The 91,731-nt window shown below is 54.7% G+C and carries 83 protein-coding genes and 3 pseudogenes; 55 read left to right on the forward strand and 31 right to left on the reverse strand.

Annotated features, from left to right (window positions below; translation table 11 throughout):
• Positions 1–494: 494 nt before the first annotated feature.
• Positions 495–1,751: a tyrosine-type recombinase/integrase gene (locus LPA44_RS13605; protein ID WP_230890083.1), complete on the forward strand. Its 1,257-nt coding sequence runs from the start codon at positions 495–497 to the stop codon at positions 1,749–1,751.
• Between the two features lie 223 nt (positions 1,752–1,974).
• On the opposite strand, the gene LPA44_RS13610 is transcribed toward LPA44_RS13605, so the two are convergent.
• Positions 1,975–3,648, reverse strand: a complete 1,674-nt coding sequence (locus LPA44_RS13610) for a transposase (RefSeq protein ID WP_230890084.1) — start codon at positions 3,646–3,648, stop codon at positions 1,975–1,977.
• A gap of 259 nt (positions 3,649–3,907) precedes the next feature.
• On the opposite strand from LPA44_RS13610, the gene LPA44_RS13615 reads away from it, so the two are divergent.
• From LPA44_RS13615 to LPA44_RS13625, 3 genes are read left to right on the forward strand one after another with little or no spacing between them, the layout of a single operon-like run.
• Entirely contained in the window at positions 3,908–4,660 is a 753-nt protein-coding gene (locus tag LPA44_RS13615) for a pirin family protein (RefSeq protein ID WP_442903397.1), read from the forward strand.
• A 48-nt stretch (positions 4,661–4,708) separates the two neighbouring features.
• Positions 4,709–5,653: a VOC family protein gene (locus tag LPA44_RS13620; RefSeq protein ID WP_230890086.1), complete on the forward strand. Its 945-nt coding sequence runs from the start codon at positions 4,709–4,711 to the stop codon at positions 5,651–5,653.
• On the forward strand, positions 5,653–6,315 hold the full coding sequence (locus LPA44_RS13625) for an alpha/beta fold hydrolase (RefSeq protein WP_230890087.1): 663 nt from the start codon (positions 5,653–5,655) through the stop codon (positions 6,313–6,315). Before LPA44_RS13620 ends, LPA44_RS13625 begins: the two co-directional genes overlap by 1 nt.
• A 5-nt stretch (positions 6,316–6,320) precedes the next feature.
• On the opposite strand, the gene LPA44_RS13630 is transcribed toward LPA44_RS13625, so the two are convergent.
• Positions 6,321–6,683, reverse strand: a complete 363-nt coding sequence (locus LPA44_RS13630) for a winged helix-turn-helix transcriptional regulator (RefSeq protein WP_230890088.1) — start codon at positions 6,681–6,683, stop codon at positions 6,321–6,323.
• A gap of 160 nt (positions 6,684–6,843) precedes the next feature.
• Here LPA44_RS13630 and LPA44_RS13635 point away from each other — a divergent pair, with 160 nt between their 5' ends.
• The 5 genes from LPA44_RS13635 (at position 6,844) to LPA44_RS13655 (ending at position 10,953) form a co-directional block, all read left to right on the forward strand.
• Positions 6,844–7,611, forward strand: coding sequence for an SDR family oxidoreductase (locus LPA44_RS13635; protein WP_230890089.1), 768 nt, complete (start codon positions 6,844–6,846; stop codon positions 7,609–7,611).
• A 383-nt stretch (positions 7,612–7,994) separates the two neighbouring features.
• Positions 7,995–9,266: a translation elongation factor EF-1 subunit alpha gene (gene tuf / locus LPA44_RS13640; RefSeq protein WP_230890090.1), complete on the forward strand. Its 1,272-nt coding sequence runs from the start codon at positions 7,995–7,997 to the stop codon at positions 9,264–9,266.
• 7 nt (positions 9,267–9,273) lie between these two features.
• Positions 9,274–9,858, forward strand: coding sequence for an FAD-dependent oxidoreductase (locus tag LPA44_RS13645; protein WP_230890091.1), 585 nt, complete (start codon positions 9,274–9,276; stop codon positions 9,856–9,858).
• A gap of 28 nt (positions 9,859–9,886) precedes the next feature.
• Positions 9,887–10,279, forward strand: a complete 393-nt coding sequence (locus tag LPA44_RS13650; protein ID WP_230890092.1) for a hypothetical protein — start codon at positions 9,887–9,889, stop codon at positions 10,277–10,279.
• 308 nt (positions 10,280–10,587) lie between these two features.
• Complete coding sequence (locus LPA44_RS13655) at positions 10,588–10,953, forward strand: DoxX family protein (RefSeq protein ID WP_230890093.1); 366 nt, start codon at positions 10,588–10,590, stop codon at positions 10,951–10,953.
• 537 nt (positions 10,954–11,490) lie between these two features.
• Here the strand turns inward: LPA44_RS13655 and LPA44_RS13660 are convergent.
• Positions 11,491–13,254, reverse strand: coding sequence for a transposase (locus tag LPA44_RS13660; RefSeq protein WP_230890094.1), 1,764 nt, complete (start codon positions 13,252–13,254; stop codon positions 11,491–11,493).
• Between the two features lie 232 nt (positions 13,255–13,486).
• Between LPA44_RS13660 and LPA44_RS13665 the strand changes: the two genes are divergently transcribed.
• The 4 genes and pseudogenes from LPA44_RS13665 (at position 13,487) to LPA44_RS13680 (ending at position 17,922) form a co-directional block, all read left to right on the forward strand.
• Positions 13,487–14,089: a hypothetical protein gene (locus tag LPA44_RS13665; protein ID WP_230890095.1), complete on the forward strand. Its 603-nt coding sequence runs from the start codon at positions 13,487–13,489 to the stop codon at positions 14,087–14,089.
• Positions 14,090–14,273: 184 nt separating this feature from the next.
• Positions 14,274–15,095, forward strand: a complete 822-nt coding sequence (locus LPA44_RS13670) for an IS5 family transposase (RefSeq protein WP_230890096.1) — start codon at positions 14,274–14,276, stop codon at positions 15,093–15,095.
• A 229-nt stretch (positions 15,096–15,324) separates the two neighbouring features.
• Entirely contained in the window at positions 15,325–16,194 is an 870-nt protein-coding gene (locus tag LPA44_RS13675) for a hypothetical protein (protein ID WP_230890097.1), read from the forward strand.
• Positions 16,195–17,137: 943 nt separating this feature from the next.
• Positions 17,138–17,922, forward strand: a pseudogene (locus tag LPA44_RS13680) (transposase).
• A gap of 294 nt (positions 17,923–18,216) precedes the next feature.
• Here the strand turns inward: LPA44_RS13680 and LPA44_RS13685 are convergent.
• Both LPA44_RS13685 and LPA44_RS13690 read right to left on the reverse strand, forming a co-directional pair.
• Positions 18,217–18,832: pseudogene (locus LPA44_RS13685) on the reverse strand (IS6 family transposase); the annotation flags it as partial.
• Between the two features lie 10 nt (positions 18,833–18,842).
• Positions 18,843–19,477: pseudogene (locus tag LPA44_RS13690) on the reverse strand (IS6 family transposase).
• A gap of 219 nt (positions 19,478–19,696) precedes the next feature.
• On the opposite strand from LPA44_RS13690, the gene LPA44_RS13695 reads away from it, so the two are divergent.
• Positions 19,697–20,533, forward strand: a complete 837-nt coding sequence (locus LPA44_RS13695; RefSeq protein ID WP_269070234.1) for an IS5 family transposase — start codon at positions 19,697–19,699, stop codon at positions 20,531–20,533.
• A gap of 116 nt (positions 20,534–20,649) precedes the next feature.
• Here LPA44_RS13695 and LPA44_RS13700 read toward each other — a convergent pair whose 3' ends face one another.
• Positions 20,650–21,852: a hypothetical protein gene (locus LPA44_RS13700; protein WP_230890098.1), complete on the reverse strand. Its 1,203-nt coding sequence runs from the start codon at positions 21,850–21,852 to the stop codon at positions 20,650–20,652.
• Positions 21,853–22,648: 796 nt separating this feature from the next.
• Here LPA44_RS13700 and LPA44_RS13705 point away from each other — a divergent pair.
• Positions 22,649–23,437: a helix-turn-helix transcriptional regulator gene (locus tag LPA44_RS13705; RefSeq protein WP_230890099.1), complete on the forward strand. Its 789-nt coding sequence runs from the start codon at positions 22,649–22,651 to the stop codon at positions 23,435–23,437.
• A gap of 280 nt (positions 23,438–23,717) precedes the next feature.
• Here LPA44_RS13705 and LPA44_RS13710 read toward each other — a convergent pair whose 3' ends face one another.
• Positions 23,718–24,116 carry a hypothetical protein gene (locus LPA44_RS13710; RefSeq protein WP_230890100.1) on the reverse strand — a complete coding sequence of 133 codons (399 nt, stop codon included), beginning with the start codon at positions 24,114–24,116 and terminating at the stop codon, positions 23,718–23,720.
• Between the two features lie 1,024 nt (positions 24,117–25,140).
• Between LPA44_RS13710 and LPA44_RS13715 the strand changes: the two genes are divergently transcribed.
• From LPA44_RS13715 to LPA44_RS13755, 9 genes are all read left to right on the forward strand, one after another.
• Positions 25,141–26,955 carry a transposase gene (locus LPA44_RS13715; RefSeq protein ID WP_230890160.1) on the forward strand — a complete coding sequence of 605 codons (1,815 nt, stop codon included), beginning with the start codon at positions 25,141–25,143 and terminating at the stop codon, positions 26,953–26,955.
• A gap of 705 nt (positions 26,956–27,660) precedes the next feature.
• Positions 27,661–28,374 (forward strand): rod-determining factor RdfA, encoded by a 714-nt coding sequence (rdfA, locus tag LPA44_RS13720; protein ID WP_269070235.1) that lies wholly within the window; start codon positions 27,661–27,663, stop codon positions 28,372–28,374.
• Positions 28,375–28,492: 118 nt separating this feature from the next.
• Positions 28,493–30,376: an archaea-specific SMC-related protein gene (locus LPA44_RS13725; RefSeq protein ID WP_230890102.1), complete on the forward strand. Its 1,884-nt coding sequence runs from the start codon at positions 28,493–28,495 to the stop codon at positions 30,374–30,376.
• A 90-nt stretch (positions 30,377–30,466) separates the two neighbouring features.
• Positions 30,467–30,988, forward strand: coding sequence for a hypothetical protein (locus LPA44_RS13730; protein ID WP_230890103.1), 522 nt, complete (start codon positions 30,467–30,469; stop codon positions 30,986–30,988).
• Positions 30,989–31,166: 178 nt separating this feature from the next.
• Entirely contained in the window at positions 31,167–31,952 is a 786-nt protein-coding gene (locus LPA44_RS13735) for a hypothetical protein (protein WP_230890104.1), read from the forward strand.
• Positions 31,949–32,173: a hypothetical protein gene (locus LPA44_RS13740; RefSeq protein ID WP_230890105.1), complete on the forward strand. Its 225-nt coding sequence runs from the start codon at positions 31,949–31,951 to the stop codon at positions 32,171–32,173. The genes LPA44_RS13735 and LPA44_RS13740 overlap by 4 nt, the downstream gene beginning before the upstream one ends.
• 401 nt (positions 32,174–32,574) lie before the next feature.
• Positions 32,575–34,515 carry a DNA cytosine methyltransferase gene (locus tag LPA44_RS13745; protein ID WP_230890106.1) on the forward strand — a complete coding sequence of 647 codons (1,941 nt, stop codon included), beginning with the start codon at positions 32,575–32,577 and terminating at the stop codon, positions 34,513–34,515.
• Positions 34,516–34,600: 85 nt separating this feature from the next.
• Positions 34,601–34,897, forward strand: a complete 297-nt coding sequence (locus LPA44_RS13750) for a helix-turn-helix transcriptional regulator (protein WP_230890107.1) — start codon at positions 34,601–34,603, stop codon at positions 34,895–34,897.
• Between the two features lie 511 nt (positions 34,898–35,408).
• Entirely contained in the window at positions 35,409–36,788 is a 1,380-nt protein-coding gene (locus tag LPA44_RS13755) for an MBL fold metallo-hydrolase (RefSeq protein WP_230890108.1), read from the forward strand.
• A gap of 373 nt (positions 36,789–37,161) precedes the next feature.
• Here the strand turns inward: LPA44_RS13755 and LPA44_RS13760 are convergent, their stop codons facing one another.
• The 3 genes from LPA44_RS13760 to tnpA all read right to left on the reverse strand — a co-directional run bounded on the left by LPA44_RS13760 (position 37,162) and on the right by tnpA (position 41,776).
• The gene (locus tag LPA44_RS13760; RefSeq protein WP_230890109.1) at positions 37,162–38,493 is read right to left on the reverse strand and encodes an AAA family ATPase; all 1,332 of its coding nucleotides are present in this window, start codon (positions 38,491–38,493) and stop codon (positions 37,162–37,164) included.
• Positions 38,494–40,125: 1,632 nt separating this feature from the next.
• Positions 40,126–41,382: an RNA-guided endonuclease TnpB family protein gene (locus LPA44_RS13765; RefSeq protein ID WP_010901980.1), complete on the reverse strand. Its 1,257-nt coding sequence runs from the start codon at positions 41,380–41,382 to the stop codon at positions 40,126–40,128.
• A 1-nt stretch (position 41,383) separates the two neighbouring features.
• The gene (tnpA, locus tag LPA44_RS13770; protein ID WP_010901979.1) at positions 41,384–41,776 is read right to left on the reverse strand and encodes an IS200/IS605-like element ISH1-8 family transposase; all 393 of its coding nucleotides are present in this window, start codon (positions 41,774–41,776) and stop codon (positions 41,384–41,386) included.
• A 443-nt stretch (positions 41,777–42,219) separates the two neighbouring features.
• Here tnpA and LPA44_RS13775 point away from each other — a divergent pair, with 443 nt between their 5' ends.
• Positions 42,220–43,428, forward strand: a complete 1,209-nt coding sequence (locus tag LPA44_RS13775; RefSeq protein WP_230890110.1) for a Cdc6/Cdc18 family protein — start codon at positions 42,220–42,222, stop codon at positions 43,426–43,428.
• A gap of 65 nt (positions 43,429–43,493) precedes the next feature.
• On the opposite strand, the gene LPA44_RS13780 is transcribed toward LPA44_RS13775, so the two are convergent.
• Positions 43,494–45,194, reverse strand: a complete 1,701-nt coding sequence (locus tag LPA44_RS13780; RefSeq protein ID WP_230890111.1) for a transposase — start codon at positions 45,192–45,194, stop codon at positions 43,494–43,496.
• A 196-nt stretch (positions 45,195–45,390) separates the two neighbouring features.
• On the opposite strand from LPA44_RS13780, the gene LPA44_RS13785 reads away from it, so the two are divergent.
• From LPA44_RS13785 to LPA44_RS13795, 3 genes are all read left to right on the forward strand, one after another.
• Positions 45,391–46,191, forward strand: coding sequence for a DUF2080 family transposase-associated protein (locus LPA44_RS13785; RefSeq protein WP_230890112.1), 801 nt, complete (start codon positions 45,391–45,393; stop codon positions 46,189–46,191).
• Positions 46,192–47,153: 962 nt separating this feature from the next.
• Positions 47,154–48,104, forward strand: coding sequence for a ParA family protein (locus LPA44_RS13790; RefSeq protein ID WP_230890113.1), 951 nt, complete (start codon positions 47,154–47,156; stop codon positions 48,102–48,104).
• Positions 48,105–48,106: 2 nt separating this feature from the next.
• On the forward strand, positions 48,107–48,661 hold the full coding sequence (locus LPA44_RS13795; protein WP_230890114.1) for a hypothetical protein: 555 nt from the start codon (positions 48,107–48,109) through the stop codon (positions 48,659–48,661).
• A gap of 295 nt (positions 48,662–48,956) precedes the next feature.
• Here the strand turns inward: LPA44_RS13795 and LPA44_RS13800 are convergent, their stop codons facing one another.
• Positions 48,957–49,700, reverse strand: coding sequence for an Lrp/AsnC family transcriptional regulator (locus LPA44_RS13800; protein WP_230890115.1), 744 nt, complete (start codon positions 49,698–49,700; stop codon positions 48,957–48,959).
• Positions 49,701–49,962: 262 nt separating this feature from the next.
• On the opposite strand from LPA44_RS13800, the gene LPA44_RS13805 reads away from it, so the two are divergent.
• The 5 genes from LPA44_RS13805 (at position 49,963) to LPA44_RS13825 (ending at position 57,244) form a co-directional block, all read left to right on the forward strand.
• Complete coding sequence (locus LPA44_RS13805; RefSeq protein ID WP_230890116.1) at positions 49,963–50,313, forward strand: hypothetical protein; 351 nt, start codon at positions 49,963–49,965, stop codon at positions 50,311–50,313.
• 1 nt (position 50,314) lies between these two features.
• A complete protein-coding gene (locus tag LPA44_RS13810; RefSeq protein ID WP_230890117.1) occupies positions 50,315–50,758 on the forward strand; it encodes a universal stress protein in 444 nt (147 codons plus the stop codon).
• Between the two features lie 54 nt (positions 50,759–50,812).
• Entirely contained in the window at positions 50,813–51,523 is a 711-nt protein-coding gene (locus LPA44_RS13815) for a potassium channel family protein (protein WP_230890118.1), read from the forward strand.
• A gap of 43 nt (positions 51,524–51,566) precedes the next feature.
• Positions 51,567–53,117, forward strand: a complete 1,551-nt coding sequence (locus LPA44_RS13820) for a TrkH family potassium uptake protein (protein ID WP_230890119.1) — start codon at positions 51,567–51,569, stop codon at positions 53,115–53,117.
• 233 nt (positions 53,118–53,350) lie between these two features.
• On the forward strand, positions 53,351–57,244 hold the full coding sequence (locus LPA44_RS13825; RefSeq protein WP_230890120.1) for an Eco57I restriction-modification methylase domain-containing protein: 3,894 nt from the start codon (positions 53,351–53,353) through the stop codon (positions 57,242–57,244).
• A gap of 427 nt (positions 57,245–57,671) precedes the next feature.
• Here LPA44_RS13825 and LPA44_RS13830 read toward each other — a convergent pair whose 3' ends face one another.
• Entirely contained in the window at positions 57,672–59,543 is a 1,872-nt protein-coding gene (locus LPA44_RS13830) for a transposase (RefSeq protein ID WP_230890121.1), read from the reverse strand.
• 237 nt (positions 59,544–59,780) lie between these two features.
• On the opposite strand from LPA44_RS13830, the gene LPA44_RS13835 reads away from it, so the two are divergent.
• From LPA44_RS13835 to LPA44_RS13845, 3 genes are all read left to right on the forward strand, one after another.
• Positions 59,781–60,311, forward strand: coding sequence for a hypothetical protein (locus LPA44_RS13835; RefSeq protein WP_230890122.1), 531 nt, complete (start codon positions 59,781–59,783; stop codon positions 60,309–60,311).
• 676 nt (positions 60,312–60,987) lie between these two features.
• A complete protein-coding gene (locus LPA44_RS13840; RefSeq protein ID WP_230890123.1) occupies positions 60,988–61,632 on the forward strand; it encodes an ArsR/SmtB family transcription factor in 645 nt (214 codons plus the stop codon).
• 89 nt (positions 61,633–61,721) lie between these two features.
• On the forward strand, positions 61,722–62,699 hold the full coding sequence (locus LPA44_RS13845) for a hypothetical protein (protein ID WP_230890124.1): 978 nt from the start codon (positions 61,722–61,724) through the stop codon (positions 62,697–62,699).
• A 170-nt stretch (positions 62,700–62,869) separates the two neighbouring features.
• Here LPA44_RS13845 and LPA44_RS13850 read toward each other — a convergent pair whose 3' ends face one another.
• The 4 genes from LPA44_RS13850 to LPA44_RS13860 all read right to left on the reverse strand — a co-directional run bounded on the left by LPA44_RS13850 (position 62,870) and on the right by LPA44_RS13860 (position 64,653).
• Positions 62,870–63,313, reverse strand: coding sequence for a hypothetical protein (locus LPA44_RS13850; protein WP_230890125.1), 444 nt, complete (start codon positions 63,311–63,313; stop codon positions 62,870–62,872).
• Between the two features lie 6 nt (positions 63,314–63,319).
• Positions 63,320–63,844, reverse strand: coding sequence for a DUF7342 family protein (locus tag LPA44_RS13855; RefSeq protein WP_230890126.1), 525 nt, complete (start codon positions 63,842–63,844; stop codon positions 63,320–63,322).
• A 239-nt stretch (positions 63,845–64,083) separates the two neighbouring features.
• Positions 64,084–64,239, reverse strand: a complete 156-nt coding sequence (locus LPA44_RS18455; protein WP_442903399.1) for a DUF7563 family protein — start codon at positions 64,237–64,239, stop codon at positions 64,084–64,086.
• 192 nt (positions 64,240–64,431) lie between these two features.
• A complete protein-coding gene (locus LPA44_RS13860) occupies positions 64,432–64,653 on the reverse strand; it encodes a hypothetical protein (RefSeq protein ID WP_230890127.1) in 222 nt (73 codons plus the stop codon).
• A gap of 279 nt (positions 64,654–64,932) precedes the next feature.
• On the opposite strand from LPA44_RS13860, the gene LPA44_RS18460 reads away from it, so the two are divergent.
• From LPA44_RS18460 to LPA44_RS13870, 3 genes are all read left to right on the forward strand, one after another.
• Positions 64,933–65,070: a DUF7837 family putative zinc-binding protein gene (locus LPA44_RS18460; RefSeq protein ID WP_442903400.1), complete on the forward strand. Its 138-nt coding sequence runs from the start codon at positions 64,933–64,935 to the stop codon at positions 65,068–65,070.
• A gap of 841 nt (positions 65,071–65,911) precedes the next feature.
• A complete protein-coding gene (locus LPA44_RS13865) occupies positions 65,912–66,121 on the forward strand; it encodes a hypothetical protein (protein ID WP_230890128.1) in 210 nt (69 codons plus the stop codon).
• 140 nt (positions 66,122–66,261) lie between these two features.
• Positions 66,262–66,666, forward strand: a complete 405-nt coding sequence (locus tag LPA44_RS13870; protein WP_230890129.1) for a hypothetical protein — start codon at positions 66,262–66,264, stop codon at positions 66,664–66,666.
• A 70-nt stretch (positions 66,667–66,736) separates the two neighbouring features.
• On the opposite strand, the gene LPA44_RS13875 is transcribed toward LPA44_RS13870, so the two are convergent.
• Complete coding sequence (locus LPA44_RS13875) at positions 66,737–67,522, reverse strand: TrmB family transcriptional regulator (RefSeq protein ID WP_230890130.1); 786 nt, start codon at positions 67,520–67,522, stop codon at positions 66,737–66,739.
• An 83-nt stretch (positions 67,523–67,605) separates the two neighbouring features.
• Between LPA44_RS13875 and LPA44_RS13880 the strand changes: the two genes are divergently transcribed.
• Together LPA44_RS13880 and LPA44_RS13885 are read left to right on the forward strand one after the other, a co-directional pair.
• Positions 67,606–67,938 (forward strand): SMR family transporter, encoded by a 333-nt coding sequence (locus LPA44_RS13880; RefSeq protein ID WP_230890131.1) that lies wholly within the window; start codon positions 67,606–67,608, stop codon positions 67,936–67,938.
• 97 nt (positions 67,939–68,035) lie between these two features.
• Positions 68,036–69,256 carry a digeranylgeranylglycerophospholipid reductase gene (locus LPA44_RS13885; protein WP_230890132.1) on the forward strand — a complete coding sequence of 407 codons (1,221 nt, stop codon included), beginning with the start codon at positions 68,036–68,038 and terminating at the stop codon, positions 69,254–69,256.
• 157 nt (positions 69,257–69,413) lie between these two features.
• Here the strand turns inward: LPA44_RS13885 and LPA44_RS13890 are convergent, their stop codons facing one another.
• The 6 genes from LPA44_RS13890 to LPA44_RS13915 form a co-directional block, all read right to left on the reverse strand.
• Positions 69,414–71,075 carry a hypothetical protein gene (locus tag LPA44_RS13890; protein ID WP_230890133.1) on the reverse strand — a complete coding sequence of 554 codons (1,662 nt, stop codon included), beginning with the start codon at positions 71,073–71,075 and terminating at the stop codon, positions 69,414–69,416.
• Positions 71,068–71,829 carry an ABC transporter ATP-binding protein gene (locus LPA44_RS13895; protein ID WP_230890134.1) on the reverse strand — a complete coding sequence of 254 codons (762 nt, stop codon included), beginning with the start codon at positions 71,827–71,829 and terminating at the stop codon, positions 71,068–71,070. The genes LPA44_RS13890 and LPA44_RS13895 overlap by 8 nt, the downstream gene beginning before the upstream one ends.
• 862 nt (positions 71,830–72,691) lie before the next feature.
• Positions 72,692–73,981 (reverse strand): hypothetical protein, encoded by a 1,290-nt coding sequence (locus tag LPA44_RS13900; RefSeq protein ID WP_230890135.1) that lies wholly within the window; start codon positions 73,979–73,981, stop codon positions 72,692–72,694.
• Between the two features lie 94 nt (positions 73,982–74,075).
• Positions 74,076–74,837 carry an ABC transporter ATP-binding protein gene (locus LPA44_RS13905; protein ID WP_230890136.1) on the reverse strand — a complete coding sequence of 254 codons (762 nt, stop codon included), beginning with the start codon at positions 74,835–74,837 and terminating at the stop codon, positions 74,076–74,078.
• A 19-nt stretch (positions 74,838–74,856) separates the two neighbouring features.
• Positions 74,857–75,186 (reverse strand): DUF7521 family protein, encoded by a 330-nt coding sequence (locus LPA44_RS13910; protein WP_230890137.1) that lies wholly within the window; start codon positions 75,184–75,186, stop codon positions 74,857–74,859.
• Between the two features lie 2 nt (positions 75,187–75,188).
• Positions 75,189–75,536, reverse strand: coding sequence for a winged helix-turn-helix domain-containing protein (locus LPA44_RS13915; protein WP_230890138.1), 348 nt, complete (start codon positions 75,534–75,536; stop codon positions 75,189–75,191).
• A gap of 227 nt (positions 75,537–75,763) precedes the next feature.
• Between LPA44_RS13915 and LPA44_RS13920 the strand changes: the two genes are divergently transcribed.
• The 4 genes from LPA44_RS13920 (at position 75,764) to LPA44_RS13935 (ending at position 78,334) form a co-directional block, all read left to right on the forward strand.
• Entirely contained in the window at positions 75,764–76,687 is a 924-nt protein-coding gene (locus tag LPA44_RS13920) for a hypothetical protein (protein WP_230890139.1), read from the forward strand.
• Positions 76,688–76,723: 36 nt separating this feature from the next.
• Complete coding sequence (locus tag LPA44_RS13925; protein ID WP_230890140.1) at positions 76,724–77,089, forward strand: hypothetical protein; 366 nt, start codon at positions 76,724–76,726, stop codon at positions 77,087–77,089.
• A 4-nt stretch (positions 77,090–77,093) separates the two neighbouring features.
• Positions 77,094–77,426: a DUF3784 domain-containing protein gene (locus LPA44_RS13930; protein ID WP_230890141.1), complete on the forward strand. Its 333-nt coding sequence runs from the start codon at positions 77,094–77,096 to the stop codon at positions 77,424–77,426.
• 665 nt (positions 77,427–78,091) lie between these two features.
• Positions 78,092–78,334: a hypothetical protein gene (locus LPA44_RS13935; protein WP_230890142.1), complete on the forward strand. Its 243-nt coding sequence runs from the start codon at positions 78,092–78,094 to the stop codon at positions 78,332–78,334.
• A gap of 137 nt (positions 78,335–78,471) precedes the next feature.
• Here LPA44_RS13935 and LPA44_RS13940 read toward each other — a convergent pair whose 3' ends face one another.
• Together LPA44_RS13940 and LPA44_RS13945 are read right to left on the reverse strand one after the other, a co-directional pair.
• On the reverse strand, positions 78,472–78,921 hold the full coding sequence (locus tag LPA44_RS13940) for a DUF4870 domain-containing protein (protein ID WP_230890143.1): 450 nt from the start codon (positions 78,919–78,921) through the stop codon (positions 78,472–78,474).
• 66 nt (positions 78,922–78,987) lie between these two features.
• A complete protein-coding gene (locus LPA44_RS13945; RefSeq protein ID WP_442903401.1) occupies positions 78,988–79,563 on the reverse strand; it encodes a hypothetical protein in 576 nt (191 codons plus the stop codon).
• A gap of 117 nt (positions 79,564–79,680) precedes the next feature.
• On the opposite strand from LPA44_RS13945, the gene LPA44_RS18465 reads away from it, so the two are divergent.
• The 4 genes from LPA44_RS18465 to LPA44_RS13960 all read left to right on the forward strand — a co-directional run bounded on the left by LPA44_RS18465 (position 79,681) and on the right by LPA44_RS13960 (position 82,873).
• Positions 79,681–79,926: a hypothetical protein gene (locus LPA44_RS18465; RefSeq protein WP_442903402.1), complete on the forward strand. Its 246-nt coding sequence runs from the start codon at positions 79,681–79,683 to the stop codon at positions 79,924–79,926.
• A gap of 134 nt (positions 79,927–80,060) precedes the next feature.
• Positions 80,061–80,663, forward strand: a complete 603-nt coding sequence (locus LPA44_RS13950; protein WP_230890145.1) for an LURP-one-related/scramblase family protein — start codon at positions 80,061–80,063, stop codon at positions 80,661–80,663.
• Positions 80,664–80,879: 216 nt separating this feature from the next.
• Entirely contained in the window at positions 80,880–81,029 is a 150-nt protein-coding gene (locus tag LPA44_RS13955) for a hypothetical protein (RefSeq protein ID WP_230890146.1), read from the forward strand.
• A gap of 977 nt (positions 81,030–82,006) precedes the next feature.
• Entirely contained in the window at positions 82,007–82,873 is an 867-nt protein-coding gene (locus tag LPA44_RS13960) for a hypothetical protein (RefSeq protein WP_230890147.1), read from the forward strand.
• Here LPA44_RS13960 and LPA44_RS13965 read toward each other — a convergent pair.
• Together LPA44_RS13965 and LPA44_RS13970 are read right to left on the reverse strand one after the other, a co-directional pair.
• Positions 82,857–83,171: a DUF7521 family protein gene (locus LPA44_RS13965; protein ID WP_230890148.1), complete on the reverse strand. Its 315-nt coding sequence runs from the start codon at positions 83,169–83,171 to the stop codon at positions 82,857–82,859. The two genes, LPA44_RS13960 and LPA44_RS13965, sit on opposite strands and share 17 nt — an antisense overlap.
• On the reverse strand, positions 83,168–83,521 hold the full coding sequence (locus tag LPA44_RS13970) for an ArsR/SmtB family transcription factor (protein WP_230890149.1): 354 nt from the start codon (positions 83,519–83,521) through the stop codon (positions 83,168–83,170). Before LPA44_RS13970 ends, LPA44_RS13965 begins: the two co-directional genes overlap by 4 nt.
• 113 nt (positions 83,522–83,634) lie before the next feature.
• Here LPA44_RS13970 and LPA44_RS13975 point away from each other — a divergent pair, with 113 nt between their 5' ends.
• Positions 83,635–83,826 carry a multidrug transporter gene (locus LPA44_RS13975; protein ID WP_230890150.1) on the forward strand — a complete coding sequence of 64 codons (192 nt, stop codon included), beginning with the start codon at positions 83,635–83,637 and terminating at the stop codon, positions 83,824–83,826.
• Between the two features lie 424 nt (positions 83,827–84,250).
• On the opposite strand, the gene LPA44_RS13980 is transcribed toward LPA44_RS13975, so the two are convergent.
• Together LPA44_RS13980 and LPA44_RS13985 are read right to left on the reverse strand one after the other, a co-directional pair.
• The gene (locus tag LPA44_RS13980) at positions 84,251–84,613 is read right to left on the reverse strand and encodes a hypothetical protein (protein ID WP_230890151.1); all 363 of its coding nucleotides are present in this window, start codon (positions 84,611–84,613) and stop codon (positions 84,251–84,253) included.
• Positions 84,614–84,624: 11 nt separating this feature from the next.
• Entirely contained in the window at positions 84,625–85,020 is a 396-nt protein-coding gene (locus tag LPA44_RS13985) for a hypothetical protein (RefSeq protein WP_230890152.1), read from the reverse strand.
• Between the two features lie 107 nt (positions 85,021–85,127).
• On the opposite strand from LPA44_RS13985, the gene LPA44_RS13990 reads away from it, so the two are divergent.
• Positions 85,128–86,219, forward strand: coding sequence for an outer membrane lipoprotein-sorting protein (locus tag LPA44_RS13990; protein WP_230890153.1), 1,092 nt, complete (start codon positions 85,128–85,130; stop codon positions 86,217–86,219).
• Between the two features lie 445 nt (positions 86,220–86,664).
• On the opposite strand, the gene LPA44_RS13995 is transcribed toward LPA44_RS13990, so the two are convergent.
• Positions 86,665–86,976, reverse strand: a complete 312-nt coding sequence (locus tag LPA44_RS13995; protein WP_230890154.1) for a hypothetical protein — start codon at positions 86,974–86,976, stop codon at positions 86,665–86,667.
• 51 nt (positions 86,977–87,027) lie between these two features.
• On the opposite strand from LPA44_RS13995, the gene LPA44_RS14000 reads away from it, so the two are divergent.
• The 4 genes from LPA44_RS14000 (at position 87,028) to LPA44_RS14015 (ending at position 91,654) form a co-directional block, all read left to right on the forward strand.
• Complete coding sequence (locus LPA44_RS14000; RefSeq protein WP_230890155.1) at positions 87,028–88,098, forward strand: hypothetical protein; 1,071 nt, start codon at positions 87,028–87,030, stop codon at positions 88,096–88,098.
• Between the two features lie 46 nt (positions 88,099–88,144).
• On the forward strand, positions 88,145–88,942 hold the full coding sequence (locus LPA44_RS14005) for an ABC transporter ATP-binding protein (protein ID WP_230890156.1): 798 nt from the start codon (positions 88,145–88,147) through the stop codon (positions 88,940–88,942).
• The gene (locus tag LPA44_RS14010) at positions 88,939–90,600 is read left to right on the forward strand and encodes a hypothetical protein (protein WP_230890157.1); all 1,662 of its coding nucleotides are present in this window, start codon (positions 88,939–88,941) and stop codon (positions 90,598–90,600) included. The genes LPA44_RS14005 and LPA44_RS14010 overlap by 4 nt, the downstream gene beginning before the upstream one ends.
• A 391-nt stretch (positions 90,601–90,991) precedes the next feature.
• Positions 90,992–91,654, forward strand: a complete 663-nt coding sequence (locus LPA44_RS14015) for an ABC transporter ATP-binding protein (protein ID WP_230890158.1) — start codon at positions 90,992–90,994, stop codon at positions 91,652–91,654.
• The last annotated feature ends 77 nt before the right edge of the window (positions 91,655–91,731 follow it).

Below are 91,731 nucleotides of genomic sequence, written 5' to 3' on the forward strand. Positions count from 1 at the left end.
GCACTATGCGAATTGACTACTTCCACTCTTCCTGGCGAGGCACTCAATCCAATGCATGACCCTGATTACGTCGATTTGGCTACCACGACAACACGAACGGCCGAGTTAAGCGCATAACGGAAAGAAAGGAGGAAGTCCTGACTCGGCCCGTGTTGATCATAAGATGTATTGTCCGATTGGTGGTTTGTAGAAATCCAAACGCCGAATCTGTCGGCCTTCAGATTGGGGGGAATTCTATATTGTAACATACAGTTTATCAGACTGGCATATAGCGTAAACCCGACCACAAACAACCTCTACCGCCGGATAACGTCGAAACACTCTCCCGAACCAAATGGGTGTGATTATTTGGATAATCACACCCAATTTTTAGTACCCCGACGCCGTCGGTGAAGCACGAAACATGGATCTCGCACAGAGCAGGCCTTCACCGCCACTTCAGCGGCGAACTGGCCCAAACGCACAAATCGAGTCTGTTCCTGTTGGTGGTCGTCTTGCCACGTAGCAAAACCGGCGATACACCCGTTGAGGCCAGCTTCAAGCACTACCTCAAGGACATCGGCAAGGGTCGAGACGGGGAAGGAGGCCACTACCGGCGGAACGTCGAACGAGAGCTCAACCACTTCCTCGAGTGGACAGCCGGTGACCGTGGCCCCGACACCTGGGCCGGCATCCTCCCAGCCGACACAGATCGCGACCTACAGTTCAGAGACCTCACCGAATCCGTCTATCGTGAGTACGCGCGGTATCTCGCCGGCGAGCGCGGCCTGAAGCAGAACACTGCCCAAACGTACTACGCCTATCTCTCCTCGTGGACGGGTTGGTGCGTGACAGAAGGCTACCTCGACGCTCACTACGCGAACCGATCAACAGCACGCGACCCCCTGCCAGATGATGATGGACGTCGGCCCGGAGACCAGCAAGCATGGAGTCCAGAACACCGGCTTCAACTCACCGAGCACGTAATTCAACAATTCAACGACGCCTACAACGAGCATTCTGACGCAGACCAGGACAACCCGACTCTCCGGTATCACGCCATCAAAGCCGCTCGCGACCGCGCGCTCGTGTACGTGATCGCCTACACTGCAGTCCGAGGTGGGGAATTACTCCGGGACCCATCTGACCCTCGTCGACGTGGTCTTCGATGGGAAGAAGTCAACACCGATGACGGGAGTATCACTGTCTATCGGAAGAAACAGCAGTGGGACACTGCCAGCCTGCCGAAACCAGTCATCCAGCCGCTCACAGCGTATCAGGACCTACTCGATCCACCATCTGGCCGATGGCCGGTCTTCCCCACATTCGACGCTCGAAGCCTGGGGAAACTAGTTCGAGAAGGGTTGGCTGACCGTGGGCTTGCTGACGAGGAAATCGCAGACCGCCGCGATAACAACCGTGACCTACTGCTCGCACTCGATGAGGACATCCGGCCAGATTCGATGACGACGAAGGGGGCTCGGAACGTCCTCGAACGGCTAACTGATGCAGCTGACATCGATATCTCGGACGCGAACCACGAGTACCTCGCTCCGCACGGTGGCCGTCGTGGGATGGGGGAGATCCTCGTTCGTTCGTTCGGATATACTGTCGCAGCACGGTACTTGGACAACTCCGAGGATATGGTCAGGGAACGATATTCGCATATAGAGGCCGGTAAGCTCGGGGATAAGGCAGCAGAAGGGATTGCTGATGTGGATTCGGTCCCTATCCCACAGGAAGAAGAAGAGGGGGGAGAAGGGGATTTATGAATTGTATGGCGCTATATCTATCTGGCTAAGTTGGAAGTTGAGACTACAGGGGGTTTAGCGGGCCCGTGATGCGTTGTTTCAGTCGAATTTCGTCACGGAATCAGACTTAGGGAGTCTCTGAGAACACCATTCTTGTTCACTGCTCAACTGTTTCAGCGATTTTTCGAGAATATACCCAGTGTTACCACTCAAGAACAGGCATTTGGCCGGCCTGAGCGGCTGTCTATCCGATTCCCGTCTCCTTCTTCAAGAGTGTAAGTGTATTATCCGCTGTCACAATCGGCGAATGCTCGTACTCGTCAGTTAACTCGACCTGCACGAGCAAATCGACGGCTCTCCAGATCGAGTACAGCAGGCAGGCGAACGCGAAGTAGAAGAATCGCAGCCCGAAATTCTTCGACGTCGTCGCTGCCATGAATCGCTTGATCGACCTATAGCCGCTCTCGATTTCCCACCGATACCCGTACTCAGTGAGAAATCCGCTCACGGTATTGGTCATAAACACCGAGTACTGCCGGTGGTCGTCGTGCTCAGCGTTCTCTTTGCGCCGGTAGATCAGCGTCGTTGAGTGCCACTCGTTGTTCCCGAGGTGGAGCTTCCGGTCGGTCTCGTACCGATCTTGGCCGTGTTGGAGCAACCGCTTTGCCTGAGCTTTCTCGCTGGTCTGCATCCGTTTCGGGACGACATACGACAGCCCGCGCTGGCTGATCATCTCCAGGACGTGCTGGCTATCGAACTCCCGGTCCATCAGGACGTTATCGACGTGGACCAGTTCCTCGGTAGAGTCCAGCAAGTCTTCGACGATCTCTTTGCGTGACTCACCCCTCCGAACTGGACGAGCATCCAGCACAATTGGAACCGCATTGCCGACCAACTGGACAGTGGCCCACTGGTAGGCGTATTCGTCGGTGTTCTCCTTCGTGCCGATGATCTCATCCTCGTGGCCCGTTCGATCACCGGTGAAGGGGTCAGCTTCGGTAATGTCGATGGCGACGATCCCAGCTCGGAAGAACTGCTCTGTCTCCGCAACTTCGTTCAGGAGCCGATTGATGGCCTGCCGGTACATCTCTCGGACCTGTGGAATCGAGAGGTCGCGGATGTGCTCGCGATGGGCGTGCCCCAGCGGTGTCCGGTCACGCGTCGATTCATAGACGAAACTGCGAGCCCCTTCGTTCGCAGCCAGTCTCTCGCGAAGTCCGAGATACGTCTGTAAATCCCAGAAGGCGTTCTGGTGGATTTCACAGCCCTCACCACGATCCAACGAGAACGCTGGGAAGACGACGCGACTGACGTGGTCCGTAATCGGTGCCGCTTCGTCGAGGACAGCTTGATCGTCTGGGTGTGGTTCGTCCTCTTTGTGGTGAGATGGAAGGTGCCGTTCTGGTTCGCGCGGAACAGCGACACCCGCGTTCTGGGCTTTGATGAGGATGGTCCGCGCAGCTGTCTCGACTGTACTGCGAAGCTCGGCAGTGAATCGGTTGTGCCAGCTGCGCCACAGCGTCGATTGGTCCGGTACTACCTCCAGGTCTAATTGTTCACAGAGTTCTGGACGACAATTGAGGTACTCAACGAGTGCCGTCTCGTTATCCCATCCGTAGAGTTCCTTCAGAACGAACACCCGAAAAAGCGCATCCATCTTGTAGCGTCTTGTATTCGCGTAGCGGTCGTGGGCCTCGAACCGGAAGTAGGCTAACGGGAGCGAGCAGACGAACTGCTCAACTGAGTCGTGAGTGTCGTGTTTGAACCAGATTCCCGAGACGATGCGAACGTCCGATTCCAACCCGGCAAGCGAGGTTTGGTCGTACAGTGGTGTTGAATCGTATACTGGCCAGTCAGCGTGCGACCGTCGTGCGATTCGTCGGAAGACAGCTCGGCGAGACTCACGAACCGTAGTCACTACGAGATACTGGCCACGACACACTCAAGAATCCGTCCAACCGATCAATACAGGTCAAGCAGATACCAGAATAGCGATTATGTTACTAGCATCTGTCAAGCGCGGCGTGGGAATACAGAGGATAGATGCAGTACACAGACTTTGTTTGTCCTGAGGAACCAACTCTGAATCAACCGTCTCACTTCCACATCTGGTAGTTACAACCGCACTTCTAACTTGGTAGCTTTTAACTTCCAAAGCCGTATCATAGGGTGAAGAAATGCAAGTAAGCAATGATACAGCGCTCTACAAGGCCCCTCGCACAGATCTCACGCAGAATCAGGGCAAGTTCAGAATGCATACCAACTACCCTGGGCGACTCCTCCCAGACCATGACGACCACGGCTACGGACCGCTCGCTCGCGTTGACGAAGCAATCTTGGATCCGGACACGTTCGTTGGTATGCATCCACACCAAAACGACGAAATTGTCTCGTACGTCCCGACCGGCGTGATGCGTCACCGAGACCGGGCAGGCAACGAGTTAGTCATGGACTCTGAACACCTGATGGTGATGAACGCCGGGACCAGGTTCTGGCACGAGGAGCAGACACTCGAAGATGACCCACAGCTGCGGCTCCTCCAGATCTTCGTCCGACCGCACACGGTCGATCTCGAACCGAATATCCAGCACGGTCCCGTTCCGGATCCCGTCGCCAACGAGTGGCGACATCTCTTCGGTCCGGAAGAGTCCGACGCACCGTTCTACGTGCGCAACGACGTCAACTTCTATGACGTCCGCCTCGACGAGGGAATGAGTGTCGAACTGCCCTCGATAACGGGATGGGATACGTACTTCTACGTGTTCGAAGGCGCAGTCGAGGCCAACGAGACGACCTTCGACCGGACAGAACAGGGATTACTCGTCGGTGCAGAGGAACTGACAGTCACCGCCCAAGAAGAGACGTTGCTCGTTGCCTTCCTCATCAACCCCGACGCACCGCTTACGTACCAGGGAACCATCGGCCGGTAAACAGCTACTGCCGGTTCCCCCGCTTAAAATAAACACAAAACACATCTAATGGTAACAGACACGCCGGGTATCCACCACATCACGGGCATCGTTCGGGATGGCCAGCGGAATCTCGACTTCTATACGGGAGTCCTCGGGCTACGCCTCGTCAAACAGACAGTGAACTTCAACGAGATATTCACGCGCCACCTCTTCTATGGCGACGAAACCGGCACGCCCGGCACGAGCTTGACGTTCTTCCCGTATCCCGCAGAGGAAGACGGACGCATTGGACAGCCACAGATCACCACTGCCGCGCTTGTCATTCCTCCCGGGTCGATCGAGTACTGGAGTGATCGACTCACCGCTCACAACATCGAATTTGACGGCCCGTTCGAACGATTCGACGAAACTGTCCTCCGGTTTACCGACCCAGACGGAACGCAACTTGAACTCGTCACCGGCGACTCGTCGGTCAAACCGTGGCCGGACGGACCGATTCCGACCCAGCACGCGATTCGGGGTATCCACAGTGTGACGATCCGTTCTGTGAGCATCTTCGTCACCGCAAGTGTGCTCGACACGCTGGGCTTCGAGCTCGTAGACCAGGAGGGTGACCGGGTTCGGTATCAGGCACCGGGGGACCGAGCAGCCATCGTTGACCTCCTCGACAGAGACGGTGAGTTCGGCCGCGAGGGTGTCGGCTCGATCCATCACGTGGCGGTACGTATTTCGGACGAAGAGGAACTCTATGAATGGCATAACCTGTTCCGAGACCGTGGCTACGATGTCTCACGAGTGCATGATAGGCACTTCTTTCACTCGCTGTACCTCCGCGAGCCCGGCGGTATCCTGTTCGAACTCACCACCGAGGGGCCGGGACTCACGTTCGACGTCGATACCGACACGCTCGGGCAGTCGCTGTACCTCCCCCCCTCGCTCGAAGAGGACCGCGAGATGATCGAAGGACAGCTTCAACCGCTCGAACTCCCACCAGCCCTCAAACCGAACTAATGACTCGATCATCCCACTCCTCCGAGTCGGGTGATGACCTGCATCGAGGACAACCGATCGAATCAGCCGGTGCCCCCCCGCAAGCTGCCGACGCAGCCGTGATCATGGTTCACGGTCGTGGCGCGACCGCTCAGAGTTTCTTATCGCTTATAGACGAGTTTCTGCATCACGGTGTGATGTATCTCGCTCCACAGGCAGCTCAGAGCACGTGGTATCCCCGGTCGGGCTATGAACCAATAGAAGCGAATGAACCGTGGTTTTCGTCCGCACTCGCCCGTGTGAAAACGGCACTTGAAACGGCGACTACCGCCGGCATCCCCTCCGAGCGTGTGGTCCTCCTCGGATTCTCTCAAGGCGCAGGTCTTGTAAGCGAATACGCTGCCCGAAACCCACGTCGCTACGGTGGACTCATTGCACTCTCTGGAAGTCTACTCGGACCGGAAACGAGCCATACGTACGACGGGACGATTGATGGCACACCGGTCTTCGTTGGGTGTGGCAGGAACGATCCGTATGTTCCTGCTGAGCGTATTCACGAAACTGCATCCGTGTTTGAACAACTTGATGGAGACGTTACTGTTGAACTCTACGAAGAGTTGGGCCACGCAATTACTGACGATGAAATCCAGGTGGTCAACACGTTTGTCGAACAATTTGACTGAGGAGCTTACTCAGGACAATCAAGCTGTTCTGCTCCATGGGTAGTCATCCAGTTTTCGAGTTCTCGGAAGGTCGGTTCGAGTTCTTCTAATGGTTCTGTCGCCTCGTATTCTACCCGTGGCGGAATCTCGTCGTACTGCGTGCGATCAAGAAATCCGACTTCGACAAGTTCGTCGAGCCGTCGAGACAGCGTATTCGGGGAGATATCAAGGGCCTCTTGCAGTTCGCCGAATCGAACCGGCTGGTTGTCTCCAAGGAGGAGTTCGCGGAGAATCGCCAGCGTGTGTGCCTTTCCGAGAAGTGAAAAGAGTTCACTCCCATCGACCGCTCCCCGCTGTTTTGATTGCAATTCCGTTTTAGATTCACTCATGCAACTCACTACGAATCCAGTAGTAATGTATGTTGTGGAAATCGCATCATCGTGCCAATAACTGAGCTGTGTGAGTGTGCATCAACACTTCCATACCCGGTAGTTACTATCTCACTTCTAACTTGGTAGTTTTTAACTTCTAATCCCGTAGTAAACCTGTATGACTGGACAACTCCTCGATGGAAAAGTTGCAGTAATAACAGGTGCCGCAAGCGGGAATGGTCGTGCGATTGCGGATGCTTACGCTGAAGAAGGGGCAGATATCGTAGTTGCGGACATTCAAGAGACTCCACGAGAAGGTGGAGAACCAACCCACCAACTCGTTGAAGACGAGTATGGTGTTGATACAAAGTTCGTGGAATGCGACGTTACAGACACCGATAGCCTTGTTGGGGCGGTGGACGCGGCAGATGAGTTCGGTGGGATTGATATCATGGTGAACAATGCCGGGATCTTCCGTCAGAAGGATTTCGTGGAGGTGACGGAAGATGAATACGAACAAATGATGGACATAAACGTCAAAGGTGTGTTCTTCGGAGCGCAAGCCGCAGCAAAGAAAATGCTCGATAAGGGTGACGGGGGCGCCATCATCAACATGTCTAGCGTCGCCGGCATCATTGGTCAGGCGACGTTCTCGGTCTATCACACCACGAAGGGGGCGGTACGACTACTTACGTACTCCCTTGCAGACGAACTCGGGCCGGAGGGTATTCGAGTGAACGCAATTCATCCAGGCGTTATTGAAACTGAGATGACCAAAGACGATGTCCCGATCGCAACGCAGGAAAGCGCGGAGAACACACCGATGGAACGGCTCGGTCAGCCCGAGGACGTCGCGGGTGCAGCACTCTATCTTGCCTCAGACGACCTCGCTGGCTATGTGAACGGCGAGTCGCTCATTGTTGACGGAGGCCAATCGAACACGTAAAACGTCACTCTCGCAAAGAGCAAAATAGCGCTATTTCCTTTTTCCAGGCACTGTCTAGTTCAGCACCTCCTTGGCTGGTATTTGGTCATTCAGCGCTTGATTCGTCCGATACCACATGATTGAGACACCTGTTGATAGGCGATCTCACTCAACCACTATCTGTTGACTCACGCGCTAGGGGCTTAGTAGCAGGATTTTCATAGGGTCAATCTCCTCTAGAAGAGCGTTTCATTATATAACTGAGTTCTCTCCGCAAGAGAACACAGCTGATAATACGGTATACATCCAATGATACCCCCTCTCAGTCACTTCCACATCCGATAGTTACTACTACACTTCTAACTTGGTAGTTTTTAACTTCTAAAACCGTAGTTAGCGATACAGTGAGTACTGACAAACCCCACCAGAACCTGGCTATCATCGGCCACGTCGACCACGGCAAGAGCACACTCGTGGGGAGACTTCTCTATGAGACAGGGAGCGTCCCCGAGCACGTCATCGAACAACACCGCGAGGAAGCTGAGGAGAAAGGCAAGGGCGGCTTCGAGTTCGCCTACGTCATGGACAACCTTGCCGAAGAGCGTGAGCGAGGTGTCACGATAGACATCGCCCATCAGGAGTTCTCGACGGAGGCGTACGACTTTACCATCGTCGATACACCGGGACACCGAGACTTCGTCAAGAACATGATCACGGGCGCGTCCCAGGCTGACCACGCTGTCCTCGTCGTCGCTGCTGACGATGGCGTCGCGCCCCAGACCCAGGAACACGTCTTCTTGGCCCGCACCTTGGGAATTGACGAGCTTATTGTCGCTGTCAACAAGATGGACCTCGTCGACTACGAGGAAGCGAAGTACAAGGAGGTCGTCGAGGAGGTCAAGCAACTCCTCAACCAGGTCCGATTCGACACCGACGATGCATCGTTCATTCCCGTTTCCGCATTCGAGGGTGACAACGTCGCCGACGCCTCCGAGAACACAGACTGGTACGATGGCGAGACGCTGCTTGAGGCGCTCAACGATCTGCCCGAGCCACAGCCAGCGTCGGACGCGCCGCTTCGGCTCCCGATTCAGGACGTCTACACCATCTCCGGTATCGGTACTGTCGCTGTTGGACGTGTCGAGACCGGCGTCATGAACACCGGCGACAACGTCTCGTTCCAGCCTAGCGACGTGGGCGGCGAAGTGAAGACGATCGAGATGCACCACGAGGAAGTCCCCCAAGCCGAACCGGGCGACAACGTCGGGTTCAACGTCCGCGGCATCGGTAAGGACGACATTCGCCGCGGCGACATCGTCGGGCCTGCTGACGATCCGCCGAGCGTCGCTGAGACCTTCCAAGCCCAAATCGTCGTCATGCAACACCCCAGCGTGATCACCGCCGGCTACACGCCGGTCCTCCACGCCCACACGGCGCAGGTCGCCGGCACCGTCGAATCCATCGACCAGAAGATCGATCCCTCGTCCGGTGAGGTCGCCGAGGAGAACCCCGACTTCATCCAGTCGGGCGATGCCGCTGTGGTCACGATCCGACCGCAGAAGCCCCTCAGCATCGAACCATCGAGTGAAATCCCCGAACTTGGAAGCTTCGCCGTCCGCGACATGGGTCAGACCATCGCGGCTGGCAAGGTTCTTGAAATCAACGAGAGAGACTAACCCAACAATGACAGACGTCATCATCGTCGGTGGTGGTCCCGCTGGCCTGAGCGCAGCACTGTTTACCGCAAAGAACGGCCTCAATACCGTCGTCTTCGATACCGATCAGACGTGGCTGCATAAAGCTCATCTGTTCAATTACCCGGGAATCGGGTCTATTGGCGGAACGAATTACATAAACACGCTCCGAGAACAGGTCGATGATTTCGAAGTTGACCGTCATCAAGACACTGCTGTTACAGCAGTTGAGTCCACCACAGATGGGTTTACCGTTAAAACAGACGAAGACGACCACGCTGCAGACTACGTGGTCCTTGCAACAGGAGCTAATCGTGATCTTGCCGATGATCTCGGCTGTGCGTTCACTGACGAGAACGTCGTCGATGTCGATGTGACGATGGAGACGTCGGTCGAAGACGCCTATGCGACGGGCGCGATGGTACGCGCTGAGGAATGGCAAGCTGTCATCTCTGCAGGCGACGGTGCCGCAGCCGCGCTCAACATTCTCACGAAAGAGAAAGGCGAGCACTTCCACGATTTCGACACGCCAGCCGATGCCGAAGCTCTGTTCGGATCACTAATCGATAACTAACTGTTCTTAACAGGGAATACGATATTGTATGTCGAGAAACCAACTGCCTGATCAAGAAGACTGGCCATGGGACTTCGAAAAGCGACGTGACAATGTCGGCGTCTGGCTACTGACTGGTTGGGATGGTTACGATCAGGAAACGCTCGAAAGTGTATCAGAACACTACGACAAGCGAACGAACCAATCAGATATCATTGGTACAGTTGCAGTGTTCAGTGAAGATACAAATCTGCCGAAAGAAACCCAACAGTACATAGCAAATGAGTGGGGGGACAACGCTGGAGGCGTTAAACGTGTTGCGCTCGTTTCAGAGGGACTGAAAGCGATGGCTGTGTCCGCAAATGTTGAGGTCGAAAATGACGTCGAAGTCGAATGGTTCAAAGATATCGACGAAGCAGTAGAGTGGGCAGCAGGCGAATAAAACTACTTCTGCATTATTTCAATAAATATCATAAGTAAAAATTGTTTCCAAGAGACGCGGAGTCTACTACATCAGTTGACATCGGGGTCGAACCACGAGTTCAGCGGGCATTTCGTTTGTAACTTACCTTCCGAACCTTTGGGGGTAACTCTAAAGTGTGAGTCAATTTTCTCACTTCCACATCCGGTAGTTACAACTACACTCCTAACTTGGTAGCTTTTGGCTTCCAAACTCATAGCTGGGTATGTAGTGATGGAAGACAACCTGATCACAGACATGCAGACGGACTATCTGACGGTGATTTATCAATGAGCCTCTTCGGCACGGCATTCCTCGGTGTACAATCGGTGTTGGCTCTCGCTATGATTGGTGCAGGAGGAGTGAAGTTAGGAGGTATCGAGTCACAGATTGAGGAGTTCCAGCGGTACGGCTATCCGCAGTGGTTCCGGCTGGCGACGGGCAGTATTGAACTCCTTGCGGGAGTCGTACTCGTGGCGGGCCTCTTCGTGACACCCGTCTTAGCCCTCGGTGGAAGCCTACTCGTCGTCGCAACGATGGTCGGAGCAGTCGTCACGCACGTTCGGATGGGAGATCCTGCTACGGACATCGCCCCGTCAATGATTCTCCTCATATTAGCACTGGGAGTGAGCTGGTACCATGTGAGTCCCCTCTAACCCAGTAGACAGCAATACCGCTTAACAAGGTGCTTTGAGTGGTCTGGTTCCTTCAATGTAGAGATCAGCCACTCATCCCTGGATTCAAGAAAACGGTGCCTGCTTTTCTGTATTGACTGATCCTATCCTCTGTAGATTGGTTCGCAATCAATATCGCATTCGCGCCCTGTATCTTGCACGACGGCCGAACATCATCTGTAACTGGTAGAAATTCCAGCGGTACATTCGCAGACCTACCCAACAGCCGTTGCAGAATAGAGTGTAATCAAGAACCAAACAAAACCATTCTCCGAGACATGGCGAAACTCTATGCATTGAGATGACTGGTCTCAACTACTGGGCTAAGTGGAGTTGCGAATGCCGGGCAAAACGTTCACGGGATCGACGCTATTCGGACCAGTACCCGCTAGAAATAGCCGCGATTACGCTCTAATTGCTATCATAGAGCTAGAATTATTATACTAAACAAACTTATCGGTCGAAATCTACTTCAGCAAATAGTGATGCCTCTCGCGAAGGGCTAGCTTAGACCGAGTTCTAAATGAGTGTGATCAACTCCTTGTCCAGCCAATCAAGGAACCGACTGAGTGTGATTCTGGGCTTTTTCCGGGTTTCAATGACCCCAATGCGCTCTTGTGTGAGGAAATCGACTAACAGCCACATATTGTAGACCACACACCCAAAAGCGAAATGGAACCACCGTACTCCAAACTCCTTCGAGGTAGTCCACGCCGCTGCGTTCTTGATCGACGAGTACGAGTTCTCGATCGCTCCGCGGTCACTGTACTGTTCAATCTGCTTTTTCGCCCAGCGCCGATCGAGTGCGACCTCGTCACTCACATCGAGACTGGTGATAAACGGCTGTGGCGATCCCTCTTCATGGACATCATCATCTTCCGCTGGGGGTAACACGGCAACGGTCGTATGTACTGTGTGGTTTGAGACGCCACCCTTCACTGCACCGTGCATGACGAAATCCTCCTCGACATACAGCGGGGTGTCGTTCGGTTCGTGATACCCCTGCTTCACTTGGTCAAACCGGTCGCACATCGGTCCAATCCGATGCTGATCTTTCTGAGCAGGGATCACGTAGTCCAACCCCTTGTCAGTAAGCGTCTGAATGACGTCTACAGCGTGGAATTCACGATCGGCGTACACCATCCTGATGTCGACGTAGTCTTCGGCGATCGAAAGGAGCCGTCGTGCAACATCCCCGATATAGTAGGAATTACCCTTGCCGGGATACGCGTCTGTTGCGGCGTAGTCCGTACTTCCAAGCGGACACACCCCCACGACGTAGTGAGTGTTCTCGCCGACGATCACGACCGTCGCGAACTTGTGACACCAGGTGTATCCCTTTCCCTCTGGCGCGCCCTGGACCCATTTCATCTCGTCGCGATCGCCATAGTAGGCAACATACGTGATGTCCAGCGCGACCTTTGTCCGAGTCCCAAACCGTGAGCCGTTATCGTGTTCGAGCTCCCTGATTCGGGGCTTCGCGCGTGTGTAGGTCTTTCGGAGAGCGAAATTCAGCACGGTCGCAATATCATCGACGGACATGTGTTTGAGAGCCTCCAACAGGGTCTCACCAGATGGACCATCCTCGTAGAACGGGTCATCAACGGCGGGATCTGGATTTTTCATGTCACCCAGCTTCTGTCCCGAACCGTGTGCCGCCTGCTGCTTGATCGACGCGATTGCTTCTAAGACGAGTAATTCATCGTCGTCGTAGATCGCGTCATCTGATCGGGAGAGTGAGATTGAAGGGATGGCTACTGATTTCAGCTCATTAAGCACCTCTTGTCCCTTCTTTCGCAACAAGCGTTGGACGGTTCGATTTGATAGCGACTGTTTGTCTTCGCCGTCCGATGTTTTGAGAAGATCATTCCCGATTGGTGCGCCTCGTTCAGCAGCAAGTGTTCGAATCTCTTTCACTCCCCGTTCCACGGGTGACTGAAGTTCTTCGAATCGTCCTCCATCTAATCGCGTTGGCTTGAACGTGCTTTCTGAGGGAAGATCGTCGAGGTCAAAACCCATAGCAGTGGCCAACTCTGGATTTGCTTCAAGTTGGTCCGGGATCGTCGTCAAGGAGACATCTTCGGCTTTCGCCCACACGTATGCGAGAAACATTCGTGGAAACGGTGTGGCAGTGTGCCAATCTGGATATCTGTCTCGTCGTTCAAATCGGTCGGTGTCAAACTCATCAACGAAATCTATCCATTCTGTCTCTTCGTCGATGATCTCATCTGCTTGCTTTCCAAGGCCTGTGACCGGGGAGGAGGGGGTATCTGGGAGATTCATAGCAAAATATTATTTTGTTGAATAGTAGCTCAAAATCTGAGTAAAGAGTATGGGTGTCATTTCCGGAAACAAATTCACGTATGACGCGAGGTCTGGCTGCCAAATAAGTAGAATTCGCTGAGTAGACTCTATCTCTGATACCCCTCAGCTGGTGAGCCAATTCCAAACCAGATATCACTCAGATTCTGAGTAGACTCAAAATCTTAGTTGATGTCCCTCTACGACTTACGTGATGACCAATCAAATCGCGGAATTTTTTAAGAGAGATGGCGCAATTGGGTTAATTCTCGCAATTGGTCCTGAGAATGCCCGATTCAAAAAAATAGTATCTCAAGTAGCAGTAAGCCATGATACGGTGTCTAACCGGGTCGAAGAGGCTCGCAATATAGGATTGATCAAGGCAGAAGCTGTTTCGGATATAGGAACGAGCTTCACTAACAAACTCACACCAGCTGGAGAGATCTGTTACTGGGGAATGGTAGAATTAGGATTGGATGACGCATATACGGAATATGTTAACGCGATTGAGAACTACAACAATTTATCAGACAAATACGCTCGACAGGTTGGTGACGAAGCTGAGTGGTTAGATTGGGTACTTGAGAGTGACGTTCGCGTAGATAACTTACTGACGAAGTTCGAGGCGCGAGGCGAAGATATGATACCCCCCTTTTCATCCTATCCAGAACCGGTTAAAGAGGCCCTCCAGCAGCAGTCAGTTGAGCCACTCGAAAATATCGATCATAAGGATGTCTGGTTATGGCGTATTATACAATATCCTCCAGAACCCGACCACGAAGATCATCCGACACTACCGTATAACAACGATACATAGATCTTAGGTAGCTTAGTTTGAGGGTGTTATAGCAGTGATGACTGGCACGCCCAGAACGATTAGTGGGATGAAAAGTTGCCCAACCTGAGCGGAGAGGAACAGTAGAAAATGGGGCTCTGTAGTTTCGCTAGACGCAACGGCTACGACTGCGTTATTGCCGTAGAAAGCGAAGAGACAGATCGGTGTGACATCCGAAATCCGTCTCTTCACGCGTGTTACGGTGGCTAAGGCTAAATCAGTTGTCGCTAATCCGGACGAACCCGCCTCCCCCTTCGGGGTCGGCGGGTTCGCAGAATGGGCGATGCTCACCGTGCATGCACTCCGCATCGAGCTGGGCAAATCCTACCGCGTCGCGGTAGATTTGCTCTCAGAAATGCCCGGCGTCCTTGAAGAGATCGGACTCACCAGACTCCCACACTACACGGTGCTTCGCACGTGGTTTGAGCGGATTTCGACCAAGACGTGGCGTGCGTTTCTCGGCGTGTCGGCCGAGAAACACACCGGGCACGCTGCTATCGATTCGACTGGCTTTGACCGTGATCAGCCCAGCCGCCACTACGCCAACCGCACGAACTACCGCGTTCGAGCGCTGAAAGTCACCGCACTCGTGGATGTCGAGACGCTGTACATCACCGACATCCACTCGACGACCTCGAAGAAACACGATGCGAAGATCGGCCCGCAGGTCGCTCGGCGCAACGCCGGTGACCTGCGGAGCCTTGCTGCTGATCGCGGCTACGACGCCAAAGCCTTTCGCGATGAACTCCGCGAAAACGGCATCAGACCGCTGATTAAACACCGAATCATGAATCCACTCGATCACGCCCACAACGCCCGCATGGACGGTGATCGGTACCACCAGCGTTCAATGTCCGAAACCGTCTTCTCGTCGATCAAGCGCACGCTCGGCTCCGCCGTGCGTGCGCGTAGCTGGTGGCTAGAATTCCGCGAAATGCTGCTGAAAGCCACCGTCTACAACCTCCGTCGGAGCGTCCGATATCCGTGAAATCGACCGCCGTGTACCGAAACTACAGAGCCCCCGATTTAAAACAGATAGATTGAGAGCGTAGTTTATCACCCCCCATACTCGGGGGTACTGCCATAGATCATTCTATGGGAATCTGAGACATGATTTACACTATATGGATTTCAGCGGCGTTCTCAAGGGCTACTCGCTTTAATATAATACCATATTATATGGAAAGGTATTTGTGTTATGGTTAATACATTGACTTGTGGTCAAAGATAACATACCGCGACGAGATGTGTTGAAGAGCATTGGTGCCTCAAGTGTTGCTCTCGGAGGTGCCACTGGACTTGCCAGTGCAGATACCGCCGAAAATGGGGCAGACCCATCAGACATCACGGTGACCGAAATTTCAGGAAAAGACCGAAAATCCACGTTGAAACGCCTCAAGAAGGAGGATGATACCAAGATATTGTTTAAGTTATTGAAAAAAGAAGATCTTCGTTACAATCGCGAAGAGGCCCAAGCCTGGGAGGTTACGGAAGCTAATGGTGAGAAACGAACAATGGCTTACTTCCCGTTCTCATCCACCGGAAAACAAAAAAAGCGTGTGGATGACAGGGAATCTGGTATTATGTATACTGGTATAAACAGTCTTTCTAGCGACATCCCTGCTGATTCTGGAATCCGTAACGTAGAGGCTTTTCAGGTTGGCCCTGACACAGAAAGCAGTGACGTTTCTGTCCAAGGGCAGTCTGGAAGTGATGTTGAGATAAAGCGGACGATCGTTGAGGACGGCGGCCCCAAAACGATGACCAAAGTTAAGTCATCCTCTTCTGGTTCCGATCGCATCGGAACACAGAACCACGATGAAAATTGCTACTGCTATCAGGAATACGAAGATTGTGAGAATGTCAATTATACGTGTGTGGCTAAGAAAGTCTCTGCCGGGATCGGTTCACTAACGGCCTGTTATGGCTGTATTCAAACTTCTGGCATACTCAATATAGCCTGTTTCGGTTGTACGAACGCCGTCGGCGCGTCAGCTGTGTTTGACATCAATTGTGAAACAGGTACTGACTGCGTGACGAAAAATAATTGTATTCAGGACGAAGCCGTCGGAAACCAGATATGCTAACGTCTATTAACTCAGCAACGTCGTTTTTGGTTGGTTCGAGTTCAGTTTTTATCTGAACACCGCTACTTGACCCACTCGCAGACTCTGAGGAATAGGTAATTAATAATTTTGATACATGTCTCTAGAGTGAACATTTGACCACAAACTCCTTATGAATCTCCTATCAATAATGTATTTACGCTTATTTATCAGCAAGAACTGATCGTGCGTAATACTAGTGAACCGATGGATTTTCTAACCCCATTGGTATCGTTGTCGCTTATGTCGAATTCACACCTTTGTATCGAGCTGGGATCAACAATCTGCGTGATCTCTTGGGATTAAACAGGTCGATGGCCTTTAGAGGAATACTTGGTTCTGTGAATAATTACCACTCCAAGGAATGCACTAACGATCCCGGCTCCAAATAAGAACTGCTCGGTGTTAGTCGAGAAATTAAAGACGTTCGTAATAATTAGAGGTAATACTGCCAGGTACGTTAATATTCCACCGAAGAAATAACCCCAATTTGGTCCCTTATACAGCTTATAGGCTGAAATTAGGAGCATTGAAAGAATAGATATTGTCAAGAAAAGAGTTGGATTGCCAATGTTAACCATAGTCGGTTGTTAGCCTCAAAACCAATAAAATTTGTGTATAATAAAAGCTATAATTTCAGTGAGAGAAAAAAAGCGATGTACTTCGTGACGCTGTGAAACATCTCGAATTCAACCGCGCGGATCTCAAGGCGACCACTGCAAAAGAAGTCGACATTTGGAAAATCACCAAATTGCTTCTTACTTCTCAAACGCTATATCGGTGCATCGTCGTCGCGGAGCTTCTCGATGCACAGTTTCGGAGGATAGGCCAGTTTCAGGTCGAATTTTTCTGCTGTGTTGAATAGCGATCTTATCTACCGATATCGGTGGTTTAGAAGGGTGAAGCCGAGGAAATCGAGCTTGGTATGGAGATCGATCTCCTCGACTTCATCGAGCAGTGTCGTGACCTAGCTAAACAAGCGTTGGGAAAGCACGCGGGCGAACCCGCCAGCGGCGGGTTCGCCCGCTGGGTTCACGTCGTTCTCCACTGTTTTCGGGTCGAAGACGGCCACAGCTACCGCGAAACGCCGAACCGGCTGAAGTACATGGCTGAGATCTGCGACGCTCTCAACTTAGATCGAGGCGATCTTCCCGATCACACGACGCTCTACAAGTCGTTTGATCGGCTGAAAATGTGGGTGTGGCGGGCGCTGCTGCGCTCGACAGCACGTTCTTCGACCGGCGACGTGCGTCCTCGTACTTTCGTCAGCGGGCAGGACGGACGATACAGACGCTGAAAGTGACGACATTAACTGATGTGGAATCGCTTGCTGTGCTTGACGTTCACATCGCAGCTCGGTGGAAGCATGACACGAAGACCGGACCGCAGGTCGTCCGCCGAAACGCGGACGACCTGCAGTCCGTCGCCGCCGACAACGGCTTCCAAGACTGGCACACCGAGTACGAGATCGCCGCATATGACGTTGAGTACCTCGTTCATTATCGCGGCTCGTCAGCGAACGCAGCCGCGAAAAATGCTCTGAACCGGGCAAAGGGCTACTCTCAGCGGTGGATGGCCGAAACATCGTATTCGACAACGAAGCGCTCGCTCGGCGATGCCGTGCGAGCGCTGGGCTGGTATCGACAGTTCCGTGAGATTGTCTTGATGTTCGCCATCATCAATATAGAACCGCTGTGTGAGCCGCTGTGACCGTAACTCAGCATCTATTCAACACAGCAAATTTTTCGGGCCTCAACATTATGTCCGATGCGGCTCTGTTGAAATCCCTGAGTTTACATGTTTAGCCTGTAATTCCACGAGATGAATGCCTTCCCGAAGTCGCAGATTCTTCGTTTTACTGAGAAGACGTGTTGCGAAGATTGGGAGTAATGCACAGGTCTGACGGCGATCACTCGCAGGACTGAGCGGTCTCGTGTACCCCTGCTTACGAGTGGATAACCTGAGTTTGTCAGAACAATAGGAAAATCTGTTTCCGGGCACTGTCTAGTTTAGCACCTCCTCGGCCGGCGTGTTTCCGTCGAGCGATTGGTGCGGTCTCTGATGGTTGTAGTAATGCACGAACTGTTCAAACCATTCGCGTGCGCTCGACCGACTGCCCACCCACGAGTTATGGAAACGGTCGATACGCATTTGAGCGTGTGAAACCACTTTTCGATCAGGTTCCGGTCGATATAGTCAACCCGACCGTTCAATCCTAATCGAGCCAGGGCAGTCCAATGCCCGAACCGATCGACGAGAAACACCGCCTCCGAGAAGTCATGTTTCTCGCGGCGACCGTGCAGGAACGCAGCCGCCGGATCGGTGCCATACCGCTCAAATAACGCGACATCGAGAATCAACTTCGTGTCAAGATCGATTGCAGTGTACAACCAAGACCACTCGCCGTTAATCTTGATAGCGGTCTCGTCAACCGCGACCCTTGACGGCTTCGCCGTTGGCGGGTCGCCAACGCTATCAGATACCCGATGTACCTACTGAAAGATCGCTTGATGCGAGCGTTCTACGCCGAACAGCCGAAGAATCTCTTTTGTCTCTCGAAGCGAACAACCGGTCGCGTGGAGGCGGACGGCGACGCTCTAACGGGCGTCGCCGTCCGCTCACCATCGTGTTTAGTTTAGCGAGTTCCACCAGACGGCAAAGGCTTGCAACCACGATTCCGCTGTTGTTGGCTCGACGTGGCTGAAACTATTACTGAACGAGGAAGTTCGGCGTTTTATTTCTCTAAAAACACATTCGACAGCATTCCGATTCCTATGCCGAACGGTCTGGAATCGAAGCCCGACTCGCTGTAGTGCTGTTTTGAGATGCTGGGCGTGATCAACCAGAAACATGGCGTCTTCAACGTCGTGTTTCTCGCGTAACTCCTGCAGGAACCGTTCAGTTAACGCCGTTGTTGTCGTCGGAAACAGCCGAATATGCAGAATTCATTCGAGTTGGGATTGACGGTAGCGTACAGCCAGTACTGCTGGCCGTCGATGCGGATCGCCGTTTCGTCAACCGCAATCTGATCCGGACTGGTATCGCGGACCGGCTGTAGATCAGCTTTCTGCACCCAATCATGAACGGCTTTCCGAGAGCGCTGGACACCGAACTTCTCAAGTTCTTTGACGGTATTCGAAAGTGAGAGTCAAGCCAAATGAAGTCGAATACCAAGCCGTATCAGCTCGCTCGGTGTCCGCTCTCGCTCCACAAACTCTAACTCAATCCAGTCGCTACAGTCACTGAGGCGAGTGATTTCAGCCATGGACAGCAGAAATTACTCTCGCCTCACTTTTCAGCCATAACTAAACACGACCTCCTCAAACTGGCTTAACTAGACAGTGCCTTGAAGACCTATATATTAGGCCTTGTTTAGACGCCCGAAACCAGGTACCTCAGCGACTCACGGGCTAGTATCTGTTTCCTAGTAGCTACCGCTAAATGTCTAACTTACTAGGAAGTGAAGCGGGTAGGCTTGGTTGTGTTGACGAAGCTAGCCCGCTTCACGAAACAAGTTGTAACGCTCGCCCAAAAAGCCGTCGTTGGCAACGCGAAACCCGCCTTACAGCGCGGTGACGGCGGCTACGCCGACTGGGTGATCGTGTCGATTCACGGTCTCAAAACGTATCTCGACCTGCCGTATCGACGACTTCTCGACGTGCTGTACGAAATGCCGCGAATCGGACGAATTCTCGGTCTAGAACCATTCGAACTGCCCGACTTCACCACTGTCTGTACGCGTATGCAGGATCTCAAAATGCCGCTCTGGCGCAATTTACTCCGGCTGTCGGCGGAGCTGCACGACACCGGCGAAATTCAGGCGATCGACGCAACCGGCATGGATCGCGTCGCTGCCAGCCAACATTACGCGAAACGGACGAATTACACGTTCAAGGCGGTGAAAACGACCGCGTTGATCGACTGTGAAACCGGTGCGATTCTAGATATACATTGCTCGATGAAACAACCGCACGATACACAGATCGGCTGGCAACTACTCAAACGAAATCTCGACAAAGTGACTATATTGACCGCAGATAAAGGATACGACTGGTGGCTCTTTCGTCAAAAACTCCGCGCTGAAGGCGTTACACCAGTGATCAAACACCGCGAATTCGGCTGGACTGGCGTCGCCAACAATGTATTGCTCGATGATACGACGTATCATCAACGCTCGAACGTCGAATCGACGTTTTTCGCACTCCGGCGCAAATACGGCGAGATCGTCCGGGCGAGAACCTGGTTCGTCCAATTCCGCGAACTCGTTCTCAAATGTGCCGTCAGAAACGTCGAACTAGCGCTCGACGCCTCTACCGGGTGAAATCAAGCGTCTAAACAAGGCCATATATTATTACCCTGCCAGTTAACGTTCCGCTCTGAAGACACAATAGATGTTATCTACATAATAATCGGGTTGCGAGAGAGAGAGTGAAGACGTCAGGTGTCAAGCGAGATGGAGAAGAACTCTGTACCGAGGTTTGGTGGTTGATAGGCTTCTTTAGCTGGCATAAAGTTCGTCTGAGTAACCCCGGCTTTGAGGCCGTTAAATGCAACCTTCATTCGGACACCGATGTCAACGTAGCCGGTCTGGATATCGGTGGTTAATTCGTAATCTAGGTACGGTTGATCACCAACGGTTCCTTCGTCCGGCCCGAATGATGCGTCTACGTTACCACCTGCCACGTATGGAAGTTGTGCGACGCCAACATTTGCGTCCATCAACAGCGTGGAATCTTCGCTTTCTTCTGATGTATCTCGTACAAATCCTTCTGCAATAACATACCCACCCATTCCGACACTGGAGATAACACCTAGAATGTCTCCACTGAAGGTAACGGTGACGTCAGAGACATCCGACAAGACAAACGCCTCTTTGAACACCTCAGCAGTGGCACTCGAATTCACCGTAAGATACGCGCTTCGCTGCGCAACGCCGCACCGGTTGTCTCCCTCTTTGTAGTTAGCGCCAACACTGTTTATGATTGGAATCCCGTTATCAAGTTGCTCCGTACCGTCATCCGCATCGGATATCGTTCCTGGAATACTGATTGCGGCTGGTTCGATAGAATCAGTGGAAGATCCAGCATCTCTGCTAATTTCCATAGATAGCGCTTCTTCGCGTGCCGATTCAGCCTTTTCCCTTAGGGTACTGAATTCAAATTCCTCCCGATATTCTGAGTTACTAACACGGCTTACCAGTACTGCTGAGCCAGAGGGGGATGAATCTGCAGCTTCAACATCTTCTGTCTGCGCCTTACTCAGCTCGAGTTCTGTTTCGGCACGAGTTGTATGACCATCTTCGAAATTAAGTGGCTGAACTAGCTTTACCGATCCGATGTCGGGTATTTCGGTATCAGATAATCGATTACCAGCGGTGTCGGCGATTTTCTTTCCACTGGAGGACACAATTATGCCGCGGCCGACTCGGAACTCTCCATGTTCATCTACAAGCTTCTGAACAGCCTTTGCCGGTCCATTCGGGGAAGAATCAGCCGTTACTGCGGTTGTACCAAAGGCGGCAATGGCACTACTGGTAGCAATACCTTTGAGGTAGTTCCGTCTTGTCTTGTTTGGTTCTCGCATTGCAGATGATAATATAATGGGGTTGTATATTATTTTAACTCCTGTTAATATCACCACGCACCGTGAAAATGCCCAGTCCCTGAAAATGAATATTCTCGTCGACTAGGGACGAAATAGTATGAGTTGCTTGATACTCCCCACAAAACCCTATCTTAAGGCAAGGATCAGGTTGTAAGTGGCCATCAATGAGTGGGTCTTGCCAATTAATTAGTTATCTCCGTTGGAGAAACCAATACACTAGTGGAAGACAGCAAGCAAAGATAACCGGCCAATAAAGCATCTGTGTGACAGGGTCCGAAGGGAATACGAGAGCAGTCCCGATAAGAGTCCCCAGCCCAACAACACCAACGATGGCTGCACGCCACTCCCACTGGGAAGGGGGAGATTCACGGTCATGATGTCGACGCCAGAAACCCACGTAATAGAAGAGCAATACCACTGAGAGAGGACCAAAAACTGCCCAAAGTATAGGATGTTGGCTTCCACGAGAACGGGCATCTAGGGCAGCCCAACCACCAATTGCAAGCCCGACACTCAGGAGAAGTGTTGTGTTAAGTATGGTGAGGAGGGCTGCAGTTGAAGTCATAGTTTATTTGGCGATCGGTATGCGGTTTTATTCTGGTTCAGAGTACTATCGGAGACTCCGCCCAGCGACTGCAACTGTTTTATTGCCGAACCTAATATATATTCTATCTTCATATCCATACCTATAATGAAGAAATCCATTCTTATCAATTTTCCTGTCTCCAGGTGATACTTTGTAAAGAGTCAGGAAGAAGGTGGAAATCTTCACTTGCTCATAACGAGAAAACGCCCACCCATCTTTATTACGATATGACAGTTGGTGTTTGATATGGTTGAAACGGAGGATGGCACCGAACTCCGGTCGATACTCCACAAACGACACAACGTGCTCGCCGCTCTCAAAACAGAACCTCAAACGAAACCAGACCTCGTCGAAACTATCGACTCATCCCGCTCAACAATTGATCGCGCGATTAGCTCCCTCGAGGACACAAGCTGCATCGAGCGTCAAGGTGAAACTTACCACCTAACCCAACTCGGTCGTGTATCTTTCGCTGAACACAACCGATACGTGAAGATTATGGACGGAATCGCTCGCGCCAGTGGTATTCTTAACTCTATATCCAGAGAGATCTGCATCGATCCCGACTTCTTCAGTGGAGTATCCGTTCAGACAGCCGATCCGCACGCTCCAGAGTCTGCCCTCAAAAATAGTATCAAGGCGCTCAAAACGAGCGATCGATTAGTTTGCCTCATTCCTGTTGTCCTATCTGTATATATTGAAGTCCTTACAAACCATATTTGTAAACATGAAATTGAAGCCGAACTTCTCTTCCACAATAACGCATTAGAATCCCTACTTGAATATTATCACGACCGCTTTGACAAAATCGACACTAATGAACATGTGGAACTCTACGTGACCGAACAAGATCTTCCCTATGCACTTTGGATTACGGAACACGACGGTCGCTCGCGAGTTGATATTACTGTCTATGAGGATGGTGGCGTACGGGGCGTCCTAATGAACGACTCTTCGCCCGCTCTGCAATGGGCTCTCAAAGAGTTCGCCAAGTATCTCGAAGCTTCAGAGCGAGCCACTATCTATTTGACATAATGACATCGTAAATCGGCCGTATATGATCTGGAGGAGGGGCAGCAGTGTGCATCGCCCATGCGAAGATGGGGTGTGCGCCAATCCTCGCAAGCCCGTCGGATAGATTGGTGCGTTGGCGGGCACACGCGATTGTGATGTAGCCATACAAACTTGATAGGTGCGAGTTAGGAATGCCTGTGACATAATATCAGCGGTCACTGTGAGCGTACTTTGTCAGCGCTGGCCCCGAAGGATTACTTCAGTGAATCGAGAGAGGAATTGTGAATCTAATGCCCGAATTTTAGGTAGTAACTGCATCCCGCTCTTCCGCTTGTGTTGAACGCTGTACACAGAGTGTATACGTCGTGACGAGGACAACAACAAGTCCGACAGTTCCGAGAGTGCGGGGTATTGGGAGCTCAACTAACGGCGGTATATCACGTTTCAAGATAAAGGTTTCAACAATGAGTTCACCGACAATGAGAGCAAGTATAGTAGCCCATAGCCACATTATCGCGTACCCAAGCTCATCTAAATGGTCCTTTATCACAGCATGACCGAGCAAACCCAGAGCAGCCAAAGTTGGGACGATAAGAAAGACACGAACAGGACTTACTACGAGAAGACCAGCACCGAGAGTGAGCGCCCAAAAGTACACGAGAGTCAAGAGTATGAGCTTGATTGACCGGGGGCTACTCATATTCAGTCAGTAGTTCAGAAGACAGTAAAAGTATTCTGCAAGGAATAAAGCTGTTGTCAATCCAATTAACTCGCACCTCGACCTCGCGGTATTTGTACTTGGAAACTGAGTGGATAGAAATTACATTTTTGTCACTACATCAAATTCCTATATCCGCATTTTAGCTCGTTTACCTCGAATATTCTCGGTACCAGTTTGCTTAGAATCTACTAGTAGTTACCACATATGGGATGACATAAAGCCATTTTCTGTCCATGCTATTTAATCGCGTGAGGAATTAGCGGCTTGCTCTGTACTGAACGAAACGTGCTCCACCTGCACTTAGCGAAGTTACGCATCACATCGAAGCAGGTTCATACCAGCGAATTCGGAGTGAAACAGCCACTCAGTGGGTGAACGAACTTACCGGGCTGGATGATTGAAGAGACACAAATTAAATTTTATAGGATGGGTTGTATTTAGAAGATGGAGTTGGCAACTGTCCTGGAGCAGGTTTCGCGGGCGGATACGTGGCTTGAATCACACCAACTGGTTTGGTATCTACTGCTCATCGTATTCTTCACCGTTGGGCGACTCCTACTGGAAGTAGTTCTCTCGGGCAGGACGATTATGGAAGGACTTGCCGAGGGCCTTTTATTCGGGATATCTTTGCGACCACATACGTCCTCCTCAAACACTTTGTTTGGGGGTCTCCTACTCATGGAGGTCTTTGACCTGATCTTATCGGTGTAACAGCATCGATAGACGCGGTATGTGAACGGCTGTATAATACCCTCACTACTGGTAAGTGGCGTAACGGACCAACGAATAGCGTACCCCAGTAGGCGAATGCTTTTATGACAAAACGCCAGAATTGACAGTAGTGTCACAGACGGCGCGTCCGCCCGGAGGTTCCCGGTGGAAGTGGCTCGGTCCAACGAAGAATATCGAGAGTGCCAGCTACGAATCCACACCAAAAGATTACCCCGTAGACGGCCTCTACGGCTCTAACGACGGTACTCTCGTCCGCGCTACCTCCTTCGATATGACGTTCCGCGAGATGGTGGACGGCGCGCTCAAAACCTACCCCCGCGAACAACAAGTCCGCCATAACCGCTCGGTCACGTTAGAGGACCTCGTTACTGAAGTGCCCGTCTCGTACCTCCGCTTCTACGACGAATACGACCACGATCAGGGCCACCCGAAGCCCTGGGGAGCCGTCTTCCGAGCTCACGTCCTACGGTGCGTGAAAGGCTGGAAGAACGAGAAAGCACTCTGGCGCTACCTCAAGCAGAAGCCGTTCCTCTGCACGCAGCTGGGCTTCGACGGTATTCCCGATCAGTCCACGCTCTATCGAGCGTGGGAGTATCGGCTCTCTAAAGTACAGGATGCCGTGCGGGACGCCGCCGAGGTCGTCGTGGATATCGCCCGCTACCACGACATCCCCGCGCCCGAACCCGAGTTTCTGCCCGATCGGCCGACCGATACGGTGACGAACTCGAAGAGCAAGGACACGCTCGCCCGTGAAAAAGCCCGCGAGGTCTGGAAGGGCGCGAAGCCTATCGTCGAGGACTGCTTCCACCTCGACCGCGCTGGCAACGCCTCGATCCCGGAAGGCGCGTTCTGGGAGCAGCAGGCCTACCTTGGGATGCGGTCGGATATGCACCCGCACGACGGTGCCGGAAACTTCGCCGAGGAATCGACCCGGCGGAAGACGCCGTCAGGCGACTCGCACCGGTTGCAGACGAAGACGCTCGGCGTTGAGCGCATTCGGACGATGCTCCGGGAGACTGGCCGGACGCTCGTTGCGCGGGCAAAGTCGAAGGACAAAATGGGGCGCAAGCAAATGGCGGCTATAGACTTCACGAAGGGCAACCCGTGGAGCGGCCAAGTCGAGCGCGATAGCAGCGGACAGAATCAGGAGCCGTGGATTCTCGGGTACAAGGGCAACGACGGCCCGTTCTTCCAGTGGGCGGTCATCAAACTTGTCGGCCACGACGTCCCGCTGATCCTCGATGCCGTCCCGGTCGTTCGTGGCCGAAAGCGGGCGGACATCGTGGACGATCTCCTTGACGGTGCTACCGGTATTGTCCCTGGACTCGATTTGGTGATGATGGACCGCGAGTTCGCGCTTGACGACGTGAAGGACGCCTGCGAGAAACACGACGTCCACTACCTGAACCCTGGCGTCGTGCGGTCCAGCAGCGACCACGAACACCAGATCGCCAAACTCGCTAGCGAGGACAAGGACTTCGACGTGGTCGAACAGGAGCGCCTGGACGATGGCCCGACACGGAAAGCGGTCTACCTCCCGAAGCGCGAGTGGGGGCGTGAGGACGAAGACGATGACGGGACGGACGTGACGATTCATCAGGAGCTTATCGAGGACTTTGAGGACGTCGGCGACACGACACCGCTCTCGGAGGACCGCGACGTCGACTCACCGCTGAGCAACCTCCTCAACGAGGTCGCCGAAGAGGAGGAGCTCAAGGAGCCGGCACGGGTTGAAGCGCCGGCGGTGCCCTTCGAGACGAACCTCCCGTGGGTGGACGTTGATCCCGAGGATGAGCAGGAGATGAAGCACCAGGTCGGACGGCTGATGGCCCGGTACAAGCGGCGCTGGGGCATCGAGAACGGATTCAAGAAGCTGAAGACGTTCCTCGCGGAGACGCAGTCGCCCGACCACCGGTTCCGGTACTTCAACTTCGCGTTCGCCTGCGTACTGTACAACTGCTGGCGGCTTGTGGACATCCTCGTGCAGTTGGAGATGGACGGGGAGGTTGGGAACGAGCCGGCGATTACGGCGAACTCGTTCCTGACGTTCGCCAAGAAGAGCTACGGCCTCGACCCGCCCGACTAACTCCCTCGTTTCCGCTGGGCTTGCTCGGTCGTGAGCGGCAGCGCTGTCCCGCCCGCCGACTTCTCACCGGATTTGTGAACGATATCAGACAGTTCTCCCGGAAGCGCGTTCCAAGACTTGCTCGGGTACTTCTTCCAGTCTTCTTAGCTGTGAAACCTGTGCATTATAGAGCCATCTTCGCAACATCAGAGTTACAAGACGTTCTACTTCAAGTCTCGGCCTTCGGAAATCAGCATTCGGAAGGCGCACCACATCTTCCAAGTTAAGATCGCGATTGAAAACCGGGAGGTCCTTCAGGAATTCCGGTGTCAGAGTTGTTCTGAACGGGTTCACTGGACGAATCTCAAAAACGACGACACCATGACCCTCTGTGAACGTGTCATAATGCTTCAAAAGCAAGTCTGTAACTGCGAAGGGTCTCTTGAACTCCTTGAAGAAGGACTAGATGAAGCGCATATCATCCCGCCAGGAGATTCTTCGCCCGCGGCCCAGGAACACGCTGTATCTCACACAGATTAGTAGCTGAGTGGCTTATTATCTAACTTCTATACACCCTTACAGACCCATCTACATTCCTCCTGTTATTCCGATATAATCGGGGCTCACTACCAACAGCCGTTTGACTAATACATCCCCTAGTATAACTAATACGATCATAACCAGAAGAATTGAATAGACAGAGCCCCAAACTACGAAATAAGGCTCATGACGGATCACTGCTGTAAAATTGGACAAACTATCGACAAATATTCCCTGCAAGAGAGTGTGATCGGTAGCGACCTTAACGAAAACCTACGCGCACGGTGGGTTGGCGAGAGTGACTTCCCCGAAACAGCCACCCGACCGCTTACAGACTGGTTCAACCAGAAGATCCTCAAAAAAGTCTACGCAGAGCACGACCGGAAAGCTATCGAAACACAGCTCGAATCCGACTACAAAGCACTCCGGTCGGATGACGAAGTGAAACGCGGAGCAATCATCGACGACCTCGCCGACGACGGAATCGATGGCGAAGAGTTGCTTGACGACTTCGCCAAACGGTCCACGATGTACCGCCACCTCACTCAATGCCTCGACGCGGAGAAAAACAAGACGAGCAGCGACAGCAATTGGGAGGAAGATAAAATCGAATACGCCCGAGATACGATGCAGAAGAACGTCTCGGATGTACTTCGTTCCCTTGAGCGAAAGGGAGAGTTACCGAACGGGACAGAAGCCGAAATCCAAACACCAATCATCCTCAGCTGTCCCGCTGACGAGTGTTCTACACAGACACGGTTCGCGCGAGCTAAAAACCGGGGCTACATTTGTTCCGAACACTCTGACGTCGATGACGAGATCCAAACAGACAGTACTGAACAAGACAGCGAAGTGCCCGAGGCAGAATCAGATTCTCAAACAACCGCAAACCCCCCCTAATCTGCAGCCACAACTCCGCCACATAAAACAACCGGTTTTGCCAACTCTACACCCTTGTTCCCGTTGGAGAATGGATTACACCGGTCCCTTTATTACTCGTCTCGCCCAATAACGATGTATGTGGAACCTCGAAATAGAGAACATCGGAGGGATTCGTTTTGGTGAAACCTCACTCAGTCCAGGTTCAAATATCGTTCAGGCCTCGAACTTCCAAGGTAAATCAAGTCTTCTCGCAGCAATCCAGACAGCTATGGGAACAACCGGACAATTTGGAGAACAACACCCGCTCATGGAACGTGCAGACGAAGGCCACGTCACCCTAGAAACAGAAGACGGCACCTACAAGACAACACTTGAACGAACCGTAGGGGTTGAAGAAGACACCATCACCCGGAGTGGCGACACGTACCTCACAGACGAACAGGATCAAGTCGCTGCGCGGCTGTTCGCCTGTCTCGGTGAAAATAATCCCGTACGGGCAGCCGTACGCGAGAAAGACCAAGAGAAACTTACGGAGCTCCTCACGAAACCGCTGGAGACTGAAAACATCGACCTTCGAATCAAGAATCTGCAAAGTGAAATCGCAGACATCAACGACGATCTGAAGCAGGCAGACCGGGCGATGGACAAACTACCGGCTGCTCAAGAAGACGTCACTCAACTGGAGAAGGAGCTAGAGGAACTCAAAGAGCAGCGAGACGAACTCGAAGAGAAGGTTGATGAAGATACAGAGCAACGAGACCTCCGTAACGAACTAACCAGCAAGCAGTCCGACTTAGACCGGAAAAAGAGTCAACTTGAACGGCTCGAAAAACAGATCGGGCGCCGCGAAAACCAACTCGAGCAGAAGCAGGAGGAACTAGAGGAGTTGGAGGTTCCCGAGGAACTGGACCTTGACACAAACGTTAATGAAAAGCAAGAACGCGTCAAGGAACTGGAACTGAAAATCAACTTGCTCGGCGACCTCTACCGGAGCAACAAAGCAGTACTCGATGAGAACGAACTGGCGCTCATCACCGACGTTGAGCGAAACATCTCCGGTGACACCTTCGACTGCTTCGTCTGTGGGCAAGATACCTCAGAGGAAGACGTCCAAGAGCAGCTGGAGGCCATCAAGCAGAAGCAACAGTCGCTCGAAGAGCAGAAGGCGGAGTTGGACCAGGAGATTAGCAAAATCCAACAGCGCAAGCGGGAGATTCGGTCGAACCGCCAGAAGAAAGAGGAGCTTGAGACGGATATCAAGCAACTCAAGGTCGATATTCAGGAAGACGAGCAGGAAGTCGAAGGGGTCAAAAGCGACATCGAGGCCCTGGAAGACGAGGTTGAAGAACTGGACGCCAAATACGAAGAGGCTGAGGAGGAAGAAGAGGAGTTCAGTTCTGAACTGAAGACCGTCCAGCAGAAGATCGGGACGACTGAGAACAAACTCAGTCGGGCGAAGGATAAGCTCGAGCGGTTGGATGAGGAAGCCAGTGGGCGTGACGAGATTCAAGCGAAACTTGACGAAAAGAAAAACGAACTCAAGGAGCTGAGACAGCGCCGTAACAAGAAGTACAGTGAGCTTGTTGATCAGTTCGATGAGGCGATGGACGAAATCATGAATACGTTCGCGCCCGGCTTCGATGGGGCTCGCCTTGATAAAACGATGGATACCAATAAAACCATCGATAAATTCGAAATTGTTGTTGCGCGGGAGGTGGACGGGAAAGGCCGTAATACGGACCTCAGCAACCTCAGTGAGGGTGAACGTGAGCTCGTCGGGATTGTCACTGCTCTCGCCGGCTACCGAACGTTCAACGTCAGTGAGCGGGTCCCATGTATTCTCCTCGACGGCATTGGACAGCTTGCTGCTGAACACATCCGTCATATGATCGATTACCTAGAGGACACCACGGAGATCCTTGTGACGACCGCCTATCCAGAAGCCGGGTCGTTCGATGGGCGGACGATTTCCCCGGACAACTGGGAAGTCATCTCGAGCGAAGGGCCTGTAACTCCGTAACTAGGGCTGGCCTTTCTGCGGTTGCAGTTCTTTTGGTGTGTTTTTTCGCCTCGGGGGTGGGGTGAAGTAGAATTAGTTAGAGGAGTTACTATGAGTCAAGCCCCAGCATCCACCGGCCAGAGCGAAGTTGCACCAGTTTCGCGAGAACTGAATAAGAACGTCAATAGTTTCGATGGGGGTTGCGCTTCTATCGAAGAGGTGATCGAGGCGAACACTGACCTCCCGCCAGAGGAGCAACGTGGCCGACCGGTTCTTTCAAAGCAAGTGCCACTTCAGATTGGCGAAGCATTGTTGACCACTCTTCCGATGACGCCGCTCTATCGGTACAGTCGGGGTTCTGAATCGACGACTGCGTGGCGGGTTGGGGAAACAACGCAGGCGCTGATTCGGTGTGAAGACGAGGACCGTGGCGTGCAGTGGGATATGCTTCCGGCAGTGGGGGAAGCTCAGTTGGATCTGCGTTGGATGATGCTGCAGTCGCTCTTCCGTGAGATTCCGTTCGCGATCGACTATCTTTCTGAAGGCACAGTTCGTTCAATTCTGCGGGTCACGCAACCAAATCACCGCGTGGCTATCGAGCAGCTGCTTGGTGACTGCCAGGAGTCGAAGTGACACCGGTCATGTTTTGGAAACTAGAATTGAGGCGAGTTACCACAACGCCGGATTCTTCGCGATAGCCGGATTTGGAACGGGCTTACTGCGTCCCAAATGGCGGCGAATGGAAAGTCTGGTGACAGAAAAATCAACTAGTGTACCACAATTGCGTTCCATCCGCAGAGAGAATAGAAATTTGTACCACCCGAAGTGGAGTGGAGGAGTTGAAAGGGGCAGTAGAGCCCTGAACACCTATAATATGGCCAGAGAAAGAACTATCATTTACGTTCCAAGTATAGATGAAGCAGTTGACCGACAGAACCTCCCCATCGATAACCCCCAAAATGGTGAAGACTGGGGGCTCGTCGCTGAAGGGTACGCGTACGTGCGAATCGAGTTCGTGTACACAGACGAAACAATTCGAATCGCGCGAACGGCATACAACCGGCTCTGCCATGAACTACCCACCGAAGTCTTCGCAATCAACAACCCGACGAAAGAGATCCTCACGATTGGAAGTGACGCAGTTCTCGACCTCAAGAACGGAGAACCACCACTCGAAGGGCTCGAAAACAGTCTAACCGAGGCGGTTGCGACAGTCTTCGCGATGCAGGCCAACGAGGGAATCCGGGACTGGCCAGCTATCCCCGAAGGGACGAATGGAGACGGTAGCGTCCCACCAGTCACAGCCGTCGAGCCGGTGTACCCTGACGTCGACGCAGAAACCCCACGGTGGGTGTCCTGTAGGCTAGAGTGGGACCCCGACCGAGAAGCCTTCGTCAATTCGCAGGCTGATTCTGGCTGGGAGTTCGACGACAATGCGATTGCAGATGCGAACTACATCGTCCACAACCAGGACTACGGCAACCTCACCGAAGCGATGGAGAAGGCGTTGGAGGACACAGAATGGGAGGGTGTTTCGCCGTCCTCCGTGGTCGAACCGGACGAGGATCAATCGCCCGAATGGGGGACTGTAGTGTGAATCACACGGTAAACTTCGTCGCAGTCCTCGCCGATTCGATTACCGAGGAGTTCGAGAAACCGCCGGAGGAACTGAGCGAGCAAGAACTCGAAGACGCAGCTGAGGAGTACTTCGATTCGCTAACTGAGCCCGAGCTCAGGAGCCTGTACCGCGATGGGCCGATTTCCATCGATGACGCTTTCGAAGAAGAGGTAGACAGCCCCAGTACTACTGGGGAGTAGGCCTGCGACGCGTTTTCGAGGCGTTCATAAATTCGATATGAGCGCCCGCCATCATCATTCATCACACACATATATGGAAACGTCAAACACCAATTCTAACCGAGGAGTCGACCGGCGGTATCTCTGCACCAACTGCAACGCGGTCGTTCAAGCACGATGGTTTGCTACCGGCTCGTTCTCCATCGGTTGTGAGTGTACGACCGTTCCTGTCGTCCCACAAATGGGACAGGACGAGACTCCAAACTCATGGCGCGTCGAGCGCGAAGACTGCTGTGCTGACGTCGAAGCCGGTGACTTAGAACGAGTCTACGAGCACGAGAAGGGGGAATATCAGTGTTCGGTATGCGGCGCAACGTACAGCTGGGGTGGAGACATGATCACACCACCAGATGACGATTCAGATGGTCGAGCAACCGGGGGCGATGCAGAGGTTGAAAACTATGGCAACTAAGGGTACAAGCACGAATGCGGAAGCGCAGAGCGGGATAGACAAAACTGGTCCAGCAGCCGATCTCTTCGAGACGATTAACGCCGGTGAGAAGATTGTCGTTGTGGATCTGTTCGCCGGTGCTGGTGGGATGAGTTCGGGGGCGATCCGGGTTCTCAGTCAAATCGCTGAAGAAGTCGGCAAGCCCGTCGACGAAATCGCGGAAGTAATCGCCGTCAATCACTGGAGTTGCGCCCTTGAGACGCATAACAAGAACTACCCTTGGGCAACTCACTTCCACTCCAAGATTCAAGAGCTCCGCCCCCGAGACATCATAAAGGACGAGCGCACCGATCTTGAGAAGGGTGATGCGATTCATCTGCTCATAGGGTGTCCTGACTGTACGTATTTCTCCAGTGCGCGTGGGGGCGGCCCGAAGGACCCTGACTCCCGTGCAACCCCCAGGGAGATTCTTGATTGGGTTGAGCGATTAGATGTGCGAAACCTGTTGTTCGAGAATGTGCCGGAATTTGAACAATGGGGCCCGCTAGATTCCGACAATGAAGTAATTGAAAGTAAGAAGGGGGAATACTTCGATAACTGGATCAACGCACTCTCCATTGAAGGATTCAACGTCGACTGGCGGGTGTTGAATGCTGCTAATCATGGTGATGCAACGAGCCGTCGACGACTCTTCGTTGCTGGGCGAAAAGACAGCGGGATCTCGTGGCCAAAACAGAGCCACAGCGAAAACGGGAACGTACCAGGAACTGAAGAATGGCGAACTGCAGCCGACATCATCGATTGGAACGATCTGGGCGAATCGGTCTGGACCCGCGACATCGGTGACGGTCGACGAACCCCACTCGTGAACCGAACAATGCAACGGGTAGCTGAGGGCATCCGGCAGCACGGAACAGATGCGCTCAAACCATTCGCAGACGCGATCGCGGACATTGGACAGGATGACGTCTATGAAATGCGGGAGAACGTTATCCCAGCGCCAGAAGCGGCACTGGTAGCAGACGCAGTCTCCGAACCATTCCTAGTCAAGTACAATGCAACGTCGACAACCCATCCAACTGCAGAGCCAGGCGAGATACACACGCCCGATGTAGGAGAGTTTGCACTCTGTGCGCCCAGGTTAGACCAAGACGGCAGCTCATTCGAGCAAGCGAGTGACGAACAACAACCAATCGAGTACACAGGCGGGGGGCTGCCCTCACTCTCCTCGAGAACGTGGGTTCTTGGACAGCAATCTGGCGCTCAAGCAAAATCCGCAACTGCCGCTCCCCTTCCAACAGTCGCGACTAAGGGTGCAATTAGCCGGTTCACCGCAACCCCGTTTATCCTGCCGAAGAACGGGAAGCAACGAGGATTATTCTCAAACAAGACGTACCTGAAGAAGCCGCTTCACACGATTGTCGCAGGGCGTATCGACCAAGGATACAGCGTAACGCCGTACCTGGTTCCGTTCTACGGAGAGCGATCAGGGCAGCGACCCCGGACCCACGATATCGATGAGCCACATCCAACAATTCCTGCATCAGCAATTAAGCGTGGTCTCACTCAACCGTACTTAGTCGAATACTACGGAAATGGGACTGTTCAACCTGTAACTGGACCGCTTCCGACTGTTACAACGAAAGAACGGTTTGCGTTAGTGGTTCCTGAATTATTCCCCCTGGGGATCGATATTAACTTCAGAATGCTGAAGCCAGAAGAGTTGGCCGCAGCAATGGGATTCGAGGGCTACGAATTCACGGGGAATAAAACGGAGACGGTAAAGCAGATTGGGAACGCTGTCCCCGTCAATGTGGCAGAATCCCTGTGTAAAGAACTGCTTCTTGGAAGTAGCCCGACGCTAGATTCGTTCACCGACTCGGCGACGTCAACTGTTGAAGCAGATGACTAATCTGGGACGGTGTAAGCGCGTCTCAAAGTTGTATTGTTCAGCGCACCGAAGTATTATTACATTCGCACGAATAGCGTTTCATGCGATGCAAGACCTCACCGCCTTCCAGCGTGACATGCTGTATGTCGTCGCTGGATTAGACGAACCATACGGACTTGAAATCAAGGGGAAGATGGAGGAATACTACGATGTGGAGGTGAATCACGGTCGTCTGTATCCGAACCTCGATATCCTGGCTGAACGCGACTTGCTGAAGAAAGGCAAGCACGACGAGCGGACGAACGAATACGAGGTCACTGAGAAAGGTCGGCGGTTCCTCGATCAGCGATCCGCTTGGGAACAACAGCACCACCAACCTGCAGCCCCCGCCCAAGGTGATTAACATGTCCAGTAGTAACGCGTTAGATTCCATTAACAGCCACATGGTGCGGCTCAGCGAAGTCATCGACCAAGATAACGAAGCAGCTCGCCTCCAAGGGAGTGTCCTTACAGGAGCATTACTTGGTGGTTGGCTTGTCGCCGCCGCTATGACTGCTGGCTACTCGCCCCTTATCGCAGCGCTGATGCTCACTGTCGGTGTTATCGGTGGGATTGGCGCCCGCATCATGCTGTAACACATCCACAGACCGTACGGCGCGCGAAACAAGTGGGAGAGTAAATACACTCGCCAAAAGCGCGATCGCGAAAAAAATGGTGGGTGAATGAGCGGCCAACAGTACAACTCAGCACCTTACCAAGCGTTCCAACAAGCCCGTTGCAATGAGTTGGTAAGGGAGAGTCAAGATAAGTTTCTGCCCCCCGAGAATAGGATGAAGGGGATGACACTGGGTAGGGCAATTTCTCCCAGAAAAAGCTCACCAACCACCATCGGTAACAAGTACACTTTCAGACCCATGAACATCAGTTTCAAATACGCAAATCGAAGTAACACCTCCGTCCTCCTGAAATTCGACGGCATCATCGACAACCAAACACTCTGCCTCCTCGTTGACGCCGGCGAAGGCACCGACGTCGACTCACTCATCAACGAGGATGAAAACGAGTTCCTCGCGGGGATTCTACTCACACACCTCCACCTAGACCACTACATATCCCTCGACGAGAATCTTCGCGACAATACGAGAATATACACATCAAAAGAGAACGAGAAAATCCTCAACACCGTTCTTTCAGAAGCGAACTCTAACCGCACCAACTCGTTCAACACCCACCAAATTCAGTCCTCTGTCACACCAATCACCGACAGTATAACGATCGGTGATGCTCTCACCATCACACCAGTCCCAGCTGGACATACACCCGGCGCAACTGGATTCTACATCCAGTTCGGCAGTGATGGCGATACTGAAACTATTCTCATCACTGGCGACTTCACGCGGCGGACTGTCGCCGGGTATTCAGGGCTCCCCCTCCACGAAACGGACACACTGATTCTCACGGGCGCAACCGCTGACAGCTTCCAGGACTCAATCACAAGCGCCCTAGACAAGGCGCTTGAGCACGGAGTTTCTGGCTCCCCAACACTCGTTACTGCATCCGGGTTGAACTGTGTCCACTTCACATATCTCCTCGGGCACCTACTCGACCGGACTTCAAGCCCTTCTCAGGTCAACATCGTCGGACAAGCAGCGAAGCTCTACGACGCACTTGGATACGCTGTCCCCAATGTGAACTCTATACAAGAATACGACGCTGGCAACGTCGTCGGCGAATCATATATCACGGTTAGCGGGCCGGATATCCCGAACAGCGGAGGGGCGAAACTTCTCTTCGATGAAATCCGCCACGACCCGAATGCCGGGTTAATCCAGTTGGTCAGTGGCGATCGGGGCGATATTGCAGATAGTCAATGTACAATTAACCGGTACGTCACCGTCAATCATCCGACGATGGAGACGGTAGAGAATACCATCGAGCTATTGAATCCAGAGCAAGCCATCATCACGCACCAAACTGGAGACAACTTAGAACGCTACCGGGACCAGCTACCCACGGCTGTTTGGGCTCCAAAGGACAACCAAACATACACATTCTACAAGGATGGAGAATGGACGCCGCCACACTGGATCAACAAAGAGACTCTGAGAAAGTACAATAGCAGCACACAACCGATTAAACTTCCTGCGGTCGCCCCTGATACAGATTCATTCAGGCGTATGGGAGTTGACCTTGGGGGCGAGGGAGTGCTCCTCAATAACGTGATGATGGTTTCTGATACCAATTCGTCCGATTATAAGTATTCGACAGCTTCAACGCCAAATCCCGGAGTTTGAGGTTGTCTTCGTAGGTCGAATCAGAGCTAACACGCATGTGTGGGGGTGATCCAATCGGAATCAGGCCTCTGTAGGCAATGCATGAAGATACACATCCCCTTTGCGAGGTGTGTACTCCAACCCCCCGCTTGCCCAAATGTAGAAGAACAACCCAAACCGAACACCCCCCGCTTGCCCAAATGTAGAAGAACAACCCAAACCGAACACCCCCCGCTTGCCCAAATGTAGAACAACCCGAACCGAACACCCCCCGCTTGCCCAAATGTAGAACGCAGCCCAATCTATTAGTCCCGTATCCAAAAGCGCCTTGAGCTACCCACCCCGTAAACGGGTGAGATTCAACATAGACCCCGTTCTAGCCCTCGGCGGGTGACTAAGACTTCGAGAAGAACTCATCGAGAGACGTGTTGATCCGCCCCATCACTACATCCTTTTCGTCAACCACATCTTCAAACCGCTCTTCCTCAGAGATAAGAGCATCAACAAGATATCCAGATTGCCGATTCAACACGAAGGACTTGTAGACACCCGAATCTGGGCCTTGGCTTTTTCGATGTGATTCCAGTAGTCCATTCGTCTCAAACTCGCTCGTGTACCGGCGAATCGAATCAAGTGACTTCGTCTCCGTCCCAACCTGGTCGCAGATGTTCTGGTAGACTTTCTTCACCACCGGGGACGGGATGAGTTCGATATCGTGCTTCGACCACGCTTGCGTGGCTGAAATCGCCAACAGAACACCCTTCTTAGAGAAACTGTACCCCTTCGCAAGACTTAGGACTCGGTCCTTTTCCACTTCATCCTGAGACTGGCGAACATGCTCTTCGGCCACAGTCGAAGCGCCCTCATTCACTGCTACATCGCCTGCTGTCCGTAAGAGGTCCACTACTTTTCGAGCATCACCGTGATCCTGTGCTGCGATCGCTGAAGCCAGCGGAATAACATCTTCCTCAAGAACACCGTCTAAAAAGGCGTCTTCGCGCTTATGGAGGATTTCGCGGAGTTGGCTCGCGTTGTAGTCATCGAAATGGACGTCGCGTGGGTTAAATGAACTCTCAGCTCGACCATCGAGATCGCGCATGAAGTCCGGCTGGTTGGTGAGTGCGACGACCGACATATCGTTGAATCCGACAAGGTCGTTCATTCGGCTGAGTTGGTAGAGAAGTGCAGAGAACGCAGATTCGCTAGCTCCAGATTTGAGTGGGTTGACGAGAAGATCGACCTCGTCGATGATAACAACAAGAGCGTCATAATTGGCGTCTACTGCTTCAATAGTTTTAGTGAGAGCCTTGTGAGTCGATAGCCCTTTCACAGATATTTTTTCGTCGACGTTGTCCAGCTGGGACACATGCTTTGCGAGTTTTTCGCACGCCTGGAAGTTAGTTTGGAGCCACTCGCAGTTGATTTGGATCGTCGCGAGGTCTTCATCCTGTTCGTCGAGTGCGGATTGGTACTCGTTGAGGACTCGATTAACGATCAACGATTTGCCGGTTCCAGATGGGCCGTACGCGAGAACGTTTGGTGGGGTGCTACCTTGAATGAGAGGTTTGAACAGCGTGATGAGGTTAGAGAGTTGGTTGTCGCGTCCAACGATGCGGTCGTCGGAGATGATGCGGTTAGTATCTAGGAGATCTCGGTCTTTGAAGATCCCCGTACTTTCATCTCTAACAGCAGCCGAGATATCACCAGAGCCGAGGTTTGATTCCATTTAGGGGTTCTTTTGGATGGACTCACATAAATCCCCACCCACTTACGGAATGTAGAGAGAGATGCCGATATTGAGACTGGTGATTTGGGACGGTTCAAACCTCACAATAGGAGAGTCTCATATGGGGGTGGTATCACAACCGGTATTCAGTCCGGAAAGACGCAACCCCATGAGAAATGTATTCGGTAACTGGTGGTGGGCAAGAGTGAAACATAACGAGAGTGATACGGTTCCAGAGATGGTTGTTCAACCCCCACCCCCCACTTGCCCAAATGTTCCAAGGAAGTTGGTGGGGAGGGGGCCAGCAGGGAGATGACCTAAGAACGCCGAAAACGCCAAGAACAGCAGAAAGAAGAGGTAAGGGCACCATACTCGCGTTAGCCGTTTCTAGACGAAAGGCTTAACACGAATACACGCTAACCATACCCGCACCGCAACTAACACAGGTGTCGACGAGGAACGTAGGCGACACCTGGCCTAGAACAGCATTTTCTTCCTATCTTCTCGATTCTTGTTGTTTGAGGTTCTCTCCGCAAGAATTCTTTTCCTCCCATCGTGATTCTGGGCTTCTCCCAACCCTCATCCCCCTCTCGAACATTTGGGCAAGTGGGGGGTGGGGGTAGCTTTTCTCGGATGGTTGAGGGGACCACCGAACCTTACCAAGTCATTGCAACGCTTCGCACCAATCGCTTGGTAAGGTTCTCGCACCAAGCTGGAGGCGGTCGCGAATGAGCTTGGCCAGCCTCCCAACACGGAACTCCCTATTCGGAGTGCGTATCCCAGGACACCCACACACCGTCTTCTTGAAGGGAAACGCCCGCCGTGAGATGGGTTTGGCGGTCATAGTACCACTAGCGCTGAATGCGTAGATATCACGTGAAGTACCTCGGGGCTTGCCCCCGAGGTACTCGACCCACCCCGCCTGTAGACCATCCCATGACACGCTATAACAAGAGCGTGGATATCGGGAGTGTATTTGGTAAGAGTCGATGGAGGCACTCACCTCTTTTCCTGAGTGTTTTCTTCCGTGATCTGGAATCGGTTTGCGGGGTGGGGGGACACACCTCTTTTCCTGAGTGTTTTCTTCCGTGATCTGGAACCGGTTTGCGGGGTGGGGGGACACACCTCTTTTCCTGAGTGTTTTCTTCCGTGATCTGGAACCGGTTTGCGGGGCGGGGGGACACACCTCTTTTCCTGAGTCCAAGAGAAACATTAGCACGTATATGTTGGTGCTTTTCCGGTATTATGGACGAAAGCACGTCCCCGAAACAGGAAGCCCCGCCCTCAAGGAAGCTGCTAGGCGGCTGAGTGGAGAAGAGTGGTTTACACAGCTGGATCGGTCAGTGTAGATGCACGAGTTCGAGTGAAATCGTGATATATGAATGTGTGGCAGACATGAGACACACCTCGTTTCCGGAGTGACAATGAGGATGGCATCAACGATAGCGGTCTACAAGATCTCTTGGCTGAGAAGATAGCAGCCACGGTCAAGAAATGTCTGTACCACCCCCACACCAGATTTCCTGAGAGTTGTGGTTGAGAGGTGTACCAACTGTAACCGCCTCCAACCGTTACCGCAGGTGACATCCTCCGCGCCGTGAACGGCGCGGCTTCCTTGCATGGGAATACCGGTTAACTACCGGCAGTGGGTTCCGACCCGACCTCTCCGAGCGTCATCTGCCGTGGTTGGCTCTGCTCGGTGGGGGTCGCGGCGCTGTCACAGGCGCTCCCATCCCGTGAGATGTCATCGCCCGCCGGTTTCAGCGGCAGGCTCTCACCCCACGGGTCGTGGCGGTCAGCGATGTTGACCGCCGCGTTGATGTCTGCGTGGTACTCCGATACCCAACACTCGTCGTTCTGACACCGGAACTCATCGCCGTCCCGATACCCGATGTGGCCGCACTCGTGGCACGTCTGGCTCGTGTACTCCGGGCGAATGTATTCGACCGGGATGCCAGCCTCTCGTGCTTTGTCCTCGATACGCTCCTGCAAGCGAGCGAACGCCCATGCGTGGAGGCGTCGGTTCATCCATTCGCCGTAGTCGAGGTCTTCGCGGATGTACGAGAGGTCTTCCAGAACGACCACAGGCTTCTCGAATCGGCAGGCGTACTCGATTGCTTGCCGAGACGCCTTTTCGATGATGTCTGTGAGTGCGTTCTGGTAGTGGTCGAATCGCTCGTCAATCCGCCACTGGGCGGCGTCACGCTCTTGCAGTCGCTTCAGCGTTGTGAACATCTCTTTGCGGAGGTGACGAGCGCGGCCGCCGTTGATGAGCAGTGGGTCAGTCGGAGTGCCCTGCTTGCAGGCACAGCCCGCGAGCAGGTGCGCTTCGCCAATATCAAAGCCGACTGGCGTCACATCCTCGTCGGTCGGCTCATAGTCCGGTTGTTCGACCGGGAACTCGACAGTGACGTGGAGCGTCCACGACGTGCGGTGGCGTTGCAGGCGGAGTTGGCCTGCCGACGCCTCACCGTGTACGAGGTCGTGCCACAGACCGTCTTGTTCGGGGTTGATACGAAGCGGTATCCAGAAATTCGTCCCGCGACCGGGTTGCGGTGCCCACCATGTGAACTCGTAGTCACGCGCCGCCGAGTGGTCGAACTCGGCGGCTTGGTTGGTAAGCCGAACCGGGTGGTCGTCGTCTAACTCCTGTGCGTTGTAGGTGTCGTGCAGTTGTGGGACGTAGTTGCAGAGAGCTGCTTTCGCCTGATACGGGAGGTCGTAGGGCGTCACCACGTCGCTGGTGGCGGTCATCGTGTCACACCCGGCGTCGAACGCTTCGTGTAGCCCCTCACGGTAGGTTTCGAGCAGGTCACACAGTTTCCGCTCTTTGTGGGCTGTCGGCGGGGCGAGTGTAGCTTCCAGCGTTTTTGTGGTTGTCGCGGTCATGCTACTGGTCGTCCACGTAGTCCATCAGCGTGTCAATGCTCACTTGGCCGGTCGTGGCGAGGAAGTATCCCGGTTGCCAGAACGCATCTTCGAGCGTCTGTGTTACTTCGGGAAACTCCGACCGTATCCGTCGGGACGTGACACCTTTGAGTGAGTTGATGAACTTCGTGAGGTCTGTGGTTGGTTTGGTCTGAAACAGGATGTGAACGTGGTCGGTACCACCGTCCACGTTCTTGATGTCGGCCTCGAAGTCGTCTGCAATATCGTGGGCGATTTCAGCCACACGCTCCAGCCGCTCATACGTGAGAATATCGGCCCGGTACTTCGTGACAGTCACGAAGTGGTACTGAAGCGCGTACACTGTGTGCGACCCGGTTTGCAGATGATACTCCATTTGGCCTTAGCAGATACGAGACACCCAATTCAGATAACTCTTGTGACGTGGGGTATTCAGCAGGGAGAAACCGAGTGGTTTGTTGCACAGAGCTTACGCGATTCACTCCCGCCCTGTTCGCTCCTCGGTTCCGACTGAGCGTCGGAACACTCGTCACTCACGGGAAGGGCGGGATTCTCTCGCTGAATCAAGATAGCTACCGCAGACAGTTACAGCACTGCAATTTGTTTGTATTACGGATACTGTTTGTGGAGTGGGATCTTATAATTTATCCTTATCTAGAGGTCAGAATCTAACCGGTCGTCCGTGTTTTGGCTAGCTCTCAGGAAATGACGTGTGTGGGAGATATATCTCCATTTAAGTATCCTAATGTCTCGGGAGACTCAGGACTCTCAGGAAGAGGGAGGGGTTTTATGTGGTTAGTGTTCCTGTGTCCGGGTAAAATGGGATTGGAACGATTCACGGCAGAGGACCCAATTTTTGTCGACGAGGATGTTCTTCGCGATAGTCACAGACCAGAGGGTTTGATTGAACGGGATCAAGAATTGACCGAGTACCAGTCGTCGTTAAAACCGGTAATCAAGGGCGCTCGTCCACGTAATATTTTCTTGTACGGACAGACGGGTGTGGGGAAGAGCGTGGCAACGCAGATGGTTATGGACAGGCTTCGTGAGGATCAGCAGCAATACGATTATCTCGACGTCGAGGTCGTCGATATTGTCTGTAAGAACTTGTCGAGCTCGTACCAGGTGGTGGTGAAGTTGGTAAATCAATTCCGTGATTTTGAGGATAAGATCCCGACGACTGGTTATCCACCGGACACGGTTTACGAGTTCCTGTGGGAGCATCTTCGGGAAGTAGAGGCTACACACGTCCTGTTTGTGTTGGACGAGGTAGATGCTATCGGGAACGACGACGACATTCTATACCAGTTACCGAGGTCGAACGATAACGGGAATGTTCCGCCAGAGGAGACGAAGGTGGGCGTGATCGGAATCTCAAACAATTTCACGTTCCGCGATAACTTGTCGGCTCGTGTGAAGGACTCGTTGTGCGATGAGGAGATTCACTTCCCGCCGTACGACGCTAACCAGCTGCGGAATATCTTGTACCAGCGAGCGGAGAAGGCTTTCGTCGACGGTGTTCTTGAGGAGGATGTAGTTCCGTTGTGTGCAGCGATGGCAGGGCAGGAATCAGGGAGTGCGAGGCAGGCGTTGAAGTTGTTATTCAAAGCCGGCGATTTAGCGCGTAGCCGTGATATGACTGAGGTGACGGAGGATTTGGTTCGTGAGGCTGAACCGTTGGTGAAGGGGGGTCAGGTGGAGAACGAGCTTGAGTCTTTGCCGACGCAGAGCCATTTGACGTTGTATGCGATTTTGAAATTGCACGAGCGGGATGAGTTGCCGGCGAAAAGCAGTGACGTGTATCAGGTGTATCAGCAGGGGGCAGAATTCATTAATGCGGATGTGAAGACAGATCGGACTATCCGTGACCGGTTAAGCCAGTTGAAGTTGAAAGGTTTTCTCGAGGTTGAGGAGCATAATGAGGGGCCGAAGGGCGGCAGCTACTATCTTTATGAGTTTGGGGATATCCGGCCAGAGATGATTCGGGAAGTGTTGGAGGATTCAATGCGGTTAGAAGAACTGTTCTAACAGTAGTCCCTGATTTTACCGAGGTCTGTTGCACACTCCAGGGCTGATGTTGTCTGCCGCGTTTGTCAGATGATTCTCTTCGTACCGGTGCGCGCACGCTCAACGTCGGCCTCCCGAATCGCGTGAAGCACGTCTGTCGCGGTGAGTTGGAAGTTCTCCCGGCCACCGAAGTGGTAGGGGAGTTCGTATTTGAGTGCTGTCCAGTAGTTATAGAACATCTGAGCCGCGCCGAAGTAGAACGTCCGCACCGCGCGCTTGCTCGATCCACAACGCCCCTGGAAGTCGTGTTTCAGCTGACGAATCGCCGTCTCAACCTGCCACCGATCCCGGAACTGGTACGCGTACTTCCGCAGCTTCTCGTCGGGGACGTCCTCAACGTCGTAATCCGTAATCCACGCGACGTGCTCTTTCTCGCGTGCCTCACTCCCGATCTCCCCCTCATGGATGGGGTGCGCAAACACGTTCACCTGGTCTCTGCCGGTGAATCCAGCGAATCGCACCCCGTTCTCGCCGTCGGGTTCGTCGTCATCGAGTCGGTCCAGTAGCTCGCCAGGGGCACCCGTATCCTTCGCCTGAATCAGGAAGTCAATCCCTTCCTCGCGGCACGTTGTCACCACGTCCCCCCGGTACATCCCCCGATCACAGTAGACGTGCCCCAGCTCGAAGTCGGCATACGTGCTGACGCGACGAATCAGCCGCCGCAACGCGTCCGCCGTCTCGTTTTCCTTCTTAATCGGGGTCGCCCCCAGTACGTACCGCCGATCAGGGGCCGCAACCGAGAGTACAGCGTATTTCCAGTAACTCGTCGTGTTCGAAGACTGGCGTCCCCCACTCGTCCACTCATGGTCGTCGCCGTACCAGGGGACGTCCGTGATGTCGTAAGCGAGATGCACCGGTTCCTCCGGGAGCAGTTCTTCGCGCTCCAAGAGCCGACAGGTGCCCCGAATGAACTTCGCTTCCAACTCCTCAACCTCGTACTCACGGGCGTAGCTCCGCAGCGTCGCCGGCGGCGGGACCGCGACAGCATCATCCGTCTGCCATCGTAGCAACTTCGCCCCATTCGCCGCGTAGCAGTCCTCAAGGGCGATGTGGGCGAGCAGCCGATAGAAGTCCTCAGTCCGATACTGGTAGTTCGGCGCGAGCTGGTCGCGGTCGAACCCCAGCGCGGGCATCGTCAGCGCGAGTAACTCTCCGACCACCTGGGTGGCGGCCTCCATCTTTTCCCCGACGTCAACGGGATCGTCTGCAGTCCATTCCAAGTGTTCCGGCTCGGGTTCCGGGGGGTCAGGACCGAGATCGTCAAGCGGTCGGTCATACATGACGGTGTAGCGAGCCGCCTGGTCCGCCCGCGTTGCTGCCTCTGTGAAGACAGCATCCCCCGGGGAGAGCGCTCTGAGATGCCGGGAGATCGTAGAGTAGTGCGGAATCTCATCCGGGGAGAAGCCCGCTTCACGGGCGACACGGGGGGTGTCAGCGAGGTAGTCAGCGAGGCTGCGGTAGTCGGTGTCGTCGTCGGAGACGAGTTCGCGGAGAATGGCGAGACAGTACCACTGGGGGGCGTCCTCGCTAGGTGGCCACTCGGTGAACAGGCTGCTTTCTGGGGCGATGGTGTTCTGGAAGTGGAGAAGCGCGAGACAGTGGACGTCAGCCGGGTGGACGCTGCCGATTGCGTACGGGGAGAGACGGCCGGGAGAGGCGTTGTGTTCGAACTTCGGGGGGTCTGTGACCTCGGACTGCAAGTGGTCCGGCGGATCGTATTCGTCCATCGATTCCGGGGTTTTCTCCCGGGCGTGATAGGTTTGGGTGGCCTGTCGGGATGGTAATGACTTCGAGGGACTCGATGCTGGCGTAGCCGCAGAAGCACGTGCAACAGACTCCGGTAAAATCAGGAACTACTGCTAAAATACTCGTATATACACGTATATAAGCAACACTCAAGGAGTTGTAGCCAAACACACAGATATGGCAGACGACGACACACAGCTCGAGCGAGAAGTCAAAGAGTTCGGAAACGGAGCCCACGCCACCGTTCCACGAGAATGGCTCGGAGAAACGGTCGTCATCAGACCAGCCGAGGAAAACTCCAGCAAAGCCCTCCAACCCCCAATCACGACAGAAAAACTCCATTCAACCCTCAAAGACGCCTCTCGTGAAGACTTCACCCGCGAGATCCGCAACTCAGACAACTACCCACGCGAGGGTGAATACCAGTACGACCACGACCTACGACTCTCGATCGACGTCGAATTAGTCTACGAAAACGACACAGCAGGCATCCACGACGCAGAAGAAGGGAGGGTAACTCATCTAATAGACAGACCGACGGAAGAAGAACTCCTCGAACACACCGAGTGGTGGGACACTTCAATGAGGCAGCCTGAGACCCTCGGTTGTATTGACCCTGCTGTATCTGGAGTTCTCGACCAGTACGGCATCACGTACGGCGACCTCTACCACTACACCATCAAATGGAATGGTGGCGGAAAGCGATCCTTCGACTTCTCAAACCGGCTTGCAGCAGAAGGACGGTTCTATCTCCCGATCTGGAGTCGGTACGACTCTCTCCAGGACTACAAGGATTCGAGCGCCTACCGGGTAGCGACAGCTCTCACAGAAGCACCGGAAGAAGACTATCTCAAGTACCTCAATACGTTAACCGAACGCGGAATCAACTGGGGAGAACGTGAGAAGCGAGATGGAGCCACAAGAGACGTCTCGCGAGAGGATATCCTTGAAGAATCTACCATCCCCGCCCCCAAGTAACGCGCCATTAGCCGCAAGCCACTCGGATATGGGGCGTCCGGTTACTGGCTCTCGTCCCCCCACTGTGGTATAGTGTGTCTCTGTAACCAGGAACGCCCGTTCCAGGTCGAGTCCACGGTTCACATCTCTGTTACTGCAACAGGAACCTTCTCCCTGATTCAGATTCATGAGTCGGGAGCGCGCTTCGCGATCGTGGTTCTGTATCCGGTTCCCTACCCACGAATCTGATCCGCGTTCCTGTTCCCTGGCACTGTAACTTGTCTTTGAATCATGGACTTGTTACTCGTATCTGTTTCATGGGGCCGATCCACGTGCTCGTCCCATGCTCCTGCATCGTGAGTTTGCTACACGAAACTGACACTCGCTCCAAGCACACGTGCCCGGCACATAGTCCAGTATCGCGGAACAATACCTTGGTACTGTTTCTTGATCCTGCTCCACGAACCTGAACCATGTTCCTGTGCCATATATCTGTACCACGTTTCTGTCACATGGTTCAATAACACACTCCAGTACCATGGCACAGTATTGTGGTACACTCCCGTGTACCCGAGTCCTGAATCACATACGTGATAGTGAGATCTGGTACTGGAGCTTGAACCAGAAGCATGTGCCAGGTTCATGGAACCATACTTCGGCACACTACCCTGGTATTGGTCCGTGTAGCTGGCGCGGGTTCCACCAACCTTAGACTTAGACCTGTTAATCAGCCACTCCACGCCCTATACTGGCCGCCTCCATAGTTGCAGTTCATCGCGCTGGTACACTCAGACGCAGCCCCGATGAGGGACATCAGCCGGCTGGGAGGGGATCTCGACTCTCCTATACCTTGCATCTCCTACCGCAGACCGATGTTGTACCCTGTACCACTAACACGGCTATGGTACACGGTCCTGTACCACGGTAGTGTACCGTGGTACGTCTGACGCACATTTATGGGAATGGCCAATCAACGGGTGTCTATGGCACCACCAACTGAATCGGTCTCTCAAACCGACAGCAACGACGAAGCCGCCGCTGAGCCGGGTTCAAGCGAACCGCGCGCCGTCAGCTTCGCGTTCCTCAAGGGCGGAACCTCGAAAACCACGCTCTCAATCAACACGGCACGCCACCTTGCGGAACGGAACGGAGAGGGCAGCACGCTCTTCATCGACCTTGACCCGAACGGTCACGCCACCCGTAACTACGAATTCGGATACGACAACACCCTCTACAAATCTGGCACGGACCTCGATCAAGTTCTACTCGGCACGAAGGACAGCGGCCCAGACCCCGCCACCCTCCCAGTCGAAACGCCATTCAAGTTCGACCTGCTCCCATCCAGCAACGAACACGAATCCCTCGAAAAGCGAATCTCGTCTGAGGCCGCAGCTTCCTCGCGCCTACGCACGCGCCTCGTCGACCCACTGCTTGGTGACGAGTACGACTACATCATCATCGACCAGCCGAGCAACTCCGGGATGATGAACAACAACGGTGTCGTCGCGTCGGGCAACATCCTCATGCCCATGCTCCCGAACGGGGAGACCATCGAATCCTACAAGCGCACGCGCGAGCGCCTCATCATGCCACTCGAAGAACGGAACATGGACGCCAACATCCTCGCAGTCATCCCGAACCGCCTTGGGGCCCGCATCGACCAGGAGACGAACGACCGCGTCCTCCTAGAAGCAATCAACACGAACGAGCGGTTCAAAACGTTAGTTCCAGACTTCGCCCGCATTACCGAGGAGGAGTGGGAGAAGATCGATGCTGGTGAAATGGAACCACCGAAGCCCGGAGTGCGTGACACCGCCGCCATCACGAACGGTATCGAGAAAGAAGGCGTTCCCCTCCTCGACTACGCCCCGGAGAACGATCAGAACGACCACTTCGATGAAATCGCAGCCATCATCGAGCGTGGAGGTGTCTGAATATGGGGGACGGATTCGGTGACCTCGACGACGTCGTGGGTAAGAATGGAGAAGTGCAAGACCCCGATGAAACGGAGGTAGAACCCGAACCTGAACCCACGGATACGGAACCCACCACCAGTTCAGACAGTTCAAACGCCGAGTCACAGACCCAAGAAGACTCCCAATCCGCAGCGGATACAACGGACGCTTCATCTCAACCGACAGAGATCGTCGCCGGAGATGCTGAAATGACGGCAGACCCGAATCTTGTTGCAGACCTAGCAACGCGGCCAGTGCCCGGAACGGCGACCGACTCTAACTACCCGTTCGCATTCCGCCGTGACACGTGGAATGATGAACGCGGAAGCAATCTCAAATTCGTCCAGCGCCCCGAAACGAAGAAGCGGGAGGATGAAGTCCTAGAGGAGGTCACTGAGGAGCTCTACCCGAACGTGGATATCAATATCACCGACGTCCGTGAAGCAGTCTACATTGCGGGCCTGATGAATCTCGATGACGCTGTTGATGTTCTCAACCAGTGGGGCTTTGCAGACTTGGAAGAACTCCGCGACTAGCAGTAGTTGCTAACGCGGTTTCTTTATTCAGGTAGATGCCTGAAAATGGAATGGCTGAATCAGTAAGTAGGAATGCAATCTGTTCGCACTGTCTACCGGGATAGACAGCCGCAGAGAACGCTCGCAATTAGTCCGACTGGATTTGATCCCACGCTTCGACACACTCCTCGCAGAGGTAGCCAGTGTATCCGTCCACCTCGTAGTGTTCGACCGTCGTATTTCTGCCACAGCGCCCGCATTTCATGCGTTCCACTCCGATACTGCTTGAATAGGGCGTGTCATAATCAGGACCGCGTTATTGGGTGCCGAATACTTCCAGCGCCTCTTTCTCTAGCCCAGATTTCGAGAATAATGAAATGACGTCGCCCGTTTCAATCCTGGTCTCGCCTTTCGGCGTTAGGATGTCGCCGTCGCGTTCGATGCCGACCACCAGCATTTCGTCAGCCAGCAGCCCCTTCTTGACTGCCTCCTCGATGGTAAGCCCTGCAACTTCCGCTCCCTCTGAGACGGTGAATTCGACGACCTCAGCGCCGCCAGCGAGACTCATGAAATCCGTCAGCGACGGCCCGACGGGAACATCATCTGGGCCAAATGGGTTGTACGGCTGATGGTACTCGCCTTCGACGACGCTCTCGTCCTCGATCTCTAACCCGATGTCCGAGAGTTCGCCCGCGATACGGCTGATATCGTCCGTATTCGACCCGACGGCGGTTACTGCAATATTCGTCTTCCCAGTCATTAGCTCCCGGACGGACACGACGCCGGAAATCTCTAGTGCGGCCTGAGCGAGTCGGTCGCGGTCGGGAATCGGGGCCGTACAGCTGAACTGGTAGGTGACGCGTCCCTCGATAGATTTGTAGTTGATGTCGGCCAGATACCCGCGCAGCACGCCCTCCGCTTCGAGTTGATGGATTCGGTTTCGGATCGTTGCCGCGGTCACCTCCATCTCCTCTGCGATCTCCGCGGCTGTCGTGTTCCGGGCATCACGCGCTAGGTGATAGAGGACCCGCTTGTCAATCTCATCGACCCGATATTCCATACTTGTACTAGGGTTAGAACGCATAACTAATCCTCGATTTGTGAGCACACAACCCACTATTGTGTCTCCACGTACTTGTCATCATTCCCTATGCATATTTTGCAAATTAAAAAATCTACCCCAGATATTTCTCTTGCAAAAATATAATGCCAACTCTTATTGCGTGGTGACAATCTATCTGGGGGATAGCCGCCACCGAATCCGCACCAAACTGGTTTGATACTCAACCATCGGTGTCCGACCTGAAGTGGCCGGCTAACCCATGACACCATCACATATTGACCCCCCAGACGCCATCCCGACGGACGTCGCAGCAACGCTCGAACGCTGCAGTGATGCGGAACTCCGGGAGATCATTCACTACGCACAACAGCTCCTCCGAGCGCATCCGCCGCTAACGGACGCCATCGAGTCACGGCCGGGAGAAGACCTCGTTCGCATCGAGGACCACGGTGCATACACCATCGCCGTCGTCGAACGCCCCGGTGAAACGGACAAAGATCGTGGCCCGTTCGCCTACCGAGTCAACTGGGAGTCGGATGTCAACGGCGGAGAGGGTAAGTACAGGTGGCACTACCTCGGGAAGGTCTACAGCGACCCAGGGGGTGGCTGAGATGGCGAACTCGTTATTCCGGCGCGTTATTGCGCCAGTCGCTACCCCAGACGATGCGGCGACGACGGCCGACGCGCTCGCCCCGCACGTGAGGGGGACAGATTCGACAGTCGTTGCCATTCACGTAATCGAGAAGGCTGGCGGTGCTCCTGACAAAGCGTCCGTAGAGCAACGCGAACAGTACGCCTCAGAGGTCTTCGACGTCGTCGCCGACGGCTTCGAAGGGACCGGAGTGACAGTCGAACTGGACCTCCGATACGGGACCGACGTTGCAGCGACGATTATCAACGCAGCCCACGACAAGGACGCCAGCGCCATCGTCTTCACACCGCGTGGCGGGAGTCGATGGCGCAAACTCCTAACCGGCGACGTCGCTCACAGGCTCGTAACCGACAGCGACGTTCCGATTCTGAGCCTTCCAGACCACGAGGTGAATGAGACGTGAACGTCTACGCATATTGCTTGAACAGGTCCCTTACCGCGATTTAGAAATCCATTCATGTACATCATCATCGTCGGAGCCGGCGATATCGGGTCGCCACTCATCGAAATTGCAACGAACGCAGGCTACGAGGTCGTCGTGATTGAGAAGACCACCGACCGGGCAGACGAGGTCGCTAGTGAGTACGACTGCATGGTTCTTCACGCGGACGCGACGGTCAAAGAGTCCCTGCTTGATGCGGGTGCTGACCGCGCGGACGCGATTATCACGACAACCGATCAGGACGCAACGAACGTGATGGTTTCGTTGCTCGCCCAAGAGCTCGAAATTCCGGCAATCGTTTCGGTCGTGCACAACCCCGAGCACATGAATCTGTTCCGGCAGATTGGCGTCAATACGATGGAAAATCCTCAGCGACTCATCGCAGAGTCGCTGTTCCGGTCAGTTGACCGGCCGTCCATCGTCGATTACATGCGCGTCGGAGAGGTTGCCGAAGTGTTCGAAATTACTGTCGCTGAAGATGCACCAATCTCCGGGATGACACTCAGCGAGGCGGACCAAGAAGGATTGCTTGACGAGGAGACACTCGTCGTCGCAATTGAACGGAAAGGAACGGACTCCCCCATTACTCCTCGGGGTGACACTCGCATCAAGCAGGATGACCTCCTAACGGTCTACTCCGGGACTGGGGCGACACCGAAGGTGACGGATGTCTTCGGTCATTACGAGGACCACGAGGAGGATTCCTCGGAGGGGTTTGGATTATGAATTATCCAGCAAGCCCGCGGCGAAACGCGACTAGTAGTGACTAATGAGAGTTGAGACAGACACGGTCGCACGCGACGTCGGCCGCATCGTACAGGCAGTCTCACTGATGATGGTCGTCTCTATCGTCGTGGCGGCTGTCAACCGTGAGTTCTACGCCATCCCCGCATTCCTCGCCTCTACCGTCATCACAGCCGGAATTGGAACTGGGTTGGCCCGACGCTATCGAGATGCAGCACCGCCGGAGAAACGCGACGCGATGGTCACTGCGGCCAGCTCGTGGGCGATCGTTGGCATCCTCGGCGGATTACCGTTTATCTTTATCGCGTGGACGATTCAGGTTGACCCATTCCCTGTTTGGGCGAATACACCACCAATAGATTCAACGACAGCGATATTCCTCCATCCGCTCGATGCGGTGTTCGAGAGTATGAGCGGCTTTACTGGGACGGGCCTAACGATGGCTGCTGTCGAAGAGAAACTCCCGCGGTCGCTGCACTGGTGGCGGTCGCTTATCGAGTGGATCGGTGGCGTCGGCGTCATCGTCTTGACTGTCGCCATTCTCCGGCGAAGTGGTGGCGGCGGATCGTATACGCTGTACGAGAGTGAAGCGCGCTCGGAGAAGATTCATCCGAGCATCGTCACGACTGTCCGAGAGATTTGGAAGATCTTCGTCGGCCTCACTGTCGGTTCGATCGTCCTCTTCCTGCTCGCTGGGATGCCGCTGTGGGATGCTATCAACCACGGAATGACTGGGATTGCGACGGGCGGGTTCTCCGTGCATGCGGAGTCTATTGGATACTACGACAGCCCGATTATTGAGTACGCGACGGTTCCGATAATGGTCGCGGGCAGCATCGCGTTCCCGATTCACTACCTACTGTTCAGAGGCGAGCTACGGAACTTCTACGCGGACCTCCAGACGCGGTGGGTTTTCCTCTGGTTCGCCGCCGGCTCACTCGCGCTAACTGGTATTCTGTACGCCAACGGCCAGTACGCGACGCTGGAGGAGACGTTCCGAGTGAGCCTGTTCCAGTTTGTGTCGGCGACGTCTAACACCGGCTTCGGGAGCGCGACGGTCGGTGGTGGGACTGAACAGGTGTGGAGTGCTGGCGCGACGTTACTGACGTGTCTGGGGATGCTGACCGGCGCCGCGGCGGGGTCCACGACGAGCGGGCTCAAACTGATTCGCGTCGCCACGCTCATCAAGGGCACCGTCTGGCAGATTCAGGAAGTATTCCGACCGAACACGGCGATTCGATACCTACGCATCGGCGAGCGCAAACTCAGCGAGCAGCAAGCCGAACGCGAATACACCGAAGCAACCGTTGTATTCGTCCTCTGGATCACGTTCCTCGCTATCGGCGTTGCCGTCCTCCTCCGCGTCCTGTCCCCGGGGTATCCGTTAGAATACGTGATTTTCGACGTGATGAGCGCGCAGAGCAACGTTGGGTTGGACTCTGGAATTACTGGGCCGGGGATGCCCGACACCGCGAAAGCGATGTTAGTCATCAACATGTGGGTCGGCCGCTTGGAAATTATCCCCGTCGCAGTACTTCTCGGGACGATATTCCGCCGGTTCAATCTCTACCGATAGGGCGTGGATACGCTCTGACTGCGGCCTTCTATTCTCACACAAGGTTAGTTGTTCGTCTGTACTTACCGACTGTTTCACCCAGTACTCTGAATAAATAAACTGCACTTTCAACTACTGCTAGCCTCGCTCAACCACGCTTCTGTTCGCGAGAAGGCTGCAAAGAATGTTAAGCAAACAGCACGAAATGTAGAATATCTAAAAGATTTATAAGTGTTCTAGTCTAAAGCGCTTCCATGCCAACACCGTCGGACTTTCTCGACGGCCTCCACAATATCGGAGACCGCGTACACGCCGAAATGAGTGAAAAAGACGTCGAGAACGCCTTCCTCAACGAACACTTCTACACTCTACTGGACTATGACGGCGCAGGCCACGACCTGCGCAGCGAGATGACACTCCCGGACAACAAGCGCCCGGACTACATCACCCTCGACGACAACGAATCCGTCACCGCCGTCTACGAATTCAAATCCAGCGGACGCGACCTCGACAAACACACCGACCAACTATTCCACTACGTAGACGAGCTGAAAGCCGACTATGGAGTGCTGACAAACGGCGAAGAACTGCGCCTATACCGCCGCGACGAATCCCACCTCACCACGATCGCCCTCGCCGAAGCAACAAGCCAGCAAGCGCGAGACACGTTCAAAGCGCTACAGAAACCGGAATGGGATATCACTGACACCGAAAGTGTAAACGACTACCTGAATCGGCTTGAGCCAGTCACGCTCAACGGCGAACTCGGTCGCGAACACTTCTTCGACACGTTCCGTTTGGAGGAAGGGAGTGTGTTTGCAGATCTCGTCACCGCGATGATGGACCTGCTACACGAACTGCGCGACGACAAAGAAGCGAAATTCGTCGAAGGTGCATATGATTTCTGGGAAGCCAGCTACGCGAACATCCCCGAAGACACACCCGAGTCATGGGAGTCGATGCTGCCGAGCAACCGACAGTCCGACCTAAAGGACTTCATGTTCTGCCTCGAGAGTGGGCACGCACTCCTTGGACGGCTGTTGTTGTCGAAGGCTGCGCAGGACTACGACTTCTTCAAGCAAACCCAGTACGAGGGAATGGACGACTACTTCACCGGCCTTTCGGGATTCTCATCAGAAATCGACCCTGAATCCTACCCCGTTGCTGCCGCAAGCCTCATCGAAGACATGCAAGAACAGCTCGTTGAGAGTCTCTTTGAGGACGACATTTTCACGTGGTGGAAAGAGAGCTACCGTACGGCGCTAGCGACCGGGCACGGAAGTGGTGCGACACGGTTCAAGAAAGTCGCAGAGGAAGGGACCGATACAGAGCTGAGTGAAGCGACCAGAGAGCGGTTTAGTCGCGCAATTTCACATACGCTGTTCGCGGTGCTGAAGTTCGACTTCGCCCAGATTTCGGGTGACCCACTCGGGAATCTGTACCAGCGGTATTTCGACCCGGAGACGCGGAAAGCGCTTGGAGAGTTCTACACACCCGAACCCGTCGTGGACTACATTATGGACGGTGTTGACTACGACGTCGGGGTATCCTCGCAACGAGTAATTGACCCGGCATGCGGATCTGGTACGTTCCTGGTTGAAGCCATCGAGCGATACATCGAAGACGTACGACGGTATGACGACGACCCGGATTGGACGAAAGAATTGACTGAGTTGTGTACGCACCCGCATGTTGTCGGTGTAGACATTCACCCATTCGCGGTATTGATGGCGCAGATCCGATTCATGGTCGCGATCTTGCCGGAATACCGAGAAGCGAAACAACAGGACCACGATTTCACGATCCGCAGACTCCCGATTTTCCGCGCAGACACCCTCCGAGACGAACGTGAACTAACCGGCGCCGACCTTGGAGACGCGGAAGGTCGGCAACTGACTTGGGATGCGATGACCGAGGACACACAGGACGTTCGCGTACCTGTACCGCTCCCGATCGAGGTCGATGATACAGCAGACACGCCCGGAGTCGAGACTGACGACGGGTTCCTGGTAAAGCGAATTCGGATGCCGTTATTCGACACAATCCAACTGAAAACCGGGGTGAGTAATTTCGGGGAATACTTCGCGGCGCTACAAGGCGTTCTCGACGTCGTGAAGTGGCATATGGACGAAGGATACTGGGAGTACCAAGGCGGTCTTAACTCCGGTATCGAGCGGTACACGTCCCAGGGATACGACGGTGTAGAGGAGTTCTTCTCGCCGTATGTAGACGATATGCTGGAGGTGACACGGCAGCTGCAGGAGAACCACGACGACGGGCGCCTGTTCAAGATGTTCGAGGACACCGTACTGGCGCTCGTTGTGAAGAATTACATGGACTACGACTACGTCGTGGGGAACCCGCCGTACGTGCGCGTGCAGAACCTACCCGATAGTCAGAAAGAGATGATGGAGTCGCTATACGACTCAACCACCGGGAATTACGATATTTACTGTCCGTTCTACGAGCGTGGACTCGATTGGCTCCAGGAGGGAACGGGGAAACTCGGGTTCATTACCCCGAACCAGTTCATGGTCACAGAGTACGGTGAGGGCCTTCGACAAGTAATGCTAGACGAAAGTCGCATCAAGGAGGTGTACGACTTCCGCGACTCCGGTGTGTTTGAGGATGCGACCAACTACCCGGCAATCGTAATTCTGGAAGACGAACCAGACGAGTCCACACGCGAAGATAACGATATTCGATGTGTCAGAGTCAAAGCGAACACCGACAATGAGAGTGACCGAGAGCTCGACGATGAGATTATCAAAGCGGTGCGTGATCACCGTGGGAACCCTGGGTATTCGGACGAGTTCATCGACGTGTTTGACTACCCGCAGAGCACGCTTTCAGGCGAGGAATATTGGCCGTTGATGCCGCCGGAGGAATTGCAGGTGTTTGAGAAGCTCGAACAGCAAGCTGATACAACAATCGGGAAGGCGACTGATGCCGTATTCCAGGGTATTCGGACGAGTGCGAACAAGATTTACGTAGTTGACGTACTCGATGCCGATCGCGTAGAATCGAGTGATACCGGCGATGTAGTGACAATCGTGCCGACAGGTGAGTCGAAGGAGTACGAGATTGAGACTGATTTACTGCGCCCGTTCCTGAAAGGGAATGACGTCAAGAGGTGGCGTGGTAAGTGGTCTGGCTTGCACGTTATCTACCCGTATCACGTACAGCAGGCGAACGACGGTGGCCAGGAAGCGGTGCTGTATGGTGAAGATGAGTTACGCGATGAGTTGCCGCTGTCCTGGCAGTACCTACAAAAGCACGAGACAGCCTTAAGAGAGCGTGAAGACGGCGGTTGGTTGGATAGTGACGTGTGGTGGGAGTTCGGACGTTCGCAGAATTTGGAGAAGTTCGAGACGCCGAAAACAATTCAGGCCGAGATTGCGGATGATGCGACGTTCATGATCGACGAGGCCGGAACATGGTACTTTACGACGGCGTATGGTGTCACGTTTAGCGAGCAGTACCGCGATATTACAGAAATTTTGTCTACGGAACTGAATTCGAAGGCATTAGATTTCTACTTGAAGCATATCGCGGCCATCAAAGCGGGCGGATACTACTCATACCGGACGCAGTACGTCGAAAAGCTCCCATGTGTTACTCAAGATTCTACTGACGTCTTTCAGGATATCCGTGATAGAACAGGGGATATTGTCTCGTCGATTGACCTAGATAGTAAAACGAACCGCTTCCCTGAGGCGTATCTGGGCGACTACGATGGGCAGCTGGACCGAATTGAGTACGAGTGGCAGACTCGTCGATATCCGGTGAATGCATCTGTAGAAGAGACCGACGATGGGCGGTTTGTGGTGACCGCCGGGAACACTGACGAGATTACCGACCCGCTCATTGATTCTGGAAGTCGGGCGGAGAATGAATTGCGCGCGGAGTACGTTCGTGAGGCGGTCAATGGTCGGAATATGAAGAGTGGTGAGGAGATGTCGATGCAGATTCCGGTCGCGCAGGACGGTGTTGAGGAGTTACTGGATCGTCTGAAGGAGGACGAACAGACGGTTGCTGCGAAGGACATCAGTGCGCTTGAGGCGGAAATTGATGAAGCGGTGTATGAGCTGTTCGGACTCTCTGAGGAGGAACAGCAGGTAGTGGAGAATTACCACGAAGTGTTCTGAATGGCCTCCAGTGGTTGAGTCGGTCCTCGTAGTACTTCTCTCTCGTCCCCTCCTGTGATTGTTTCCGTCGGGTGATTCATTCTATAATGCTTTAGCGATCCTGTGCTATCAGGGTGTGTGAGGGTCTCTGCAGACTGATTATGGGGTGGGCTCTGTTGAGAAGCGGTGCGAATAAACCGCTTATTTGTATGTTAGAGAACCTCGAAAACTGTGGGGCCACAGGTTCGGAAGGTGACTTTTCACACTAATCTGGAAAGCGGAAATAACGTTCAGCGTGAGTAATCGATGAGAAGTCACTTCCAACCTAGAAACTCCTACCAGCGGACTGGCAGAACAGCGGTTGATTTATGAGAACTGCCGCAAAAAGTCGTTATCTGAAGAGCGCTGCTGCTACCGATCGAATTAACACGAAGAGAAGAGTCCCCGCTCAGTCAGGCGGTTCGAGTGAATCCATCAGCGTAAACACAGAGCCAACAGCGGTCAACAGCGTGTCTGGCCGACCATCCACAGGATTCGCCTCGTACTCGTCGTACGCCTCCCCAACAAGCACCTGAAGCTGCGCGTCGACGAGCCGCCAGACGTTGTAGAGCAACGTCGCCCAGACGAAACTGAAACACCGCACACGATAGTCCTTCGACGCAACAGACGGCAGGAACCGCTTGATCGACCGATACTCGTTCTCGATGTCCCACCGGCTACTGTACCGGGCTGTCAATCCCATTGCATCGTCCGGTGACACATCCTCTCGATTCGTGACGAACACTGCAAACGACCGCTCGCCCTCCTCGTCCTCCATCGCGACGAAGTCCTCGGTTCTGGGCGGCACGTACATGATGTTCGTCGTGTGGCTGTACTCGTAGTCCGGAGCCGGGTACAGATCAACGTCAGGTTCGACCGCAATATCAGCCGTCGGATGCTCTCGAATGTTCTCGATCGCCGCCCAGTCTTTCGCGTACTTCCGCTTGGGAAGCAGATAGTCCACGTCGTAGCTGTCCAGCACATCCTGAACGCGATGCCCATCGAATCCCCGGTCGGCCATCACCAGATGAATATCAACGTGCGCTGTCGCCCGCTCCATCAATCTGTCAACAACCTCATCGAGCGATGTTGTCTCACCACTCTCGCCCTCCCACGTCGAATTCTCACGGATGGGCTCAACCGCGAGAACAATCGGAGCATCGCGTCCGATAATCGTGAGCGTGGCGTATTTGTAGCCGTACGTCCCCGGATCTTCGCATCCGCTCACCATCTCTGGATAGTCCGCTTTCGGTACCTTCTGCTTCCCGTTACCCAGCTCGATTCGCGGATCGTCTGGCTGGATATCCGATTTCGCCTTCCACGGAGAGACGTAAAATGGGATCTCGGTGATGTCAATCGCCGCAACAACGGGCTCCGTAATCATATCCGTCTGCTGGAGCGCACCGAGTAACCCCTCTATCGACTCATCGAACGAATCTTGGAGTGTTTCGGCACACCGTCGCCACGATGGAGTCGGGTTCGTCGATGTGGTGTCGAAATCACCGAGCGTGTACTGGTAACTGCCCGGTGTAGCACACTTCTTGACCGCATACGTATGCGTATCGTGATGCAACGCATCGTCCAGCTGTCTATTGAACGTCCGGTAGACCGTTCGAGAGCCCGTCCGGTCGCCAAGGAGACTCATTCGAGTCTGGGATTCCCACACCGTCTCGTCTTCGTGCTTCACGTTCGCTGCTCGCCCGGTGTCGAATGCAGGGAATACGTGCTTGCCAGCGGTCTCTAAGAGGTCGCTGGCGTGCCGGTCGACGAAGTGGGTGATTGGCTCTCTCGTCTCGGAACTTGCTTCGTCGCCCTCGGCATTCGCACCGCCAATCAGCGTCGGGGCCGAAACTTCCCGGACGTCGAGATCGTTCTCAGCTGCAACGATTCGGATGTCATTGCCAATCGCTTTGAGGAACCGCCGGAGCTGTGGGCTGAACCGTCGTCGTTTCGTGTGGGAGATTGTTCCCTGGGAAACCGATCGCTGTAAGTTGAATCTGAGTTGGAGGTACGGCCACGACTGAATACGGTTAGCTACCTCGTCCTGTGTGTAGTCGCACGCGTGCATATAGATGAAGACGCGGACCATCGACTCGGTTGAGAACATAAAATTCGACTTGCGCGTCACCCACTGGTCGATTATCTCAGTCGGAAATTGGAGACTCCCGATTGTCCGTGAGATATTCTGTGTACCCTCGAGAAGCGTTGATGCCTGGTCGACCAGTAGCTCACGGGCCGTCTGCAATTCCGTGATGTCGAGTGGGTCGTGTGAGCCAGACATTGAGAGATGCTGTAATGAATGTTAATTTGAAGTAGACTGATATTCTGGGACGATATTTTCGATTTGCTTGAGAGAGGGTTTGAGGGGGAGACATTTGAACGGTTAGGGGCATTATGAAGCAAGAATTTGATTGATAGCAATATTGGTACGCTTGAAGGATAGCTTCGATTCAAGGATTAGTTGCATCTATATCTGTCTTGAGCGGCTACCCTCTATTTATCAATGGAGCGAAGTCCTGTGGAAGCGTATCTCCGCCGCAAAGGAGCCCTGGAGGTGCTTATCGAAATCGGTCTCGGAAGTGCTACGTTCCAGAATGTCGACGAGGCGGTGTTGGTGAGTTCGTCAACTGTCTCGAACCGACTTCAGGAAGGTGTGGAGAACGAGCTCATTGAGGTCACACATCGGCCAATCGACCACGGAACGCAGAAACGCTATACGCTCACAACAGTCGGAACGCGTGTTGTCAATCGAGTCCGAGAAATCGATCTGGATAAGACCGTTCAAAAGCTTCAACGTCTTCACAGAGAGCGAGAGACAGAGTTAGAACGTCTAATCGGGCGACTCAATCGCGATAAGTTGATCATCGGCTACGAGCATGAGCAAAACCCACCCTCCATTCCTGAGGACAATATCCCACCAGATGACGCGATCGGGGGCCTCGAGCCGCCGTCAGAGAGTGACCAGAAAGCAGCCCACCGAAAACGGCTCGAAGACGACCTCGTCGGGCTGGATGAGGAGACCGACGATGGGAGTGATGACCAGATGTAGGGCGCGATCTGTCTCTGTGCTCTGAGCTATCTGTATCTATCACCGGAGGTTTGTATCGTGGTTCGTAACACCTGAGGATCGTAGACGTCTATAATCACCAGTCTCACCTGACGCTCTCCGGTCGGTGAGGACGTACACTCCACTGTTTCCAGTGAACACCCCTCGTTTGGAGTGAGAAACTACCATAAATACCCCTTGGGGGAGAAACAGAGTAGCCTCGACATGGAACAGACGCGCTGTACGCGGTCGGGAGGATCGTACGTGTGGCTTGAATCACTATTGATCGCGAGGAGGGTCACACCGCGAACGAACTGGAAGTTAGTCTCGTATATAATCTCTATAGCGTCCGTTCAACCTTTCTCCTTATCCTTGAACGAGTGACTGTCCCATTCAACTTTTCTTCTCTAACGTTGAATGAGGGAGATCCTTATTCAACCTACTCTGAAAACCATCTATCCGAATCTCGCTCATACTCACCTTCTCAATAACCCCCACTGTGAGAAATGAGGATAGGGAATGCACACCTCACAACGTTGAAAATGCCAAACGAGGCTATGGACATCGACGAAGAGTTGCTGGCCGATACTAAGACTAGGCCCGGCGGTGGGACAGACTAAAGGGCATCTTTGACTCTCCTCAGCCCCTATATCTTCGTCCGCGAAATTCACACATACGCGTGAATACGCTCCTTCCTCTCAAATCGTCCCCCGAGTCACTAACCGACCGCGATGTCGATCCAAAGCTCGTCGACTTCGAGGATGCGGATGCCGATGAGATTCTGACCGTCGTCTCATCGACAATGGCCCGTCGGATTCTTGCGGCCCTGTACGACGAACCACAGACACAGTCCGATCTCGCCGACACAGTCGAGACATCCGTCCAGAACGTGAACTACCATCTCACTCGACTTCAGGAGGCCGAACTGGTCGCGGTCGTGGATACGTGGTACTCTCGACAGGGCCGTGAAATGGATGTCTACGCACCTGCACACGGTCCACTCGTCCTGTTCACCGGAGCGGAACGGACAAGCCCCTCGTTATCGTCGGCACTCAAGCGCCTGTTCGGTGCAGTCGGCGTGATTGCGGTTGCCAGCGTCTTGATCCACGCCCACTGGTGGTCCCGTCAACCCACGATCCGCGCCGCCCCGGGCATGACGCCGTCACCTGACATCGTAACTAGACTCAATACGATGTTTGAGATGTTTCTTGCTGGACCGGGAACCTTAACGCTTTCAGCGGGACTCGGTCTCGTCGTCGGCCTATTTCTCCTCTGGTACTGGTACATCTACCGACCGGCACAGCGCCAGCCTGCGGGCGGCTGATTGTGCAACTGGAGAGCGGCACGGAGGATTCAAAGACATCTTTGAGTCTGGGATAGGACGATAGTCACCCCCGAGAGACTACGTTGTGTATGGAACGCAGAGCGTTTCTCGGCATGGCCGGAATCGGTATCACGGCAATCGCGGGCTGTATCTCCCAGGCAGACACCGGCGATCAACCGCCGAACGAAGCGACGAACACGCCCACCGACCAACCGCCGACGAACGACCCGACGGAGACTACGCAGATGAACGAGCACGAACGGATCCCAACTGGCGAAACGACGAATATCGCACTCGGGGAGGAGACGCTCTCCGAGACTGGAGCACGAACCCCGCACGGGATCGTTCTTGACAATCCAACGGACGAAACGTGGACTAGGCACCTCGTGATTCGGGAACCCGATGATTCAGTTGCCCTCGACGAAACGTACGAACTCGAATCGGAGTCGAACGTTGCAGTCTCGCTCACTGACCCGCTCCGCTACACCGCTGAGGTGAACATTCCTGAGACGGAGTCGTCCAGCACTGTCGACGTAGACCTCGCGTGGTTCGACTGCAACGCTTCGTCGACGAGTTTTACCATCCAATCGGATGGCGAGGTGAAAACCGCCACAATCTCGACGAAGATGGCGTGTCTGAACGTCACAACCGAGCGTGTTTCCGCGGGTAAAGAGACGTCGCTCTCGCTTGGAGATGGCTCATTGTCCAATGAGAGTGATAGTAAGCCACACGGCATGACCCTCACGAACCCGACGGAAGACACGGTGACATCCCGACTCGTGATCGCACGCGGGGAAGAAGTGCTCCTCGATGGTCTCTACACGCTCGAATCGGTGGGTGAAGTAGCGGTGACGCTTACCGAACCGGGCCACTATCAGGGCACGGCGTCGATTCCAACCACTGGCACCACCGAGACCTTCGAGGTCAAACCCAATCAGTTCGATTGTAACCACTCTTCGACGAACATTTCGATTCGGTCGGACAGCGAGTTAGACGCAGAGACGATCTCGACATTGATGGCCTGTCAGCCGAGCGAAGATGGCGAGAACGAAACATCCGACCAGTAGTCGGGATTCCAGTACATTTGTTGGCTGTGGCTGCGACAAGCGTATGTGGACTATTCTATGGAACTCTTTTGTCAACTGTGTGCTCGTCGCAATGTCAGAGGGATAGGCCGATACATTCTATCCGTTCACAAAACCGTTCTCATCCACACAACCGGTGAAAGCAACGTGGATTAGTTGTCGTTTGTGAGAGTCGGAATTCGTTTCTCGAACAATCGATCAAGGGCGATCCAGAGAATCTCCGTCGGAATCGTCTTCTTGAAGTGGGCACACTCATGGTCACGTTCACCCCTCACTGGATGAGCATACTGGAAGTGAACCGGCCCGAGATCAGGGTGATCATCGTCGCGGTGCCACCCACAATTGAACCCCGTGTTCGAATCGGCGTAGTGGATGCGATAATATGGTTCGTCCTCGACAAACCGCCATTCAATGTCAAGTGTCGGCGACTCTGGGCCGGTCAGCGGCACAACACGGCTTGGGTCAATCTGCGCTCGAAGGAACTGTTTGACGATGCTATCCGGTTCGTAGGCGACAGTCGTAACGATGGGATGTCGTTGTAACACATCTTTCAGTCCCTCGTAGACCGAGCTGTCGGTCGTTCCTGAAAGACCCATCAGTTGTTATGCCGGGAGAGCGTCACGCTCGGTGGCCCAGTCGTACTCGGTGAGTGCTGCTCGAACGACAGGGATGCGGTCGACGAGATGCTCCCACTCGCTGGCGACCTCGCGCCGCTCCGCAATCTCGTCAGGGTCGTCGAGGTCAGCGATGCTGGCCCGGAGTTCGCCTGGCGTCTCGACGCCGTACGACGTCTTCCAATCTGTGATTGTGGTGCGCATCGATTCGAGAGACGCGGTGAGTTCCTCACGATTGTGTTCGCGCTGGAGGGCAGCGACCTCCCGATAGGTGGCCATGAGCTGGTCGACGCAGTACAGCGTCTGGTCACCTTGCTCGATCTTTCGGAGAACGTTGTCCTCGACGAGTTGGTCGAGGTATTTCTGCGCCGTCTTCACCGAGACCTCCGTCTCATCGGCGATCCACGAGGCCGTACGGGGTGTTCGGAGCGTCCGCGCGGCGGCGCGAATCCGTTCCCCGCGTGTCATTGAAGCGCGAGCACGGTCGTCATCTTGGTTGTGGTCGTCGGGCATAGTCGTAACTACGCTGTGCTAGAACATATATCTACTGCACTGGATATATAGGGCATTCTGGGGGGCGATATATGTCATTCTCCGATTCTTAGAACTTCTCCAGCGAGATTCTGTCTGCGGTGGCGTGGCTGCACGATATCGGTCGGCCACGAAGTTCAGATTTGTTTTCAGCGAGACATCCTACACTAATTCTAGACAAGAAACAGCAGGCAGTTGCAACGAGTTCCCAACGGCTCATATTATCGACGAGTTGATTTTGCCTCACGAATATCTGCCCCATCCCGGAGTTTATCTGGGCACTGTGGACAGACACGTGGTTCATCGATGTCGTTTGGCGTAAACACACGGGTATATCGCTCAGTAACGTGTTCTCCACAATTCTGGCATTTAGGCATTTCTTCTCACCGCCTGATGTTTCAGCAACTGAGGAGGGCAGATATCCATCTCTAGGTGAACACGGAAGTTCGAAGTGATAATGATACTGGTAACGAATGTCCGAATCCAACGTGATTTGAGGGCGTCTCGGCTCTGTTGAAATCCCTCATTCAGATAATTGGAAAGACGAAACAACTGATGAGTAATTCTGCTTAGTTACCGCGTTGTTCTTCTTCGATTTCTTGTGCTTGCTCGCTTATTTTGGTGAGTTCACGGACTCTCTGGCTGTCAGACCCCCCGTGGCCGATTCGGACAGACAAGTCTAACGGGGTTGGGACAAAACGACCCTCGTCTTCCTCCTCACCGGATTCCTCTCCGGGTTCTTCACCTCCTCTGAATAGGGCGAGGAACACCTCCCAAACACTGAGGGCCATATGTATTTCCTATGGGTTGTCGTGAGATAAGTGTTGATACGGTTGCACCAGTGGACCCAAATAATCGGGTGTCAACCTTGTACTGAGTGAGACATCTTCATCCGTTTTGACCTCCTTGATGGCAAAATACATCGATCGATAGGCAATTCAACAGAACCACTATTTCACTTTCGGTGTGGTTACCTGAGTTATATGTGGCCTCCAATTCTCACAGGATTGTAGAGGGTGCTTCGGCCCTCAGTCACACGCTTTCCCCTCTTCCCCCACTTTTCGAACCGTATGAGTACGCAGAATCCGCATCTTGGAAATTGCCCGCATTGTGGCGGTGAGATACTGTCTCACCACGTTTTAATCGAGTACAAATTGGGTGTGTGGGCGGAGTGTCCTGACTGCCGGGAAGTCGTCGATCCGGAGTAATACATTATGTTACGGGTTTTGAAGCGGGCTTTCTCGTCCAAGAATGGTTTTGAGGTGGTTTTTGAGTGTCGCCGGTGTGGTGCCAATGTTTCTTCGGAGTCCGATCAGTGTTCGGAATGTGGGAGCCGCGAGATCGCCCGGTATGAGATATAGCGGCCTTCGGCCTTGTTTAGACGCGGGACGAGAGTGGGTTTCTTTCGCCAAGGACGCTACGAACCACGCGGTCAGTTAATCTGCGAGTCGGTCACGGAGAGCGGGACCGAGGGGTCTCGTTACTCACTCGACAGTCACCTACGACAAGACATCACGGATGACGAGGAGTGCTGTTGGAATCGCAAGGAGAAGCAGGCCAATCGCCGCAGGTGTATCAGGGAAATAGAAGAGAATGAGGAGGCTGCCACCGATAACGATGCCAAGCACGGTGAGGACTGCGACTCTGTCTTGGCCGTCGCTGAAGGGACGGTGTCTCCGACCCAGTCAATAACCCGCAATCCCTAGATAAAGCTCATGAGGAGTCCGCCTACCAAGAGGGCAGATACTCCGTCGCCAATTGGTTCACCCCCTGACGAGTGTGATACCTCTGGGTAGACGAAAACAGCGGTAGCGAGAGACGAAATAATCGTGAGCGTGTTTGAACTGAGGAATGTAGATTGGTTCTCTCCGGTGTTATTGGAGGACACTGACCGCGAATCACTTGGTTAGTAAATATATGTCGTTACTGAATCGGGCATTTGAGTTTCGTACTCGGTTCCGAATAAAGAAATGAATTCGTATTACCAGCTACTGTTTAGCTAAGTCGTTCGTCGGAATTGTTACCTTCTTGTAGGATAAATGAATGGCTATGAGCGAGACCACGCCCGCGGACTCGCCGCGAAGCCAACAGGCCATATTTATCGCAGGTGCGGTAGTGCTCGCCGTCGCAGTAGTGGGGTCTCTCTATTTCCTCCTCCAGATGGATATGCCAACTGTCTTCGCTATCGTCGTTGGTCTCCTCATCGCGGCACTCGCAATTGGGCGGTTTTACCTTGTCGCCAAACATCAACTATTCTGAGAGAACAGTTCCTGAGGTATGCTCGGTTCTCGCTTGTAGTGGTAGTACGAAGACTCGCCTAGCGGTTTGACCAATCCGGCCGCAATTCTTTATGTAAAGACCACAAGCGTCTCATAGCGTCAATACGAAACGTGGATATAGTGGCTGTCGAGCGAGGACTGGGCTCTTGGCTCTCAGCAACCGTTGATTTCCTGCTGGCAGTGTTCGGGTTCATACTAGCGTTGTATCCGCTGGTCTCGCTTGGAAACGCCGTTCTCGGATCTCCGGGGTCGACCGCGACAGTCAACATGGTTGTCGGTGTGTTGGCGGTCGGCAGCGCGTATCCCGTCGTCGCGGGTGACTGGTCGCTCGGACGGCTCGGCGAATACGTGTTCGTCCTGATTGCCTCCGCATTCGTCTGGGGACTCATGGGGATGCTAGTGATCCTTGCAGCAGGGCTGACCCTCTCCGGGAGTAACCCGGTTCCACAAGCAGTCCTCTGGGTCGCGGCTTCTTTGACGGCCTATATTGTTGTGTACCGAACTCAACTGTCGATTTTTCACTAACTCCGGCACCATAACTCGTTCTAACGACCGAGTCGAGTAGATTACGTGCTTCAGCAGCATCTGGAATTTACTAGAGGAGGGGATCTGCCTTGGTCCACAGTTGTTGGAAGTACCTCTCAAACTCTTCGACGACTTGCGAATCTTTGATTCCTACCACCCCGAGCCGATCGTCACCGGATACTGGATGTGGGATGTCAATTGTCGTCTCTACTTGATCGACTACATCGAATGATAGTGCGACATCAGGAATCGTTCTGACAGTCACGTCTACTGATTGGTCATCAATCAGGCGCGGGAATCTATCAGGAAGTGCGGTAACCACTTTCTCGCTAAACAAGAGGTCCACTGTGAGATCTGTGCTAGCACCATCGAAAAAGGCCTCAAATTCAGTTTGTAGCGTTTCCCACGTCGAATTCTCATAGGGCGTTCCAACGATAGCATGGACAAAGTCTTCTGCGGTGCGCATGTGTTGCTGAAGAGCTGTGCTCATATTGTCGCTCCCGAGCGACCCGGGCCAGAAGCTACTCTCGGTCGGTGGTGTCGGCAGAAGATTTGAACGGACTGTTTCAGCCCTCTCTCGATAACGATTCCACTCCTGCTTCAATTCGTACGTCCGTTCAGCTAGAAGTCTGTCGACGACAGTTTCTGGCTCTACGGCGACGAACTTTTTTGGGTCGTTTGACTGCATCCGAACCAATTTGCGAGCTTCGAGGCCGTTGAGCACATCGTAAATACGGCCTTTCGGAACGCCACTAATATCGGAGAGTTCAGTCGCAGTTACTGCACCCGTCACTAGCAGCGTCCGATATACCTTCTCCTCGTAACTTGAAAGCCCTAGTTCGCCCAACTCTGTCATAGAGTATCGTTGTAAGTCCAAACGAATTGTAAGTGCTGTTCTGTTTCAATAGTCGCATATGGGTGACTTCCAGATACATCAATATGAATCCGTACGTGCTGCTTGCTGGTGCAATACTCTCCGAACTTATGGGAACGACTGCCCTCAAACTATCCGATGGGTTTTCACAACTGGGTCCCAGTTTCGGTGTTGTCATCGGATACGGAGCAGCCTTCTATCTTCTATCTCTGACGCTAGAAGAATTACCGATCGGTGTCGTCTATGGGACGTGGGCAGCATTGGGGATCGTCGGTGTAGCAGCTATCGGTGTCGTCGTTTTTGATGAGCCAATCGATCTAGCTGGGATTATCGGAATCCTCCTCATCATCGGTGGTGTATACTGCGTTAATATTGTGTCGCAGATGTCTGCCCACTAACTATATCGCGAGGTGAGAGTCTGAGTGGAAAACAAACCGGAAGTGGTACTGTGTTTCAATACCCTTTCGACCTCTTTTGATTATTTGTATATCAGAAATGCACGATCGCTACGACGTGGTAATCGCTGGCGCAGGCCCGGCGGGGGCGCAGTGTGCACGAGATCTCGCTAAGCGTGGCTACGATGTGGTTGTTTTGGAGACCGAGGCAGAGGAAGAGTTCCCAGCACAGAGCAACAAATCCACAGGTGGAACGTTCGCGTCGATGATGACCTCCTTCGGCATCCCAGACGACGTGGTCATGCACGCGACCGATTCGGTGGTTCTTGAGTCACCTAACGAGTACTTCATCCAAGATCAGCCGGGTTTTGTCTTGGACTTCGCGGAGTTCAAGAAATTCCTCGTTGAGGACGGCCGCGAAAAGGGCACTGAGTATCGCTTTGACGCCCGCGTCCGTGATCCGATCGTTGAAGACGAGGATGTTGTCGGTGTCCGGTATAATAACGACGAAGAGGTCTACGGCGAGATTGTCATTGACGCCACGGGACCGGCAGCGCCTCTGGCCAAAGATTTGGGTGTAGCCAATCTTGAACGCCAGAACCACGCGATTGGCATTGAGTACTTGTTTGAAGGCATCGATCTCAACCATCCTGGTTATGCTGACCTCACTGATGCGATGATGCTACGGCTGGATCATGAGTACGCTCCTGGCGGCTATTCATGGATCTTCCACACCGGCGAAGACACGGCGAAAGTTGGTGTCTGTTACATCCAGAACGAGCGCTACCGAGAGCACGCCACCCAAAATCGCACTGTAGACGGTTACCTTGAATATTGGCTCGACACCGATCCGCGCTTTGAGAACGCCAGACGTATTGCGGATAATCAGGTGCGCGGTTCTGCACATGTCCAACATCCGGAGTCGATGAGTACTGATTCGTTCATGGCGATTGGTGATACCGTTCCCTCAGTTGACCCTGTGTGGGGAGAGGGGATATACAAATGTATGAAGGCAGCTCGTGCGGCTGCAGTGACAGCCGACCGTTGTCTTACTGGGAAGGTGGAGACCTCCGTTGAGGAGATGGCGGTATACGACGACCTCTGGAACGAGCAGGTTGCGCCCAGACAGGACCGTCGCCTGATGATGACGAGGTTGCTGTACCTCGCGCCAAACGAACGGTACGATCGACTTATGCGAGACCTGAATAAGCTCAACCGTGATACCCTATCGGAGATTAACAATGGCAACAAGCGTGAGCTTGTCAAGTTATTGTATCCCAGCGACCTCTTCTATCTCTGGAAATACTGGCGAGAAACGTAACTGAGGGATTCATATCCGTCCCAGCATACACATTAATTCACTGATGGTACTCAATCTTTGACCTGTACTGACCAATTCGGGGTTATAGCTATGGCCGACTAACTCCCTGAACACTCGCGGATTCCACCAGAGCCAATTGGAGAGGTTCAGACTATAGTTAGGCGAGTGTATACCGACGGAATTGCCTGGCGGCAGCGCGGTAGCTCCATCTCGCCACCACCAGGCCAATACCCAATCCACTCACAACACTACTGAAACGCATCATTCCAACCGAGACCACACCGCCAGCAATGTATTCATAGATGCTTGCTGGTGCGAGCAGCGCAAAGACAGTGCCGCACCCGAGAAGACCGACAACCAGTGAATAGACAATAATCGCGGTCATACTTGGTGGAACGACACCGCCGCTCCTCCCAATAGTAACCGCACTGAACCTCGGGAATTGCATGCCGACCGCTGGCGCAAGGCCAACTGCAACCACAGTCAACAGGCCACCAATCACGACGAATCCAGCCTGCACACGTAGCGAGTACGGACCTACGATACTTCCAACGAACGTACAGAGAACCGTAATCGGGAGACCGTACAGCAGTCCCGGCACCATCAATCCACGCACGAACTGCCGCCCAGAAATCGAGGATGTAAGCGTTGCAGGCAGGACAGATCCTTCGTCGCCAAGGGGATTCAATCCGAATGCGGCTCCTGCAAACCACGGGAAGAGCAGTGCACACACGACCGGTACGAGAGCCAATGGTTCGTCGAGTTGGACATAGATAACGCCGAGATAGATTCCAAGAGAGATGACTATCGTGACGAGGAATAGTAGCCGTCGGGGTGCTCGCCGAAGACGGAGCAGCACCATTTGTGCCACCCGTTGCGTCGGTCGCCCAACGAACTCCGGGATGACAAGCGGCGAAATGCCCGCGGCCAGCGTCCCGCCGTCGTGAGACCGTGAGCTCGGTGTAGTCTCACCGCCATCGTGGGTCGTACTGCCGGGATCTGTTAGCCAGTAAGCACGCGCAAGGCGCTCGACGACGAGACTCCCGCTGCCGATTACCAAGACACCTCCAGTCACGCCAGCCAGCGCGCGGCCGAGAGAGGCTGTGACGGGCGTTCCGAGGACAGCAAGGTCGACGAGCCAGCTCATCGGCACCCACGCGAACGTCGTCACCTCCCAGATTGCGGGCAGGTCTGCGAGAATTGTTGCCACGAGATACCCCACCACAACGAGGAACACGAATTGGACGATCAACTGACCCTGCTGATTGGCGAGACCGCGGGATCGAGCGGCCACGAACAGATAGGCGAAGCTGAGCGTGTAGCCGACGACGATTGCGCTCGCCGCGAACAGACCGACAGCCAGTGGAACCAACAGCAGGCTCACTGGTGAGAGAAACGCATACCCGACGACGCCGACCAGCAACACTGTAGGCGGCACGAGAAACAGACAGGCGGTGAAGAACTCGGTGAAAAGCATCCCGACGGCCGCCGTCCGGGTTGAGACGGTCGTGAGGACGAACGCCTCGGCTTTCGGTCGTCGCCAGTACAGGAGAGTCCGCTGGCTGAAAAACCATACCGCGCCCACCCACAAGGCACTCACGCCCAAGCGAACGCTACCAGGAATCGAAATCGGGGCATCGAGTGTTCGTAAGAGCAGGGCATAGAGAACACCCATTCCGCCGAAGGAAATCACACCGCAGATGGCACTGATACCGAGGAGGCGGAGCCGGTAGGGGTTCCGTCGAAGCCCACGGATCGTCCGTCGGACGCCGACGATCCCCAATTGCACGCTGTGCCGCATCCAGTTCGTCTCAGTCATGCTCATCCGCCTCTACGGAGTCGGATTCGTCGCTCGTCAGGTTGAGGAACGCCTCTTCTAGTGTCTGGTTGCCACCAGTCTCTGCGCGGTGTGTGAGTTCAGTCGGTGTCCCTTCCGCAACGAGCTGTCCCTCATACAGGACGCCGACCGTATCAGCCACTTCTTCGACGACCGGTAGGATGTGCGTCGAGAGGAACACCGTCGTGCCCTCGTCTGCGAGTTCGACAATCATCTCACGGAGTGTCCGCGCAGCGCGCGGATCGAGACCCGCGGTCGGTTCGTCAAGAAACACGACCGCGGGCTCGTGGAGGATGGCCTGGATGAACGCGGTCTTCTGCCGCATCCCCTTCGAGTAATCGGAGATACGGGTGTCTGCGTCTTCGCGGAGATCCAGGCGGTCGAGGAGTGATTCAATGCGGGCAGTCGCCTGCTCTTCCGGAAGGTCACGCAGTCCAGCCGCGAGATCGAGTTGTTCGGACGCCGTGAGATTGTAGTACAGTGGCGGTGATTCGGGAAGATAGCCGATCTGGCGTGTCACTGTGGTTCGGTCAGTGATCGGGGTGCCGTTGATCGATGCAGTCCCACTCGTTGGTTGGGTGAGCGTCGTCAGTATCCGCATTGTTGTCGTCTTCCCGGCTCCGTTCGGTCCCAGATACCCGTATACAACACCCGCCGGAATTGAAAGCGTAAGCTCATCAAGAGCGATCGTGTCACCATACCGTTTTGTCAAGTCCGTCGCTTGGATCACGCTCATTTGAGTGGGTCACCCGAAATATGGACTATGGACATACGTTCTAATTCCCATTTCAGTGCTCTCACAGGGGGGAGTATCCCTCGAACCGATGGACAGCGTTCCGGTACAGGAGAAATGCGACGAGACCACCGCCAACCAGTAACATCCCCCCACCACCTACTTGCAACTGGGCAAGACCGACTGCCTGAACTCCCTGACCGACGCCACTAAACCACTCTATAGCTCCAGCTAGCAAGCCGCTGTTCGAGCCAGGAAGTAGTCCCAGTACAAATGCTGGTGCGAAGCCGAACACGCCAGCAATAACCACTCGCGCCAGCTCTGGCGCGATTAGCAGCGCTGCCAACAACGCGCCGGGAAGTGCGGACAGTACCACGTGGACGGCGACAGCGCTCATTCGTGGCGGGAGGACATCTCGACTTTGGCCGACACTGATTGCGCTGAAACGCGGCAACGCCATCCCGATGGCGGGCGTAATCGTGACTGCCACGCACGTTAAATACACACTAAGGGCGAGGGTGTCATAGAAGTCTTCACACACTATAGTAGAGTTTCTGATTGTTATAGAGCATTACTAGCTTAGAAAGCCGTGCACTTGGTGCACGGTATGTTGAGATACTTAGAGAGTACCCTTTCGTTTCCGAATTATGATTTCTCTCACTCGCTCAGCGTGGTTTGACCCAGATTGGACGAACGCTGTGAGGATGGCCTCGACGATCTCGGAGCGGCTGGCTCCGAGATCGTCACACTCAGCGACCAGTTCGTCCACTTCTCGCACAATTTCCTCGTCAACAGCGACTCCGAATTTCTCTTTCGCCATAGCTACGACAAGCTAAAAATAGCGTGCACCAAGTGTACGGCGCTTTCAATTCGTTAGAGCTGATTCAGCAAACCATGAGAACTCTTCTATGACACCCTCACTAAGGGCGACTAGGCCGACACTCTCACCGAGTGAATACGGCGATAGTGCTCCGGCAATCCCAGTTACAGCAACCACAATCGGGAGTCCGAGGAGCAAGCCCGGCACCATCAATCCACGAACGTACTGTTTCCCGGAGACCGCCGTCAGCGTCACTGGCAGCACCGCTCCTTCATCGCCGAGCGGGTTCATAGCGAATAACGACCCGGCGAGCCACGGCAGCACGACCGCACCCACGGGCGCAAGGAGCGCAAATATCGACCCCGACTGAAGCCCCGTACTGACGAGTGGACTTCCAACCGCAAACACGGGAATCATGAGAAACATCAGCCGGTTCGGATCACGTCGTGTTCGCAAGAGCGTCCATTCCGCAACCCGTCGCATCGGTGTCGGAACGAACGCAGGCACACCCAGTGGCTTCACTGCGGCTGCGAGCGCATCACCACGAGCTGTCCGTACAGAGTCCTCACTCGCTGCCGTGTGCTCGGGTTCCTGAGCGGTGTCCTCCTTATCGGGGCTTACGGCTTCCGTAAACCAGAGAGCGACCGTCTCACGTTCGACGATGGCCCCACCACCGAGGAGGAGCACCGCACTTCCGACGACCGCCCCGGCGGCCCGGAGTGGGGACCCAACAAATCTCGTTCCAACGGCTGCGAGGTCGGCAAACCAGCCCATCGGGAACCACGCGAGCGCGGCCTGACTCACCCCACCGATCTGGGGATAGAGAAAGAGAAAGTAGCCACCCATCCCAATCAGTGAGGCAGCAGTTCCGAGCACCGTCTTGTGGCGAGCAACGAACCGTGAGGTCGCAACGAACCACGCCGCCGCATAGCCGACTATCGATCCCGTGACGACCACGGTCGCCGTGAAAAGAAGGGCGGCTACTGGTATCAGGACGAGACTGGCGGGAGAGCCGAGTAGGAAGGCACCAACACCAGTCAGCACGAGGGCCGGGAATCCAATATAGGCGAGTATCCGCAGCGTCTCCGCAACAAGCAGCCCCCCGGCAACCGTTCGTGCCGACACGGTCGTCAGCATCAACGGCTCGGCTTCGATGCGCGTTCGCGCTGAAACAACACGCTGCGCGACGAGGTACACCCCGAACAGCCAGAAGAGTGCAATCATGCCTCGAACCAGATCTGGAACTGCGAGCGCCTCGACACCACGTATCGCATCGGCGAACACGACGACAACAGCTGTCCCTACGAGTGACGGAATCAGCACGCCGAGGGCCATGAACGCAAACCGAACTTTACCCTGCCAGAGCGCGCGTACTGACCGTTGGAACTCGAAGACACCGACGCTGAGGGCGTGGCGCGGCCAGCCCGCTTCAGCCATTCGTGGCCTCCACGTCCGCAGCGGGATCCGTCCCCGTTAGTTCGAGGAACACGTCTTCGAGCGTCTGTGTCGCCCCGGTTTCAGCACGCTGCGTGAGTGCATCAGGCGCGTCCTCAGCAACAAGCTGGCCGTCGTAGAGAATCCCGACCGTGTCGGCAACCTCTTCGACGACGGGAAGAATGTGCGTTGAGAGGAAGACGGTCGTCCCCGCGTCGGCGAGATCCGTAATCATCTCCCGGATCGTACGGGCAGCGCGTGGATCCAGCCCGGACGTGGGTTCATCGAGGAAGACGACGTCGGGCTCGTGCAGCACGGCTTGAATGTAGGCGACTTTCTGGCGCATCCCCTTCGAGTAGTCCGATATCCGCGTGCCGGCATCTGCCGTGAGATCCAGTTCGTCGAGAAGTCCATCAATGCGTTCCCGTGTCGCCTCCTCAGGGAGGTCTCGGAGGCCAGCGACGTAGTCGAGTTGTTCGTAGGCGGTCGCTTGTTCGTACAGCGGTGGTTCTTCGGGCAGGTAGCCGATGTGCGTGCGGAGGCCGTCGCGATCCGTGACCGTGACGCCAGCGACGGAGCCGGTCCCACTGGTTGGCTGCGTGAGACCAGTAAGCATCCGCATCGTCGTGGTTTTCCCCGCGCCGTTTGGGCCGAGGAAACCGTAGACGACGCCCTCTGGAATCGAGAGGTCGAGGTCGTCAACGGCGAGTGTATTTTCGTAGCGTTTCGTCAGTTCAGTGGTTTCGATGGCAGTCATGGTGGAATCGGTCTGGGTGTTAGTTGCGGATGAACAGCGAGTAGAGGATACAGCCAAGGCCGCAAATTTCGAGGAGCCGACTCGCTACCGGGAGGTAGAAGGTGTAGAGGCGTGGGCCGAGCCCGAGCGAGTTGCCGAGTGATGCTCCTAGTATAGAGAGCGCGAACGGGGCGAGTGTAAGGAGGGCGAGGCCAATGGCTAAGAATAGGATCCGCTGGCTGTCATTGCGTCGATATCCTCGAAAGGCCTGGAAGACGATGTAGAGCGCCAACATCATCGCAATCAGCGTGACGGCGAGGTGGATGAGATAATCCGTGTATGCTTGCTCCACTCCAAACTGTAGCAGCATCGTTAGATGTCCTCCCACATGTCGGTAAAGCGATCCGCCACGTCGTCCGCGGGGGTCTCTTCGACGTCGACGTGCAGTTCACCGTCGTCGAGTTCGACGGTCAGTCGGTCGAGTTGTGCCTCGTAGACGCTGTAGTGGTGACCATCCTCGACAACTTCCGTCCGTTCGGCGAGGAGCCCACACTCAATGAGTCGATCAGCGCGCCGGTAGACGGTTGGGAGGGAGGCATCACATTCCTCGCTGAGGGATTTCGCGGACATCGATTGGGTACTCGTTGCAGTGAGGATCGCCCGCGCGTACTCGTCGTCGAGGAGCGCAAAGAGCTCGCTCGGGGAGCAGTCCTCACTCACGTGTATCGGTCTATTTCGATTGAGGTAAAATACGTATTCGATTTTCTGGGCCGGAAAAACGGCGTGCACATATACGGCAGTCCCACTCATAGGGTGATCTGTCGCTCGTCAGGCCCGCTGATCACGGCCCCCCACCACACTTGTCCAGTTTTCAGTACAGTGCGTGACCAAGTGCATTTCTCAGTGATACCACGGCGATTAAGACAGCCCTTTGCGTGACTATCACTATGACCCTCCGCGTCCGTACCGCACTCAAGAACGGCCTCCTCCGGGCGTTCACCCGGAACGGTCTCCTTCTGGTAGGTGTCTACCTCGTCGTCAGTTTGCTTCAGGGCGGGCTCGTCTACGCTGTTACAACAACGGTGGTTCCGCTTGGACCGCCGACCGTTCCATCGGTCCCAGGAGAAACGGGGGCTGTTGGCCCAACGCCCGGAGCACAGTTACCTGCACTCGTGTCGCTCCAAGCGGCACTGCTGGTGTCATTCACAGGTGGATTGCTCACGATCCCGATTCAAGTGATCGCTCACCGGACGTTCGTCAGTGAGCGGACGAACCAGATCCCCGACGAGTTCATCTTTCATCGATTAGGCTGGGCGACGCTCAACAGTTTCGTCGGGAGCTGGCTGGTTTCACTATCGTTTCTCATCGTCGCTGGGCTCTGCGTGGGCGTCGGCTTCTGGGGTCTCTTTTCGGTCGCTGGCCCGGCAACAACTGCGTTTCTACTCGGTGACTGGCTGGGCTGGCTCCTCTTAGGCGTATTTAGCCTCATGCTTCTCGTGCCAAGCGTGTTCCTCGGCGTGAGTTTGGTTTTCGTGGGGCAGGAGATTGCGATCCGGGATAAGAACGCTATTGGTGCGCTCGCCGGTAGCTGGCGACTCACGCGAGGCCACCGCCTTCGACTCCTTGTGCTGGCAGTTCTCCCGATGATTCCTCATATAGCTGTTTCGTTTGGGGTCTTTGCGGTTCTTCAGCCGGTTCCAGCGCAGTTCCTCGCACTCGCCGAAACAGGGATCGTCAATATCGTCATTCTCGCAATTATGGCACGCGCGTACGTACAGGCTGGGGATAACGACAGCGTACCGTCTTCCCAAACCGGCATGGTGAACGACGCGCTGTTCCGACCGCGTCAGGCTGAATACACTGACGAGTAGGAAAACGACTTTCAAATAATACAAATCACTGATAATATGGACTGGATCACTGTCGGGCTGACATTCCTGTTCTTCTGGGGACTCCTCGGCCAGTACGTGTATCGGGAGGCGATGAAGGAAAACCGATCGTCTCCGATACTACGGGGCGTGTGCTGGGGAGCAATTGGCGTTCTGGGAGCAGTCACCTATCTCATCCATCTCCGAGACAAAGAGGCGGATCGATTGGCGTGGCTGGGCGTTTCACTACTGCTGGTCACGGTCTGGGCAATCGGAACGGTCGGCCTCTGGGGATTGAGCGGCGGATTCCATCTGTGGGCAGCGTTGTTCGCAGGCGTGTTCATCCTGTACTGGCAATTCAACCTCGAAACTGTTGCCCCAGGGAGAGTGACGGATTCCGAGTAGTACCATGGTTGAACGCGCTATTCTCGTCATCGGAAGTGGAATTTTCGTCGGTATACTTGGGATGTTGATCAAGTACGCCGGTATGATGCACCTGATTGCTGGTTACGAACCCGCTCAAGTTGCCGACGAGGAAGGGTTGGCGAACTTCATCGGGGTGAACACACTCTACGTTGCGGTTCTCACAGTTTGTGTCGGTGTCTTGGAATTCTGGAAGCCGACAGCTGATTCAGCGTGGTATTGGGGACTGTTCGGGATCGCCATTGTCGCCATCGCAGTCCGAATGCTTCGCGGTGCCCGTCACTACGAATCCCCATCGGAACACAATCGGACAGACTGATATGGATCTATCGGGTATGATGATCAGAAGATTCGTTCGGTAGCCTGCGAAGTGAGCGTTCGTCTCTCATCAAACAGCAAGAGTTCCCCACCTCTCGATCGGAGTGAACGTTCGTTTGGATGTCTATCTACACAATTAACGTAGTTTGAACGAGATGGTGAACTCCTGCCGCAAGCGCACGTACGGTGCGTTTGACGGCTATGAATCAAGTGGATACAACCACGTGAACGTATCGTTGTCTGTCTCGTTCACAACCTTGACGAGACGCTGTAATCGTCCAATGCAGAGAAAGTACCGACCATCGTCAATACAGTAATGTGGACGGTTGTCGTATTGGCAGTATGGACAGCCGATGGCTCCTCTTGGGGTACGGCCTGCTCTTCGCAGCGCTAACACTCGGGTTCATCTCCCAGAGAAAGGCCCTATTGGCGTTCATTGGAGTCGTTCACACCGTCTTCGGGATCGGTGGCTTCTGGTGGAACACGACTCACGATAACCCAATCGAAACGAGATTTTCACGGTCTCGATAGCGTGATACGTTCATCGCCTGTAGTGAGCGGTCAGTCCCCGAGAAACGAGCGCGAAATAGAGCACGCAAATCTACCGATACTCGACAGACACTCAGCTGGCGGAACTCATATCTACAGGCGAACGTACCCAATCGTATGGATGCACTCGGTAGGAAAATCGTGTATGCGGATGATTTCCTGTGGCATCTAAGCAATGTTGGTGTCGGTGTCGCTGTGTTAGTCGCCACACTCTTGTACGCCCCGCCAGGAAGCTACTCTCTCGATTTGGTTGTGTTCAGTATCGACCCGTTTTATCTGCTCGTTCCGCTCTCAGCCGTGTACACTGCCTGGACAGGAATTGATTTCTGGAAATGGTATTCTGGTACCGACAATCAATAACGCTGTTAGACGTACGCTCTGCTCGGAACGGTAAGTGAACTACCTGTACTGACCGCCTCTCCTCAAAATCTGTTAGCTGTTGAGGGTTTCAACAGAGCCGGTTGATTCTAAGACTGTTCGCTAGGAGAGCACCGCATTCAGGCGTACCGTTGAACGAAATTTCGTGCGAGCGGGTATTCCCACGCAGTACCGAAGATCGCTTTGACCGTGGCAATCAGTGTAAAGATTCCTGTAAGGAACGCCGCAAGCACCACTAGTATCAGTAACAGTGTACCGATGAGAGCAAATACGGTATCAAGTGGTGAGGGAAGCAGGGACCACTCCATTACCTCACCACCAATCGTTAGCTCATCGGCACCGAGAAAGAACACGAGAATAGCAATAATAGTGAGGGCTAATACTGATGCGTGCCAGTTTAACGCGTTGCGGGCATTCGTTTGTGTGAACTCGTTATTCGAGATTAAGTAGACGAGTCCAGCACCGATAATGCCAGTCCCAAGTGCGAATATGTGGACTAAGATCCCGCCGATGGATCGTTCAGTGAGCAATTCTGGGCCGGTACCCGGAGTGGATGTCGTTGATGTCATTTGTGTCGTGTGTCGCATTGTCTGAAGTGTCTTTCAATCGGTTCATCAGAGCAATCAGTTGAAAGGCTATTCCCTGTGGCTGTGTCGTCTCCGGATCCACCGAGCTGCGCGTTCGGTGACGAGCAATAAGAGGCTCACAAACAGTACATCGAATGCCGTATCCCAGAAGGCGATATCGCTGCCTGTGCTGCTGATGTCTGTCCCGATGATAGTTAGAATGCCGCCGAATACGAACAGTACAAGGCTGAGTTGGAGGCCAGCGAGCACGAGCGTGCGGATTCCTGCTGTGTCCGACATCGTGAGGAAGCCGCGCGTGGAGAGCCGATCCAGCGGGGTCTCGGTCGTGAGGGCTCGCTTTCCTTCCGGTGACAACGGCCAGTTTGACTCTGGATGGTTGATGTAGTACAGGGTAACTGACTCAGGATACGTCTCAGTGGCAACGATGTCAATCACCTGTAACTCATTCAACCGGTTCCGGACGGTCGCCTTGCTAACGTCGGGCTTGACACGCGCTTGGAGCTGGCGAATCGAGAAGAATGGCCGATCTGATTCGGTCATCGTCTCGACAACATGCTCCTGTGTCAGCGTATTGTTGAGGTTTCGACCGATTCGGTCGTCGATCCAAGTCGGAAGGCCGGACACGGTAGTCCGAGATATGTTCTGCGGGACATATAATGGGTGGAGCGGATTTCGCGGCCGCGAACCGCAAATTCACGGCCGTCAAATCGTGAGAGAGCGGTGATTCGACTCGATGAACCGATGCGTAAAAGTGTAGCCAAAAAACGGCGAACTCAACTCGTGGTTCGACATATTCCCCGCTGGTTCGAGTCCAAGCCCTTCCAACATCAGATCATAATCCTGGCGGTTATTCTTGAGCCACTCGGATTTGTCACAGGCTATCTACTTGCTCCGTCACTGGGCGTCGAGCCGCTGATGGGCTGCGTATACGGCCTTCTTGTAGTAAGTATGCTGATGTCACTCCTCGTGATGCGGCACAACTCCTGAAGCAATGGAGCACGGAAGTTGTAGAAATATGCGTCAAACAACCCTCCTCTGACAGAAGTGCTCCTGATCCAACTGTCTAATGCTTACCAGGGGTGACAGAAGGTTTTTGGAAACGTGGCTCACCCGTTATCCATATGGCTGAGCCCTCCGCATCTGATTCACCGTCAGGCGACTACGACATCTCCACAGTCGATCTCGACGACGACCGCTACGAGGTCAAGCAGTCAGCAATCCGGAACAAGTACGTCGTCCGTGACAGCACTGGCGATGTCGCCCTGCGCGGAAAACAGAAGATGTTCAAGATGAAAGAAGAGTTCCCGTTCGTCACTGGTGACGACGAGGACGCGTTCACCGTGAAAGCTGGCGGCATCATGGACGTCGCAGGGAACTACACCATCACGGACGCAGGCACCGACGAGGAAGTTGTCGTCCTCGACGAGGACTACTCGTTGTTCGTGGAGAACTGGACGGTTCGAGACCCTGACACGGGGGAGGCCCTGGCGACGATTGAATCGAAGAGCAAACCCCTCTCGGCACTTCGGCACCTCGTCTCCGTTGCGAACCTCATCCCGAACAAGTACGAGATATTCGACGCCGACGGCGACCACGTTGGCGACATCGAAGGGAAGTTCTCACTGCGGGATGCCTACACGGTCAGTATCGACGATGCCAGCGACGTCCCGAAAGAGGCTGTAATCGCTTCTGCGTGCATCCTCGACGCTCTCGAAAACCAATAACTCTCGAACGAGAAATGGAGAAGTGCATATCTGTTTAGATCATATTTTCTAAACGATTTCTCGTGCGAATAGTTGGTCGGTGAAGGCTGCATACACAGCACTTAGTCAGCACGGATTCCTGTTCGGTCGCGGCCCACCCACATTGAAAAGGCAGAATCACCAGCCAAATTCCCGACAAACCACTGAGATACAGTAGCTTTAGGTTGCCCAGTTGCCATGGGGGTACTAGCCGTCGCTACCAGCCTGTGGTTCGAGTTCTACATTCCGTTAGCTGTGCTGATCGTCGGCAACGTCGTCTACGTCGGGTACCACTTTCTCCAAGACGTGAGCATCTTTCTGGATTTTCTGGAACGGTTGCGGAACTGAGCACCTGACACCACCGATTAGTTTGAGCCATAACAGCCGAGATCAAGTGTCGGTATCTCTGATCCAGCCAGTATGTACGGCACTGTACTGAACGCTCAATCTTGAGAGATGACCGAACGCTAAGGGCAGTCTGCGCCCCTCCCACCAGAAACGATATATGGTCTTTTAGATTCAGAATATGGAATGGACGAATATCGTTGTTCTCGGGTTGTTCGTCCTCGCTTGTCTCCTCGCCATCTACCAGTCACGGAATGGAGAACTGGACTAGCAATCAAAACGTCGGTACCGTCATATTCCTGATTGGAGCGGCGCTAGGACTGTTTCTCGATGATCTTCTTACTGCAAACTCGCCAATTCTCCCCTGGGTCGAACCGATTGGTACTGTTATTATGGTCGGCAGCGCAGTTGTTTCCTGGTTTCGGGATCCAGCCTAACCGGATTTCTACCAGTCGTTCGACAGTACTTAGCGCTGTAGGTGCTAAACCTACCACGATCTATGGATTTCAATAGGGCCAATTATGCTTATTCTCAGTATCGACCAGTATCTGCCCCTCTCCTGACTCTGTAAAATTATATCACCGGTGCGAAAGTAGGTGGCGTCATGTCGTCCTCCGAGTTCCCGACTTCTTGGAGCGATCCGAGATACGTTGCAACTATCGTTGGCGTCCTCGCAACCGGCGCACTCTATTTCTATAGTGCGCTCACTCCATCAGGGCCAACTACTGGGGAAATCACGTTCGTCGTACTGGGAATCTTCCTTCCGACGACGATTGCATACGAACTCGCTCGTCGATTCAGGTAATACACGCCTCCTTTGGGCGAACCATCCCTCTCGTCTGTAACGAAGTGTGCGAACGGTTCTCTGACAGCTTCTCCAGCTGTCCCGTTCTTGCCCGACTAGTTCACGCCTACAACTCGGAAAATGATGTAGTGCGGTTGGAGGTAGTCTTTTCCAGACCGATGTGTAACGGTTCACTATGGCGACCCACACGCGCGCTGCGCTGCGCCAGGCGAACGCCGAGCGCCCCGACGCCGAGTATGCGCTCGTCGTTGGTCTGTACGTCGCCGCCCTTCTCACACCGGTGGTCATGCTCGGACTTGCGCGCGCTATCGCGGATGCCGCCATCCTCTACATCAGTTTCCTTGGCGCTGTGACAGGCATCACTATCGTCGCAGGCTGGGCCGTCTCCCGGACGCCTGGACTCGCGGTCAGTCTCGGCCGACGCGACGCAACGTGGCTCCTTGCCGTCGTTCCATTCGCGTGGTTTGTTGGTGTGTTCGGTGCTGCCGCTGTCGTCGGTGTCGAACCACCGGGCATAGCGGCACTCCTCGCGATGGTCGCCACGGTTGGTGGACTGTTTCTCGGTCTCATACTGACCACGATGAGTCGGACTCGACACGCGGCGGCCACCCTCGAAGGTGTTGACGACCTCGCACAGTGGGAGGCACGCTGGCCGCCACGCTGGCGTCGCGTCTCCGTTGGCGTCGCAGTCATTGCGAGCGTCGGCTACGTCGGCGGTATCGTCGCCCAAGTCGCGTTCGGGGTCGACTGGGCGGGCTCCCTGTATCTTCTCATGTTTCTGTGGACGCCTCTGGCGGGTGCGGTGAATCCACGAACCTTCCGCGTGACCGAGGCCGGCCTCGTCGTTGAACGCCCGCTCCAGCAGCAGTTCCGGCCGTGGTCAGCGTTCGCGAGCTATGACCTCACGGACGATACACTCGTCATTCGGCCGACCGCGTGGTGGCGGCCAGCCCACCGATGTGATCGTGCGGATATCGAGGACGTGGATGCTGCTGTCACGGCATTGAATCAATGCAGTCAGGAGTTCAGTCCGACCGACTGAGCGGCATCCGCAATCCATACAGAATACTCACCAGCCCAAGTATCTGGCTTACTTCGCCGAGCACACCGTACACAAACGGGCCGATTACTGGCGCGAGGTACGGCCCCGCAACGAGCAAGACAGGCGTCCAGAAGACGAGGAAGAACCCAACGGCGATGAACAACATGGGCCGTTTCCGACTCCGCCAGTAGCCCTGGAGTGCGAGATAGCCAACTGCGAGACCGAGTACAGTGGAGGTGATGGTCAGGACGAAGGCAATTTGTGATTGAAGACTCGGGCTGAGTTGCAGGAGAGTCATCGGTCTCGCACCTCGTCGATAAACCGTGTGAAGCGGTCTGCCATCCGGTCACGCCGTGACAGGGTCAGTTCAAACCCATCCGACGTGAGGTCAACGACAACGCGGTCGAGCGTCGCGGTATAGACTTTGTAGTGATGACCCTCGGAGTCCGGCTGGAGATCCTCTGTGATGAGATCGTGTTCTGCAAGTGCTTCCAGTCGGCGGTAGACGGTCTGGGGCGACACATCGGACACGTCACTCAGTTCTTCGGCGGACATTGGCTCGGTAGCTGTTTCGATGAGGATCGTCTGTGTGCATTCATCTGCGAGGAGAGACGCAATTTCCCGGACGTCCTCATCCTCTTGGTCCATTCCACGTTCCATTGATGTCTTCCGTTGGCGCAGTTATAAAGACGAATCCACAGTTCCCCTCGCTGGAGTCGTGTTGGCCCATACTTATAGTGGGACTTCGTAGGTCTTTTTGTATGGTACTCCAGCGGGATACATCGACTCTCGGAACCGTGATCGGGATTATTGTCGCTGTTGTCGCCATCGGTGGCTCCGTGTTTCTCGACTGGGAGTGGGGTGCATTCCCCAACCAACCAGTTCCGCTCGTAATCGGCGTCATTGCGGCCGCCGCTGCCGTGCTCGTCACATATCGTCAGATACGCGGGTAAGCGATCCGCTTTCGCCCGAACGGTCCTGCCAGTGGGCCAGTTTTCTGACCCGGAAAACCAACGAGGATACTCCTATCATCAAACATCCAATGGAATGGCGATTAATGAAACGAGGCTTGCCCTGACCGACAACCACTGGATTATGTTCAGTAAGCAATAGCCGTTGTAGGGATCATCTGGGCCGTCTCATCACTGCTGTGGTACTGGCTCTTGGTCGTTGGCATGTGCGTATCGGGGCTCGTCGAACTTGCGATCGAGGGCTTGCCAGTCGATCCTGAGGACATCTCGGCGGACAACGAACAAGGATAGCAACCACATCCCTACCGATATCGAGCAAAATACTATGATCCTAGACAACAGATACGTATGGCCCGGAGATAACTCAGAGCAACCATTCCTCCTTGACCGTCCCTGATAGCTTGGTTCAGTGGGTGTGTTCGGTCTGTTGCTGGGCCTTCGAAATGAAAAGTAAGAATGCAATTACGCCCATAAATAGAATCACGAACGGGAGCGTCGTAGTGCCTTGTTGCCCATAGTACTGTGCGAACGCTATCGGACTCACACTCAGCCCGAAGAGACCAATCGCGTAGCCGAGTCTGTCTATTCGGTCGTCGAATTGGACAGCGCTACCAAGGAGTGAGATGTCGAATGCGAAATAGAAGTATCCCGCTCCAGCGTAAACCGCCGCCGTCCCTGCTGCAATGAACCAGTCAGGGACGAGAAACCAGTACAAACCGAAACCAACCAACAGACCACAGAGGACGGCGAGCGGGAGATCTTTATCCATATTCATCTGTCTCACTGACGCTGTCGGGCCGAGAGCAACGCGAGATTGCCGAGGTCGGTGACGAGAAATGCACCGACGGCAGCGACCGTCGGGGAGAGACTGACGAATTCGGTTCCCAGCAGATAGAGGCCAGTGAATTCGACCGTGGCGACGACAGCGGCCACAAGCACCCACGCGATGGCGTTCCACGTCTGTTCGTACTGCGGCCAGTACTCGTCATAGGCCGAGGGAACTCCCACCGCAAGTGTCATCAATAGAAGGAAGTTGGCGGCAAATTCACCCCCAGCAACTTGATCCTGGAAGACGAAGGCCGTCGGAACAGCGACGAGGATTGACGCGAATATCGTGAGATTCCGCTGGGTCGTCGCCCGCCGATAGACCGCGGACGCCATGCTCGGTTCGGACATCTACAGGGATCATTGTCCTCACCACAGTAAAATTATGTGAGCCAGTTTTCCAGCCCGGAAAATCGGCGGGGGTACTCATACTAAGCGGCAACTGTAGTTCAACTGCAATGGCCACAAACAAATCCCCGCTGGCGTTGTCGGCCGTCGGCCTCGCCGTCCTCCTCGTCACGAGCGGCTGTCTCTCTGGGCCACTCGGCGGTGACCTCACTACCGATCAGATCGGTGAGCGAATCGAACAGAAATACACCGAGATCGATAGCTACGAAGCGAACGTCACGACGATGATCTCCGGCACCGACATGGATCAGACGACGGTAATGCATACGGTCGCCAAACCGGAGTCCAGTATGACGCGTACAGAATACACGGGTCCGGATTCGATGGCCGGTGACTTGGTCGTCTCCAATGGGTCGGCTATGTGGACGTACGACGCGAGCGAGAATACCGCCCGAAAGCTCGACCTCTCTGGGCTCGAACTTCCGACGACGCCGAACTACGGCCAGCTCGTCGAGCAGTTCACCGACCAGTACGACATTACCCAGCAGGGAACAGCAACGGTTGCCGGCCGTGATACGTACGTCCTCGAACTCACGCCGAAGGAAGACACCGAGTTTGCCACGAACGGCACCGTGTGGATTGACACCGAGCGCTGGTTCCCAGTGAAAACTGAGCTGTCGATGTCACTTCAGAACGAGACGACGACCGTGACGACCGTCTATCGCAATCTCACGTTCAATACGGGCGTGCCGAACAGCACGTTCGAGTACGAGCCGCCAGCTGACGCGACCGTCGAGACGACGACACTGCCGTCGGTCCAGACGTACGACTCGCGCGATGAAGCTGCACAGAACGTCAGCTACGCACTCCCCGAGCCGGACGTTCCCGAGAGCTTCGACCTCGATCAGGTCAGCGTTACCCGTTCTGAGGGGAACGTGAGCGTCTCGCTCCAGTATGCGAACGAGACATCGTCGCTGTCGGTGATGAAACGGAACTACCAGATGGGTGCCTCACCGGATGGCGAGACTGTCTCAATACACGGTGAGACCGGAACGTACCAGAGTGTAGGGAGTATTGGAATCGTCACGTGGGAGTGTGATGGCTACCAGTACAGCGTGACCGGCTCGCTATCAGAGGCGGCACTGATGTCCACCGCAGAGTCAATCGAGTGTACATCGATAACCACCGCTGCAAGCATCTAACCAGGACCTGATGTATGACGTGTCACCGCGAAGGTCGCTACATACACGCTGCACGAGCCGACCTGACTTGTTCGAGATTCGCGCGTCGGTCTATGCGCGCTCTCGTCGCGGTGATCGGCCTCTTTCGGATGGGACGGGGTCTGGTAGGCCGCTTCGCGTACTGGACGCTCGTCTTCATTCATCCCATCCTTTCAGGGCGACCGTCTCGTCATATCAGACTTGATGACAGAGTGAGTGATATATGAAGGTTCCAGCATGGTTCCGTCATAGTGCGCAGATCGCACGCACCGAACGGATACGGACTCGACGGCAACTCGGCCGCTCATCGACCCTTCGCGCTATCATCGCGATAGTAGTGGTGGGCCTCGCCGTCGCCAGTGGATTCGGTGTATACACCTTCGGATCAGCACTCCGACGCGGACAGGATACACTCCCACTCGAAACGCTACAGATCGCCGTCACGGTGGGGTGTCTCGCGTTGCTCGTTGGGTTCGTCCAGCGAACGTCCAGACTCGGAGAGCGCGTCGACACCGATCACTTGCTGACCACAGTTCCCGCACACGAGGTGGTCCTCGGAGTGGTACTGGCCGTCGCCGCCCGAACTGCCACACGGGTATCGCTCACCGCCGTGAGCGTCGCCATCGGGTTCGCCGTCGGTACCGGAGCGCCGGCCAGCGCGGTCACGATTCTCGTTGCGGTCGCTGGCCTGTTCGCGCTCACGGCGCTTCTGGGCGTCGCCCTCAGTTTCGTCGTACAACTCGTTACCACCCGCTCACCGCGCTTTCGACGCTACAAGAACGCCCTCATTGTGATCGGCTTCTTCCTCGTCCTCGGCGGCTGGACAGCGATAGACCTCGACCAGTTGACGGTGGGATTCCTGCGTCGCTGGCTCACCTCGCTGCCGACCGCCTGGTTCGTCGACCTCGGACTACAGGGTTTGCCCGCGGTCCAATCGGGAGGGCTCCGTAGTCTCGGAGCGGTCGCGCTGGTCGTCGGTGGTCTCCCCGTGTTGACCGTCGTGACAACCGTACTCGCGACGCGGGTCTGGGAGACGGAGCCGGTCAGTTCAGCGGTCCTCCACCGTTCCCGGTCACTCGTCGGTGACGGACTCGCCGAGCGACTGTTCGCGGGCCACGTCTCGCGACCCGTCCTGACAGTCGCGCGGAAACGCTGGCTCCAGGAACGCCGCGTCCCCCGCGCTCTCTTCATGGCTGGATACGTCTTCCTGCTCGTGCTCCTCGTGGTGTTCCCAGCGCTGGTAGCCGGTGGCGTCCGGCTCGCACCGATACTGGTCGCCTTCGTCCTCGCAGCTGAATCCGGGCTCGCCTTCGGACTGACCCCGGTTGCGACCGAGTATTCGTCCCTTCCCATGACGTTCACGACAAGTCCGGGCGAGCAGTTCGTCCGAGGGACGCTCTTCGCCGGCGTCGCCATCGGGACGCCGGTCACGGCACTCGCGACGTTCGGTCTGGGGGTCCTGGGGCCACCCGGCGTGTTCGAAGCCGTACTGCTTGGTGTCACTGGAGCCGTTCTCAGCGTCTGTGCCATCACTGTCGCCACCGCAGTCGGGATGGGCGTCTCGTATCGCGACCTCGTGGCGGTACCGGTGCCACTCACCAGTTCGACGATGTATGGAGAAATCGGCGGAGCGGGGTTCGTCAGGATGGGGAAGCTGCTGGGGCTGGTTGCGGTCGTCTGCTCGCCGGCGTTGGTCGGCTACCTCTCCGTCGTGTTCGATCCGGTGTCGACAATGCTTGGCGTCCCGACGGTGGCGGTCCGGGTCGGCTCAATCGCTGTGACGATCGGGCTCGCCGTCAGCGTCTCGACCGTCGCCTATCGACGAGCGGTACGGCTGTACGACGACTATACGCTTGCATGAGATACCACAATGTCAGCACAGCACTCTCTGTACGGAGACACGAACGATGACTGAACAGCGACAGGGCACGGAATCCGTGGCGGGTCGACCGGCCCTCACTACGGACGGCCTCACGAAACAGTACGGCGACACGGCCGCCGTCAGTGACCTCAATCTCGCCATTCCGGAGGGGTCGATCTACGGTTTTCTCGGGCCGAACGGCGCGGGGAAGACGACGACGATGCAGATGTTGACCTCGCTCATCCAACCGACCAGCGGGAGTGCGTCCATTAACGGCACATCAGTCACCGACCGAACAGCAGTCACCCGCCAGATCGGCTACCTACCCGAATCGCCGCCGCTGTACTACAATCTCACCGCGTTCGAACAGCTCGATCTCGCGGCTGGCCTGCGCGACCTGCCGGAAGAGCAGGCGACTGCCCGCATCGAATCACTTCTTGAACGCCTGGATCTCCGCGAAGACGCAGACACCCGTATCTCGGACTACTCGAAGGGTATGCGGCAGAAAACCGCGTTCATCCAGGCCATCCTCCACGAGCCCGCGGTCGTGTTTCTTGACGAACCGACCGCGGGTCTCGATCCGCGTGCCGCGCGCACACTCCGCGAAATGATCGTTGAACTTGCAGACGAGGGAACAACGGTGTTCCTCTCAACGCACATCTTACCGGTCGTCGAAGAAGTGGCTGATACGGTCGGCGTTCTGTACGAGGGTCGGCTTGTCGCGGAAGACACGCCAACTGACCTCACGCACCGCGCAGAGACCGGCGATCACCAGACACTCGAAGAGGCGTTCCTCGACCTCACGAGCGAGGAATCTGATTCTGTGAAGGCGGATGAGTCATGACTGAGGCGAACTGGATGCGGCACAGTGTTCAACTGGGAGTCGCTGGCGTCCGGCAAACGATCCGCGGGCTTCGACGGAATCCATACCGGATCCGTCTCCTCGCAATCTCCGCCATCGGCCTTGGAATCTTCCTCGGCGGCATGGGCGTTCTCTATGCCCTGCTCTTGCGAACACTCGACGCCCCAATCTCGATTCCTGGTGGGGTTCGCTTGGGCGTGAGTGCTCTCTGGGTGGGCGTGGTGTGGTTTTTCAGCCAGCGGACGCTCCTGTACTGGCGACAGCCGCGAGCGGAAGCATTCGTCCTCACGACCGTCTCCACCCGGACGACCGCCGCTGGAATGCTCCTCACGGAGTTCTTCACTGCCTGTCTGGTTCTCGTACCGCCAACAGTGTTGTTGGTCGGCGTCGTCGGGTACGCGTTTCTCTCACCGATGAGTCTGGTGTTGGTTCCACTGGCTGTTGGTTTGTTCGCAGCGACCGCTCTCGTCGTCGGGTACACTCTCGGGTTTGCCTACCTGGTCATCGCTGGTCGCTCCCGTGGGCTCGCTAATCAACAGGGACAGCTGATTGTCCAACTCGTGGTCCTTGCCGTGGTGGTGTATCTGGTTGCGCAGTTCTTCGGTGGGGTTCCAGCGGTCTGGGAGGTGGCGACGTTCGTGTGGCTCCCAACCAGTTGGCTCGTTGATCTGGCTGTCCTCGGGACACCTGTCACGGCTTCGCTCAGTCGTGCGCTGGCTGGCGTACTTGGGAGTATCACCGTGATCGGCGGTGGAAGTCTCGTCGTCGAGCGTCTCGCGGGTGCCTACTGGGTGGCCGATCCCGGCAGCGCGACCCGCGAGAGCGATGATACTGCCACCGGTACTCGGACTCACGACGGCGAGGCGTTGGCCGCGGGCATTTCTCCGCTCGTCATCCCCGGGTTCGTTGGGCGACCGACTCAACGCGTCGCGCAAGTCGTGTTGCTCCGTCTCCGCCGAGCACCCCGCCGACTCCTGTTTCTCGTCACGCTGGTCGTCTCGCTCGGGATCTACCTCGGTGTCATCTACACGCAACTCGCTGAACCGTTATCACTCGTGTCGGTCGTGTGTGCGTTGTTCGTCCCGTGGCTTGCTGGGGCCGCGTTCGGGTTGAATCCGCTTGGCGACGATGGAGCTGTCTTGCCGGCCACACTCACGTCATCGATTTCTGGGCGGCAGTACGTACGTGGGTTCATGCTCCCGGGGCTCCTGTACGGCCTCCCGATCACGGTTCTGTGTACGCTCCTTGGAAGCGTTGTGGGTTCGTATCCACTTGGTGTCGGGGTTGGGTTCGTGGTCGTTGGTGTAGTGCTGACCGTGGTTGCGGTCGTTCTCGCGCCCGCTATCGGGATGCGCTTCCCCAGGTTTAGTTCGGTTACGATCAGCCAAGGCAGCGGGATTGTCCCGCCGAGCATGACCGCTATTATCGTCTACTCACTGGCCGTCGGGCTTCTCGGCGGGGGTGTCCTCTTCGCCTTGCTCGCGCCAGCAGGCGTCTACGAAGTGGTCACGAACGGAGTGGTGCCGGTCGGGTGGGCGCGTATGAGCGGTGTCGTTGGTGGATTGGGTGTGGCCGTGATGGTGGCAAAATGGGGGTATGCCGCCGCGGCACGTCGGTTCGAACAGTACACAATCGTCTGACTGTTTCACTGGGAGCCATTGACATCCCATTAGTTAGACGTATTGCATCGGTGGAACAGCCGATGCGTAGAAGGTGCGAATTGCCCATCGACAAAACGTTTAATTTCACATCTCTCCTCTCTTCCGTATGGAAAGTCGATGGCTCCTCTTGGGTTTCGGCCTGCTATTTGGAGTCCTGCTAATCGTGCATATTTATCAGGGAAATACAGTCCAAGCTCTAATCGCGGTCATTTTCACCATATTCGGTCTCGGTGGCTTTTGGTGGAACTCAACTCACGAAAACACGATTGAAACGCGATTTTCACGGTCTGGCTAACGTGCTACTCTGACCGTCTGTATCTACCGATCATAGGAGCACCCTCAAGACGACCGGACCTCAACACGTCGAGGAATGTCTGAGCACTTGGCGATCACTACGGACGGCCTCACGAAGGAGTTCGGCGATACAACAGCTGTTGCAGACCTGGATCTCGCCATTCAAACAGGGTCGATCTACGGCTTCCTCGGGCCGAACGGGGCGGGAAAAACCACCACGATACGTATGCTGACGGCGCTCACGCAGCCAACGGACGGAACTGGGCACGTCGCTGGTCAACCGATTACGGACCGGAAAGCCATCATTCCGCACATTGGCTATCTCCCGGAATCGCCACCGATTTACGACGAACTCACCGCACGCGAACAACTAGAATACCACGGCGGCCTCCGCGACATGGATCCCGGCTGCATTGAAGCGCGTATCGGGGAGCTACTCGACCGGTTCGACCTGACCGCCGATGCAGACGACCGAATTTCGACGTACTCGAAGGGGATGAAACAGAAGACCGGCCTGATTCAGGCCCTGATGCACGAGCCAGACGTCGCCATCCTCGACGAACCGACCAGCGGACTCGACCCACGGGCCGCCCGTACCGTGCGTGATACCATTACCGAGCTGGCCGCCGGAGAGACGACGGTGTTTCTCTCGACGCACATCCTCCCGGTGGTGGCGGAACTCGCGACCGAGGTTCAGTACCTCACAAAGCATCCTCAGCTAGCTGTTTCTGAAGCCTGAGTTCTGTGGCGGAGCGGTTGTGCTGGGTGGTCTTGACGAGAAGATCGTCGACGAACCGACGGAGAGCTGTCGCTGTC

It is taken from the genome of Halobacterium sp. KA-4, assembly GCF_021028995.1.
Lineage (GTDB): Archaea > Halobacteriota > Halobacteria > Halobacteriales > Halobacteriaceae > Halobacterium.

What these genes read in the sequence shown, in the direction of transcription:
- LPA44_RS13615 (WP_442903397.1), top strand. Translation starts at nt 3,908, where the DNA reads ATGCAAGTAAGCAATGATACAGCGCTCTACAAGGCCCCTCGCACAGAT.
- LPA44_RS13620 (WP_230890086.1), top strand. Translation starts at nt 4,709, where the DNA reads ATGGTAACAGACACGCCGGGTATCCACCACATCACGGGCATCGTTCGG.
- LPA44_RS13625 (WP_230890087.1), top strand. Translation starts at nt 5,653, where the DNA reads ATGACTCGATCATCCCACTCCTCCGAGTCGGGTGATGACCTGCATCGA.
- LPA44_RS13630 (WP_230890088.1), bottom strand. Translation starts at nt 6,683, where the DNA reads ATGAGTGAATCTAAAACGGAATTGCAATCAAAACAGCGGGGAGCGGTC.
- LPA44_RS13635 (WP_230890089.1), top strand. Translation starts at nt 6,844, where the DNA reads ATGACTGGACAACTCCTCGATGGAAAAGTTGCAGTAATAACAGGTGCC.
- LPA44_RS13645 (WP_230890091.1), top strand. Translation starts at nt 9,274, where the DNA reads ATGACAGACGTCATCATCGTCGGTGGTGGTCCCGCTGGCCTGAGCGCA.
- LPA44_RS13650 (WP_230890092.1), top strand. Translation starts at nt 9,887, where the DNA reads ATGTCGAGAAACCAACTGCCTGATCAAGAAGACTGGCCATGGGACTTC.
- LPA44_RS13655 (WP_230890093.1), top strand. Translation starts at nt 10,588, where the DNA reads ATGAGCCTCTTCGGCACGGCATTCCTCGGTGTACAATCGGTGTTGGCT.
- LPA44_RS13660 (WP_230890094.1), bottom strand. Translation starts at nt 13,254, where the DNA reads ATGAATCTCCCAGATACCCCCTCCTCCCCGGTCACAGGCCTTGGAAAG.
- LPA44_RS13665 (WP_230890095.1), top strand. Translation starts at nt 13,487, where the DNA reads ATGACCAATCAAATCGCGGAATTTTTTAAGAGAGATGGCGCAATTGGG.
- LPA44_RS13705 (WP_230890099.1), top strand. Translation starts at nt 22,649, where the DNA reads ATGGTTGAAACGGAGGATGGCACCGAACTCCGGTCGATACTCCACAAA.
- LPA44_RS13710 (WP_230890100.1), bottom strand. Translation starts at nt 24,116, where the DNA reads ATGAGTAGCCCCCGGTCAATCAAGCTCATACTCTTGACTCTCGTGTAC.
- LPA44_RS13715 (WP_230890160.1), top strand. Translation starts at nt 25,141, where the DNA reads ATGACGTTCCGCGAGATGGTGGACGGCGCGCTCAAAACCTACCCCCGC.
- rdfA (WP_269070235.1), top strand. Translation starts at nt 27,661, where the DNA reads ATGACGGATCACTGCTGTAAAATTGGACAAACTATCGACAAATATTCC.
- LPA44_RS13725 (WP_230890102.1), top strand. Translation starts at nt 28,493, where the DNA reads ATGTGGAACCTCGAAATAGAGAACATCGGAGGGATTCGTTTTGGTGAA.
- LPA44_RS13730 (WP_230890103.1), top strand. Translation starts at nt 30,467, where the DNA reads ATGAGTCAAGCCCCAGCATCCACCGGCCAGAGCGAAGTTGCACCAGTT.
- LPA44_RS13745 (WP_230890106.1), top strand. Translation starts at nt 32,575, where the DNA reads ATGGTCGAGCAACCGGGGGCGATGCAGAGGTTGAAAACTATGGCAACT.
- LPA44_RS13750 (WP_230890107.1), top strand. Translation starts at nt 34,601, where the DNA reads ATGCAAGACCTCACCGCCTTCCAGCGTGACATGCTGTATGTCGTCGCT.
- LPA44_RS13755 (WP_230890108.1), top strand. Translation starts at nt 35,409, where the DNA reads ATGAACATCAGTTTCAAATACGCAAATCGAAGTAACACCTCCGTCCTC.
- LPA44_RS13760 (WP_230890109.1), bottom strand. Translation starts at nt 38,493, where the DNA reads ATGGAATCAAACCTCGGCTCTGGTGATATCTCGGCTGCTGTTAGAGAT.
- LPA44_RS13765 (WP_010901980.1), bottom strand. Translation starts at nt 41,382, where the DNA reads ATGACCGCGACAACCACAAAAACGCTGGAAGCTACACTCGCCCCGCCG.
- tnpA (WP_010901979.1), bottom strand. Translation starts at nt 41,776, where the DNA reads ATGGAGTATCATCTGCAAACCGGGTCGCACACAGTGTACGCGCTTCAG.
- LPA44_RS13775 (WP_230890110.1), top strand. Translation starts at nt 42,220, where the DNA reads ATGGGATTGGAACGATTCACGGCAGAGGACCCAATTTTTGTCGACGAG.
- LPA44_RS13780 (WP_230890111.1), bottom strand. Translation starts at nt 45,194, where the DNA reads ATGGACGAATACGATCCGCCGGACCACTTGCAGTCCGAGGTCACAGAC.
- LPA44_RS13785 (WP_230890112.1), top strand. Translation starts at nt 45,391, where the DNA reads ATGGCAGACGACGACACACAGCTCGAGCGAGAAGTCAAAGAGTTCGGA.
- LPA44_RS13790 (WP_230890113.1), top strand. Translation starts at nt 47,154, where the DNA reads ATGGCACCACCAACTGAATCGGTCTCTCAAACCGACAGCAACGACGAA.
- LPA44_RS13795 (WP_230890114.1), top strand. Translation starts at nt 48,107, where the DNA reads ATGGGGGACGGATTCGGTGACCTCGACGACGTCGTGGGTAAGAATGGA.
- LPA44_RS13800 (WP_230890115.1), bottom strand. Translation starts at nt 49,700, where the DNA reads ATGGAATATCGGGTCGATGAGATTGACAAGCGGGTCCTCTATCACCTA.
- LPA44_RS13805 (WP_230890116.1), top strand. Translation starts at nt 49,963, where the DNA reads ATGACACCATCACATATTGACCCCCCAGACGCCATCCCGACGGACGTC.
- LPA44_RS13810 (WP_230890117.1), top strand. Translation starts at nt 50,315, where the DNA reads ATGGCGAACTCGTTATTCCGGCGCGTTATTGCGCCAGTCGCTACCCCA.
- LPA44_RS13815 (WP_230890118.1), top strand. Translation starts at nt 50,813, where the DNA reads ATGTACATCATCATCGTCGGAGCCGGCGATATCGGGTCGCCACTCATC.
- LPA44_RS13820 (WP_230890119.1), top strand. Translation starts at nt 51,567, where the DNA reads ATGAGAGTTGAGACAGACACGGTCGCACGCGACGTCGGCCGCATCGTA.
- LPA44_RS13825 (WP_230890120.1), top strand. Translation starts at nt 53,351, where the DNA reads ATGCCAACACCGTCGGACTTTCTCGACGGCCTCCACAATATCGGAGAC.
- LPA44_RS13830 (WP_230890121.1), bottom strand. Translation starts at nt 59,543, where the DNA reads ATGTCTGGCTCACACGACCCACTCGACATCACGGAATTGCAGACGGCC.
- LPA44_RS13845 (WP_230890124.1), top strand. Translation starts at nt 61,722, where the DNA reads ATGGAACGCAGAGCGTTTCTCGGCATGGCCGGAATCGGTATCACGGCA.
- LPA44_RS13850 (WP_230890125.1), bottom strand. Translation starts at nt 63,313, where the DNA reads ATGGGTCTTTCAGGAACGACCGACAGCTCGGTCTACGAGGGACTGAAA.
- LPA44_RS13855 (WP_230890126.1), bottom strand. Translation starts at nt 63,844, where the DNA reads ATGCCCGACGACCACAACCAAGATGACGACCGTGCTCGCGCTTCAATG.
- LPA44_RS18455 (WP_442903399.1), bottom strand. Translation starts at nt 64,239, where the DNA reads ATGCCTAAATGCCAGAATTGTGGAGAACACGTTACTGAGCGATATACC.
- LPA44_RS13860 (WP_230890127.1), bottom strand. Translation starts at nt 64,653, where the DNA reads ATGGCCCTCAGTGTTTGGGAGGTGTTCCTCGCCCTATTCAGAGGAGGT.
- LPA44_RS18460 (WP_442903400.1), top strand. Translation starts at nt 64,933, where the DNA reads ATGAGTACGCAGAATCCGCATCTTGGAAATTGCCCGCATTGTGGCGGT.
- LPA44_RS13865 (WP_230890128.1), top strand. Translation starts at nt 65,912, where the DNA reads ATGAGCGAGACCACGCCCGCGGACTCGCCGCGAAGCCAACAGGCCATA.
- LPA44_RS13875 (WP_230890130.1), bottom strand. Translation starts at nt 67,522, where the DNA reads ATGACAGAGTTGGGCGAACTAGGGCTTTCAAGTTACGAGGAGAAGGTA.
- LPA44_RS13880 (WP_230890131.1), top strand. Translation starts at nt 67,606, where the DNA reads ATGAATCCGTACGTGCTGCTTGCTGGTGCAATACTCTCCGAACTTATG.
- LPA44_RS13885 (WP_230890132.1), top strand. Translation starts at nt 68,036, where the DNA reads ATGCACGATCGCTACGACGTGGTAATCGCTGGCGCAGGCCCGGCGGGG.
- LPA44_RS13890 (WP_230890133.1), bottom strand. Translation starts at nt 71,075, where the DNA reads ATGACTGAGACGAACTGGATGCGGCACAGCGTGCAATTGGGGATCGTC.
- LPA44_RS13895 (WP_230890134.1), bottom strand. Translation starts at nt 71,829, where the DNA reads ATGAGCGTGATCCAAGCGACGGACTTGACAAAACGGTATGGTGACACG.
- LPA44_RS13900 (WP_230890135.1), bottom strand. Translation starts at nt 73,981, where the DNA reads ATGGCCCTCGGCGTGCTGATTCCGTCACTCGTAGGGACAGCTGTTGTC.
- LPA44_RS13905 (WP_230890136.1), bottom strand. Translation starts at nt 74,837, where the DNA reads ATGACTGCCATCGAAACCACTGAACTGACGAAACGCTACGAAAATACA.
- LPA44_RS13910 (WP_230890137.1), bottom strand. Translation starts at nt 75,186, where the DNA reads ATGCTGCTACAGTTTGGAGTGGAGCAAGCATACACGGATTATCTCATC.
- LPA44_RS13920 (WP_230890139.1), top strand. Translation starts at nt 75,764, where the DNA reads ATGACCCTCCGCGTCCGTACCGCACTCAAGAACGGCCTCCTCCGGGCG.
- LPA44_RS13925 (WP_230890140.1), top strand. Translation starts at nt 76,724, where the DNA reads ATGGACTGGATCACTGTCGGGCTGACATTCCTGTTCTTCTGGGGACTC.
- LPA44_RS13930 (WP_230890141.1), top strand. Translation starts at nt 77,094, where the DNA reads ATGGTTGAACGCGCTATTCTCGTCATCGGAAGTGGAATTTTCGTCGGT.
- LPA44_RS13935 (WP_230890142.1), top strand. Translation starts at nt 78,092, where the DNA reads ATGGATGCACTCGGTAGGAAAATCGTGTATGCGGATGATTTCCTGTGG.
- LPA44_RS13940 (WP_230890143.1), bottom strand. Translation starts at nt 78,921, where the DNA reads ATGACATCAACGACATCCACTCCGGGTACCGGCCCAGAATTGCTCACT.
- LPA44_RS18465 (WP_442903402.1), top strand. Translation starts at nt 79,681, where the DNA reads ATGCGTAAAAGTGTAGCCAAAAAACGGCGAACTCAACTCGTGGTTCGA.
- LPA44_RS13950 (WP_230890145.1), top strand. Translation starts at nt 80,061, where the DNA reads ATGGCTGAGCCCTCCGCATCTGATTCACCGTCAGGCGACTACGACATC.
- LPA44_RS13955 (WP_230890146.1), top strand. Translation starts at nt 80,880, where the DNA reads ATGGGGGTACTAGCCGTCGCTACCAGCCTGTGGTTCGAGTTCTACATT.
- LPA44_RS13960 (WP_230890147.1), top strand. Translation starts at nt 82,007, where the DNA reads ATGGCGACCCACACGCGCGCTGCGCTGCGCCAGGCGAACGCCGAGCGC.
- LPA44_RS13965 (WP_230890148.1), bottom strand. Translation starts at nt 83,171, where the DNA reads ATGACTCTCCTGCAACTCAGCCCGAGTCTTCAATCACAAATTGCCTTC.
- LPA44_RS13970 (WP_230890149.1), bottom strand. Translation starts at nt 83,521, where the DNA reads ATGGACCAAGAGGATGAGGACGTCCGGGAAATTGCGTCTCTCCTCGCA.
- LPA44_RS13975 (WP_230890150.1), top strand. Translation starts at nt 83,635, where the DNA reads ATGGTACTCCAGCGGGATACATCGACTCTCGGAACCGTGATCGGGATT.
- LPA44_RS13980 (WP_230890151.1), bottom strand. Translation starts at nt 84,613, where the DNA reads ATGGATAAAGATCTCCCGCTCGCCGTCCTCTGTGGTCTGTTGGTTGGT.
- LPA44_RS13985 (WP_230890152.1), bottom strand. Translation starts at nt 85,020, where the DNA reads ATGTCCGAACCGAGCATGGCGTCCGCGGTCTATCGGCGGGCGACGACC.
- LPA44_RS13990 (WP_230890153.1), top strand. Translation starts at nt 85,128, where the DNA reads ATGGCCACAAACAAATCCCCGCTGGCGTTGTCGGCCGTCGGCCTCGCC.
- LPA44_RS14005 (WP_230890156.1), top strand. Translation starts at nt 88,145, where the DNA reads ATGACTGAACAGCGACAGGGCACGGAATCCGTGGCGGGTCGACCGGCC.
- LPA44_RS14010 (WP_230890157.1), top strand. Translation starts at nt 88,939, where the DNA reads ATGACTGAGGCGAACTGGATGCGGCACAGTGTTCAACTGGGAGTCGCT.
- LPA44_RS14015 (WP_230890158.1), top strand. Translation starts at nt 90,992, where the DNA reads ATGTCTGAGCACTTGGCGATCACTACGGACGGCCTCACGAAGGAGTTC.